This is a genomic window from Halomonas sp. IOP_6 (assembly GCF_021151565.1).
Classification (GTDB): Bacteria; Pseudomonadota; Gammaproteobacteria; order Pseudomonadales; family Halomonadaceae; genus Vreelandella; species Vreelandella alkaliphila.
In genome coordinates, this window is the sequence record NZ_JAIRBO010000006.1 from 1 (window position 1) to 115,343 (window position 115,343).

Consider the following 115,343-nt stretch of genomic DNA (forward strand, 5'->3'; position numbering starts at 1 on the left):
TGAAGGGCCCAGCGAGACCAGCTGGTTGATAGGCACGGTGTGGAAGCGCTGCAAGGCGTTGAGCTAACGTGTACTAATGGCCCGTGAGGCTTGACCCTATAACACCCAAGGGGTCTGGTCGTAGTGATAATGAAAACCGGATACGCGCTTCCTGTCAGCGACAGGAGACGAGAGACGACACAAAACATCAGTGACATGTTCAGCATGATATGCATTAAAAGTTACGCCTGACGACCATAGCACGCGTGAACCACCTGATCCCATGCCGAACTCAGAAGTGAAACCGCTTAGCGCCGATGGTAGTGTGGGGTCTCCCCATGCGAGAGTAGGTCATCGTCAGGCACTTATTGAGAAACCCCGGCCATTTGGTCGGGGTTTTGCTTTTTAGGGGTCTCCCCTGGAGAGTAGCGGAACGCCGCCCGGATCATCGTCAGGCACTTATTTAACAAGAAACCCAGCCCATCGGCTGGGTTTTTTGTTTGCGCTATTGGTTATAGACTATTCGAAAAAATCCCCCAGGGCTGATGCCTTGGGGGATTTTTTGCCTAACATTTACCATTCGATAGGCTTGCCGGCCCAATCCCAGAAGCTGCCAGTATCTTCGGGGGTGCGTTTAGACATTACTTCCAATAGCTGTTCAGCGACGAAGTCAGGCGTAAATAGCTTTTCGCTGGGTACGCTAGCTTGGAAGGGTTTTGAAAGCGCTGTATCAGTGGTGCCTGGGTGCAGGCACAGCACAATAGACTGTTTGTTAAGTCGCGTTAGTTCGATGGAAAGTGTTTTCATCAGCATGTTGTGCGCTGCTTTGCTGGCCCGATAGCTGTACCAGCCGCCGTGACCGTTATCGCCAATGGATCCAACGCGCGCCGACAAGCTGGCGATAATAGCCGGATGTTTGCCTTGCAGAGATGATTTAAGTGCGGCAATCAGTAGGGCGGGCGTGGCGGCATTAACATGCATAACATGGGCGAATGATGCTTCATCTAACTGCTCTAAGCGTTTCTCAGGCTGAATATTACGCGCGACATCGTGCAGCGTGCCAATAGCATTAAATAGCAGGTGTACAGGACGTCCGTTTAACTGCTGGCAGAGAGCTTCACGCCCTGATTGTGTGGTGATATCGACGTTCGCCACCTCAACGGATGCGTCCTGAAAAGATGGGTCTTGAGAAGCAAGAGGTGAACGGCTTACGGCAACGACATTACCCACATGGGTATCGGCAAGCAGCCTCTTAATAATAGCGTTACCTATGCCGCCATTGGCACCGATGACAACAGCGGTAAAGTTTTCTGGAAGGTGGGAAAGCATTCTTTCGGCTCCAATTGTGAATATCAATGTTCACATTGAAGCTTCTTGTACAGGTTTTGTCTATGAATGTGCGGAAATACTAGGCAGATGCGTTAAAGCGACCTGGTTGGGCATTATTGCGCCCATTTGGCTTGTAGAGCGTTTTTTCAGCAATTTGGCGAATGTAATCCAGCATTTCCTGGTTATGCTTCATTCTAAGCGATAGCATTTGCCCAGTTAATTCGTTCATGCGTGATACGCGCTCGCTTTTTTCGAGCAAGTTTTCCCAGGTAAGCAAACAGTCTGCATCGTTAGCTGCTTGTTTGGCGCCAAGAGCACCTTCTGCATAGCCAAGCTTTGTTTGCACGCTTCGGCGCAGTGTTTCGATGCGTTCTAGCTCAACTAACAGCGCCTGTTTTTTCAGGGCTAAGGCAGAGAGGGCGTCACCGTCAATGCTGCCTTTAGTGAGCTGTGCTTGTTCATCTGAGAGCAGCAGTACTAATTCATCAAGGCGTTGCAATTGATCTGAGAGCAGTCGTGAAAGACCCATAATAGTTCGCTTATAAATCTTTTAAATTAGCAATTAAGCCATCAGCAATGCGATCCGCGCGAATCTCTAGCTTCCCTTCACGAATAGCTTCGCGAATTTCCTCAACTTTTGCCGTATCGATATCGTGTGAGCTATCCGTATGCGTTTGGCTAAGTTGCGTTGCTGAGCGTGTCGCGCTGTCTGCTTCGGCTGGCTTATTGCCGCCTATTTTCTGTGCTTCATCACGCTGCTGCGCCTGATTAGAACGTAGCAACGGATTAATGTTATCGATTTTCACGTTGTTTGCCTCATCGTCAACGTTGGTGCGGCATGCGCTGTATTACCTATTATCGGCCTGGGTAGTAAGGACTTTAGGCATTAGATTAAAAATCTATCATCAATGTTCCTTGGCCAATGACGCGTGCGGTAACTAGCTCCCGCGTATCAAAGCGCACACGAATACGCTCGCCTTGTGCACCATCAGACAAGGCCTCTCCTTCGCGTGACACTCGGAAACCAGTGCCCTCTGCTATGACAGTGACGCGCTGCCCTCGTTTCACCACTTGAGGCGCTTGAAGATAGTGGGACTGGAAAGTACTGCCGCTTCGAATAGGACGCTGCGCGATCATACCGATAATATCGTCTTGGTCGGTAAGTGCTTGGGCGGCTAGATCCCCAAGATTGCCTTCTCGTGATGTCAGCATATCACTCGTGATGAGCGTGCCCCTATCAATATCCTGCCCAGCCACGGCGTAACTACCAATGATATCAATTTGCGCTTGGATATACCGAACTTGACGACGATTTTCGCCACAGCGCACGCCGACTGAAATTCGCCCAATAGGGGATTGATTAGCATTCGGGAAAAAGGGTTCGGGTGCAATGCACTCAGGTAAATGTGCAGAAGGAGGTGAGATATCAATCATCACCTCCTGCCCAAGCGATTGAGATTCTTGATAAAGGAACTGCTGAACGGTATCCATCAGCAGTTGGTTATTCGCATGCGCGTGAAATGAAAAGCCAAGGCTGAGCAGTGATAGGCAGAGTATTTGCTTAAGAGTTGCCAGATAGGGTCGCGTTGGGCGCAGCGGGTGTGGCATGGGAGAGTCGCTCAATCGAAGGGAAGCAGATGGTAATCATCAACCGTGCAGTGTAGTGCAAAAGTACCCTGTGCATCATATGAAATGCTGGTGTAAACGGCAGCTGTTCCATGCTTTAGGCTGACGATGCGAAGCCTATTATTCATCATCAATAATATCCGTTTTAATTTGCCTCTCAGCGAACGAGGATTGGCATGATTGATCAGCTTGAATCTGCCTTTAACTATCACCAGCAGGCACTGGGCTTGCGTCAAGCGCGTCACGACGTGCTGGCAGCCAATATTGCCAATGCCGATACGCCTAACTATAAAGCGCGCGATCTCGACTTTGCCAGTGAGTTAAAGAAGGCTGTTGCAGGCAGTCAGCCACAGCAGCAGCAAAATGGCGCGCTGCCGCTCGCACGAACTTCAGAACGTCATCTGCAAGGTGAAGGCCCTGCATGGCGGGGTGTAGGCAGTGCAGAGCTGCTTTATCGCATCCCCGATCAGCCCAGCTTGGATGGCAACACGGTAGATATGGATCGTGAGCGGACACAGTTTGCAGACAATGCTGTTCGTTACCAAGCCGCACTAACCATCATGAATCGCCGAATTCAGGGCCTGAAAAACGCGATGCAGCCGGAATAACCGAGCGGTAGGAGAAAGTAATCTATGTCGATGTTTTCAGCCTTTGATATTGCTAGTTCTGCCATGAGCGCCCAGGCGCAGCGTATGAATGTTACCGCTAGCAATATGGCCAATGCCGACAGCATTGCAGGCCCTGATGGAGAGACCTATCGGGCCAAACAAGTAATGTTTGAAACCCAAGCGCACAATAATCGATATGGCGTCGGTGGTGTACGTGTCACTGAGGTAGTTGAAGACGACGCTCCGCTACGTCTGCAATATATGCCCAGCCATCCTGCTGCGGATGAAGAAGGCTATGTCGCCAAGCCCAATGTTGAACCCGTGCATGAAATGGTCAACATGATCTCGGCGTCGCGTTCCTATCAAGCCAACGTAGAAGTGTTCAACACAACGAAGCAGATGATGGTGCAGACGCTATCGCTGGGTGAGGGTTAATTATGAGTACAATCGACCCGGCAACACTTTCGGCAATTAATGGCGGCGGCAGTGCTTCCCAGTTAAAGCAGAGCGCATCAGATGAGTTGCGTAGCAGTTTTCTAACGCTGCTGATTACTCAGCTACAGAATCAAGATCCGCTGAATCCGATGGAAAATGCGGAAATGACCTCCCAGATTGCACAAATTAATACGGTAAGTGGGATTGAAGAGCTGAACACCACTTTACAAAGCATTACTAGCCAAATGGATGCCAACCAAGCACTGCAGGCAAGTGGCTTGATTGGCCAAGGCGTGATGGTGCCTGGCAACAAGGTCATGCTAGAGCAAGATAGTGAAGGAAAACCCTATACGACACCGTTTGGTATCGAGCTTGCTAAACCCGCCGACCAGCTTACCGCGGTGATTGTTGGCCAAGGTGGCGAAGTGATTAGGCGCTATAACTTGGGTGCGGTAGAAGCTGGTGTGCAGTCTTTCCAGTGGGACGGTAAAAACGAACAGGGCGAAGCCGCTGCCAGTGGCCGTTATACGGTTCAGCTAGAGGCTCAAGATGCTGAGGGTGAAACACTAGACTCAACCGCATTGAATTATGCGGTTGTTAATAGTGTGACCCCTAACGATGGTAGCGGAAATATTCAGCTGGATTTAGGGGCTGTTTACGGACAGGTTCAGTTGAATCAGATCAAACAAATTCTTTGATTTAGACGCCTAAATCACTCTCTAGGAGAATGTAATGAGCTTTTCTCAAGCTTTAAGTGGTTTAAATGCACAGTCTGAAAACTTAAAAATTCTAGGCAACAATATTGCCAACTCACAAACTGTGGGGTTTAAAAGTTCGGGTGCTATTTTTGCTGATGTTTTTGCTGGAGCAAACAGCCAAGTAGGCCTTGGTGTTAAAGTAGCTAATGTTCGTCAAGATTTTACTGCTGGTGATTTAGAGTCTACTGGACGTACGTTGGACCTTGCTGTGGCGGGCGAAGGCTTCTACCGCGTTGAGCAGTCAAGTGGAGAAGCCGCCTACACACGTAACGGCCAGTTTAGTCAAGATAATGAAGGTTTCCTGGTTAACTCTTCAGGCCAACGTCTCACAGGCTATGGGCTTTCTGATATCAATGATCCGTTTTCAGAAGTCATTGCTGGCGGCGCGCCTCAAGCATTGCGTATTCCCGCAGATGATATTCCTGCCCAAGAAACTGGGCGTACCACGGCTACTTATAATTTAGACGCCAGTGTTGTTGCTAACGAAAATCTACAAACGGCAGTGCTTTATGATCAGTTTGGTACTACTGATCCTGCCAATGAAGTAGAAGTGGAATATCACTTCTCTAATAGTTTTACGGTTTACGACTCTCTGGGTAATGCTCGAAATGTCTCTACGTATTATACCAAAACCGGGGATAACACCTGGAATGTTCAAGTCGCTAGGGATGGTGTTAAGTTAGATAATAGCAATGACTTTGAATTAACGTTTGACGCTAATGGCAATCTTGAAAGAGATGCCAATAACAATATTATTGGTGTTGATGGCGGTGAGGAAGTCAACTTTACTTTCCCCGCCGGCGATCTGGGCGGAGCTGAAGAGTTAGATTTTACTTTCAATTTAGTGGGTACTACTCAGTTTAACAACACATCGATCCAGAATACGTTGACGCAAGATGGTTACTCTTCAGGTAGCTTGGCGGGCTTAGAAATTACTCGCGATGGCAGAGTTATCCGTATCTTTACGAACGAACAGCGTCGTGATGCTGGCCAAGTAGTGTTGGCCAACTTTGCAAACGAAGAAGGTCTTCAGCCGATTGGTGATAATGCCTGGCGTGAAACCAATGCCTCTGGCGTTGGCATCATTGGAACAGCGGGCACTGGCGTTTTCGGCACTATTGAGTCGGGCGTGCTTGAAAACTCTAACGTTGATCTGGCGAAGCAACTGGTTGACACGATTGTTTCCCAGAGAGCCTACCAAGCGAACTCAACGTCTATCAGCACCCAGGACGAGCTCCTGCAGACCATTATTAACCTGTAGTCACTCGTGATAATGGCGTGATGCTGCGCTAAGGAGTCAGTTGTGGATCGTATGCTATACACCGCCATGAGCGGCGCCAAACACACAATGGACCAGCAGGCAGTGGTTAGCAATAACCTGTCGAATGTGTCTACCGCAGGCTTTCGCGCTCAGTTGCAAGCTGCGCGTTCAGTCCCGGTAGAGGGCGCTGGGCTACTCGACACGCGGGTATCGGCGGTGACGACCACCCCAGGCACCGATTTTTCGCAGGGCCCTATTGAACGTACGGGTCGAACCCTCGATATCGCGATGCAGGATGATGCCTGGATGGCGGTGCTCGGCGAGGACGGCACTGAGGCGTACACCCGCCGGGGTGACCTGCAGTTGGATAGTGATGGCGTACTGCTTAGTGTTGGGCGCCCGGTAATGGGGGAAGGTGGCCCCATTGCCTTGCCCCAAGGCGCGCAAGTATCCATTGGTGCGGACGGCACCATCAGTGCTATTCCCCAGGGTGAGGGGCCTGCGGCACTGGTTGATGTCGGCCGCATCAAGCTAGTCACGCCCGATGAACAGGCGTTGACGCGCGGTGAAGATGGCCTGTTTCGCGGGCCTGTGAATGAGGAAGGCGTCGCCGCCGTGCTTCCCGGTGATGAAGATGCCCGAATTGTCAGTGGTGCACTAGAGGGCAGTAACGTCAGTGCCGTAGATGCCATGGTGTCTATGATTGATGTTGCCCGCCGTTACGACATGCAAATGAAAATGCTCAGCACGGCGGACGAGAATGCTCAGCGCGCTAACAGCATTTTATCTATTCAGGGCTGATAGCAGCCACTCAGCCAAGGGAACACGCTTATGATTAAGTCCTTGTGGACGGCCAAGACGGGACTGGAGTCTCAGCAAACCAAACTAGATGTTATTTCCAATAACCTAGCGAACGTGAGCACAAACGGGTTTAAACGTTCCCGTCCTGTATTTGAAGATCTGCTCTATCAAAATATGCGCCAGCCCGGAGCGCAAAATAATATTCAGGATCGCCTGCCTTCTGGCATGCAAATAGGTACCGGTGTGCGTGCGGTGGCGACTGAACGCCTGCATACCCAAGGCGGTCTTGAAGAAACCAGTAACTCCCGCGATCTGGCGATCAGTGGAGAAGGCTTTTTCCAAGTGTTATTGCCTGATGGCACCGTTGGCTACACCCGCGACGGCAGCTTTCAGCTCAATGAAAACGGCCAAATGGTGACCGCCAATGGTTACCCATTAGAGCCTGCCATTTTTGTTCCTGCTAACGCGTTGTCGGTCACGATTGGTGAAGATGGTACGGTCAGCGTACGCCAACCTGGTATCGCTCAAGATGCCGATATTGGCCAGATCAATGTGGCATCGTTTATTAATCCAGCAGGCCTGGAGAGCGTTGGCGGTAACTTGTACTTGGAAACCGGTGCCTCGGGCGCGCCCAACCAAAATGTCCCCGGTAATAACGGTGCTGGCAGGTTATTCCAAGGCTATGTAGAAACCTCAAACGTGAATGTGGTTGAGGAGATGGTCAATATGATTCAAACCCAACGCGCCTACGAAATTAATAGTAAGGCGGTATCGACCAGCGACGAAATGTTAGCGCGCTTGAGTCAGCTCTAACGTTATTGATGAATAGGGCTTACTAAATCGGGCTTACTAACAGGTCGCATTATGTTGGATTTACACGCTGCTTCACGTCGTTTTTTGTTAGTTGGCCTTGCGCTGTTTATTTTATTTGCGGCTGGTTGCGCGCAAATTCCGCGAGCCTCGGTGGTGGGTGAGCAAGAGCAAATTACGATTGTGGATCGACCGCCGCCAATCGCCAATGGCTCTATTTATCAAGCGCGCCGCGGTTATCAGCCGCTATTTGAAGATCGCCGCCCGCGATCTATAGGCGATATTTTGACTATTGTGCTTGATGAAGAGGTGAGTGCTAGCAAAAATGCCCGATCCAATGCAGATCGTTCGGGTAATGCCAGCTTAGAGCTTGCGCAACTGCCCGATGTGCTGGACACGTTGGCCGAGTATGGTTTCGATGTATCGGGGGCGAGTGACTTTGCGGGGGGCGGCGGGTCCCAGGCCAACAATACCTTCACGGGCACGATCACCGTGTCGGTATTGGAAGTGATGAATAACGGCAACTTGCGGGTACGCGGCGAAAAGCAGATCGCGATTAATCAGGGAACGGAGTTCATTCGTTTTTCTGGTGTGGTTAACCCACGCACGATTACCGCGCAAAACACTGTGCCTTCAACCCAAGTGGCAGACGCAAGAATTGAGTATGTGGGTGATGGCTATATCAATGAGGCTCAGCACATGGGCTGGTTACAGCGTTTTTTCTTAAATGTATCGCCGTTTTAAGTTAGTCACTCGGCCTGCTAACAGAGACCTATCATGGCTATGCAGTTAAACCGTTATCGTGGTGTTAAGCACTGGCTACGTTGTGTCGCTATGTTCACGGCACTCTTTGCCGTTAGTTGTGTACTGGCAATGCCTGCCGCAGCGGAACGGGTGCGTGAACTATCAAGCTTTGCCGGGGTGCGCGATAACCAGTTGGTTGGCTACGGCTTGGTCGTGGGGCTGGATAGCACCGGCGACCAAACCACCCAGGCGCCGTTTACCAGCCAAAGCTTGACGAACATGCTCTCGCAGTTAGGCGTTACGGTGCCGGCAGGTACTAACTTACAGCTGCGCAACGTTGCTGCGGTCATGGTCACCGCTGACTTACCGCCGTTCTCACGCCCAGGTCAGCGCTTGGATATCGTGGTGTCTTCGATTGCCAACGCTCGCAGCTTACGTGGCGGAACGCTATTAATGACCCCACTGAAAGGTGCCGATGGTGATACCTATGCCATCGCTCAGGGCAACATGCTGGTGGGTGGCGCAGGCGCTCAAGCAGGCGGCAGCAGTGTCCAGATCAATCAGCAAGCATCCGGCCGCATTCCTAATGGGGCGTTGGTTGAGCGGGAAGTGCCGCTAAATCTTGGCGGTAACGGCGGACGATTAGAGTTACAGCTTAATGAGTCAGATTTTGGCACGGTACAACGCATGGTAACGGCCATTAATAACGAATTTGGCCAGTCGGTAGCGTATGCGCGCAATGGGCGGGTGATCGCACTTGATGGCCCGATGGATGAAAACGCCCGGGTTAACTTTATGGCACGTGTAGAAAATGTGCAGGTGACACCCATGGAGGCGCCCGCGCGGGTCGTACTCAATGCGCGGACGGGGTCCGTCGTCATGAATAGCGCTGTCACCCTACGCCAAGCAGCCGTTGCCCACGGCAACCTCTCGATCATGATTGATACCCAGTTTGGGGTTAGCCAGCCAGCTCCCTTTGGTGAGGGTGAAACGGTGGTTGTGCCCAATACGGATATTGAAATTGAACAGCAGGAAGCATTTCTACAAATCGTAGAAGGTGCCCAATTGAATGAAGTGGTCAATGCACTCAATGCCTTGGGAGCCACACCGCAAGATTTAATGTCGATTCTTGAAGCGTTGAAGGCCTCCGGATCGCTTCGCGCAGAGCTTGAGGTTATTTAAATGAGCATTGGCGATATGACCAGCCAATTCGCGCTGGACATGAACGGCTTTCAGCGCCTGCAGCACAACGCCCGAGTAGATCCTGATGCCGGTGTGCACGGCGCTGCACAGCAGTTTGAAGCCCTGTTTGTGCAGATGATGATGAAAAGCATGCGCGATGCTACTCCTTCTTCAGGTTTGTTGAGCAGTTCGACAACCGATACTTACCAGCAGATGCTGGATCAGCAGTGGTCGCAAGTGATCTCGTCTAAAGGTATGGGATTGGCGGATATGCTGGTGGAACAGCTGCAGCGCCAAGGAGCGGTCAATCATAAGCCAGATAGTGCTGACCAAGAACTGCAAGCGCTGATTGCGGGCATACCACGTGGTACCCCAAGGGTGTTGGATGAGCCACTGCAGCCGAATCGCGGTGGTTATGCGCCAGCATCGGGTAATGGGCGGTTCTTAGCTGAACTAGACGCGATTAGCCAACAGCCAGCCGCTGAAAGCAATGCCAGCATGGCATCGACAGCTGCCTCCTCAGCTACGCCCACTTCCGCCGCGACACCTGCCAGTTTTAGCCAGGCACCAGATCACGTTCAGCGCTTCTTAACGACGTTAGCGGCTCCAGCCCAGGCTGCTAGTGATGCCACCGGTGTGCCAGCTGAGCTTATTTTGGCACAAGCAGCGTTGGAAACAGGCTGGGGACGCCATGAAATTGCCACGCAACACGGCGGCAATAGCCACAACTTGTTTGGTATTAAGGCGGGCAGTCACTGGCAGGGCAAGACGACCGATATCGTCACCCATGAGTATATTGATGGCCGTCGTACCCAGGTCGTGGACTCTTTCCGCGTCTATGACTCGTTTGAGCATGCGTTCACCGACTATGCCAATTTGATCGGCAACAATCCGCGCTACGCGGGCGTCGTGCAGGCCGCTGATGCGCAACAAGCCGCCCATGAACTACAGCGGGGCGGTTATGCGACGGACCCACACTATGCCAATAAACTAGTTGCCGTCATGAATACCATGGGGCCGATCGCAACGGGGCGCGATTTTCTCGCAGATTCCCGTTAACGTGTGATTCAAGTTTTTCTGCGCACTGCCGATAGACATCTTATCGGCCTAAGGAATTGACCATGAGCATGTTTTCAATCGGCTTAAGCGGCCTTAATGCGGCGCAGAATGCCCTCAGTACTACCAGCAACAATATCAGTAACGTTTATACGCCTGGGTATAATCGTGAGCTGGCTCAGCTTGGCCAAGGGTCTGTGGGAGGCGGCGTTAAGATCAACAGTATCGAGCGCCAGTTTAATACGTATGTCTCGAGCCAGCTTAACAGCGCCAAGACCCAATCAAGCGCACTGGCGACTTACCACAACCAAGTCACCCAAATTGATAACTTGCTTGCGGATCGAGAAGCGGGCTTGTCGCCGTTAATGCAGTCGTTTTTCTCCTCTTTGGAAGATTTGGCCAGTGCGCCAGCGGACCCTGCTGCTCGCCAAGGCGTTGTTGGCTCGGCCAATACACTCAGCGCCCAATTCCGCTCTTTTGACGGTTATCTGCAAGATATGCAGAGCAATATTAATAGCCAAGTCAAAGATGAAGTTATTCAGATAAATAACACGACTGAACAAATTGCCGGCCTGAATCGCGAAATTGCGCTTGCCCGTGCACGTAGCGGCGAAGCGCCCAATAGCCTGTTGAACCAGCGCGATCATTTGATTTCTGAGCTCAATGAACGCATGGATATACGCCTAAATATACAGGATGGGAAAAGCTACAACCTCAGTTTGCCGAATGGTCAGCCGTTAGTAACGGGGACCAGCGCGTTTAAGCTTGAAGCTGTGCAATCAGGCGCTGACCCACAGCGTACCGTGGTGGCTTATCGTGATGGTGGAGGTGGCGTAACTCAGTTGGGAGAGTCAGCGATTAAAGGCGGCGCCCTGGGTGGTCTGATGACATTCCGTTCAGAAACGCTGGATAAAACTCAGAACCAAATTGGCCAGCTGGCGGTTTCTCTTTCAGTGGCGTTTAACGAGCAGCACAAGCAGGGTGTCGATCTGGATGGCGAGCAAGGTGGCGATTTTTTTGCCGTGCGTGCTCCCCAAACGTTTAGCCATGAGAAGAACAGTGGCACAGCCGTCATTGAGTCTGCCGAGTTTGATATCGACACGATTGACCAGCTGCGCGCGACGGATTACACCGTTCGCTTTGAAGATGGTGCTCCAACCGTTGCGCGTAACGATAACGGAGCAACAGTAGATGATGTTGACTGGGACGCGGGAACGGGTGCGCTAACGTTTGGTGGCGTAGCACTTACGATTAGCGGCACGCCTAACAATGGTGACCGTTTTGAAGTGCAGCCGGTGCGCCGGGGCGCAAGTGACATGGATGTCACCATCAAAGAGCTAGACCGTATCGCTGCTGGTACACCAGTGAATCCTGAAGACGACCCTGCCGACTGGGTAGCGACGGGTGCAGGTGATAACCGCAATGCTTTGGCATTACAGGACTTACAGCAAAAAGCCATCGTGGGTGGTAGTGCATCGGTGAGCGGCGCATATGGCGTCATTGTTAGCGATGTGGGTAACCGTACCAATATTACCCAGGTGAATTTAGATGCTCGACAAGGGTTAACTGATCAATTGAAAGCAGTGCAGCAATCTGAGTCAGGCGTCAATCTTGATGAAGAAGCGGCTAACTTGATTCGCTATCAGCAGTATTACCAAGCGAATGCGCGCGTGATTGATACCGCGGGTGCCATTATGGACACCATCTTGAATCTACGGAACTAATAAGGAGCTTAGGCGATGCGTATTAGTACGGTCACCATGTTTGAGCAGAGCACGGCTTCTATTAACCGTCAGCAAAGTGACTTTTTGAAAGTTAGTCAGCAAATTGCCAGTGGCCGTCGCGTGGTTAATCCTTCCGATGATCCGCAGGCAGCATCACGCGCTGTCGGCGTTGATCAATCCAGAGCGATGAACCAGCAGTTTTCAGACTCTCGGGTTTCGGCACGAAATTCACTGTCGCAAACAGAGAGCATTCTTAACAGTGTCAGTGATGCCGTTACTAGTGCTAAAACGCTGTTGATTCAAGCCTCTAGCGATACGCTAAGCGATGTGGATCGTGAGTCCATTGCCAGTGATCTAAAAGGCATTTACGAAACGATGCTGGGGCAGGCGAATGCCACTGATGGCAATGGCCGCTACTTATTCGGCGGCTATAAAGATAACGCCCCGCCGTTTGTTAAATCGGCAGACGGCAATGTGGAATATAACGGTGATAACAGTTCACGCCTGCAGCGTGTCGATGCCTCGCGTTTGATGCCCGTTGCTGAAAATGGCGCCACGATTTTTCAGGGCGTCCCCAGCGGTGCTGGCTATATCGCTGAAGCCAATGCAGGAAACCAGGGGGGCGTTACCTTCAATGGTCCTCAGCTTACGGATGTTAACGATCCAGGCTATGGCGACAGCTACCGTGTCGTGTTCAGTGAAGATGCAGCGCTGGATAGCGGCATCAGCTATCAAGTGCAACGTTTTAGCGACGGCGCCTGGCAGGAAGACGCTGCTGATTTGGTGGCTAGTGGTGAATATGTCGGCGACGGTCAGCAGCTTAGTTTTGGTGGGATTAATGTCACACTTACCGGCAGCGCCGAGCCTGATGATGAAATCCTGATTGCCCAGGCGGGCAGTGAGCAGCGTGGTGCGGATCTGTTTCGCACCATGGAAGCAGCAATTAGCGTACTAGAAACGCCTGCCCAAAGCACCGCGGAAAAAGCGGCGCTGCGCAATACGCTTAATACGTCGATGCGTGATCTTGATAATGCGCTCGATAACGTGCTGACCGTTCGTGCTTCTGCGGGTGCTCGGCTGAATGAGCTGGATGTGATTGATGCGGTAGGCAGCAACCGAAAGCTTAACTATGAGCAAACTCTGTCTGACTTGGTCGATTTGGATTACGCCGAAGCGATTTCTGAATATAGTCTGCGGCAAGTAGGCCTTCAGGCGGCTCAGAAAGCATTCGTCGATATTAGAGGCATGTCGTTGTTTGACTATATGTAAAACGGCCACTCTTTAGTAACTCATGAGGTCGCATTAAAAAAGGCCCCAACCTCTAGCGGTAAGCTTAGGGTTGGGGCCTTTTTGCTGGTGCGCTTTGAACATTAGCCTAACGGCGCCATGGTCTCGATCAAGCTCTGCATAAATGCCAGGCCCTGGCTAAAGAGCTGTTGTAAAAAGCGGCCGATATCTGTCATTAACACCATCAACAGGATAAGCCCAACGGTTAATGAGGCGGGGAAGCCGATATTGAATACCGTCAGCTGTGGCGCTGAGCGGTTGAGAATGCCGAGCGCTAAGTTAATGATCAACAGTGAACCGACCAGCGGTAGCGCAAGCAGCATACCGGAAGCAAAAATAGTTCCCGCATAGCGCGCCAGCAGCTCAAATGCATTCGGGTTTAAGGCTCCAATGCCGATGGGTAGCGTTTCAAAACTCATTATCAATGTTTCTAACACCATCAGGTGGCCATTCATGGCAAGAAACATCAACAGCGTAATCATATAAAGGATACGCGATAGCACCATGATATTGGTGCCGCTCGACATATCGAAAAAGCTGGCAAACGCCAAGCCCATCTGCAAGCCGATAAACTCCCCGGCAGCCTGAACCACGGCGAAAATAATATGCATGACTAAGCCAATAGCAACGCCTATCAGCAACTGCTCAATCATGATACCTACGCTTGCCCACGACACGATGGGAACATCAGGCATGGCAGGCAATATAGGGGCAATGACAATAGCAATGATAGCCGCCAGCGCCACCTTGGCCTGATTCGGAACGCTGGAATGGCCCCATAGAGGCGAGGCCGCCATAAAGGCAGTAATACGTGCAAATGGCCAAAAGAAAGCCACTAACCACGCCTGTAGCTGGGCGAACGTCACCTCCACCATAGCGTTACATCACCATGCTGGGAATATTGGAGAAGAGGCGATGCGTGAAATCGGTGATCAAACCAATTAGCCAGGGCCCGGCAAGTACTAGGACGGCAAAGACGGCTAATATTTTGGGAATGAAGGTCAGTGTCATTTCATTTATTTGGGTCGCTGCCTGGAACAAGCTAATGATAAGGCCGGTGAAAAGGGCAGCCAGCAGCATAGGGCCTGCAAGAAAAAGCGTTACCCGCATGCCTTGGTAAGCAATGCTCATCACCATTTCTGGGGTCATGGATACTCCTGGTCGCTGAACGCGACGCTCAAATCATGTAAAAGCTTTCTGCTAGCGAGCCAATAATCAACTGCCAGCCATCAACCAATACAAACAGCATGAGCTTAAAGGGCAGTGAAATCGTGATCGGTGGCACCATCATCATGCCGAGTGCCATCAGTGTGCTTGCAACCACTAAGTCGATAATCAGAAAGGGAATAAAAATAGTAAAACCAATCTGAAATGCAGTTTTGAGCTCACTGGTGACAAAGGCAGGCAGTAAGACCCGCATAGGCAGCTCTTCGGGGCCTTGCATCGGACCTACATCTGCTAAACGAACAAACAGGGCTAAATCAGGCTCGCGGGTTTGGGCGAGCATGAATTCACGAAACGGTTGCTGAGCGCGCAGTAAGAACTCTTCAAAATTGATCGTTTCATTAGTGAGCGGCATCCAAGCGGTGTCGTACACTTGGTTTAAAACAGGCGACATAATAAAAAACGTCAAGAAAAGCGCGATACCCAATAAAACCTGGTTTGGTGGTGTTGCCTGGGTACCCATGGCTGTTCTAAGCAAGCTAAGTACAATAATGATGCGCGTAAAACTGGTCATCATGAGTAGCATGGCTGGCAAAAAAGCCAGAGAGCTTAAAAATAGCAGCGTTTGTAACGACAGCGACCACTGCTGACCACCATTATCCAAAGGCTGAGAAACCAGCCCAGGAAGCTGCTGTGCATGAGCAGGTAGAACAAATAAGCAGCAGACGATCGTGGCAAGTATTAGCCACCAACGCCGCCCATAAGGCCAAGCGAAGTGCATCTCGAATCTCATGGTGTGTGGTTTGAATCAGAGGCGGTAGGGGGCTGGTGATCGTGCTTGCTCCGGCTGGTGGCAATTGCCTGGGCTAAACGCTGAGAAAAACGCGAAGGAGCCTCGGCGGGCGACGCAGTGGAGCGATCCGTCGGCGCAGGGCGTTCATGCAGTTTCGTTATTCGCCCATTGCTAACGCCGACGACCAGCCAAGTGTCCTCAATCTCAACCACGACAATACGCTCGCGATTGCCTACCGCGGTGTTGCCCACAATTTTTAAGTGGGCACCATGATGATGACGGGCGGTTTGCCAGCGTTTCAGCACCGCTGTGCACAGCAGAATAATGGCAATGACCAGAGCGAGTGCCGCTGCTGTTTTGCCGAGTGCTGCCATGCCTATTAAGGCATCACCGCTGCCGCTTATGGCATCAAGTGAGGAGCTTGATGAAGAAGAGGAAGCGACGCTCATCGGTTGAGTTTATGAATGCGCTCAGAGGGGGTAATAATCTCTGTGATGCGAATGCCGTATTTATCATCCACCACAACCACTTCCCCTTGGGCGATTAAATAGCCATTGATCAAAATATCCATGGGCTCGCCAGCGAGACCTTCCAACTCAATCACCGACCCCTGGGCAAGTTCAAGCAGTTGCTTGATGGTCAGCTTGGTACGGCCTAACTCCACCGTCAGCTTGACCGGGATATCCATGATCATTTCCAAGTCGCGAGACTCGGCATGGCCACTTTCAGCGCTTAACGGACGAAATACTTCATCGCTTGCTGGTTTAGCAACAGGCGCTTCTGGCTCAGCTTCGCTGCTTAAGGCATCTGCTTCCTCAGCGGCTTCTTGCTCGGCCATGGCCGCTGCCCATGGGTCTTCTTCACCTGCGGCATCGGCACTTGAACTGGGTTCTTCTTGCTCAGACATGGCGTCCGCCCAATCATCATCAGAGACCTTTTGATCGGGTTTATTTGGATCAGTCATGCTTTGGGTTCCTTGGCTTTCTGTCGCGTTGAACCTTTAATAAAGTCCTTGGACGATAGGTTATTCATAGCGGCATGGTCGATCATACGTAGCACGCGTAATGCACGTTGCTGCTGTTGGCTCCCGTACTCGCACTCCATCACCGGGACACCGTCGACACGAGCGGTGATCGTATTGGGAATATCCATGGGCAATACATCGCCCTTTTTAAGCCCCATTACGTGGGCAATGCGGCTGGGTATTTGGGCAAATTCAGCGACTAACTCAACTTCTGATTGGCGAAGTTCGTTCGCCATGCGCCGTGACCATGTGCCATCGTGGTCATGGTTGCTGTCATTAATCGGGTTGGCGAGCAAATCCCTAAGCGGTTCAATCATGGCGTAGGGCATGCAAATCTGGAAGTTGCTCGACAGGTTGCCCACTTCAATATTGAACTTGGTGTTCACCACAATCTCGTTGGGCGAGTTGGTGATGTTGGCAAATTTGGATTGCACTTCGGAGCGTAAAAAAAACACTTCTAGCGGATAAACAACCTTCCACGCCTCTTGGTAGGCATCAATGGCCAAGTTGAGCAGGCGTTGGATAATACGCTGCTCGGTATTGGTGAATTCACGGCCATCCGATTTCGTCACGAAACGACCATCGCCACCAAACAGGTTATCCACCACCATAAACACCAGGTTAGGTGGAAAGACCACCAGGGCCGATCCGCGCAGCGGCTTCATTGATACAAGGTTCAAGTTAGTGGGTACTGGAACATTGCGCGAAAAGTCGCTAAAGCTCTGGTAACGCACCGACTCAACGGTGATATCGGCACTGCGCCGTATCAAGTTGAATAGACCATTGCGGAAGTAGCGTGCAAAACGCTCATTAATAAAGTCTAACGCGTGCAAGCGCTCACGAATCACTCGATGCTGTGTCGCGGGATCGTAGGGGCGAACGCGCACTTCCTCTTGTGTGGACGATGACGGAGCAGCAGGCTCATCATCTCCACTGACGCCCTTTAGTAAGGCATCAATTTCTTCCTGGGACAGTAGATCGTCCTGTGACATGAACGGCTCCAGTTCCCGGGTTATTGCACAATGAATTCGGTAAACAGCACTTCCCGTAAGTCGAGGGGAGGCTGGTTTTCAGTAAGCGGGACGCTCAAGCGGTTGATGATTGCTTGGGCCAGCGCTTCTTTCCCTTCGGTGGACGTTAATTCATTAGCCTGTTTGCCTGATAATAAAATCAGCAAGCGGCTACGCACCTGGGGCATGTGTTCTTCAATAATCGCCTTACTTTGCTCGTTGCCAACCCGAAGCGTAATGCCGGTATAAAGCAAGCGAGAGCCATAACGATCATCTGCCAGATTGACAGTAAACGGGTCAATACGTGTGAAAACAGGTGGTACATGCTCAACTTCTTGCTGTACTTCGTCGTTTCCAGCATTGCCGCCGCGCTGATCCAGTACTAAATAAATAGCTGCCGCGGCACCTGCCGACGAAAGCAGTACCAATACAATCATTATCCAAAGCAGTTTTTTAGATCCGCCGCTTGCTTCTGCCATTTGCTGTTCCCATAAATTTCACCCGTAACACTAGCCAAGCATTATGCCTAACGCTGTTACAGGTGATGAAATGAACAAGCTCATTGGATGAGCCTATCTTTTGGTTTAGTTAAGTGATGCTGTGAGTCTCAGTGTCGTCACACTCAACGCTAACTCCTGAATTAAGCATTAAGCATAGAGATCTACACGGCCATCTTGGCTGCCTTGGACATCCACCTCAGTAGGTGAAGGGGCACTATCGTTACCTAACTCACCGCCTCGATTGCCAGCTGCTTTTCCTGGCGTTTGCTGGGCAAAAGCCTGCTCGTTCGGGTTCTGCTGTTCGCCCACAGAGGTTTCGCCTAATGAAATACCCTGTTCAGCAAGTGCTTCACGCAGTTGAGGAATGGCTTGCTCAATAGCCTGACGAACAGGTGCGTGTGACGATAAAAAGTGTGCTTGTGTGCCCTGTTCGGTCACCTTGAGCGTGATCGATAATGGCCCTAGCTCAGCAGGGTGAAGCTGCATTTTAACCTGGTGCTCACCGCCACGCTGAGCAAACTGAATTAACTGCTGCCCTAACTGGGAAGGCCAAGCGGGACTGTTAAGCGGCGTGTTTAAGGTCGCTGTCGCTGGGCTGTTGGGCATTGCTTGGCTTTGTGATGTCAGCGATGCAGGTAACACCTGCTCACTGCCTTTGCTCGCGCCACTGGTGACACTCGCCGTCTCTGCCTCAGCGAATAGGCTGGCCACCGCGTCAGCATTCACCGCTGGCGCTAGTGCAGTATTGAGCGGAGACAGCGCATGCATGCCTGGCTGCATGCTCGTAAACGGTTGGGCAGGAATGGTTTCCAGCGATGCCGCAAGTGTCGGGGTGTTAACAGGCGTGGTAGCCGCTTCTGCTGGCAACGCCTTAACGCTTGATGGGGTTGGGCGCGGGGCGTTGGTGACGCCAACTGCTTGCTGTGCTGTGGCTGCTAGGGCACTGGGTAGTGAGGAGCCAACCGCTGACTGAGCCAGCTCACCCGTATTGTTGGGTAGCGTTGTGGCTGAACTAGTGGCCGAACTATTGGCAGGCAACGGCGGCATGACTAATGCAGCAGCGTTGGTTGACGCTTGTGTCATTGCTTGTGATGTTTCTGCAACGACGCGCTCGCCTGCTTGGGCTACCTGCCCATCTCGCGGAACAACGCTAGTGGGGGCATCTTGCAGCGTGGCGGCGGTGCCATTAGCAGTTACAGGCGGCAATAAGGTTGCTGAGCCAGTGCTGGGTGCCGATGAAAGACCCTGTGGCGATCCACTGGTTGGCGTGGAAAGCGCTGGCTGTGCCGTTGTTTGCGTTGCCGTTGCTTGTATCGTCGGCTGCGGTGTTAAGGCCACTCTTTCGCCGGTTAACGCTACCTGCCCATCTTGCGGAGCAGCGCTAGCGGGAGTGCCTTGCAATGTAGCAGCGGTGCTATTGGCCGTTAACGGCGGCAACATGGATGCTGAGCCAGCGCTGGGTGCCGATGAAAGACCCTGTGGCGATCCACTGGTTGGCGTGGAAAGCGCTGACTGTGCCGTTGCTTGCGGCGCCATTGGTTGTGAAGCTGTTGCTTGCGTTGTTGTCCGTGATGTTTCTGCAACGACTCTTTCGCCTGTTTGGGCTACCTGAACGTCACGTGGAGCAGCGCTAGCGACGGTGCCTGGCAACATAGCGGCTTGGCCGTTAGCAGGTGAAACGGCGCTATTAGTGGTCACTGTAGTAGCTGCTTGTGCCCTCGGAGGCTGATGGGCGCTCAGTGCTTGAGTGTGATCTTGGCCTTGTGTCTGTGCTAGTGGAGTAGGCTCCGTGGCTAACGCGCGAACAGACAGCGCCGCAGGCATCGCGAGGGTTGTGCGATCAAGGAAAGAAGTGGCGGCAGTTAATGTGTTGGCAGACGCAAGCTGGTCGGGTGACGTCTGGGTCGTCGCCTTGCTTAAGCCTGTTGCTGCTGAGGGCGTCGCAGGGTTAGTAGGCTGTGCATTGGAACCCGCAGCGTTGGTTGCGGTTGGCGGCGTAGAATATGACGCGATGAGGGCTAAGCGCGACGCAACTTCTTCGATAGTAACCCGCGTGGTTGTCTGGGTCGTCTCAGTGCCTTCGCTAGCAGGCGACGAAGAAGCCTGTTCTGGTGTCCGGACTTGTTCTTGCGCTGCTGATGCCATTTCTAGCGTTTGAGCCGGCGCAACGCTATCGGCACCAGAAGAGAAGATGTCGGCAGTTTGCCCCTGAGCGCTTACGGTGGCGACTATGTTCGACAGTGTTTCCTCATCCAGCTCACTATCAAATGATGCTAGTTGTTTAACGATATCGCTCAGTGGAACTGTGGGTGTGTTTTCTGCCGAGGTGTCAGTGAGGGTGCGGGCCTGATAGCTTGCAGCCTGCGTAAACGCCTGGAGAAACATGCCTTGCGTCGCACGAGGAGAGCCTGGGGCTGCAGAAGAGCTTGATGACGAGTTAGCTCCCTGGCCCTGCATTGATAGCAATAGCTCAATAGTCATAAATACAGCTCCTCGGCGCGACGCTAATGCGCCTTATCATTCGGCTGGCGGGCTAAACGGTTAGTCACAAAGTCATCGCTCGATTTTTGCTCATGACGTTCTTGGCGGCGATGCTCTTCAGATAAGCGTCGTGATGTCAGCGTATCGTAGGAGGAAAGCTTACGCTGTTCCTGTTGCCAATGCTGCTGACTTTGCTGCACACGTTTTTGCTGGGCCACAAGCGCTTGCCGTGCCCGGCTGAGGGCGGCATCCAGCGACGCCAGGAATTGCTGATAGTTGTACATGGTGGCAGGATCGATGCCGTCGCGCATTGCCTTCTGTAAACGCTCGGCATACTCCGCCCGATAGCGGTTAAGCGACTGAAGCTGCGCTTCTGTTTGTTGCTGTGTTTGTCGTTCTTCTGCCAATAATTTCCCGGCTTTATCCCGCGCATCACGGGCTAAGCCTGTCAGCATGTCGAGCTGTGAATGACTCATCGCTAACCTCCCACTACCGCGTGCAGAGCTTGGCGTGATGCTTCAAGCGTTGCACACTCATCAATGTTTTGCTGAAGAAACCGTTCCAATGACGGAAAGCGGTTCACCGCCTCGTCCAGTCTTGGGTCGTGCCCTGGGCTATAAGCCCCTACGCTGATCAAGTCACGATTGCGCTGATAGCGTGAAAAGAGTTGTTTAAAGGTGCGGGCTTCTTGAAGCTGTTCAGGAGAGCTAATGGCGGTCATCGCACGACTGATCGAGGCTTCAATATCAATCGCTGGATAGTGGCCTGCTTCGGCTAGCGTGCGAGAGAGCACGATATGACCATCAAGAATTGCCCTGGCTGAGTCGGCAATAGGATCCTGCTGGTCATCGCCTTCGGTCAGCACCGTATAAAAAGCGGTGATTGAACCGCCGCCGCGCTCAGCGTTTCCAGCACGCTCGACAAGCCCGGGTAGCTTAGCGAACACCGAGGGTGGATAACCCTTGGTGGCGGGCGGCTCGCCAATCGCGAGCGCAATTTCACGCTGTGCCATGGCGTAGCGGGTCAGCGAATCCATAATCAGCAGAACGTTGCGCCCCGCATCGCGAAACCCTTCGGCCAGCCGCGTCGCGTAAGCGGCCCCTTGTAAGCGCTGGAGTGGTGAAGTATCCGCGGGCGCCGCTACGACCACAGCACGCCTGCGGCCCTCAGGCCCCAGGATATTGTCGATGAAGTCCTGTACTTCACGGCCACGCTCGCCGATAAGTCCCACCACGATGACATCCGCCTGGGTATAGCGCGCCATCATGCCTAGCAGCACGGATTTACCTACCCCTGAGCCCGCAAAGAGCCCCATACGCTGCCCACGGCCAACGCTCAGTAATGCGTTGATGGCGCGGATGCCAACGTCAATCTGGGCATCAATAGGCGCTCGGGAAAGAGGGTTAAGCGGCGTCGCATTAAGGGTTGCGCGAGGCGTATCCTCAAAGCTTTCACGGTCATCTAGCGGGTTGCCATTGCCATCGAGCACTCTCCCCAGCAGGTCATCGCCAATCGGAAAACGTCGGGCGCTGTGGCCACTGCCATCACTAAGTGGAGAGACTCTGGCCCCCGGCATAAGGCCAGAAATTTCTTCTAGCGGCATAAGAAACAGCTTGTCGCCAGAAAAACCAACCACTTCTGCTTCCGCATGTTTGTCGCTATCGTTCAACCGCCCATCTGCACCCGGTAATTCAATGCGGCAAGCACTCCCCACCGCTACGCGTAACCCCACGACCTCAATGACCATGCCCGTGGCTCGTATCACGCGGCCACTGGTACGGTAGTGAGGCAACTGGCTGACGCGCTGCGTTGTACGGCGCAGTGCTTTGCGCCAGCGGTAAAGGTGGGGGCAAGTTGCCTCGCTCATTGCATTACCTGTTTCATCAACGTGTGCATTTACCTTTGTATTAACGAGTAGAAGAGGGGGAATCACTGTTGTGATGGCGTTTGCGTAACTGAGCAACAACTGACTGCCAGCGGCTTTCAAACGTGGCGTCCAGCTCTCCTTGGGCACTGGTGATCCGGCACCCGCCACGTGCGAGCTGATCATCTGGCTGAAGCGACCAACTGGCTGCTTGTAGCTCGCTACCGAGATGCTCTTTAACTAGTGCATGGTCCTGCGGATTAAGCCAAAGACGTTGCTGGCCTACGAGCGGTGGTTCGGTATGGAGCAATTCACGAACGATCTCAAGAATTTGCTCAGGGCTCTCTTGCAGTGCGTCTGCAGCTAATTGCTTGCCGGTTGCCAGGGCAAGCTCGGCGAGGTCGTGTGCCACCGTCTCATCAATACGTTCTAGCGCATCAGAAAACTGTTTTGCCAGCGACCGTAGGGGCGCCACAGTTTTACGTATGTGTTGCTCTAGCTCTGTCTCTGCCTGGGCGCGCCCTTCACTAAGGCCTTGTTCAAGACCTTCTTGATGGCCTCGGGCTAAGCCATCCTGATAACCCGTTTTCTCGGCTTCCTGGCGAATGCGTTCGTAAAGTGCCTGGCGTTCCTGCTCTTCACGTTGGCGCGCCTGCTCGGCTGCTTTCTTGGCTGCCTCTACTTTGCGTTGTTGGGCGGAAGGCGTTGGTATGCCGCCCGGTTGTGAGCCTGTTGTCTGTTCAGCCAACTCGTCCATCTGCCAGCGCCGCCAACTGCCGTGACGGTCAAATTCAGGCGTTTTGGCGTTAGACATACTCATCGTCCCCGCCTGCTAAGACGATCTCACCGGAATCAGCCAAGCGGCGCACCACCTGCAAAATAGCTTTCTGTTCGGTTTCTACCTGTGAAACGCGAATAGGACCTCGGGCTTCCATATCTTCGCGAACAAGATCCGCTGCCCGCTGCGACATATTGCGTAGGAACTTGTCGACCAATGCTTCTTGGGCACCCTTGAGGGCCACCACCAAGGAGTTGGTTTCGACTTCTTGAAGCACCATCTGAATGGCACGGTTGTCCAGGTCGAGTAGGTTCTCGAACAGGAACATTTCGTCGATAATTTTTTGCGCCAAGTCTTCGCTGTGGGAGCGAACCGTTTCGATGGCCACTTCTTCCTGAGAGGAGTTCATCAGGTTGAGAATCTCGGCCGCCGTTCTGACGCCACCCATCTTGCTGCGCTTGAGGTTTTGGCCATCCAGCATGCTGGTCAGCACTTCTGTTAGCTCTTGCAGTGCGGCTGGCTGAACGCCGCTGAAGGTTGCGATACGTAATACCACATCGTTACGCAGCTTCTCTTCAAACAGCTCAAGAATATCGGCCGCTTGGTGCCGGTCCAGATGAACCAGAATAGTGGCAATAATCTGCGGATGTTCGTCACGAATCAGCTCAGACACCATGGAGGCCTCCATGAGATTCAGCGCATCAATGCCTGAGTTGCCTCCCGTGGTCTCAAGAATATCTTCAATAAGGCTAGTGGCACGTTCGCTCCCCAGCGCTTTGGTGAGTACCGAGCGAATATGCTCACTAGAGTTGAGGTTCAACGCCACAAACTCTTCGGTTTCTTTATGGAAGGCTTCCAGCACTGCTTTCATGTCTTCGTGTGAGACTTGATGCAAGCGGGCCATTTCCAGACTGATGTCTTGTACTTCGCTGGCGCTAAGGTACTTGAAAACCTCCGCCGCGCTATCCTCGTCCAGCGCAAGCAAGAGAATGGCGCTTTTGCGTGCGCCGGTCATCTCGGCAATCGGGCTACTCATGGGTGTTCATCCAGCTGCGGATAATCATTGCGACCATACGGGGATCTTCCTGGGCCATTTCACGCAGGTCGTTAAGATTGTGTTCGTACAGCGAGGTTTTGCGCCGCCGTTTGGGCTTGCTGCTGTAGGTATCCTCGTTCTCACCAGACGCAGATGCCTCGTTCTCTTGCTCATCTTCTTCGCTTTCGCCTCCAACGCTGGCGCTAAACGTACTGCCAGGCATGGCGGCAGCCATCACAGGTGGCTGGGTATAGCGCTTGATCAGTGGTCGTAGAATCAGCAAATAGAGCAATAGCGTTGCCAGGGCGACAAGCAGATAGCGGCCCAAGGTTGAGGCAATCGACAAGGTCTCAGGCTGTTGCCACCAAACGACGTCAGACGCGCTGTCATCGACACTGACGAACGGCGTATTAACGACTTCCACCTGATCGCCACGCGCTTGCGAGAAGCCCATGGCCTGTTGAACCAAGCGCTCTAGCTGAGCAACCTCTTCTGGACTTAGCGCAACTTGCTCTGCTTCGCCCTCGTCATTTACAACCTGGCGGAAGTTCACGACAACCGCTGCCGATAGGCGCTCTACCTGGCCAAGGCGGTGCTGAATGTGTTCAATGCTGCGGTCAACTTCATAGTTCACCACGTCATCTTGACGCAGGTTCTGTAAGGCGTTTTCAGGTACTTCTGCGTCCTCTTCATCAGCGTCGGGCTGATTGATAGGTGATGGCGCTACACCGGGAGGGGTGTTGCTCAATGCCCCTGGAATACCTGTCGCCAGAGGATCCTCGCCATCGTATGACAGGCTAAGCTGACGGCTGCGAACTGCAGACTCATTAGGGGCCTGGTTGGGTGCATACCGCTCTGAGGTCTGCTCGCGGCGAGAAAAGTCGATCTGCGCCGCTACCTGTGCGCGTACGTTGTCATTGCCAAGAATGGGAGACAGGATATTTTCGATACGACGCTGATAGGAGCGTTCGACTTCCGCGATGTAAGCCAGCTGAGAGCCATCCAGGTCGTTTCCTTGTGACGCTGTAGACGAAAGCAGGCGGCCATTTTGGTCCACAATGGTGACGTCTTCCGGTGCCAGCTCAGGAACACTGCTGGATACCATATGGACGATAGCGCTGACTTGCCCCTCGCCCAGGACACGCCCAGGTAGCATCGTCAGTACCACCGATGCTTTGGCGGGCTCACGATCACGAATAAAGACCGACGGCTTGGCCATCGAAAGATGAACGCGAACCTTATCGACGGGCCCCAGTGATTCAATGGAGCGAGACAGCTCACCTTCAAGGCCACGTTGAAAGTTAACTTGTTCAGCAAACTGGCTGATACCAAAGGCTTGATTCTCCATCAGCTCAAAGCCCAGGTTACCGCCACGGGGGAGCCCTTGCTCAGCAAGTTGTAACCTTAGCGTGTGTACCTGATCGCTTGGTATTAACAGCGCTTGACCGCCCTCGCTGAACTGATAGGGAACGCCGCGGCTATCCAGCTCCGCAATAATGCGTCCACCATCGGCTTCATTCAGGTTGCTATACAGAACCCGATACTCAGGGCTGCTGGCCCACATGAAAAGCGCAGCAATAATCGCAATAGAAGCTGCAGCAGCGACCAACAGCACAACCAACGGGTTGCCACGCAGCTGTTTTAACGTGCGCTGAGCCGTCGTGGGGCTTTTGGTGTCATTGTCTGCCGTTCCGCTGCGGGGTGCATGTTGTGTCGTACTATTCTGACGGCCTGCCGTAGCACCAGTTTCGCTCATGCGTGCCCCCACGAGGACAGGCAAAACTGATGACGGCTCAGGCGCATCACCAAAGAAGGCATAGGCTAATATCCGTCAATCGCGGTTATCCGCTAAAAAGATGAAGCGGAATTGTGATGGACGCCATTATCCTGTGGCAGGTCGAGCATAAATGAATGAACAGGTTGGCTTTTAAGGCGTATTTGTACGTATGAGTGTTCTGCTACCAGTGATAGGCTTTTGGTATTACTTCACCTTCCTTCGGATGAGGCGTGCTTATGAGTTCACCTGCGATACAATCAGCGCTGCAGCAAATGCAAGGTTTAGCTACCCAGGCAGCCCAGCCTATTAAGGGTGAGCATATTGCCACGGCGGTGGGCCAAGGCAGTTTTGGTAGTGAGTTGCAGGCGTCTATTCAGCGTATCAATCGGTTACAGCAGGCCGCCAATACAAAGGCGATGGCGTTTCAGGCAGGCGAACCGAACGTTGAACTGAATGACGTGATGGTCGACATGCAGAAGGCGAGCGTTGCTTTTCAGATGGGTCTTCAAGTGCGTAATCGCCTGGTAACGGCCTATCGCGACGTAATGAATATGCAGGTGTAGATAGCGTTTATTTGTTGGCGTCGAAAAAAGCTAGTAACAAGCGCTAATGAGAACACTGGGTAATTGATTAGCGGGTGGCGTAAGCAAGAGAGATCACTGGTCATGGCGAAGTAACCTCTCCTATCGCTTGATCAGGCTTCTAAAGAAATAATTCGTCCTTGTAGCTCTTCCAGCCGCTCTGCGACGAGCAACACCTCTTCGGCTGGTATTTGGCGAATAACATCACCGGTTTCGCGGTCGATGACCTTCGTGATGACGCGCCCAGATTGCTCACTTAGTACAAATTCCAACCCCCGTGGCCGCAAGGTTTCGTTGATCCGCTGTATAGGCTCCGCAAGCGATTCTTTGCTTACGTTGCGCGGCTCGGCTTGCTCTCCGCCAACGCCTGGAATGCCCGGCGTCTGCTTCAGCGATGTTTGTTGATTGGCTGGTTGGAAATTGGTTGATTGATGGTTGTTTGATGAATAGGGAGCTGTTGCTATCGAGATTAGCTCATCAATTAACAAGGGGCCCATAGACGGAATCCTTTAGAAAAAAGCCACACGGCGTGGTGGCAATAAAGTGATAAGGCCGTCGAGTCGTAGCTATAGGCCTCTTCACTGCTATCGGCAGGGGGGCTAAAAACTTTATTTTTGCATAGCGTAGGGCTGTGGTCGTTATAACGGCAGTCCAAAAGCTTCTGATATGCTCTGTCGCCTTTTTGTGGGTGTGACGTAATAACAACGTGGTAGTGAGCGAGACGAGAATGTCAGTCCAACAAGATGAATATGAAAGAGTTACCAGTCCAACGGCAGTCAGCTCTCTTTTAAATACCATGATCGAAGGTGGAGGGGTGTCGCTTTGTTTGGCCTCCGCTGATGCACGCCCAGAGCCTATCGTGTTGATGGAGCAGTACGCCGGCAAGACGCTAGTGATGGACTTATCCTCGGTCGATCATTTGCTAAATCGCTTACAGCAAGGTGAGTCGTTTTTTCTACGCGGCCACTCCCAGGGTAAAGTGGTGCGCACGCCGTTTCTGTCGTTAACCGAAACCCGCCATGCAGGGGGGCGTTTTTTATGTTGTAGCGACTACCCCGCGACCTTGGAAGTGCTCCAGCGCCGCGAGTCGTTTCGCGCTGAGCTGCGTTTAGGCATGGTTGTGCCCGCTTCAATATGTGGCGAAAGTGGTGATGGGGTTTACGGGGAGCTACGCGACCTTTCCCAAGATGGCTGCCAGATAGAGCTGCCGCTGACTGCCAGTGGCGTGTTGGCTGAAGCTGACTTGCCGCTAACGCTCGCCTTTACATTCCCTGATGGCACCTATTTTGAAGTGCAGGGTGTTCCGCGCCATCAAAAAACCGACCCTGAACGGCACTTATTGCGCGTAGGCTTCCGTTTTACGAATTGCGCCTCGGAACAAGAGCGACAAATTTGGTATTTTGTCTGTGAAATCGAGCGTGAAGCCGCCCGCTATAAAAAAGAGGCCCAGGATGATCGTCAGCCATCGCCGCTATTCGAGCAGTCTGGCAAACGTACGGCGGGAAGTGAGCATGTCGGGCGGCGTGATATTCGCCGCTATGCAACGCCAATGGCGCGGCGCTTAGTGAAAATTGCGGCTTATCTGGATGCCCAGCTGCTGCTTTTACAGCAAGGCAGCGACATCGATTCTCGCCAGCTATCACGTAATGCAGACCGTCTTTTGTTGCTCCATGAGGAAGACCGTGAAGCGCTGCTGTTTGCGACGCGCTGCTTGTCGCCAGAGCCGCTGCTTGTTCGCCATGGCATTGCAGTCGCCGTGCATTTGCTCGATTTGGTGGGGGCAAATATGCCCCGTGATGTGCGCAAAGCGATTGTAGCGAGTGGTTTGGTGCATGATCTTGGTAAGGCGCTTGTTCCACAAATACTGTTTAAGGCGCCACAATTCGAGGCCACTCATCGCCAAGCCATGAGTGAGCATGTGGCGTTGCTATTAGATCGTCTTCAGCACTGCCAGTGGCTTTCTGCTGCCGTTGCCCAAGCGGTGATTGGTGGTATTAACGAACGATTGGATGGTAGTGGCTATCCTGATGGCCTAACCGGCAATGATATTAACGAGCTAGCGAAAGCGAGCGCTGTGGTCGATGTGGTAGAAGCGATGCGGCGTGATCGAGCTGACCGACCCGCTAAAACGGCGCAGCAAATATATCGTCATTTGCTGAGCCACCCTCACCAATTTGATCCCCGCTGGACCAAGCGCTACATCGAGCATTTCAAACCACTGCCGGTGGGGTCGCTGGCGTATTTTTCCAGTGAACAGATGGCTTGGGTTGTTCGCCTTGACGAGCAGGGTGCGCCGGCTGAAGTGGCGCTGACCCGTCAGGCAGAGGCGCCCATTCGCGAGACGTTGGGCAATACGCTGCGTGGGGACGTTCTAGAAAGGTTGGGTAAGCCAACACGTGAAGTGGCGGTGTCTACGTAGCCGTTTACTGCTTGGCAAAGAGAGCGAAATTTTCTGAGCGAAAAGTAAGGTAAACATTAAAGTCTATTAGCCAGGCGCCGATACTAGTTATAACCGAGTCAATAAGCTCGATTTTGGACGCGAAACAGCTAACGAGAAACAGTGCGAGTCGTTGATCGTGTGGCTGTTGTTCACATTAATAAAGGAGAGCCCGCTTATGACATACTCCCGCGGTGGCGCCGCTTATGGCCGAGGTGCCAATGCCTACGCCCGCGTTGGCGTGGAAAGCGGCGTTATGTCAGCTGATCCTCATCAGCTCATTGTAATGCTGTTTGATGGTGCTCAGGCGGCCATCCGTGCGGCGCGTATTCATATGCAGGCAGGCCACACGGCTGAAAAGGGAAAGTCGATTTCCAAGGCCTTGGATATTATTAACAATGGCTTGGCGGCTGCGCTGGATCAAGAGAAGGGCGGCGATATTGCTGAGCGTCTTGCTTCTCTTTATGACTACATTTCCCGTTTATTGTTAGCCGCAAATCTTCGAAATGATGAAGACAGCCTTAACCAAGCAGAACGTTTGCTTGAAGACATCGCCTCTGCATGGCGTGAAATCGGTCAACAGCAAAGTGCGTGAGGCAAAGCATGTCGGCTTCTGAAACTGCTCGTGAAAATGCCCAGCAAGCGCTCATTGATGCGTACGCCAAGCTACTCACCTGTGTGACAAAAATGCACGAGCTCGCGCATGCGGAGCAGTGGGCGGAGCTTATCGAGCAGCGTACTCACTATGTGATGTCAGTTGAAGCGTTGCGTCAGCGCGATGAAGAGACCGTGCTTGATGATGATGGCCGGAAGCGAAAAACAGAGTTGCTGGAGAGCATTCTTGAGCATGATGTTGAAATTCGTCGTCGCTTGGTGGCTCGGCGAGATGAGCTAGGCAAACTGATAGGTGTTTCTCAACGTCAGCGAAGCCTGCATCGTGCTTATGCGCCTCAGCAAGGTGATACGGCGTTTTTCGATACCGGTAGCGATCAGGAGAAGGGGGCTTCGTGAGTGGCATTACGCCACTTATCGATACGCTCATGCACCAAGTGCTTGGGCGTAAGGGCGAGCTGTCCCAACGTCCTCTTAACGCGCCTGTGCAACCAGTACCGCCGGGTGAGGGGCCGCGCGCACTGCAAGGCGATTCAAGCTTGGATGGGCGCCCGCTATCATCGCCACTCGATGATCTTAGGCGTCTTTCCTCCTCGCTTGATGGGCAACGGCTGCCCGCTGCGAAGGGAGAGGCAGCCAGCACACCGCTAGGCTCAACGCAAACACACTTTAGCCCAGCGGCACGCACCATCGCCGATGTATTGCTGCGCTTTCCCGCACCACCCGCGATGATACGCCCGCAGGCGCCATTGATGGGATTGGAGGAAGCGCCCTCTGCTGCGGCACTAGCGAGTCGGTTAGAAAGCAGCGTTCGGGATAGCGGACTGTTTTACGAATCGCATTTAAAGCGATGGTTTCAAGGAGAGTCTTCCCGACAACAATTGCTGCGAGAGCCGCAGATGCAGCCAGGCCCACGACCTCTACTGCCTGTCAGTCTGGCCACGTTTGTAATGCCTCCTTTTGCGGCAAATGCCACATTGGGTGCGAGTAATACAAACGTTGCCATATTGCCGAATTCGCTGCTGATACCTGTGGCAAGTGACCAAGCTGGTTTGATGCGCACAGCCGCGCTTATGCCAATGGATAATACGCTGCCAGCAGGCGCGCAGCGTGAAAGTGTGCCTGCCAATGTCTCTGCGAGCGCTTCCGCCAGTATTGATATGGCAAGCGCGCGAGCCATGGAAGAGAGTTCGCTAGTGCGTGGTAGCCGTGAGATTGTGCATGAAAGTTTGCAGAGCCTAGTGCGTCAACAGCTCGATATGCTCGTGATGCCGGTTATTCGCTGGGAAGGTGATGTGTGGGCCGGTATTTTTATGGCATTAGTCATTCATATGCCTACCCGGGAAGGTGAGCGCGAAAGTGCCCAACAAGAGGCAGAAGGTGATGGTGTCTGGCAGTCAGATATGCAGCTCGACGTGCCTAATCTGGGAGCGTTCAGTGTATCACTGAGACTTTACCAATCAGTGTTAAGCATTGATCTGACCACGGATACCGCGTCGACTTACCAGTCTCTAGAGCTGGGGAGCGAGCGTTTGGAAAAACGTCTGCAGGCGTTAGATTTTCGCAGTGTTCAGGTGAAAGCCCACTATGCCACCTTGGAGAGTCATGATGGCGACCTCGGGTGAGCATCGTCGTCAAGCCGTCGCGCTAGCCTATCAAGATAAAGATCAGGCGCCGAGAGTGATCGCAAAAGGTTACGGCGAGCTGGCGGAGCGGATTATGGCGGAGGCACAGCGCCAAGGCATTTATGTGCACGATGCACCTGAGCTTGTGGCACTGCTGATGCAGTTAGATCTCGATGCCGAGGTTCCTGCAAGTTTATACCAGGTGATTGCAGAGCTTCTTGTGTGGGTATTTGAGTTATCCGAAGAAGGGTTAATTCCTCGGCAAGAGCGTTGGTAGCCAATATAAACGTTGTATGTAACCATGACAGAGGAATGTTAAAAACCTTTAAGGCGTCGATATAAAGTCATAATGAAACGCCCATGTCGTTCGATGGAACACTATGAGTCAAACAAGCTTTCTCGATGAAATTCAAGAAATTAATTTATCGTATTTACTTCTCGCGCAGCGCCTATTGGTCGAAGACCGTGAGGCAGCGATGTTTCGCTTAAAAGTAGACAGTGAGCTTGCCGATCTGCTGGTGTCTCTAAATGCTCGGCAGTTGACGAAACTGGCACGCAATAATCAGCTGATATGCAGGCTAAGCCAAACGAGCGTCCATCAACTGCGCAAAATTACTCAGAATCCTCGGGATCAAGGTCTTTCAGGGTTACATGCTTCTTTACTGTCGGCTTGTGAAGCGTTTGAGGTGTTTCCAGTAGGAGAGTCCGAGTGAGTCAGAAAAGCTTGGTTGATGAAATGCACCAAGTACAACTGGCCATAGAGCTGATTGAGTTAGGTGCACGCTTACAAGTACTAGAGACCGAAACAGACCTAAGTCGCACGCGCTTGATTAAGTTGTACAAAGAAGTGCGGGGGATGTCGCCGCCTAAAGGTATGCTGCCTTTTTCCGCGGACTGGTTCGTAACGTGGCTGCCAAACGTGCATTCGTCGCTTTTTTACAATATTTACAACAGTATACAAAAAAATACCTGCTGTGAGCGTATTGATGCCTTTGTCAAAGCCTACCGCCTGTATGAAGAGCAGATAAACCTTGAAAACGTTGACCCGGTGCTGGGGCTTACCCGGGCGTGGACACTGGTACGGTTTTTTGAAAGTGACTTGCTGCAGCTCAACATGTGTACGCGTTGTGAAGGGCACTTTGTCGCGCATGCGCATAGCCCCGCTCATGATTATGTTTGCGGTATTTGCCAGCCTCCCTCGCGAGCTGGCAAAACGCGCAAGGCGCGGCTTTAAAAGATAAAAAACGGCCACGCCCACAGCGGGTAAGCATATAACCAATAACGTGCGTCTTTAACGCATAGATAGCACCAAAAGGGGTGGGTACTTTTTCATTAGAACTGCCTACGCCTGCGTATGCTATGGCTAAGAAACGCGTGGAGCGGGACTTTTCTGTGTCTTCTTTTTGAAACACGGAAATAGCGTTCCCTTGAGATAAAACTGATACCGCAAGGACACTGCTTGTGCTGATTCCTCTGGGTTATTTGGTCGTACTGCTATCTGTCTTTGGCGGTTATGTGATGGCAGGTGGTAGCTTGGGCCCCCTGTACCAACCCCTGGAGCTGCTGATTATTGGCGGTGCAGGCGTTGGTGCTTTTATTGCTGCAAATAACGGCAAAGCGATTAAAGCCACGTTTAAAATTCTTCCCAGGCTCAAACGAACCAAAAAATATAACAAAGCACTGTATATGGAGTTAATGGCGCTGCAATACAAGATCCTCTCTAAAGTGCGCCGCGAGGGGATGTTGGGCATTGAGCGTGACATTGACAACCCCCAGGAAAGCCCCCTGTTTCAAGAGCATCCCACGGTGCTTGCAGACCCTCATATTATGGATTTCTTAACCGATTATCTGCGGTTAATGGTGAGCGGTGGCATGGAGCCGATGGAAATCGATGAGTTAATGCTTCACGAAATCGAAGTATTTGAGCAGGAAGCCCATATTCCCATCGATGCGATTGCCAAAGTCGGTGATGCAATGCCTGCGTTCGGTATCGTAGCGGCGGTAATGGGGGTTATTAAAGCACTGACCTACGCAGATGCCAGTCCTGAACAAATGGGACAAATGATTGCCATGGCATTGGTGGGTACCTTCCTGGGGATTTTAATGGGCTATGGATTTATTAGTCCTATCGCTAGCTATGCTGAACGGCAAGCCAAAGAAGCAGAGAAAATGCTTCAGTGTATCCGTGTCACGCTGCTGGCTAGCCTGCATGGTTATGCTCCCCAGTTAGCCGTTGAGTTTGGCCGGAAAGCATTACACAGCACCGAGCGCCCCAGCTTCACAGAGCTTGAAGAGTATGTCCGCGACGCTAAAAAGGGCGGTAATGCATGAGTAAGGGGGGCGATAAGCGTCCGATTGTTATTCGGCGCAAAAAAGTGGTGCATGCCCACCATGGCGGTGCGTGGAAGATTGCCCTTGCCGACTTCATGACAGCTTTGATGGCGCTGTTTCTGGTCATGTGGATTTTAAGTGTTTCCGACGATGAAACCCGCCGCAGTGTTGCGGAGTACTTCAGTACGCCATTAATAACGGCAATGACCAGTGGTGACCGATCAGGAAGCACTCAGGTGATTCCAGGTGGTGGCCCAGATCCTACCCACAGCGATGGCGAACGTGCCCGAATCGATGTGCTTCAACATAGCCGCCCTAGTGCTCAGGAGAGGCGTTTCTTCAACGACTTGCAAGAGCGCATTGAGCGAGCCATTGAACAAGACCCCGAGCTGCGCCACCTACGCAGCCAAATGCGCTTTGATTTAACCCGCGAAGGGCTACGTATTCAGCTGCTCGATACGGAGCAGCGGCCCATGTTTGAGTTAGGCCGCGATCAAGTAGCTCCTTACATGCGCAGCCTGTTACGTACGATGGCACCGCTACTCAACGAATTGCCCAATGATTTAAGTATCAGCGGCCACACTGACAGCGTGCCCTATGCAGGCGGTTATCGAGGTTACAGTAACTGGGAGCTGTCCAATGATCGAGCAAATGCCTCTCGGCGTGAATTAGTTGCCGGCGGGCTTGATCCAGATCAACTGCTGCGCGTATCGGGCTTTGCCGATCGTGTCAGGTTGCCTGACACTGCGCCGACAGACCCGATTAATCGTCGCATTGAGCTCGTTGTCTTATTGCCAGAAATCGCAGAAGCGATTCGTAATCCAGGCGTTATGGGGCTTGATAGCCCATTACCTGATGAAGATGCGCTTTTAGAGGCGCTGCCACAAAGCGTGCCTCAGAGCGATGAAAGCGAATGAGCAGGGCTTATCACAACACAAAGACGTTTATGTGGAGCGGTGCATGGATATAGCGGATTTTTTTGACACCTTTTTTGAAGAGGCCGAAGAGCTGCTGGCCGATATGGAGCAGCATCTGCTGGAACTGGATGTCGATGATCCGGATAGCGAACAGCTAAACGCTATCTTCCGCGCCGCCCACTCCATAAAAGGCGGCGCCGGTACCTTCGGCTTCAGCGTGTTGCAGAAAACCACGCACATCTTTGAAAACTTGTTAGATCACGCACGCAAAGGTGAGCTGACATTGCGAGCCGACCTCGTTGATACTTTTTTAGAGGCAAAAGACATCATGCATGAGCAACTCGATGCCTATCGCAACGAGGAAGAGCCCAACCAAGAAGCCTACGAGCGAATTTGCCAGACACTGCAGCAGATCGCACTAGAAGAAATTGGCCAGACGTTGGATGCACCTGCGGTCCCCGCGCCAACGATTGAAAAGAAAACATCAGCCAGCGCCGAGGCTGCTGAACCCTCCTCGCTAAGCGAGCGCCATCTGTTGGTTGCGCTACTGAATGTTAGCGAAAAAGATCGCACGTTGCTGGTAGAAGAGCTGGAGCAACTGGGTGATGTCCAGTCTCACTCGGGTGATGAAAAACGTTACGAAGTAACGCTAACAGGTGACGTTAGTGCTGACGATATTGAAGCAGTGATGTGCTTCATTATTGAGCCTGAGCAGATTGAAATTAGCGTAGTAGCGGTTGAAAAAAACGAAGAGGCTAGTGTTAGCCCTGAGTTAGACGCGCCAGTAGCCGTGCCTACTGATGTTGTTGAGCCTACTAATAGTGTTAAGCCTGCGGCGCCAGCGGTGGCTAAACCTGCTGATAGAGCACCTCCGCCAGAGAAGCCAGCGAAATCCGCCCCTAAAAAAGCGGCCGCAGAGTCAGCCTCAATCCGTGTGTCGGTAGATAAAGTCGACCAAATCATCAATTTGGTTGGCGAGCTGATTATTACCCAGTCGATGCTAGACCAAACGGTCAGCGACCTTGGCGATCAATCCGTTGGCAATAGCTCGCTACAAAATGGCATGAGTCTGCTACAGCGTAACGCGCGGGATCTTCAAGAAGCGGTGATGTCGATCCGCATGATTCCGATGGAGTTTGTGTTTAGCCGATTCCCCCGTGTAGTGCGTGATACCGCCGGTAAGTTGGGCAAAGAAATTGAGCTTATCACCGAAGGCAAGTCCACCGAACTGGATAAAAGTCTGGTTGAGCGCATTACCGATCCGTTAACGCACCTAGTACGTAACAGCTTGGATCACGGCATCGAAATGCCGGATGAGCGCGAAGCGGTAGGTAAGCCCCGAGTTGGCAAGTTGGTGTTATCGGCACGCCACCAGGGCGGCAATATTCTGATTGAAGTGCGTGATGATGGCGCGGGCATGGATCGTGATCGGTTGTTGGCTAAGGCGCGTGAAAATGGTTTGAACGTTTCCGACAACATGTCTGATGAGGAAGTTTTTCAGCTGATTTTTGCGCCGGGTTTCTCCACGGCAAAAGAAGTCACAGACGTTTCTGGCCGCGGTGTCGGAATGGATGTGGTAAAGCGGAATATTCAAGGCATGGGTGGCCGGGTTGAAATCCAATCCAAGAAGGGTGAAGGCACCAACACGCGCATCGTGTTGCCGCTGACACTTGCCATCCTTGACGGCATGTCGATCAAAGTGGGCGGCGAAACCTTTATTTTGCCGCTTTCCACGGTACTTGAGTCGTTGCAGCCTGCCAAAGGCGATATGTATGCCATGGCGGGTGATGATGTGGTGCTTAAAGTGCGCGATGAGTACCTGCCGGTCATCGCGATCCATGAAGTGTTGGATGTGGAAAATGCCATTACCGACCCGACCAAAAGTATTGCCGTAATCGTGCAGGGGGAGGGGCGTCGTTATGCCATGTTGGTCGATGAGCTGATTGGCCAGCAACAGGTGGTTGTAAAGAACTTAGAAGATAATTACCGCAAAGTGCCGGGCGTTTCGGCGGCGACCATCCTTGGTGACGGTAGCGTCGCGCTAATTCTAGATATTACAGGTTTACACCGGTTAAGCCGTGCCAAGAAAGAAGCCGGAAAACAGGTGAATTATCCCCATCTCTCTTATTACCAGGAGGCCGAGCCGTCATGAGCCAGGCAAACAATGGAGCGGTGTTGTCCGCCGCAGAAGCCGATAATCGCGAATTTTTGGTGTTCTCTTTGGGAGAAGAAGAGTATGCCATTGATATCCTGAAGGTTCAGGAAATACGCGGCTATGAAAACGTCACGCGTATTGCCAATGCCCCTGATTTTATTAAAGGGGTGACCAATCTACGCGGCGTCATTGTGCCTATTGTCGATCTGCGCATTAAATTTCACCTAGACAGTGTGGAGTACGGTGGCCAAACCGTTGTCATCGTGGTCAATGTCGCCGACCGCGTCGTTGGTATTGTCGTGGACGGCGTTTCCGATGTCATGACACTAACACCCGAGCAAATAAAACCAGCGCCTGAGTTTGGTGTAACGCTCTCCTCCGATTTCTTAAGCGGATTAGGCAGTCTTGAAGACCGCATGCTGGTGTTAGTTGATATCGATAAGCTGCTGACCAGCGAAGAAATGGCTTTAGTCGATAGCACAAGCAGCCGCTAATCCCTTTGTGACTGGGCACAGGGAGAGTGCCTTCTTAAGCCAAAAAAACAGCCCTCTCTGGTGCTACGGATAGCATCGGCCACTACGGTTGTATTTGGAGTAATGCGTGTGACACCGCTACTGCGTCAAATGATGAGCAATATGACCGTGCGCCTTAGTTGGGGGCTGGTATTAGCCACTTTTTCAATGTTGGTGGTGGTGGCCTGCGGTATAGGTCTTTATGCACTCCACCACGGTGCCGCTATTGTGCAGGCATCGAGTGATTTGCAGGCGCAGCAAGCGGCGTTCAGTGAGTTTGCGACACGCATTCGCTGGGTGCTGATTGGCGTGGTCATTATGACCGGCGTAACGGTCGCGGTGGTGGTGTGGGGAGTGACTGTTAATGTGTTGCGTCCCCTGGATCGTCTGGTCGGTTACTTTGAGAAAATGGCTCAGGGCGATCTAAGCCAGCAAATTACCTCGCCTGGTAATAATGAAATTGGCAGGTTGTACACAGCGATGGCGCACATGCAGTCTTCACTGTCTGAAACCGTTGGTGTGGTACGCCAAAGCGGCGCGTCAATTTTTGAGCGCTCTCAGCATATTGCCAGTGGCAATAACGACCTCTCCTCACGTACTGAACAGCAGGCCTCTTCGCTAGAAGAGACGGCCTCGAGCATGGAGCAGTTAGCCTCTACCGTTGGGCACAACGCAGACAATGCACTACAAGCCAGTCAGCTCGCCAATGAGGTAACGCTAACCGCCAGACGCAGCGGCGAAGAAGTTGCCAATATTGTTGAAACCATGCAGGACATTAGCGCGAGTTCCCACCAAGTTGCCGACATTATTACGGTGATCGATAACATTGCTTTTCAAACCAATATTCTCGCCTTAAACGCGTCAGTAGAAGCCGCCCGTGCTGGCGAGCATGGCAAAGGGTTTGCCGTTGTTGCGCAGGAAGTTCGCAGTCTCGCTAGCCGCAGTGCTAATGCTGCCAAAGAAATTCGTACGCTGATCGATGCATCGCTTGGCAAAGTGGATGCGGGTACCCAACGGGTGAATCACGCGGGAAAAACCATGCAGGATCTTGTCGCCGCGGTGCAGCGTGTTAACGATATTATGGATGAGATTGCGGCCGCCTCTGAAGAGCAAAGCAACGGTATCGGGCAAGTTAATCAAGCAGTTGCCCAAATGGATCAAGTTGTTCAACAAAATGCCCAGTTGGTTCAACAGGCAGCACGCAGCGCTAATGAATTAGAAAGCGAAGCGGCACGCCTTAGAGAAGCGGTTGAGCGCTTCCATGTGACGCCTGCCCTGGCTGAGGGGAAACAGGAATCTGGTTATGCCATGCGGCCCCGCGCTCTTCAGCAAGTACCTGCCGCCCAAACTCCAGCGGCCAAAAAAATACCCGCTCGCAACACGGCAGTCGATGAGTGGGAAGCATTTTAAGCCTTGCGGTTTAGGCTCATTACTTCCTCGGCTTCAATACTAAAAATAAGGTATGCGGATGCGTAATAACCAGCCAGTCACTCAGCGTGAAGTTGAACTTCAGAGTGATGATTTCCTCGTTTCGCGCACGGATCTTAAAGGGCGTATTACCTATGTAAACCCAGCGTTTATCCAGATAAGTGGTTTCCAGCAAGAAGAGCTGATAGGTGCGCCCCATAACTTGATACGGCACCCGGATATGCCGCCAGCGGCGTTTGAAAACCTGTGGCAGACCGTGAAAAGCGGTGAAACATGGCGAGGGCTGGTTAAAAACCGTTGTAAGAATGGCGACCACTACTGGGTTAGTGCCAGCGTAACGCCGATTATTGAAGACGACCACGTCGTTGGCTATGCCTCTGTCAGGGTGCAGGCAACCCGAGAGGCGATTGCCCAAGCGGAACAGGCCTACGCTGAAATACGTGAAGGCCGTAACAAACAGCTCTATTTAGACAAGGGGCGGTTGCGTAAGAAAGGCCTAACTCAACGCTTAAAACGGATACGACTAGATACTCTGCGCGCTAAATTGATTGGCATGATTGTCGTCGCTGGCGCGCTGCTGCTGGTGAGTGGTGGCCTTGGGCTGTATGGCCTTAACGTCGCAGGAGAGCGGCTAGCGACGCTTAATAATGATGGCCTGCAAGACGTTATTCGCTTACAGCAAATAGACCAGACCATCGCGCAAACGCGCCAGGCCATGATTGAACCAGAGCGTATGGAGCTGATTCAGCAGCGCTTTGAGATGGGGGACATGATTGCCAATAGCGCGGCGACGATTGAGTCCGCTTGGCAGCAATACTACTCCCGTGATGTCAACACGACAGCGCTTGCCACTTCCTTCAACGCTCAGCTGCAAACCTTTTTAGACAATGGCATGTTCCAGGCGGAAACCGTCTTGCAAGCAGAAGACACGTATCAAGTGTTCACCGGTTTGGACGCGGTCATCAGTGTAATGAATAACGAAGGGCGCGAACTCTCGTCGATGGTGAACCAGCTCATCGCCGAAAAACAGGCTGACGCCGAGGTGATGGCTGCCGATGCTGAGCAAGGTCAAGCCAGCATGCTAAGCGCTCAAGCCGCTGTGCTAGGTGTTGGCGTACTGGCGCTTATCCTGCTTGGGGTGATGACGTTACGTTCCATTGTTCGGCCGCTAAAAAGCGCGTCTCGCTTTACCTTGCAAATCGCGGGTGGAAACCTAGCGGCTAAAGTGCCTCCCCATCAGCGTGATGAAGTTGGGATGCTGATGGAATCGCTGAACACTATGCGGAAAAGTTTGAGCAGCATTATTAGCGATGTAAAAGGCGGTATTAATGTGGTTACACCTGCTGCTCGGGATATTGCCAGCGGTAATGAGGCTTTATCGTCTCGTACCGAGCAACAGGCAGCATCGCTACAGCAAACCGCATCCAGCATGGAAGAAATGACCACGACCGTGCGTCAAAACAGCGATAACGCTCAAGAAGCGCGTCGTCTTGCCGATAACAATGCTAAGCAAGTGACCCAAACCGGAGAGCTCATGTCGCAGTTGGTCGAGAATATGCAGCGAATTACCCAAAGCTCGCAAAAAATGACTGACATTATCAATGTGATTGACTCGATTGCTTTCCAAACCAATATCTTGGCGCTCAACGCATCGGTAGAAGCTGCCAGGGCCGGGGAGCATGGTCGTGGGTTTGCGGTGGTTGCTGAAGAAGTGCGTAAGCTGGCAGGAAGAAGCGCAAGCGCCTCTCAAGAGATTCGTGTGCTGATTGATGGTTCTAATCAAGAAGTCAATGTGGGGGCTGGGCTGGTCAAAAAAGCCGAAGTAGCGATTAGTGAGGTTGCCGATGCGGCGCGCAATGTTACCCAGATCATGCATGATATTTCGTCAGCGTCAGCAGAACAGAGTCATGGTATCGCGGAGGTGAATCAAGCCGTTGCCGAAATGGATCAAGCGACACAGCAGAATGCCGTTCGTGTCCAGGAAACAGCACGTGCCGCTGTGGCATTAGAGCAGCAAGCGGGCTTATTAGCCCTGTCTGTTGAGGCGTTTCGTTTGAACCATCAGAACTCGCCAACAACAGCGCTTAGTACAGCCCCTACTGCCTATCGATCGCGAGCTCAGCTCCCAGATAGCCCAACTAAACCGCCTTCGTCGCCAACCACACGGCAGCTGGCCGCAGTAGAGGAGTGGGAAGAATTTTGATCGACCAACGCGAGCGGGGAGTTGATGTCGGCCAGTGGGCATCGGGAGGGCAGATCGAACGTGATCTTGTGCTAACCGATGCCGACTTTGCGCGTATACGGGAATTGATTTACCAGCGCGCCGGAATAGTGCTGGCTGAGCATAAGCGTGAAATGGTCTACAGCCGCTTAGCCAAGCGATTGCGTCACCATGGTATTACACGTTTTACCGACTATCTGTCTCGGTTGGAGCGTCAGCCAGACGCTAAAGAGTGGGAGGCGTTTACCAATGCCTTAACCACCAATCTCACCGCTTTTTTTCGTGAGGCGCATCACTTTCCGCTATTAGCTGAGCACATTAAGAAACAGCAAAGTCCCGTGACTATCTGGTGCTCAGCGGCGTCCACAGGGGAAGAGCCCTACTCGATTGCAATGACGCTGTTAGAAACACTGGGGCCAAAAGCTACCCAGGCCAAAGTCATTGCCACTGATATTGACACCGACGCACTAAGCAAAGCGCGTGCCGGTATTTACCCGCTTGAACAGGTGCGTAAGTTAGAGGAAGGGCGGGTTAAGCGGTTTTTCCAGAAAGGCACCGGTAGTCATGCAGGTTTGGCACGCGTAAGGCCAGAAGTATCATCGTTGGTGGAGTTTTTGCCGCTTAATTTGCTGGCGCCCCAGTGGTCGGTAAAAGGCCCTTTCGATGCCGTTTTTTGTCGCAATATCATGATTTATTTCGATAAAGATACCCAGGCTAAGATTCTAAAACGGTTTGCTCCGCTAATGAAGCCAGACGCGTTACTGTTTGCGGGACACTCGGAAAATTTTTCGTATATCAGCGATGCATTCAAGCTGCGTGGGCAAACGGTTTATACCCTCGCAAAAAAATAAATCGGTTACGTGCGTTAACTCCTTTGGGCAATCGCCTTAGCGGAGTGGGTTGGCACACAGGTGGCTACCGTCATAAAGGAGGCGTGCTTTGAGCGCAGCCAAAATCAAAGTGTTGTGCGTTGATGACTCGGCGCTGATTCGTGATTTGTTAACGGAAATAATCAACTCTCAGCCGGATATGGAAGTCGTCGCCGTCGCGCCAGACCCCATTGCTGCGAGGGATCTGATCAAACAACACAATCCTGATGTGCTGACACTGGACGTAGAAATGCCGCGGATGGATGGTCTTGATTTTCTTGAACGGTTAATGCGGCTTCGCCCTATGCCGGTACTCATGGTGTCATCACTGACCCAGAGCGGCTCAGAGATTACTCTGCGTGCGTTAGAGTTAGGCGCATTGGATTTTGTGGCCAAGCCCAGCTTGGGTATTCGCAGCGGCATGATGGAGTATGCAGCTGAAATTACCGATAAGCTTCGCGCCGCGGCCCGCTCGCGTCCTCGCCAAGCTCGCCATAAAAATGCGCCGCCACCGACACAGCTAAAAGCACCCATGGTGTCGAGTGAAAAGCTGATTATCATTGGTGCTTCTACCGGCGGCACAGAAGCGATCCGGTCAGTGCTCGAACCACTGCCGGCGAATTCGCCAGCTATCTTGATTACCCAGCACATGCCCGGTGGTTTTACCCGCTCATTCGCCGAGCGGCTAGATCGGCTATGCCGAATTAGCGTAAAAGAAGCCACCGATGGCGAGCGTGTCTTGCCAGGCCATGCCTACATTGCCCCAGGCGACCAGCACCTAGAGCTTGTCCGCAGTGGTGCTAACTATGTCGTGCGCTTAAATGATGGCCCGCCGGTGAATCGTCATCGTCCCTCTGTTGATGTGCTGTTTCACTCTGCTTCCAAGCATGCGGGTAAAAACGCCATTGGGGTGATTTTGACCGGCATGGGCAAGGATGGCGCTGTAGGTCTTCTTGAAATGCGTGAAGCTGGGGCAGCCACCATTGCGCAAAATGAAGAAAGCTGTGTGGTGTTTGGTATGCCAAGAGAAGCCATCGCCGTCGGGGGAGCCGTAGAAGTGGTTGCTTTAGATGATATTCCATCGCGGTTGATGGCCTTAATTGCCGCTTCAGGGCGTGCTCAGCGGGTATAACACCCCATTGCGCATAAATAAAAAAAGGGGACAAAAATGACACGCTCACTGCGTCATATCAGTATTCACTCTGCCGTTATTGCCGCGTTGGCTAGCTTTGTCATGCTGATAGTGGTGTTAGCTGGTATCAGTTTTATGGCAGATCGTAATGCTCAGGCCAACCTGTCAACCTATAGCCTCATCAGTAATAGTCAGCTCAACGAGATTAATCGCGCTGACTCATTGCTCAACCAGGCAATGCTGGCCATGGAAACGGCATCCAACTTTTTAATGGTCGGTCAAACACGCCAATCCAATGCCCAGGTCGACATTGCTCTGGATCGAATTGCGCGTGCCGAAGAGCGTTTTGAACGCTTCGCTGCGACGACAAGCGACGCATTGGGCGAGGCATTGATAGATGACTTTCGCGCAGTACTGGCCTTGGTCAAACAGCAGCATGCGACGTTCGAAACCATGGACATCAATGCTTTTAATCGACTTCGGGGCGAGCTGGTTGAGCCTTTGAACAATTTAGCCAATAGCGCGACGGCTTTCGTGCAGTATGGTTTTCAGCGGGTAGATAGCATTCGTGGCGACGCTGAAGCGCAAGGCGATATGTTTATGTTAGTCAATGCGCTTGCCGTGGCAATTGCGCTATTGGTGACTGCGTTCATCTATATAGCATTACGCCGTACGGTCATCGCGCCGTTGAATGATGCCGTAAGACGGTTGGACAAAATATCTCAGGCTGACCTAACGGAACCCGTTCCCGCATCAGGCAAAAATGAAGTGGGGCGTCTTTTTTCAGCGATGGGCACGATGCAGCAAAACCTGACGGCGATCGTGACACGTGTTCGAGAAGGCAGTAGTGAAATCCATCACGGCACTCGAGAGATAGCGAGTGGCAATGCGGATCTGTCATCACGCACTGAGCAGCAGGCTGCTTCGATCGAAGAAACGGCCGCCAGCATGGAACAAATGACGGCAACGGTTAAGCAAAATGCCGACAATGCGCGTCAGGCAAGCACGCTGGCCGCAGATGCCTCTACCACTGCCGAGCAAGGTGGCCAAGTAGTTGAGCAGGTAGTGCAGACCATGCACGGTATTTCTACCAGTTCCCAAAAAGTGGCAGATATCACCAGTGTGATCGACTCTATCGCCTTTCAAACCAATATTTTGGCACTCAATGCCTCGGTAGAGGCGGCCCGCGCTGGCGAGCAAGGGCGTGGTTTTGCCGTTGTGGCAGGCGAGGTTCGCAACTTAGCCAGCCGCAGTGCCGATGCGGCAAAAGAGATCAAAACACTGATAGATGCCTCTGTTGCACAAATCAAGCAAGGCTCTACGCTGGTAGAACAAGCGGGCACCACTATGTCCGACGTGGTGACGGCTGTCCGTCGGGTGACCGATATTATGGATGAGATTTCTGCAGCGTCTCAGGAACAGAGCGATGGCATTGAGCAGGTAAGCCAAGCGGTAGGGCAGATGGATGAAGTGACCCAGCAGAATGCAGCACTGGTTCAGGAAGCCTCCGCGGCGGCTATGTCGCTTGAAGAGCAAGCAAATAAGTTAGAAGAGGCGGTGGCTGTCTTTGCTTTGTTAACCAGCCAAGCGGGAGTGCAGCGTCAAGCACTGCCAGCGAGTAACCAAGTAAACGTGCCTGCTGCCAGGCCGGCAGCCACTGCGCCCCGCACTCGTCGAACCCCAGAGCCTAGCCATCACGACGAGTGGGAAGCGTTCTAGGTTTTAATAGCCGTTTTAAGAACGGTTTTAAGGACGGTTTTAAGAACTGCTTTAAGGACTGTTTTTAAGCATCGTTATTTTAGAAATAATTTGATTGAGAGGATGACCAATGGCCGATAAGAACATGAGTTTCCTGGTAGTGGACGACTTTCCCACCATGCGTCGGATCGTTCGCAGCTTGTTGAAAGAGCTAGGTTTTACCAATGTTGATGAAGCAGAAGATGGTCAGGACGCGCTGAATAAGCTGCGTGCGGGTAACTTCGAATTCGTCGTATCTGATTGGAATATGCCAAACCTGGACGGCTTAGAAATGCTTAAAGAGATCCGCCAGGATGAAGCACTGAAAGGGCTACCCGTATTGATGGTGACCGCGGAAGCCAAAAAAGAGAACATCATCGCGGCCGCTCAAGCGGGCGCTAACGGCTACGTCGTCAAGCCGTTTACAGCAGCCACACTCGAAGAAAAGCTAAACAAAATCTTCGATAAGATGGGTAAATGAAGCGGCTGCGCCTGAGTGCTCGGTTAACGAGGAGACAACACGATGAGTCAGCATGAGCAGGATAGCGCTACCCAGCTATCTGAGGAAGCCGCTGAAGACCTGATCTTTCGCATCGGCAAACTTACCCGCATGTTACGCGACAACATGCGAGAGCTGGGTCTGGATAAAGAGATCGAGAAAGCAGCGGAAGCAATTCCTGACGCGCGTGATCGGTTGCATTACGTCGCTACCATGACTGAGCAGGCAGCTGAACGTGCATTAAACGCTATTGATCGCGCTCAGCCATTGCAAGACCAACTCTCTGACCGTGCTGAAGCGCTCGATAAGCGTTGGGCAGAGTGGTTTGAAGCGCCCCAAGAGTTGGATGATGCCAAAGCCTTGGTAAAAGAAACACGCACCTATCTAAGTGATGTGCCAACCATCGCTGCAGCGACAAATAAAGAGCTGCTCGATATTATGATGGCTCAGGATTTTCAAGATCTTACCGGCCAAGTCATCAAAAAGATGATGGATGTCATCCGAGAAATTGAGCATCAGTTGGTGCAAGTGCTGATCGATAACGTGCCGGGTGCTCACGTACGTGAATCGATGCAGCGTAAGGCAGAAGACCAATGGAAAAATGACAACGCACGTCGTAATGAAGAGCTGTTGAATGGTCCTCAGGTGAAGGACAATGCGCCTGACATCGTTACTGGTCAGGATCAGGTCGACGACTTATTGGACGAATTAGGCTTTTAATGCGTTGTTATTAAGACATTGTGAAAGGCAGTATCTGGCACTATAGGCATTTGTTCAGCCGTCCCTCGGGGCGGCTGAATTTATGATAAGCCACGCAATATACCGCCGGATGGCCGCATGGCAGATAACGACAGCGATCAGGAAAAGACGGAAGAGGCCACACCCCGACGCTTAGACAAAGCCCGGGAAGAAGGCCAAGTACCCCGGTCTCGAGAACTGGCGACCTTTTTGCTGCTATTAGGCGGTGTGATCGGGCTGTGGAGCATGGGGCAAATGCTCTATGACCAGTTGGGCATGGTGATGGAGCAGGCCTTCTTATTCGAGCGCCGTCATGCCATGGAAAGTACCCCGATGCTGGTCAATGCGCTGGATCTGGGGCAGCGCACACTATTTGCAATGCTGCCGCTGTTCTTACTGTTGACGGTGATCGCCCTGGTCGCACCCGCATTACTAGGGGGATGGCTAGTCTCAGCAAAATCAATGCAGCCCAAACTGTCAAAGCTAAACCCAATAAAAGGGTTGCAGCGTATTTTTTCGTCGCAGGCATTGATTGAATTAACCAAAGCGATTGCCAAATCAATCCTGGTCGGTGGCATTGCAGCGGCGTTTCTGTACGCCAACCTTGGTAAGTTTATGGGGCTAATGAATCAGCCCATTCAACAAGCATTGGCAAGCGCATTGAATATGTCAGCGCTAGCCGCTGGTCTGATCGTTTTATCGCTAGTGGTGGTTATCTTAATTGATGTGCCTTTTCAGCTTTGGAGTAATGCGAAAAAGCTGCGTATGAGCAAGGAAGAGGTTAAGCGAGAGCATAAAGAGTCGGAAGGCGACCCCCACGTCAAGGGGCGTATTCGCCAGCAGCAGCAAGCAATGGCCAGAGGGCGGATGATGAGTAAAGTGCCTGACGCCGACGTCATTATCACCAACCCAACCCACTATGCGGTGGCCCTGGCGTACAAGGAAGGTAGCATGGGCGCCCCGCGGCTAGTAGCCAAAGGGGCCGATGCAGTGGCCGCACGTATCCGCGAAATAGGCCTGGAAGCCGGTGTGCCGCGATTGGAGGCCGCTCCCTTGGCGCGCGCCCTGTATCATCACGTGGATTTAGACGCTGAAGTGCCTGCGGAACTGTATACCGCAGTGGCTGAAGTGATGGCCTGGGCTTACCGCTTGAAGCAGGTCGCACAACAAGGAGGCGAGGTGCCCCCAACCCCAGACAATTTATCGGTCCCTCCCGAAATGGAACGTTCCAATCGAGATGCCGGTGGCAGTGAGGCGCAATCATGAAAGGCTTAACCCAATTGATCAATCAGCGCGATTGGATGGGCGATGTGCGCATGAAGCTGCTCGCAGGGCCGCTGCTGATTTTGATGATCTTGGGCATGATGATTCTGCCCTTGCCGCCCTTCGCGCTCGATTTGCTGTTCACGTTCAATATCGCACTGGCCATCATGGTGCTGCTGGTCAGCATGTTTGCAGAAAAGCCACTCGATTTTGCCGCTTTCCCCGCGGTGCTGTTGTTTACCACGCTATTACGGCTATCGCTTAATGTGGCCTCGACCCGTGTTGTACTGATGGAAGGCCACCAAGGCGGGGATGCGGCCGGTAAAGTCATCGAAGCGTTTGGTACCTTCCTGGTCGGCGGTAATTTTGCCGTTGGTCTGGTGGTCTTTTTGATCCTGGTGATCATCAACTTCATGGTTATTACCAAGGGGGCTGGGCGTATTGCCGAAGTGGGCGCTCGCTTTATGCTAGATGCCATGCCTGGCAAACAGATGGCGATTGATGCGGACCTGAACGCAGGCCTGATTGGTGAAGAGGACGCTAAAAAGCGGCGTGCTGAAGTTGCCCAGGAAGCAGATTTTTATGGCTCTATGGATGGTGCGAGCAAGTTTGTGCGTGGTGATGCCATGGCTGGCTTGGTCATCATGGTGGTCAATATCATCGGTGGGTTATTGATCGGTATGATGCAGCACGATATGGGTTTTGCTGATGCCGCCCGTACGTATACCTTGCTAACTATTGGCGATGGTCTGGTGGCCCAGATCCCTGCGCTGGTGATTTCAACCGCCGCCGGTGTCACTGTATCGCGCGTCAACACTGACCAGGATGTTGGTCAGCAAATGATCAGCCAGCTATTTATTAACCCTCAGGTCATGATCCTCTCTGCGATGGTGATGGGGCTGCTGGGCATGGTGCCTGGGATGCCAAACCTGGTATTTCTGATTTTTACAGCACTACTGGCGGGCTTGGCGTGGTATTTGATTCGCCAAAAAGAGCAGGCGTTGGTAAAAGAGGAAATCTCAGCAGCGCCACTGCCCCAGCAAGAGTCACCGGAAGCCAGTTGGGAAGATGTGCAACTGGTTGATACGCTGGGGCTTGAGGTGGGGCATCGGCTTATTCCCCTAGTGGACTCCCGACAGAAAGGGGAGCTGCTGGCTAGGATCAAAAGTGTGCGCAAGAAGTTTGCCCAAGAGGTGGGGTTCTTACCGCCCGTGGTGCATATACGCGATAACCTGGAACTGCCGCCGAATACCTACGTACTCTCTATGAAGGGGGCTGAAATTGGCCGTGCGGATGCACAGCCGGGCAAATGGCTGGCAATCGACCCAGGTCAGGTATCAGGCGAATTGCAGGGAACGCCCACCCAAGACCCTGCCTTTGGTTTGCCCGCCATCTGGATCGATGCCAATCAGCGTGAACATGCCCAGGTGTACGGCTATACCGTGGTGGATGCCAGTACGGTCATTGCTACTCACTTAAACCACCTGCTGCATCGCCACTCGCCAGAAATGCTGGGGCGGCAAGAAGTGCAAAAGCTGCTCGATAAGCTGGGCGAGGATCAAAAGTCGCTAGTCGAAGAGGTGGTGCCGAAAGCCATTTCACTCACCGTACTGCAGCGTATTTTGCAGAATCTGCTCGATGAAGATGTCTCGATACGCGATATGCGCACGGTGCTGGATACTCTGGCAGAACATGCTGGGCAGCAAAAAGATGCTAATGAACTGACCGCACTGGTGCGCATTGCCTTGGGTCGAGCGATTACCCAGCAGTGGTTTGCCGGCCAGGAAACGCTCAACGTGATGGGACTCGATGCCCAGTTAGAGCAAGTGCTTATGCAGGCCATGAATGGTAACGGTGCGATGGAGCCGGGGCTTGCTGATACGCTAATGACACAGGCACAAGAGGCCCTGGAGCGTCATGAAGGTAGCGGTGAAGCACCGGTGCTGGTCGTACAACATTCGCTGCGTGCTGTTCTATCACGTTTCTTACGTCGGCGCGTGCGTCATTTGGTGGTGATGTCTCAAGCAGAAATACCGGATGACCGTACGTTACGAGTCACTACGGTAGTCGGAGGGCGAGGATGAGACTGACGCAGGACATCCGTTCCAAGCGATCAAGAAGAGGCGCAGGTAAAGCATGAGCGTGAGACGATTTGTTGGAGCAAACAGCCGCGATGTGATGCGCCAAGTGCGCGAAACATTAGGTGATGACGCTTTAATTGTCGCCAATCGCCGTACCGAGGGTGGGGTTGAAATATTGGCGATGGCGGATGAAGCGGTCGATCATTTTGAACCTTCCTCTACGTCGCCACCTCCACCTACTCCAGCTCCCCAAGTCGCCTTTTCAGCGCAAGATTCAGATCCGCTGCAGGCAATGAGTGAACGCTTGCTGCGCGAGATGCAAGAGATGCGGGAACTGCTTTCCCAGCGGCAGCCAACTGCCGATGCGCCCGTCTCTGCCACCACTGACGACCCTCTCTCCCGTTTGCGCCAGCACCTGCTTAGCGTTGGTTTCAGCGAGGAGCTAAGCAACGAGGTGCTGGCGGCGCTGCCGACGTCATTGGCTCAGCCGGATGCCGATAGCGCGCTTGCGATGGAGTGGCTTCGTGGGCAGCTAATGGCGCGGTTACCCGTACTGAAAGAAGAAACCGGCTTTTTCGATCAAGCAGGAATTGTCGCGCTGGTGGGGCCAACAGGGGTGGGGAAAACCACCACCACTGCGAAACTAGCAGCACGTTTCGTGATGCGCCACGGTACGCGCCCTGTGGCCCTTGTCACCACTGATAGCTTTCGTATTGGTGCCCACGAACAGCTACGAATTTATGCCCGCCTGCTTGATACCCCCATGTATGCCCTAGACGCCGAGCAACCGATTGATGAGCTGGTCGGACGATTGCAGGGTAAACAGTGGGTGATTATCGACACCGTCGGTATGAGTCAGCGTGACCAGCGTGTGATTGAGCAAATTGCCCATTTGCAGGGTGGGCAAGCGTCCGTCCGCTTAGTGCTGCTGTTGAATGCAGCTAGCCAGCCTGAAACATTGGAAGAGGTCGTGTTGCGCTATCGCCAAGCCGCACGGGCGGCTGGCGCTGAGTTAGATGATTGCATTATTACCAAGCAGGACGAAGCTGGCCGGTTAGCCCCCGTGCTAGATATTGTCATACGCCATGGCTTGCGGGTGTTATTTGGTTCGTACGGGCAACGTGTTCCAGAAGATATGGCGGTTGCGGACCCTGCTGCGCTGATCGATCAAGCGCTTAATACCCCATTGGGAAGAGTGCGTGAAGGGCGATCTTCGATCTCCGCTTCGCAGCCTCACTCGGTGAGTCTGCCGCGCTGGTCGCGAGACGTGCTGGGGCAAGGGCGCCGCCTCAGCTCTGTGCTGACGCGGCTGCGTGAAAGGATTATTGGGTTTTCAGCGTTAGAGTCGGTATGGGATATCGCCTCCTTACCGGGCGTGGTGCAAGACAAACGCTTGGATGCACTACTGGCTAGCGAGCCCTGCGCGGATAAGGGGCTGGGCATGGCATGGTCTCCCCGCCGTAATGAGCGAGGCTGTGACTGGTCGATGCCCGATCTTGGGCTAGACGCCGATGGCGGTTGGCTAGCGCTAACCAGCCTACAGCACCGTCAGCCCGCAGGCTGGCAATCACGGCTGCTGCGCCAGGGCGAAACGCTGGGGGCCGCCGTACATCTGCTCCCCGTATTTCCCGACCCCGCCACGTTAGCGTGGCTAGAAGCCCAACACTTGACCTGGATCACGCTAGTAGCTGCCACTCAGCGGGTATGCTGTCAGGGCGAGCGTTATGTCCTGCGCCAGCTGTTCACAGATAGCCCGCTCACACATCACACTGATCTGCGTTTTCGTGGGCAAACAGTGCAGCTGTGGCATACCCATATCGCTGTAGAGGACGCCGCTGGTACACCGCTGTTGGCATGGGTTGGTGAAGTTCGCGATCCAGAAAATGGCAAACGCATCGCGCGCCGCTACTGGTTAACGCCTGCCCGATTAGGTGCAGATGTGCGTTCGCTTCTGGTTATCCAGCTGCAAAGCGAAGGGGTGTCTAGCCTAACCAAACGCGCTTGGCAGCAGTTGAAAGATGCGGATGATGGCGAAGTAAGCACGGAGGTTCGCTTATTGATGGCCAGCGGTATCGCCGCAGCAGCGGGACACTTAGATATCGCCAATGATGACGCTGCGATAGCACTGCGTTCCGATTTGTTAAGGTTATTGGGCACCACGCGTAAGCGGCGCGACACGGCGATGCTAGATGCGCTTGTTCACGTGTTTATGGCCCGTGACGCCATTCGTCAACTCAGCAGCGTTAGCCGTGAGGGGCTGGTATGAGTGCCCAGGATCAGGCAGCGGGCCTGCGCAAGTGGGCAGATTTACAGCGCCAGCAGCGCCAAGCAGAGTCAGTTGAGAGTGACCCCACGGGAGACGAACCTGCGGCTGAGTCACTGACCGCTATGACCGACTCTTTGACGGTGCCGCCAACTGCTGCCCAAACGCAAACCACTGCACCGCCCTCGGTGCCGCAAAAGCCGCTTATCGTGATCGGTATGCCTAACGGTGGCGATCAGCAGGTGGCAAGAGTAAAAGGGCGCCTAGCCCAATGGTCTGTGCTGGGGCGACGTTGGGCTGGCGACCCGGATGATTGGGATATTCACATCGTCAATGCGGATGCCGCTAATCTTGGCCAACTGAAAGAGCGCTTTCCGCGTTGGGCGCTATGGATTAATAGCGATGCCGATGCTTTCGCACAGATGTATCGCTCGCTTCGGCAAGTGCAGGAGAACGGTGGCCCTAGGCAGCTGTTAGCACTGCACGAGCCAAACTTGCCGCGCAGAGGTCTGCTCGATAACCTGCGCGAAGCAGCCAGCTATTACTTGGATATAGAGCTTTTACTGCTGGCGCGATGACGCTAGCCTGACGCCATGTGGCCGTGCTTTAACAGTGGCTATCAAGCGGCTCTATAAGGAATAACAATGTCTATGCTCGCTGGTTTCAAGAAGCGTTATTACAACACGATAGTTACGCACATAGTTTTAACATAATGGGCTATTTTGAGATCGCTAGCTTCAAGGTTGATAACTTCAAAACCGTGTTGGTTTTGGTGTTGGTGATGGCGCTAAGCGCCATCACCATGAGTGTTTATGCCGCTACGGGCAGTTGGAGTAGTGAGGTGCCCAGCGTACTGGTAGCGATGAGTGACCGAGCTGTCAGCAGCCAGCCCATTCAACCACCGGCAGGGGCGCAGGTAGAGCATGCTGCGATAGAGCGTATTCACTGGCGTTTTCAAATGCCGGTTAATGCGCCGATTAATGCGTGGCTATGCCACCCTGAGCAGTGTGTTCCTTTGACTGCTATGCGAGGTTCAACCACTGCGTTAGCCGGTAAACAGGTCAGTGGGCCGCTGTACTTTCGTTTTGCGTTGACGCCGGGCCAGCGCCCGGTACGGGTGCAGGAACTGCAAGTGATTGTGAATTACCAGTGAACAGAGTTCAGCCGTGAGGCACGAGGATGTATACAGCACAAGGCAGGATTAAACAGAGCGAGCTGTTAACCCAGTACATGCCACTGGTAAGACGTCAGGCCTTAACGCTGCAGGTAAGACTACCCGCAAGTATTGAGTTGGATGATCTTATTCAAGCCGGCATGGTGGGCTTATTAGAGGCACTAGGGCGTTTTGATGCGACCCAGGGGGCAACGTTCGCCACGTTTGCAAGTCAGCGTATTCGCGGTGCCATGATGGATGAGCTGCGAACACGTGACTGGTTGCCGCGTAGTGTACGCCGCTCTGCCAGAGCTGTGGATGATGCGGTGCGTCGTCTTGAGCAGCAGTTAGGGCGCCCGCCGGAAGAGGGTGAAATCGCGCGTGACCTGGATATGCCGCTTAGTGAGTATCAGCAATTGCTCAACGATACGAACAGTGGCCAGTTGTTGCCCTTTGAAGAGCTGGTGGCCGAAGGGGCCGAGTCTGCGAAAGAGGAAGCCACTAACCTGCCCTTCGAACAGTTGTTAGATAAACAGCAGCGTCAGTCGTTAATTGATGCGATCGATGCCTTACCTGAACGTGAAAAACTACTGATGGCGTTGTATTACCAAGAAGAGCTGAACCTTAAAGAAGTCGGGGCGGTGCTGGGTGTGACTGAATCCCGTGTCTCCCAGCTTCACAGCCAAGCGATTAGCAGGCTTCGCGCTCGCTTATATGACACCACCTAACGCTACTATCAATCACGAATAACCGGCGAGGAGCCGTTGATGAACCCATCTACGCTGATCGGTATTTTTGCCAGCATGCTTTTGCTGGTAAGCGTGCTGTTTTTTACTGCAGAGTCGCCAGAAAGCTTTATCAACTTGCCGGGGCTAGCCATTGTGGTGACGGGCACCTTGGCGGCTACCTTTATTAGTTATCCGCTGAAAGAAGTGCTACGCGTGGTGCGCCTGGTGGGGTTGGTGTTTCGGCGTGAAAACACCTATGTGCGAGATGATATCAACGAACTGGTTTCCATGGCACGGCTGTGGTTCAAAGGCGATGTCAGGGCGGTTGAGAAGGAGCTAGAGCATACCCGTAACCCCTTTTTGCGCACCGGGATTCAACTGGTGATTGCTAACACGAAAGAGGACGAAATTTTCGATATGCTGCGCTGGCGAATCGCACGATTAAAGGCGCGGGAGCATGCTGAGGCGCAGATATTTCGTACCATGGCCACCTATGCACCCGCGTTTGGCATGATTGGCACCTTGGTGGGGCTGGTCAATATGCTGGAAGTGATGGATGCAGGTGACCTTGACGTTATTGGCCCGCGCATGGCGGTGGCTCTGCTGACAACGTTCTACGGTATTCTGCTCGCCAACCTGGTGTTCAAACCGATTGCCGTCAAGCTAGAGCGGCGCACGGAAGAGCGACTTATCACCATGAACATGGTGCTGGAGGGCATTTCGCTAATTACTAAACGGCGGCTGCCTTCTTTTATTGAAGAAACGCTCAACTCCTTTGTGGCTAATTATCATGACGAGATCCGTGATGCCTCTGTAAAACCGCGGCCAACAGTTAGTTCTGCGGCAAAAGGATAGCGCTATGCTAGATCGTGATTCACGGCACGCACTGGAATTGCCCACTGTGTCAGGGGAGGGCGATGAAGGTTGGCTAACGAGCTATTTAGACGTATTAACGCTGTTAATCACGCTGTTTGTCTTACTGCTTGCATTGACCCCGCCGGGGGGAGGGGAAGCCTTTGATCGCGATAGAATGCGTTCTACAAGTGCTATCACTTCGCTTCCGTTGGCCAGCTTAGCAACCGGTATTCACCCACGTCACAGCGGGCTAAAGCCGCGAATGACGGAGCTTAATATCCCAGGGGTTAGTGTCTCTCAAGGTGAAGAAGGTGTTACGCTGCGTATCGACGACAGCTTGCTTTTCCCTAGCGGTGACGCCGTACTAACGCCCCAGGGGCAAGATGTGTTAGAAAGCCTTCTGGCAGTGTTAGCATCCTTTGAGGGTCAAATTTCAGTAGAAGGGCATACGGATAATGTTCCCATTGCTACCTCTCGCTTCCCCTCAAATTGGGATCTCTCGGTAGGGCGCGCCATTGCGGTGGTCAGGCATCTTGAGCGTCAGGGAGTTGCTATTTCACGTATGCGGGCAGTCGGTTACGCCGATACCCAACCCATGGAAAGTAACGCAACACCGGAAGGTAGATCTGCCAACCGGCGCGTTGAACTGTTGCTAAGGCAGCAGACTGAGGGGTAAAGAGATTTCTTGAGGCCATCTCTGTGTTGAAGCATCACTCGCTACTACAGTCGTTCGGTGCATTACTGGTGCTCGATGCTGACTGCCGGCGCATACAGGCGTTTAGTAGCAACTTTGTTGAATTGCTGAGAATAAGCCTTCGTGAGGGGTGTCTCCCAACGCTCTCCAGCGTTCTAGGCAAGCGCTTAAGCCAGCGCGTACGCTACGAGCTACAAGGTCAGCAGCGTTTGCCGGGGCCGCTCACCTTTAAGTGTCCCGCTCGATCAAACCGTTTCCAGTTACATGCTTACCGTGCCGGTGCGCATGTGTTAGTTGAGATAGAGCCCCTTCATACCCTCGGTAAGCAGCGTCTACTTGGCACGGTGAACGAACGCCTGATGCGTTTAGCGGAAGCGACACATCAAGAAGAACTGCTTGATTATCTGGTGATAGCCGTTCAAGAATTAACCGGGCATGACCGGGTATCTGTATGCCATTTCGATAGTGATTGGCATGGGTTAATCGTGGCCGAGTCGTTAGCTAAGGGGCGCGTTCAGCCCGATACCGAGTTGCCGGTAGTTCGTTTACCTGCCTTGTTAGGGCAGCGCTTTCCCGCCAAGGACTTCCCTATCGCACTACGGCGCGCCTATGAGCGCCATCCGGTGCGGCTGATCCAGGATGTCGCAGCACCCTGTGAGCACTTACTGCCGACGAGTTTGGCGGTAGATGTAAGTGATTGCTTCTTGCGCGCTCCGGCCCCTGAGCGGCAACAGTACTTACAACGACTTGGCGTACGCGGTGCACTAAGCGTGGCGATGCAGGGAGATACCGGCCTTTGGGGGCTGCTATTCTGCCACTCGGCAGCGGCTTACCCTGTAGCGCCGCCCGTACGAGATGCGGTACGTACCTTGGTGCAAATGGCTACGCAGCGGCTGTTACTGCTGAGAGCTCGCCAAGAAGCGCGCTATTTGCAGCGTGTACAAGATAGCCTGGTGCTTTCAAGCAATAATCGCTTAAAGCCTCAGGGGCCTTATCAGCTGTTTACGGAGCATGCCGAGACATGGAAGTCGCTCTTTCGTGCCAATGGCGTTGCGTTATGGGTGAAAGGCAGTATCTATCAATCAGGCAATACGCCCAAGCCAGAAACGATCAGCCAGTTGGTCACACGAATTGAAAAAGCCCATATCCATAGTGGGCCATGGTGTACCCAAGAGACAGCCAAAGAGCCGCTAACGTCCTCTTTAGACATGTTAGAGCAGAGTGGTGTGCTCGCCGTGCCGCTGCCTACTAACCCTGTTCAGCGCGGCTGGCTGATGTTTTTTCGCCCTGAACAAGTGGAGACGCTCTACTGGGCGATGCAGCCCTCTTCTGCATCACTACCGCCTATGATGATGTCGCCTTCTGACGCGTGGTGCGAGGAGGTCACAGGAAAAAGCGAAGCCTGGCAACGGGTTGAGCGGCTAGCCGCGATTGATCTGGGGGAAGATTTGACGCTGGCCATTTCGGCTTATGAGATCAGCACGCTCAATATGCATCTGGAGCGCGAGCGTAAAGCGCTGGCAGAAGCGAATCAACGGTTAGAACAGTTGGCACATTTTGACCCACTTACCCAGGTGTGGAACCGCTACCGCATCGAGCAGGCTATTGATGCAGAGCTGGTAGCAGCAAAACGCTATGGGGCGGCTTTCGCGCTGTTGTTATTTGACGTCGACTATTTTAAACAGATCAATGACACCCTCGGCCATAGCGTGGGCGATGATGTGCTGATTTCGCTAGCACGCATGGTGGAAAGCTCACTGCGGGGCTGTGATCATTTGGGGCGCTGGGGAGGGGAAGAGTTTGTGGTATTGGCGACCCACTCCAGTATGGAGGCCGCAGAAGGGCTTGCTGAACGCTTGCGTGGTCTAGTGGCAACACTGCAGGTGAAGGGCTTGGGCCAAGCGATAACGGTCAGCATCGGTGTCGCAGTATGGCAGCCCGATGATAGCTGCAAAACCATTATCGCCCGGGCCGATGCTGCGATGTACCGAGCTAAACGTAATGGGCGTAACCGCGTTGAAATCGCCGAAAAAAGCGTGCAGTGATACGCAGCATCATTGGTCGTCGGCGCGGCCGCATAAGCGCTGTATTCTCGCTATGGCGTCATCAGCACCATCAAGACTAAAGGTCATATACCAAGGCTCACTATCTTGTTGATCGAAACCGATAAACAGCTGTTCTCCCTGGCTCATTTGCGCCATTAATGTTTGCAGGTCGCTCAGGTAGAAGTGCGCATAAAACCCATCATCGCCTCGCTCGGTAATAAACTCGGCCATGGTATCGATGATCGGTGTGTCATCCACTCGGATCCTGGTAGGCACTAAGTTAACCGCGCGACTTTCGCCTTGTTGCTCAGCCAACGTGACCCGCATTTCCAGCCACGGTAAGTCGCAAACACCCTGAGTCGCGTTCAAACTCAAGGTGGCATCCGAATAGCTATGGGTTTCCACAGCACGAAAGTGTTGCTCACTGCCTAATGTTAGCGCCATTGACTGCCAATGATTGTGTGATTGCGCGGCATCAATATTGAACGTTGCTGCCATGCTAGGCAGCGCAGTGCTGGAAAGTATGGCGCTGAAGGTCGCTAACGCAAAAGGCTTTAAAGTAGGCATAAGGGTGGCATCGCACAAGAAAAACATTAGCCTATCGTTTGTTGACGATAAGCAAAAGGTAACGCGCTGATTTTTCTATATGTAGTAGTCTTTAACAAGAAAAATGCCGCATATAGTGTAAAGTCAAGTCTATACTTCATAACCGCAGAACGTATAATCGCACCGTTTTGAGCGCTAATTTCACCCCGTTGTGAAGGAGTTTCGCGACATGAGCACCGCAGCAAAGGCTATGAAGACTTCGAATGACGTCCCACTACAGGTTCCCTCAAAAGATATCTGGGATGCTAAATATCGGTTAAAAGATCGCCATAGCCAACCTGTTGATCAGGATGTGGGTGCTACCTTTGAGCGTGTCGCACGAGCGTTAGCGGCGGTTGAAGGTGACAATGCTAACGAATGGCTGCCAAAATTCCGCTGGGCATTAGAAAACGGAGCCATTCCTGCCGGACGAATCCTTTCCAATGCGGGCGCTGAAGCCTACAAACCTGCGGTCAGCCTGATTAACTGCACGGTTTCGCGCACTATTCGCGACTCTATGCGCGATATTCTCGACTCCGTCGTTGATGCTGGCATGACGTTGAAGTCTGGCGCCGGTATTGGCTACGACTTTTCGACGCTGCGCCATAAGGGAGCGTTTGTGTTTGGCGCTGGTGCTGGCACCAACGGGCCGCTGGCGTTTATGGATATCTACGACAAGATGTGTTTCACCGTGGCATCCGCAGGTGGACGTCGAGGTGCTCAGATGGGCACCTTCGATGTTGGTCATCCTGATGTCCGTGAGTTTATTCAAGCTAAGAGAGAAGCCGGTCGTCTGCGCCAGTTCAACCTGAGCCTGTTGATTACCGACGAATTTATGGAAGCCGTGAAGCACAACGCCGACTGGCCGCTGGCGTTTCCATTGCACCCTGGTGAAAAAGACGATGTAAAAGCGGGCGATTTGATTTATCGCGACTGGCCCGTCATTGAAGAGGGCTATACGGTCGATGATGAAGGCCGCGTGGCTTGCCGTGTAGTTGAAGTCATTAAAGCGCGCGAGCTGTGGGACACCATTATGTCCTCGACCTATGACTACGCTGAACCTGGGTTTATTCTGATTGATCAAGTCAATCGCATGAACAACAACTGGTTCTGCGAAGATATCCGGGCGACCAACCCGTGTGGTGAGCAGCCGTTGCCACCAGAAGGTGCTTGTCTGCTGGGATCGGTCAACTTGACCAAGTTTGTGATTGAGCCGTTTAGCGACAAGCCACGCTTTGATTGGGAACGCTATCGCAAGGTGGTAGCGATCTTCACTCGCATGCTCGATAACGTAGTGGAAATTGCTGGCTTGCCACTGCCGCAGCAACAGCGTGAGATTGAAGCCAAGCGCCGCCACGGCATGGGCTTTTTGGGGCTTGGTTCAACGATGACCATGCTTAAAATTCCCTATGGCTCTCAAGCTTCGCTGGCCTTCACCGAAGAAGTTAGCCGCCACCTCGCGCTGGAAGGCTGGAAGCAAGCGCTAGAGCTGTCTAAAGAGAAAGGCATGGCGCCTGTGCTTGAGCAAGAGCATACGATTACACCGAAAATGATGCGTGAGCGCCCCCAACTCGCTGCCGATGGTTATGAAGTGGGTGATAAAGTACCAGGACGTATTCTACATGCCCGCTATAGCCAGTATATGGCGAAAGTGGCTGAGCTCGATCCTGAGTTGGTCACACAGTTGGCGGAACATGGTGCACGGTTCACCCACCATAGCTCTATTGCGCCCACTGGCACGATTTCGCTGTCGATGGGTAATAACGCCTCCAACGGCATTGAACCCTCATTCTCGCACCGTTATTTCCGCAATATCATTCAATCGGGTAAGAAAACCAAAGAGCAGGTTGAAGTTGTCTCGTTCGAGTTAGCCGCTTATCGTCACTTTATTGCCGCCGATGCGGTGGAAAGCGATTTACCCGACTACTTTATTACCGCAGACTCCGTGTCGCCTGAGCAGCATGTGGCCGTGCAGGCGGCCGCTCAGCAGTGGATCGACTCGGCAATCTCTAAAACAGTTAACGTGCCGACAGAGTTCCCGTTTGAGAAATTCCAGGATCTCTACCTACAGGCGTATGAGAGCCGCCTTAAAGGCTGCACTACATTCCGCTTCAACCCAGAAGCGTTTCAGGGCGTTCTGGTACGTGAAGATGATTTAAAAAACACCACCTACGTGTTTGAGCTGGAAAATGGCGAGACCTTAGAACTGGCCGGCGATGAAACGGTGGTCTACGACGGTGAAGAGCATAACGCCGCGAACCTGTTTGATGCCTTAAAAGAGGGCACCTACGGCAAATGGTGAGGGCGGGCTACGCCTCGCTACGAACATCGCCCGACACCCTTTGCTAAGTGGAGAACACCATGGCTGTAGAAATTACCTCAAAAATCGTTGGTTACCGTATCAAGCAGCAGGAGCAGGCAGCGCCTGCCCCTGAACTTCCGGAAGAAGACCCGCTGACGGTCAGGATTCCCTCGCGCCCAGAAGGAACGCTAGAAGCGGTATCCGAAAAGATCTCTTATGTGGGGGCGGAAGGTCGCAAAAAAGTCTATCTGCTGGTCTCTTTTATGCCCGTGGAAGGCGTGGTGGGTGGCCGACGTGTGGTCATTGAGCGCCCGGTTGAGTTCTTTTTCCCATCAGGACAGCTTTCCAGCGAGCACCAATGGATTACGGCGACGATGCGTAGCCTTTCCCTTGCTGCGCGCGGGGGATATGTCACCCAGGCAGTGGCTGACCTGCGTAAAGTGGCGTGGGATAAAGGGTTAGTGCGCTGTGGTATGAACCGTTGGAACAAGCCAATGTTCCACGATTCCGAAGTGGCGGCGATTGCCTGGTCGATCCAGCAGATTCTTTATCGGCGCGGGTTCTTGGACCAGGATGGTAACCAAGTACCGGTAGAAATGTTGGTAGAGCGTTATGCGCACCGCATGCAGCATGGCCATGCTTGGCAACCACCGGTCGACGAGCCAGAGACCAGCTCAGCGGTTAGCGCTGTGGAGCCGATTGGCGGTGCCGCTGAGCAAGAAAACGCCGTAAAAAAGCCTGAAGGCAGTGGCCCGGCAACCGTGGGTAACTGTCCTGAGTGTCGCGGTGAGCTTATTATGATGGATGGCTGCCCAACCTGCTATGCAGGCTGCGGCTGGTCTAAGTGCGGCTAAGCCAGACAAACCCACTAGAACGCTAACCAACAACGCCGCGTGGTCTAGAGAGCCACGCGGCGTTGCTTATTTTAAGGATAGAAAAGTTTAAAAACGAATAATCTGCCGTTGATTCAGGCGCTAGGGCTCAGGCGCTAACAAGTAGCGGCCTGACGTTATCGGTTAAATAACAGTCGTCGAATTCCCCCTCGGTAGCCAACGCCTTTAAATCGGGAATAGTGACGTTATGGCGGTCACGGAACACCAAGCCATCTTCACTCAATGCGCTAAAGGTTCGGCTCACATGAACCGGGCTCAAACCTAGAATGTCGGCTAACTGTTCTTGAGAAAGTGGCAAACGGAACTGTTCGCTGATGTCATGATTAGTCTGGCGTAAGCGTAGGTACATTTCATGGAGGAAGTGGGCCATTTTTTGCCTAGCACTACGCCGCGCTAAGTTGACCAGCCGTTCCGTTAGTAGCGCCTGATGGCGACTGCCAATGGCAAACATCACCGAGGTCAGCGTTAGTGACTGACGAAATAGCTCGAGCATGCGCTTATGGGGAAAATGGCAGACCACGCCGTCAGTAATCATGCGCACGTTTTCCAGCCGCCTGGAAAACGCAAACTCTCGCAAACCGATAATATCGCCAGGCAAAAATACTTCCAGAATTTGCCGATCGCCGTTTTCTAAATGTCGATAGGAGTAAGCCCAGCCACTGCGCAAGGTGCAAAACTCATTCGCGGGGGCGTCAATTTCCCACAGCAGTGACCCTGCTTTGATATCGGTAGGACTCTCTTCCAACTCGATTAATAGCGCTTTTTCTGCTTCAGTTAGTGAGCAGTAGTGACTGAAGTGGCTAATAATGCAGCTTTTATCCTGATCCACAGCTTCCTTCTCCTAAAAAGGTTAGCAACGATTAACAGGCCGCGTTGTTGATCAATATAAACGTTAATCAATATAAACAGGGCCGTCCTATGTTGCTTGGTCTTTTCTGCTCTCTTGTCGTCCTTGGGGAGGGGCAGGCATATCGCTGTCATTTTCCAGGGGGGAGTTACCCACCCTGGAAGTGGCGCTAGGCGGTTTTTTTGGCACGATTACCACGTTTTAACAACGGTGCCAGGAAATGCCCTGTATGGGAAACGCTCTGCTTGGCAATCTGTTCTGGTGTTCCTTCGGCAATAATTTGTCCACCACCGGAGCCACCTTCTGGGCCAAGATCAATAATCCAGTCAGCCGTTTTGATCACATCCAGGTTGTGCTCGATCACCACAATGGTATTGCCGTGATCACGTAAGCGGTGGAGTACCGTGAGTAGCTGGCGGATATCCTCAAAATGCAGGCCAGTGGTGGGCTCATCCAATATATAAAGCGTTTTCCCCGTGTCACGCTTGGCTAGCTCGCGGGCCAGTTTGACACGCTGCGCTTCACCGCCAGAAAGGGTTGTGGCACTTTGCCCTAGGCGGATATAGGAGAGGCCTACATCCAACAGGGTTTGCAAACGACGAGCGATAGCAGGCACTGGGCTGAAGAACTCCAGGGCGTCCTCTACCGTCATGGCCAGCACTTCGTGAATCGTTTTGCCTTTATAGTGGATATCCAACGTTTCGCGGTTGTAGCGTTTGCCTTTACACACATCGCAGGGCACATAAATATCTGGCAGGAAGTGCATCTCTACCTTGATCATGCCTTCGCCCTGGCACGCTTCGCAGCGGCCGCCTTTAACGTTAAAGCTGAACCGGCCTGGCTTGTAGCCTCGCGAACGCGCTTCCTGAGTGCCCGCAAACAGCTCACGAATCGGGGTGAAAATACCGGTATAGGTAGCTGGGTTTGAGCGCGGCGTACGACCGATAGGACTCTGGTCAATATCGATCACTTTATCGAGCTGATCAAGCCCCTCTACCTTCTCATAGGGAGCCGGGGTCAAGGTAGTGGCGCGGTTAAGCTCGCGGGCCGCGATCGGCATCAGGGTGCCGTTGATCAGCGTCGACTTGCCCGAGCCGGAAACCCCCGTGACGGCAATAAACAGCCCCAGCGGCAGGCTGAGCGTGACGTTTTGCAGGTTATTGCCCGTAGCGCCGCGCACCACCAACTGCTTTTCCGGATTGCCGGGAATGCGGTAGGGGGGCACAGCGATTTCCCGCGTTCCCGACAAGTACTGGCCGGTCAGCGAATTGGGGTTGTCCATCACGTCTTGAGGCGTGCCCTGAGCGACAATTTCGCCACCATGGACACCTGCACCAGGACCGATGTCGAGGACATGGTCCGCAGCGCGAATGGCGTCTTCGTCGTGCTCAACCACGATCACGGTGTTGCCCAGGTCGCGTAGGCGCTCCAGGGTTTTCAACAGGCGGTCGTTATCCCGCTGGTGCAGGCCGATGGAGGGCTCGTCCAGAATGTACATCACGCCCACCAGCCCCGCGCCAATTTGGCTGGCGAGGCGGATACGCTGGGCTTCGCCCCCCGAGAGCGTGTCAGCACTGCGCTCCAGGTTCAGGTAGTCGAGCCCTACGTTAACCAAAAACTCTAGCCGGGCATGAATTTCGTTAACGATTTTATCGGCAATCTCACCTTTGCGGCCCGGTAGGGAAAGCTCGGCAAAGTAGCGCCATGCCTCACCGATAGGCAAGTGCACAATATCGGCAATGTTATGGTCATCGACAAACACATGGCGTGACTCTTTGCGCAGCCGCGAGCCGCCACAGGTGGCGCAGGGCTGCACGGCGATATACTTGGCCAGGTCGTCACGCACCATATTGGATTCGGTTTCCCGATAGCGGCGCTGCATGTTGGGTAGTACGCCTTCAAAGGCGTGCTCGCGCGTTACCTTGCGGCCACGGTCACCCACATACACAAAGGGAATCTGTTCGCTGCCACTACCGTTTAAAATAATCTCACGCTCATGGCTGGCCAGCTCAACCCATGGCGTTTCAAGCTCAAACTGATAATGTTTAGCCAGCGCCTGCAGTTGGGTAAAGTAATAAATGTTGCGCCGATCCCAGCCTTTAATCACGCCTTCTGCTAACGATAGCTCGGGGTGGCTAATCAACTTGTCGGGGTCAAAATATTGCTGAACGCCTAAGCCATCACAGGTGGGGCAGGCTCCCGCCGGGTTGTTGAACGAAAACATCCGCGGCTCAAGCTCAGAAAGCGAATAGCCACACACCGGGCAGGCAAAGCGTGCCGAAAAGGCGAGGTCTTCCTGATCGCCATCCATAAAGTGGATCATCGCCGTGCCGTCGGCGAGATTAATTGCGGTTTCAAACGATTCTGCTAGACGTTGGGCAATATCATCGCGCACCTTAAAACGGTCAACCACCACGCTGATATCATGTTTTTTGCGCTTGTCGAGCGGGGCAATATCGTCAAGTTCAAGTACTTGCCCATCAATCTGAACCCTGACGAAGCCTTGAGCCCGAAGTTCTGCCAGTAGCTGCAGATGCTCCCCTTTCCGACCTTTTACCACCGGCGCCAGCAGCATCAATTTGGTGCCTTCGGCCAAGTTCATGACTTGGTCGACCATCTGGGAAATAGTTTGCGCTTCCAGTTCTTCGCCGTGTTCAGGGCAACGAGGTGTGCCTGCCCGGGCAAATAGTAGGCGCAAGTAGTCGTAAATCTCGGTAATCGTGCCGACGGTAGAACGGGGGTTGTGGGACGTGGATTTCTGCTCAATAGAGATCGCAGGCGAAAGCCCTTCGATGTGATCCACATCGGGCTTTTCCATCATCGAAAGGAACTGACGCGCATAGGTGGAAAGCGACTCCACATAGCGGCGTTGCCCCTCAGCGTAGAGCGTATCGAACGCCAGCGATGACTTACCTGAGCCGGATAGACCGGTAATGACGATAAGTTTGTCGCGGGGCAGCTCCACATCGATCTGCTTGAGGTTGTGGGTGCGTGCACCCCTGACCAGAATGCTGTCCATCAACACCTCGAATCGCGTGGCAAAAGTGTAATTATACGTTTGCTGTACCCCTCCCGGCAAAGCTCCATATTGATATGGGGTCAGCGCTTGGCGTTTCCAGCGTGGATACAAAGCGCTAGAATGGACGGTTATCTCGGGCTGTTCAGCCCCTTTATTGACCACAAGGGTATTATGCGCAAGGTTTCCGCACTGCTGCTGGCCACTGAACGCCGTGCAATCAGCGGCTTAGCCGGGCTTTATGCGTCTCGTATGCTGGGGTTGTTTATGGTGCTGCCGGTGTTGGCGCTTTACGCTGACACCTTAAGTGGCGCTACCCCATTGTTAATTGGTGTCGCATTAGGTGTCTATGGACTAACTCAGGCAACGCTACAGATCCCCTTTGGGCTGCTGTCAGACCGTATTGGTCGTAAGCGCGTTATTGCCATGGGCTTACTGATTTTTGCCGTAGGAAGCGTGGTCGCTGCTATGGCAGACTCCATTGGCGGGGTTATTTTGGGTCGCGCGCTGCAAGGCTGTGGTGCCGTTGCTGCAGCGATTATGGCGCTACTGGCCGACCAAACCCGTGAGCAGGTGCGGACGGCGGCGATGGCCACGATTGGGCTCTCCATTGGCGTGTCGTTTGCGATTGCCATGGTTCTTGGCCCCTGGCTGGCGGCTTGGGCGGGCCTAGCGGGCGTTTTTTGGTTTACGGCGCTGTTAACGCTCGTCGGTTTAGTGGTGCTTTGGCGATGGGTGCCGCCCGCACCACGCCGTTTGCGCCACCGCGATGTGGGGATGGATCGCCAGCAGTTTAAAAGTGTTATTACGCGCCCCGATTTATGGCGGCTAGATCTGTCGATTTTTTCGCTGCATCTGGTGTTAATGGCGATTTTTGTTGCTGTTCCTTTCCGTCTATTAAATGCAGGCGTCGCGATTGAGTATCACGGGCTGGCTTATCTAGCGATTATGGCGCTGTCGTTTATTGCTATGGTGCCGCTGGTGATCGTGGCCGAGAAATACCAGCGCATGAAATTAATATGCTTGCTGGCAATCGGCGCCATTGTCATTAGCTTGGGCAGCCTGGGGCTGCCATTCTCCCAAGAGAGCTGGCTGTTCGCATGGCTATTTGTTTTTTTTACAGGATTTAACTTGCTCGAAGCCACGCTGCCATCAATGCTCAGTAAGTTGGCACCCGCGGGTGCTAAAGGCACCGCGATGGGGGTGTACTCTACCAGCCAGTTTTTGGGTGCTTTTTTAGGAGGCACGCTGGGTGGCTTGTTGTCGAATCTATGGGGGCTTGATGCGGTGTTCTTCGGCTGTGCAGGGCTAGCGCTGCTGTGGTGGCTGGCGATGTGGCGTATGCCGTCACCACCGCCTCTCTCCAGTGAAGTCGTGGCACTACACGATACGCAGCCTGATGCATTAAATCTGTTGATGGAACATCTTGCTGATGTCGTGGGCGTGGAAGATGTAATGGTGGTGCCGGAGGAGCGCTTGATGTACCTGAAAGTGAATCGCAAAGAACTCGATCAAGCAGCGCTGACGAGATTGTTATCACCACCTAAGACGTAACGACCATCTCTGATCATTTGTACAGCAAGCGTTTACACCTCCAGGTTTAAACACATAGCGAAGCTTTTACACACATTTGCTGCATGGCATTCAGGCCTGTCAGCCGTATCAGTGATACCCTTGACGGCACTGGTATTGATATATGACCGATTATTGAAAGGAGCGACCTATGGCGCGCGGTATTAACAAAGTCATCTTGATTGGTAATCTGGGCCAAGACCCTGAAGTACGCTTTACGCCCTCAGGAACGGCGGTAGCAAACCTGAATTTGGCGACGTCTGACACCTGGATGGACCGCCAAAGCGGACAGCGCCAAGAGCGTACCGAGTGGCACCGCATTGTGTTGTTCAATAAAACCGCTGAGATTGCCCAGCAGTACCTAAAAAAGGGCTCTAAGGTATACATTGAAGGTCGCCTACAAACCCGTAAGTGGCAAGACCAAAATGGTCAAGATCGCTACAGCACGGAAATTGTGGCTAACGATATGCAGATGCTAGATAGCCGTGGCGGCGACTTCCAGGGTGGCGGAGCCCCTCAAGGTGGTTACGCACAAAATAACCCTGCGCAAGGTGCGCCGGCTCAGCAGCACTCAGCTCCTCAGCATGCGGTCCCTCAGGGGCATCAGGGTGGCGGTATGCCACAGCAGGGTGGTTATCCTCCCCAAGGTGGTGCTCCTCAAGGTAACTATGGCGGCGCGCCCCAGCCTGCTCGTGGACCACAACACAACCAGCCAGCCCCAGCTAATCAAAACAGCAATTATGGGGCCCCCGATCCAGGCAACTTCGATGATTTTGACGACGAAATTCCGTTCTGACCGCCTGAACTGAATATTTCGCCACATTCCTGGGGTTAGGTGAGAGGGAGGTTCTGTCTTGAAGCTGCTGATACTAGATGCGGGGCACTGCTTAAGTTTGGCATTAGCCCGAGAAGCCAGTCGTCGAACGGATACTGAGCTTGTTATTGAGCAGGGTACTACGATTACCTCCGCTCAACTCCAGGCGATAACACCTGATGCGGTGATTATTCCCCCATTAGCGCACCCGCTCAGTATGGCACCTGCCGATGTAATGGCACACGCTGATGCCGTTGATGTCTGCGTCGATGCATGCCAGGCACAAGGCATTGCGTTGGTGTGGTGTGTTTCAGACCAGCTTTACGAAGACGGTTTTGAAATCCCCATCGATGAACATGTGGTGCCTGCTCCCAGGGATGAGAGCCTGCGCCGCTTAGTGCAAGCGGGCGATCGTATTCGTGCTGAGTATCACCGACATCTCATTGTTCGCTTAGGCCCCTTGTTTGCGCTGGAAGGCAGCCATGCGTGGCTAAACGAAATAATCGACAGCTTGATGATTGGGCAGTCTGCTCGCGCCGCTGAGGATGTCATTTTTTGCCCTACGTCTGCCGATGCTGTCGCCATGGCGTTGATAGGCATGCTGCAGCAGCAAGTCTGTGGGGCCGATGCTTGGGGGGCTTACCACTTAGCGGGCACCGAGCCTGTCAGTGCGTTTACATTTACCTCAATGGTTCGCACCCAACTGGCAACCCATCTGGAAGGTCGCGGCGAAAGTGTCGCCCTTGGCGAAGTACAAGCACTTAATCATCACCATGATGCCAAGCTGCGGCGAGTCCTTAATTGCCGCCGTGTTCTTGATGTGTTTGGTGTTCACCAGAAGCCATGGCGGCTGGAGGTAGGACGAATGCTGGATGCGTGGTGTTTGAGGCGGGAACAACAGCAGGGCGAAGGGACAGGAGAGTTGGCTTGATCAATCTGGTTCGCAGCTTGGTTTTTTATGTGGGATATTTTTCTGCCATGCTGTTGATTGGCATTCTTTTTTTGCCAATTGCACCGTTTTTGCCGTTGGCTGCCCGTTATCGTTTGCTAAACCTCTATAACCATTTTTTGATGGCGTGGTTCAAAGTTGCGTGTGGCGTGCGATACGACATTCAGGGGCGAGAAAATATTCCGGCGGGCCCCTGTGTGATCCAGGCCAACCACCAATGTGAGTGGGAAACGGTATTTCTGCAGGTGATGAAGCCGCCCGTTTGCACGGTATTAAAGCAGGAGTTATTGCGACTGCCTATTTTTGGTTGGGGATTACGTCTGTTGCGGCCGATTAGTCTGGATCGCTCGAAGCCTGCCCGCGCTATGAAGCAGGTGTTGACGCAGGGTGTCGCGCGACTGGGAACGGGGCTTTCAGTGCTTATTTTTCCAGAGGGAACGCGTGTCGACCCAGGGGCCCGAAAGCGCTACAACAAGAGTGGTAGCGTGGTGGCCTGCCGAGCAGGCGTACCGGTACTGCCAGTGGCGCATAATGCTGGTGAGCGCTGGCCTGGTCGCCATTGGGTAAAGCGCCCCGGCGTGCTTCGGGTTCGTATTGGTGCGCCTATAGAAACTGCAGGCCGTACACCCGATGAGGTACTGGTTGATGTTGAAGCCTGGATTGAAGGGCAGTTGCAAGAGATTTCAGAGGTGCCTCGGCCAGCTTCTCGTTAAGTTAAGCAACCTTTCGATGAACATAAAAACGGCGCCTTAAGGCGCCGTTTTTATAGCGTATTGCACATGCACTGCATGACTAGGAATTAGCCATTAAAGCGCTGAAAAACCAAGCAAGCGTTAGTGCCGCCAAACCCAAAGCTGTTGGAGAGCACTCGGTCGATGGTAACGCCATCACGTCGCTCTCTAACGATGTCGAACCCATCTGCCTGCTCATCAAGATTCTCGATATTAGCTGAGGCAGCGACGAAGTCATTTTGCATCATTAGCAGCGAATAAATCGCTTCTTGAACGCCGGTTGCGCCTAACGAGTGGCCGGTAAGCGACTTGGTTGAGCTCATAGCAGGTGTGGTATTGCCAAACACTTCACGGATCGCCTTCAGCTCAGCCACATCGCCCACCGGCGTAGACGTGCCGTGGGTGTTAATATAATCAATATCACCCTTAACCGTCGCCATGGCCTGACGCATGCAACGCGTCGCACCTTCCCCGGAAGGGGCAACCATATCGTGGCCGTCGGAGGTGGCGCCGTAGCCCACCAATTCGCCGTATATCTTGGCGCCACGGGCTTTAGCATGCTCCAGCTCTTCAAGAACTAACATGCCACCGCCACCAGCAATGACAAACCCATCGCGTGCTTGATCATAAGGGCGAGAGGCTTTCTCTGGCGTATCGTTGTAATGAGTTGAAAGGGCGCCCATCGCATCAAATAAGCAAGAAAGGGTCCAGTGCTCTTCTTCGCCACCACCGGCAAACACGATATCCTGCTTACCAAGCTGGATTTGTTCCATCGCACTACCAATGCAGTGAGCAGACGTCGCACAGGCGGAGGAGATAGAAAAATTAACGCCTTTTATCTTAAATGGCGTTGCCAAGCATGCTGACACGGTGCTGCCCATCGTGCGGGTAACACGGTATGGCCCCACACGGCGTAGGCCTTTTTCGCGCATGACATCGGCTGCTTCTACCTGATTCGCACTGGATGCCCCGCCAGACCCGGCTATAAGCCCAGTCCGTTCGTTGGACACCTGCTCTTCAGAGAGCCCCGAATCCTCAATGGCTTGTGCCATAGATACATAGGCATACGCTGCCGCGTCGCCCATAAATCGGCGAAGTTTGCGGTCAATGAGAGAATCAAGGTCGATGTCGACGCTACCCGCGACATGGCTACGGAAGCCGCGTTCGGCGTACTCTTCCTTAAAACGAATACCGCTGCGCCCGTTTTTGAGCGCGTCTAAGACCTGTTGCTGGTCGTTGCCTAAGCACGATACGATGCCAAGGCCGGTGACTACCACTCGTCGCATGGGAGCCTCCTGTCAGAAATTCGCAGTGGAGGTGAATAGGCCAACGCGCAAATCATTAGCCTGGTATATATCGCGTCCGTCGACGGACACAGTGCCGTCGGCGATGCCTAGAATAAGTCGGCGGGTAATAATGCGCTTCACATTAATGTGATACGTTACTTTTTTCGCGTCGGGTAGAATCTGGCCGCTGAATTTAACGTCGCCACAGCCCAGTGCACGTCCACGGCCTGGGTGGCCAAGCCAACCCAGGTAGAAACCCACAAGCTGCCACATGGCATCTAGCCCCAAGCAGCCTGGCATGACTGGGTCACCGGGGAAGTGGCAATCAAAAAACCACAGGTCCGGAGTGATGTCCAGTTCGGCAATTAGCTCGCCTTTACCATGCACACCACCTTCTTCGTGAATGTGCATGATGCGATCGAGCATCAGCATGTTGGGTGCCGGAAGCTGTGCGTTTCCTGGGCCAAATAGCTCACCGCGCGAGCAGGCCAGTAGTTCTTCGCGATCAAAGGAATGTTGCTTGGTCACTGAATCGTTCCGAGTATCAAGATGGTAGTTGGGTCTAGTCTACTTCCCGAAACCTCTGAATGCACGTTGTTGGGCACTTATCGTGTTTTCTCTACAGCTTTTTACCTGTCTGCCGATAGAGGTTGTTAGTATTTCGTTATTTCAAATACGCGATTCTGCACAATAAACGCCCTATTGACGTAATATGGTGTATCCATGTTTTTTTGTTAAGCGGCATGATGCCAGATCTGTAACCCATGCCCTATTTGGCTCATTTATAGGACACACTAAACCGCCATGTGGCTGTCTGTTTCTCTTAATCGTCCGCTGGTGTGGTTGGCGCTAATAGCGCTGCCCGCTTGTGTGTGGGTGCCTGACTCGGCGTTACGTATGGTGGCGGCCAGCTTGGTTGCATTTGGCATGTGGGATGCTTGGAACCAAATACGCCAACAACATTTACGGCTACGTCTTTCGCAAGATGCAATAGGGTTGGCGAGTGACGCCATTGTCATCAGCGATGTGCATAACCGCGTCTTGACGGTCAACCCCGCCTTTACTCAAATTACCGGCTTCGAAAGCCAGGAAATGATTGGCCGTAAGCTAGAGACGTTGGCGGCTCAGCGTCACGATAAAGCGTTTTATCAGACGTTTTGGAGCACGTTAAAGGCGACTGGCCGTTGGGAGGGCGAGATGTGGAATCGCCGCAAGCACGGTGATGAGTACCCTGAGTGGCTAAAGGTCCGTGCGGTTACCGACAAGCGTGGCAAAATTACTCACTTTATCAGCCTCTTTACCGATATTTCCTCCCAAAAAGCACGCGAGCGTGATCTGCGCCGAATTGGTTATGAAGACCCGCTAACGGGATTGCCAAACCGGCGGCGCTTACACGATCTGATGTCCTCTCGGCTGCGCCATCTACGAGCAGGTGAAAGTTTGGATATGGCGTTGATTGATATTGATGGGCTCAAATCGGTGAATGACAGCTTAGGGGTCGAGCAGGGGGATCGTTTGTTAGCGCGCTTTGCCCAACGATTAACGGGTTATATGGCTGGCAGCGCAGTGGGTAGGCTGGGTGGTGATGAATTTATGGTGATTCGCACGACCACCTTTGATGACCATGATCAGTGGGTAGCGACCCTGCGTGAGCACATGAGCCGACCATTCGAAATAAAAGATCAATCGCTACGTCTGGGGTTAACGATTGGTAGCTGTCGTGCCCCTGAAGATGGCAGTGATTCCGGCGTGCTTTTTCAGCGGCTAGAGTCTGCCTTATACAGTGCCAAACGCTTAGGGCGTAATCTTAGCCAGCGGTTTCGCCCCGCGCTGGATAAACAAGATAATCCCCAGCTTGCTCTGGTGAGCGATTTGCGGGCCGCGTTGATATCCGGTGATCAGCTGGAGCTGCATTACCAAACGCAGCATCATCCAGGAACTGGCGATTTAGTGGGTATGGAAGCGCTGCTGCGCTGGCGTCACCCTGAGGATGGCATGATCTCTCCGGGCGATTTTATACCGCTTGCTGAACGTCATGGATTGATGGCCGAACTCGGTAGTTGGGTGATCGAAAAAGCCTGTGCCCAGCAGGCGCACTGGCAATACAGCGGTATGCCGAAAGTGACGGTATGGGTCAATATTTCTGCGCTGCAGCTTTTTCAGGGAGACCTAGAAACTCAGCTGTCTAGTTGTTTAGAACGCTACCAACTAAAAACGTCGCAAATTGGCTTGGAATTGACAGAATCTGTTTTGCTGGACGAGCGTGCCGGGGATATGGGGCCTCGCCTGCAGGCGCTGCGTAACCAAGGCTATGCGATTGCAATCGATGATTTTGGTACTGGCTATTCATCGCTTGGTTATTTGAAGCGATTGCCGGTAGATAAAATTAAGCTAGATCGTGCGTTTATTCGTGAACTGCCTCATGACCAAGCAGATGCCGCGATTGTCACGGCTGTGTTGGCGATGGCAGAGGGGATGGGACTGGAAGTGGTCGCCGAAGGCGTAGAAACTCAAGCGCAATGTCAGTTTCTGATTAACGCCGGTTGTACGTCAGTGCAAGGGTTCTATTTTGCTAGGCCCTTACCTGCTGCGGAGCTTGAGCAACGTTGGGTGCCGCGCATACTGGCTGAATCAATGCCTTCGTGAACGCTAAACGCCATGCTAGAAGCAAGTATTAATGAACGCCAGAAGCAGCGACTTTGTGGTTAGCGTAACGACTGATACACAAACACAGCGCCGCCCAAATAATGGCCTGTGCCGGTAGTAACCAGGGGGCTAAGCTAACGCCGGTGAGCGCTGCGCCGCCAACATAAGACAGTGGCCCGCTGACCGCACCGCAAACCGCCGCAATCATTGGGTATTGCCACAGCCAAGCAAGCGAGTGAAATACTAGTGTTGCAAACAGCGGCCACAACATCCAAAGCCACAGTGGCAGTAAACCAGCCACCAAGGTGTGTTCACCGAAGTCGAAACCTCCTGCCAAATGAAGGCCTCCGTCCAACGCTAACCCCAATAGCGCAAACACACCAATGAAACGCCATTCGCCGGGCTTGGCGCAGCGCCAGAAATGCCAGCCTAGCAGCGCACTTCCCATAATGGCAGCTACCCATGATCCCCCCAGAACGCACAGCAGCCAGCCCACTTCGAAGCGTAGTGCGTTGAACAGCAAGCTTTGCCAGCGTGGGCTAGCCATTTATAGTGCGCCCGTTAACGGCTCGGGTTTGGCGGCTGGTTTCGCTAGCAACAAGTGGCACGTACCAATAGAGCGCTCAATAAAGCCCCCCTCGCAGTAGCACAAATAGTAACGCCACATGCGAATAAACCGTTCGTCGTACCCTTGTTGCCTTATCTGCTCTAGGCTGGTTTCAAAACGATGGCGCCACTCGCGTAGGGTGCGGGCATAGTGCTGGCCAATTTCATCAAGCGCGACTACGTTCAGTGAGGTTTTGCGCATCACACTGGTTAGCATGGCGTGATGAGACGGCAAAAAACCACCGGGGAAAATATAGCGCTTAATAAAGTCCATATCCCGCTTGGCTTCTTCAAACCGTTGGTCTCGGATAGTGATGGCTTGCAGCATAGCCTGGCCATCGTCGGTCAGCAGGCTGTCGACCTTTTCAAGGTAGGTGTTCAAATACTGGTGGCCGACGGCTTCAATCATCTCAACAGAAATAAGTCGATCGTAGCGACCTGTCAGCTCACGATAATCCTGCTTTAACAGAGTGATTTTATCGTCGAGCCCCTCTTCTTTAATGCGACGGGCGGTATGGGCGTACTGCTCTTCAGAAATGGTGGTGGTAGTGACATGGCAGCCACGAGTTTTGGCGGCGTGTATTGCAAGACCACCCCAGCCAGTACCAATTTCTAGCAAGTGATGTTCTGGGCGTACATCTAGCTTTTCGAGCATGATATCGAGTTTGTAGGTAGACGCTTCTTCCAGGCTGGCTTCTGGATAAGGGAAAACAGCGCTCGAGTACATCCAGTGGCGTTGATCAAGAAACGTGGCAAAAAGGTCATTGCCAATATCGTAGTGTGCCGAGATATTACGCTTTGAACCGGAAAGGCTATTACGTTGGAAGCGATAGGCAGTGCCAAGCAGCCAGCGGGCGAAACGAGCGCTTCCGTTTTCCATTTTACCGTTTACGTGATCCAAATTGGCCGCAAACAAACGCACCAAGGCCACTAAGTCATCAGCATCCCAGTCGCCATCCATATAGGATTCAGCTGCGCCCACTGTGCCACCAAACGCGAGCCTTTTCCAGGCGCGGGAGTGACGAATCACGACGGTCACTTGAAGTGGCCCTTCTTGACCCAGGTGGTGACACTGGTTGCCTTCAATTAAGGTAATACGGCCACCCTGGAAGGCATCTAATTGAGTCATCAGGCGAGGCTTCAACCAGCGAGTGAAACGATCCTGGTTAACTGGTTGTATGTCAGGGGGCGTAGAACGCAGGGTTGTCATTTTGAAGTTTCCTTGCGCTTAGGGTGGTTATAAACGGGGATGCGCTTCAGCCAGAGGCGAAACGCTTCAAAATGAATTCCCGCCACTGTTTTCAGGCTCATCCAGGGCTGACGTGCAAGCGTTGCTAATAGAACGCCGCGTGTCGCTGGCGCAGCCTCTAACGTGAGCGTGGCGTCGAAATGACGCTGCCCGCTTTGCCAGTTTTCCATGTGCAGATAGAGCTGATCGCCGGGTGCATTGAGCTTCCAACGGTAGGTCATTTCCATGGGGTTAAACGGCGATACATGCATGGCTTTGTCAAAGCTTGCATGATGGCTATGACGAGCAGGGTCGATCCGACAGGCATAGCAGGTACGCTCTTTCCAGGGCATATTAGTGACTTCACCAACGACAGCCGCCAGCCTGCCAAGATGGTCATAGGCGTAGTACATCGAAACAGGATTGAAGACAGTGCCAAAGGTGCGTAATTGGGTCAGTACGTAAATCTTGCCACTGGGGGCACTACCCAACTGACGAACTAGCTCCTCGCGTACCGCTGTACGCAATGGCTTATCAATAGGACCGAGATAATCTTCGCGACGAAAGCGTGCTAGTGCTGGCCTTCGGGCGCTAAAGCAAGGCACATTGTCAAACAGGGTCGGCAACTCATCCAAGTCGAGCCACGCCATCCAAACGCGGTAGCTGAAAGCGTGCTCCTTAGGAGTGAAGCGACGATGGCGCAAGGTGCCGCGGTAAATACGCGAGCGAGGCGCGGTAATCATCCGAGACCCTCCCCAACGCTGTTAGTGGGCATAAGGTCATGAGCCGGGAGTGCTGTGGGCGTTGTTGGCGGCGCAGCGGCTTCATCACAACCTAGTGCTTGGGCAACCCGCAGCGCGCTCCATACCCCATCTTCGTGAAAACCATTGCGCCAGTAAGCACCGCAGAAGTGAGTACGCCGAGCAACCGAGGATATCTCGTCATGACGCATTTGCGCTGCCTGTCCTGCCAGTGTGAATTGGGGGTGGGCATAGGTATAACGTCCGAGCACTTTCGCAGGGTCAATGCTGTTTGAGTCGTTAAGCGTGACGCAAAAAGTAGTCTCGGCCTCTTTCAATCGCTGCAAAATATTCATGTTGTAGGTAACAGACACCCGCTCGTCTGCTCCTCTGCCATCTAAGCGGTAGTTCCAGCTAGCCCAGGCGCGCTGCCGCCGGGGCAGCAGCGAGGTATCGGTATGCAGCACTACCTCGTTATCTTGATAAGGCATGGCGGCAAGAATGTCTTGCTCAGCGGGTGTCGGGTCGCCGAGCATCGCTAGTGCCTGATCGGCGTGGCAAGCCAGCACGACATGATCAAATCGTTGTGTGCCTTGTGCCGTGGTGATCATTACGCCGGTGGCGTTTCGCTTAATGCGCGTTACAGGCGTATTCAGATGAATGCGCGCTGCGTATGGCGCTGTCATGCTGGGGATGTAGCGTTTCGAGCCGCCAACTAAGGTGTGCCATTGAGGGCGGTGGTTAACCGACAGCAAGCCGTGATTGCGGAAAAAACGCACGAAGAACGTCAGTGGAAAGGCGCGTAGATCGCCAATGCTCGCTGACCAAATAGCGGCTCCCATGGGCAGCAGATAACGTCGCTGAAAAGCTTCACCGTAGCCATGTTGGTCAAGGTATTGGCCTAGCGTTGTGTCGCTAGGAAGGCGCTTGGCCTCTAAGTCAGCCGTTGCTTGTTTGTTAAAGCGCAAGATGTCGCGTAACAGACGATAAAAAGCGGGGCTAAGCAAGTTGCGCCGCTGGGCAAACAGCGAGCCTAGCGTATGGCCGTTATATTCAAAATCAACATCGGTTTCATGCACCGAAAAACTCATTTCGGTGGCTTGGCTAGGCACTTCGAGCGTTTCTAGTAAGCGTTGGAAATGGGGATAGGTCCAGTCATTGAAAACAATAAAGCCCGTGTCGATAGCGTAGGACTTCCCCCCGACCTCCACGTCCATCGTGGCCGTGTGCCCGCCAAGACGCCCGTCTGCTTCAAACAGAGTGACTTCATGCTGGGAGGATAAGTACCAACCCGCTGCCATGCCGCTAATACCGCTGCCGATAATTGCGATACGCTGTGAAGCTATGCCACTCATTGTTGCTCCTCTTGACGTCTTGTCATGCGTAGGCCGATATGACGACGCAGCGCAGGCGGTAAAATTCCTAAACATTTCACCAGATAGGTGAAGCGACGTGGAAAGTGAATATCCAACTTTCCTTTGACAAGACCGGCAATGATGGCATCGGCCGCTTGTTCCGCGGTGACTTGCATGGGCATTGGAAAATCATTGCGATCGGTCAAGGGGGTTTTAACAAAGCCTGGGTGAATGACGCTGACATCAATGCCTTCTTGATCGAGGTCGAGACGTAATGACTCCAAAAAGTAACTGATAGCCGCTTTTGAGGCGCCATAGGCTTCGGCTCTGGGCAGCGGTAAATAGGCAGATGCGCTAGAGGTGGCGGCTAGGCGAGCAGGTTTACCCTCTTTGCGAGCAGCTCTTAATAATGGCAGGGCTGCTTCCACGCCATACAGGGTACCAAACAGGTTTGGAGTGAAAACCCGCTCAATCAGCGCCATATCAAAATGCTGCGCGTCTAGATATTCGCAGGTGCCTGCATTGAATAAGGCAATATCCAGTGCGCCCAGCCATGTGCTGATCTGTTCACCCGCTGCAATCACTGCTTGGTGGTCGCTGATATCAACGGGGAGCGAATAAGCATTGGGATGACCGTCACATAAATCATCGAGCGCCTCTTGGTTTCGAGCACTAAGCACAACATGGTGACCTTGGGCGATGAGCTTTGTGGCAAGCGCTTCACCAATGCCTGACGTAGCACCTGTGAGCCAAATGCGTTGGGGCGTTTTCCATGTGCTCATCATGCTCTCCTGTAATGGCCTGTTAGCATGCAACCTGTATGCAAATAAACGGCATATATCAGCGAATGCGCCGTTTTAACCAACGTATAACACGTCCCATGACTGGTAAGTGTTCATACAACATGGCGCCTGCATCGAAATAGTCGCAGTGCTTTGAAACCCGACCATCCTCTGCAAATGTTAGGGCACTGCATCCCGCGACACGGATCAGTTTTCCCTGGGCTAGTCGGGGATGAACGAACTCCATTGTCCACGTTACAAATGCTTGATTAACCACCTGTTGTTGCGTGTGATAAGTAAATTGGCAACGTTCAACATTTTCGTACATGGTGGCGAAATAGCGCTCTAGCGCCGACCGTCCTTCAATGTGATGTAGCGGATCGTTGAAGACAACTTCCTCAGTATATACCTCGTATAGTTTTTCTGTACAGGTATTGTCTAGTTTATTAAAAAAGGCGCAGAAGTTCGCCAAAGCTTGATCGTTAGGCATCACGCAGTCCTGTGGTGGTTAAGAAAAATAAGCAAGCGATGAAGCGAGGAGCCGTCAGTGGGTCGATTTGCATCGCCTTAACTTTGCATCGCCTTAACATAGGCGATGCAAAAGAGGGGGGCTGTTATTTAGAAAGCGCTTTAAAAGCATCCAGGGCACGCTGGCGCGCTGCTTTATGGTCAACGATAGGGGCAGGGTAACCCGTTGGGTTTAGCATGTCTTGGGGGGGCGCATGACGAGCTTTTTTAGGCAGCGGTTTTAACTCGGGCAGCCAATGGGCAATAAATTCACCCTCTGGATCAAAGCGCGTTGACTGGGTAGTGGGGTTAAAAATACGAAAATAGGGCGCTGCATCCGTTCCTGTTGATGCCGCCCACTGCCAACCGCCATTATTGGCGCAAAACTCACCGTCGATTAAATGGCGCATAAAAAATGCCTCACCGCGCCGCCAGTCAATCAGCAAGTGCTTACTTAAAAACATCGCGGTGATCATGCGCAGGCGGTTGTGCATCCAGCCCGTAGTCACTAGCTGGCGCATGGCCGCATCGACAATCGGATAGCCGGTACGGCCCTCACACCACGCTTGAAAGCCTTTGTCATCGTCACGCCAGCGGAGCTGCTTGGTGTGCTCTTGAAAAGGTTGGTGACGGCAAACTTGGGGAAAGCCTACCGCTACGTGCTGATAAAATTCACGCCAAATAAGCTCATTTACCCAGGTGGTCAGCCCCGCATCACCATCGGCCAGGTGGCCACCATTTTCGCTCATCACGGCTTGAAGGCATTGGCGGTAGGAGATCATGCCCAGCGCCAGATAGGGCGAAAGTTCGCTGGTGCCGCGAACGCTTGGAAAGTCTCGCTGCTGGTTATAGTGCCGTCCACGAAAGCGTAAAAAACGTTCGAGATTGTCACTAGCCGCCTCTTCTCCAGCAGGCCATAGGCGTTTATCAACGGGGTCATTATCCAGCGATGGAAGTGCGGGCAGTGGGTCGCTATCGATCTCTAGCGGAGATTGCACGCCTGGTGTATCACGTAAGGCAAGTTGCTGTGCAGTCACCTGCTTGTGCCAAGCTTTCGAAAACGGTGTAAATACGCCGTAATAATCGCCTTTTCCGGTCAACAAACTGCCAGGGGCGAAGGCTACGGCATCATGGTGACCCTGCGCGGCGATCCCTGCTTGTTTAAAAGCATCAAGCACCGACTGATCGCGGTGTTGCTCGTTCAGCGCATATTCATAGTTAAAGTGGAGTTGAGTAATTTGGTACTCGTGGGCGATATCGAGCAATACCTGAGCCGCTTCGTTATAGTGATCAATATCACGATGCAAAAGTGGAATATTAAGCCCGTTAAGCGACGCTTTGATCGCCGCAACACTGCGTGCCCAGAAATCGAGTTTAGTCGCCCCGTGGCCATGTGTTTGCCATTGAGCCACGCTGCGTAAGAAAACGGCCACCACAGGGCCGTTGGCAACTGCAGCGGCAAGCGCGGAGTTATCGTGAATGCGTAAGTCGCTACGCAGCCAAACGAGCTGCAGATTCATGCGATATCCTTATCATCGGTAACGTTAAATAGCATCCGATATCTCAGAGAATTCCCGATTCGCGCAACAAGGGGCGAAGTCGTGAAATGGCTTGCGGCAGGTCGTCGCCTAACATCTGCACCGGACCGTCACGCAGCTCATTTTCTCTTAATCGTGCCACTTCCCCACACACCCCAATAGGAACATTTAGCGCTTCTGCGGCCTGGGGAAGTGCGCGACCAATGTAGTCGTCGCTTTCTCGCTGGCCGCTGGAAAGCAGTATCATCGATGAGTGCAATCGGGATACGGCTTGAGGAAGATCCTCCAGCGCTAATGAACGGTCAAACAGTTGTACGCGGTAGCCTTGTTCGCTGGCCATTAGCGCACACATTAAAACCCATAGCGGGCCAGGGTCATCAGGCATCGCACTTAGCAGGATTAACGGGCCGCGCGTTGCCTGATTGGCATAGTGCAGGCGAATGCCTACCTGGCTACGCAGAAAGGCTTCAAGGGTGCGGCGCACAAGGTCATCGGGCTGGCTGGCCCATTTGGCTTCCAGCGTAAGAATAACGGGCTGCCAGAGCTCATTAATCGCGACGCTTAATGGATATAGCGCCAGACTCTGGTGGTACAGCGCTTCCAGCTTGGGAAGGTCGACCGCTTCTATGGTGGACTGCAACAAATGCCGTTGACTTGCCCAGTCGCCAGTATTCGGCGATGGTGTTTCTACCGTCTCAGGTTGATCAAGTAAGTCAATCACTTGGCTCACTGGAACGCCGCGGTTTAGCCATTGTAAAATGCGTTCAATGCGAGTGATATCGTCTTGCGCGTATAGACGATGGCCCTTGGGGGTGCGTTGTGGACGAATTAAACCGTAGCGACGCTCCCAGGCACGAAGAGTGACCGAGTTCACACCCGTCAAGCGGGAAACTTCCCTAATCGGATAAAGCGGGGTATCGGGTGGGTGGGTCGCCTTGATGCTCATGGGCGCCATTGCCTCTTGGTTGCCTGCAAATAAGCGTGCAGGGATCTGTCAATAATTGTCGTGGCGATGCTTCAGCGCCTGACCGGCGGTTTGGCCACATAATCGGGTCGTTATTAATCGTATAGATAGCTAAACGCTATTATAGCCACCTTTGTACAACTTGTGGCTTCTGGGTACAACCTTTCCTGTAGGTGTGGAAAAGTTAAGTTTAGTTTCTAATTTCAGACCGACCGGCCTAATAGGGCCTGGCCCAGCTCATCACCTGATAACCAGGCATCCTCGACACGACTACCTTTAAAGCTATCACCACAGAGTGCTAGGCCACTTGTACTGTATAAGTATGTCTGATGACCTGCCTGTGCTGGCTGAGCATAGCGCCAGCGGTGCGCACCGAGTTCAATGACATTCGGTAGCTCTACATCATCGGGCAGCAGCGATACAAATGCTGCGAGCAATTGTTGGGCGACACTTTCACTGCCACTCTCAATATGTACATCGCTCCAATCCAACTGAGCAAGCAAGCTTATACTTTCCGGCTGATGTTCACGGCCAGGCTTGGTGTGATTGCGTGACGCTAGACGAAGCACCGGATGCTGTGTGTGAACGGTGTGCCACGCTGATGTTACCTTCGCCATGGGGGGTAATGGCTCCTCGAAAATAACCCAACCTGCCCAGCATCCACGCTGGGGCTTTGCCTCACAGGCAGCCGCCAGTGTCGGTTCCCACTCTGCTAATAATGCCTTGGCCTGGGGCGGCGGGGCAGTGATAACCACCACGTCAAAAGGCCCGTGTATTGAGCCGCGGGTATCGTGGAGCTGCCAGCCCGCAGCCGTCTTATCAAACGTTGTAATGTGGGTTTCAAGCGTAATGGAGGCATTAGGTAATGCGTTAAGTGTATCGGCTAGATGACGGGTGACGGCACTCATACGGGGCGCGCCGGTATAACGTAGCTGATCGTCATTGTGTGTTTGCCAGCCGGATGCACTAGCCTGATAACGAGCTGTGGGCCAACTGGCGACACAACCAGCGGCTTGCCACTCGGCTACTTTATTGGCGAATCGTTGATTGCGTACAGTGAACGCTTGAGCACCTAGGTCCAGCGTCGCTGAGGGACGTCGCTTGCTGGACATACGGCCGCCAGGGCCGCGCGCTTTATCAAACAACGCCACCTTAACTCCCTGAGTGGCAAGTTGCTGCCCACAGGCAAGGCCAGACAGACCTGCACCGATAATTGCCACTGAGTGAGCGTCGGAAAGTGTTAAAGACTCAGGCAATGATTCAAGCATAGGAACTCGCAACGGCTAATGAAATGTGCAATGGTCAGCATGTAGCATTTGTGTATAGATATCGTACAATAAAATATTATGCAATGATCATTTAGCTGACGGCTATTCCCAGCTTTGCAGTTCAGCGTCGACGCGGGCATACGCTAGCCATCTTAACCAACCATAGGAGTGACACCATGCGGGTATTAATCACCGGAGGTAGCGGCTTTGTTGGTCAGCGGCTCTGCCAACAACTTCTCACCCAAGGGCATGATGTGCAGGTGGTTTCCCGGGCCCCGTATCAGGTGCGTGGTAGGTTGCCAAAAGCCTGCGATATTCGTGATAGCGCTCAGGCATTTATGGACACCCCTCCGGAGGTGTTGGTGAACCTTGCCGGTGAATCGATTGCTGCAAAGCGCTGGAGTAATAGCCAAAAAGAGACACTAATTCGCTCTCGTATCGACAGTACGCAGCAACTGATTACGCTTTGTGAGCAGCTCGAAGCCAACGGGCAAGCGTTACCCAGCGTGATGATTAGCGGCTCTGCGATGGGCTATTACGGCGATCAAGGCGACAAGGTGGTGGATGAAACAACGCCGCCAAACGATGAGTTTGCTCATCAGCTTTGTGCGCAGTGGGAAGCAGCGGCAAAACCGATTGAGGCGATGGGCGTTCGCTTAGCGATACTGCGTATTGGTTTAGTGCTTGAGGCAGGGGGCGGTACGCTGCAGAAGATGCTGCCACCCTTTAAGCTCGGACTTGGGGGGCGTTTTGGAAGCGGCGCACAGTTTATGCCCTGGATTCATCGTGATGATCTTGTGGCAGCGATTATGTTTCTGATGAACGAATCAACGCTTTCAGGCGCGTTTAATGGCAGTGCGCCGCACCCAGTGACGAATGCTGAGTTCACGAAAACGTTGGCTAAGCAGCTTCACCGGCCGGCGATTTTCCCCGTGCCCGCTTTTGTACTGAAAGCGGGCTTCGGAGAAATGTCGCAGCTGTTGCTGACCGGGGCCGATATGCGCCCTGCACGCCTTACCGAGGCTGGATTTACCTTTCAGTACCCGACCCTTGATAAGGCGTTAGAGGCGATTCTTTAGTCTTTCCGCGTTAGGCGTTGGGGTCGACGGTGATTATCACTCGCACGGAATCAAGCCGTAAGCGAGTGTTTTCTATCGCGTCGCTGAGCGCTTGGCGCTCTTGCTTCAGCGCCTCAAGCTCTTCACTACGAACAGCTGGGTTGTGCTCTGCCAGGGCGGTCAAGCGGGCTAGTTCTGCATCTAACTGAGCTCGCATGCGTGTTTCAGCGCTTTCCACGATGCTGGGCAGTTCACGTTCGGCTTCACCTTCCCCCTGAATGAGGAGCGTACGCAGCTGGTCATGGCGGCTTTTGATCAAATCTCGTGCCAGTGATTTGTTCACTTTTTGTAGATTCTTGCCAAGACCAGTGAAGGAGATCTTGCTGGTTAGGTTTGCGCCTGATTCATCAAGCAGGACGCGCACTGCCGTAGGCGGTAGGAAGCGGTTGAGGTGCAGCGATTTAGGTGCAGGGCACTGGGTGCGGAACACCAGTTCAGCCATTAAACGGCCGCTGGGAATGGCTGGGTGGCGTAATAGCGCCAACGCAGTGTTCCCCATCGTGCCATCTAGAATGCGCTCCATCATTTCGCGCAGCAGCGGGTGTTCCCAAGAGAGTCGCTGAATATCGTCTCGTGCAAGCGCTAGCGAACGGCTGTAAGTGGCCGAAAAGCCCTCTTCACCTTTCACTAGCCCGGGGAGCCCATCCAACATGTGCTGGCTAGGCTGCAAATAAAGCAAGCCATTGCCAATCTCTTGGCTGTCTACACCAAAAATATCCAGGGCGCGCTCTACAAAACGCGGCAGCGCTGGGTCTTCATCCAGCTCACGCACTGCATCAATTACCTGCTGAGCACGGGCAGGGCGGCAGGCGTTTAGCTCTAGCAGTCGGTTACGACCAGCGTCCCGCTCAGCCAGTTTGGCGGTAAACATTTCACGGGTTTCATCGATGATTTCATTGAGCATTTCATCATCGAGTAACGCATCGGCCAGAGCATCGCCAAACGCATCAAAGAGGTCGCTGCCAATGCCGTGAGGCGCGCTAAAAGCATCCATACCTTCGTGGTACCAGCGCAGCAGGCGCTCGCCTGGGCTACCAGTGAAGGTGGGAGCATGGAGTTCAATTGCGTGGCGCTGCCCTATCCGATCGAGGCGGCCGATACGCTGCTCCAACTGGTCGGGATGCTGTGGCATATCAAACATCACCAAGTGGCGGCAGAACTGAAAGTTGCGGCCTTCTGAGCCAATTTCAGAGCACACCAGCACTTGGCAGCCGTCTTCTTCATCGGCAAATGCCGCTGCGGCCCGGTCACGCTCCACCAGCGATAGCCCTTCGTGGAACACCGGTGCGTGATAGCCGCCTAGGACGCGCAGCCCTTCGGCAAGTCCTTCAGCGGTTTCTCTGTGGTGAGCAATAATCAGCACTTTGTCGTTGGCAAAGCCGCTATCGCTATCGTCGCTAAGTTTTTCCAGCAGCCAGTTTACTCGTGGGTCGATATGCCACCAGGATTCGGTGTTAAGTGGGTCGTTGCTGAGCTCACGGTACATCGTGTCTGGATAGATCAATACGTCCGGGTGATCCATGCCCGTTTCAATCAGCAACTCATCCAGGTAGTCCTCATCGCGTTCCAAGCGACGTAGCACGCGACGATAGGCCGATGGGAGTTCCAACTGAGCTAGGTGCAGGCGACGTTCCGGGAACCCGCCCACATGACGGCGGCTGTTGCGGAACATGACGCGCCCGGTACCGTGACGATCCAGTAGAGCATCGCGTAACTGGGCGCGAGCAGCATCCTGCTGTTCGGTGCTTGCTTCAGGGTTGCATAACGTTGCTAGCAGCGCCTGACTATCGCGGTCGTCCGCGACATTATCGACCCGTTCACGTGCCTCGGAGGTATTGGGTAGCTCATCCAAGGCATCAATGGCTTGAGCGACAGCAATGTAATGATGCTCTTCGTCTTTAAAGCGTTCGATATCGTGGTAACGCTCGGCATCTAGCAAGCGCAGGCGAGCAAAATGGCTCTCCACCCCCATCTGCTCTGGCGTAGCCGTCAGCAGCAATAAACCAGGAATATCAGCAGCAAGCTGTTCGACGCACTGATAGCCTGGGCCGCTGCCATCAGGGCTCCAGTCGAGGTGATGGGCTTCATCGACGATCAGCAGGTCAAAGTGGCTCGCTAGGGCCTGTTCTTGACGATGTGTGTTGGCGAATAGCCAACCTTGGCTGGCCAGTACTATTTGGGCGCTTTCAAATGGGTTAGCGCTACCGTGGGCGAGACTTTGCTGCTCATCTAGCAAGCTGACCTTGAGTGAGAAACGGCGTAAAAGCTCTACTAGCCATTGGTGGGTAAGGCTGTCAGGCACCAAAATTAATGCGCGTTCTACTCGGCCAGCCAGGAGGAGGCGGTGCAGAACCAACCCAGCCTCGATCGTTTTACCCAGCCCAACCTCGTCCGCAAGCAAGACACGTGGCGCATGGCGGCCTGCCACTTCATCAGCGATATAAAGCTGGTGGGGAATCAGATCGATACGCGGCCCAGCAAAGCCCAGGGCGCTGTGCTGCTCGATGCGCTGATAGTGGTGTAGCGTGCGAAAGCGCAGATCAAACCAATCATTGCGATCAACCTGGCCAGTCAGCAGCCGGTCGCGCGCCTGATCAAACTGCATGGTATCGGCAAGCTTTGCCTCGGATAGCTCACGAGGATTACCGTCGCTATCTTCGCCAATATAAGTGATTAAGCCGCTGGTCTCTTTGCTATCGTCTACGATCATCTGCCAGCCATCAGCAGAAATCACGCGGTCGCCACCGCCGAACATGACGCGAGTTAAGGGGGCTTGGCGAGTGTTGTACGTACGGGTTTCCTGGCTGGCACTGAACAAAATGGTAACGCTACGGGCGTCGCAGTTAAGCACGGTGCCGAGTCCAAGCTCAGCCTCGCCGTCGCTAATCCAACGCTGGCCGGGAGAAAAATCGCTCATGATGCCTCGAGGAAGTCTACAGAAACAGGTTGTACGCCACCGGGGCAGGTTTCCGGTGGCAACAGGGCGGGGGATTCTAACGCAAAGCGGCGGGGGGATTAAGGTCTATCGTGGTCAATCTTTTAACCAGCGTTCCAGCTGGGCTCGGGTTAACTCGCCAACGTGGACATCCAACGTGTTGCCCTGGCGATCAAAAAGTACCGTGGTGGGCAGGCCTGGCGCTTGAAATTGCGCCATTAGCGTTTGGCTTGGGTCACGCAGTGCGTAGCGAAAATCCAGTGCCTGCTCGTCTAGATAGCGCACTATCGGCAGTAAGTCTTCGCCTTGGTTAGCGACTACCACGCTGACACCTTCACGCTTTGCTGCTTCTTCAAGCAGCGGCATCTCCCGCAGGCAGGGTGGGCACCAGGTCGCCCATAGATTAACGATAATGAGATCACTGCTTTCGGCCAGCGAAGGTAGATGCACTGCGTTGCCGTCCACATCGTCTAAAGTCACCTCCGGCAACGCGTCAATAGCAAATTCATTGCCCAAGGGGGCAAGCGTTACCAAGACTAGCCACAGGCTTGCCGTGCCAACCAACATGGCAAGGCCGCCAATGAGCGACAGAAGCCGCTCGCGCAGTGCCCAGACTGTCCAAACTAACCCCGCGATTAGGCCACCCAGCGCATTGTAACCGGGCTGCCATATCTTGAGCGCCTCAAGCGGTTCTGAGCTGTAGCTTTCCCAGTTGAGCACGACAAAAACAATCCGGGCCGTCAGTAGCCATACCACCAATAGCCCGTTGAACCAGCGCCCATGCTGAGAAGACGTTAATCCCAACAGATAGCGGCTAGCCAATAACAGTAGTAGCGCGCAACCTAGGGCGTAGAGCCTAGGGGTGGAGATCAGCAGTGGTCCAATGGCAATCGCATTCATGATTTTTCCGTTAAGCAGGTACACTGGTGAACCATACCACGCACGTTAAACATTACGGAGATGTCTATGCCACAACCCGCTTTCGACATACTGCGGGCGCTGGCCATTGGGTCGCAGGCGCTGGGTTTAATGCTGATTATTACGTTGGAAACCGTAATGGGCGATGCTGCGCGCCCCTGGCAGGGAGTTGTGCTGGCTCTCATGGTGGCGTCGGCGCTTACGATTGCGCTGGTGCGACTGTACCAAAATAAGCGTTACCAAAAACAGATGGCTGAACGTCGCCAAAATGCTGATGAAGAAGAGGAGCGTTAGAAAGCGTTGCTTGTGTTTTTGGCGTTACGGTTCCAGATTAAGAGGAGTCCCGCGCTGGACAGTCGGGGCACTTAATATACTGGGAGCGACCAATAATATGATTAATAAGCGCACATTAGCCACCGCCGTTGCGGCCTCATCACTCGCTTTAGCGGGCATGGCCCAGGCGGAGGTCAAAGTTGGCTTCTTGGGCGGCTTTACCGGGGGAATTGAAAGCCTGACGCCACCCATTTTTGCAGGTGCTCAGCTTGCCGTTGCGCAGATAAATGAGCAGGGCGGTATCTTGGGTGGGCAAACATTGGAAATGCCTTCAGGGGACACCACCTGCTCGGATGCATCGGCGGCGTCTAACGCCGCAGATCGTATGGTGAACTCTGAGCAAGTCACCGCGATTGTCGGCGCTTTATGTACTGGGGCGACGATTGCTGCTGCTAATAACGCAGCCATTCCTGGCGGTGTGTTGATGGTCTCACCCGCGTCAACGGCGCCCGCCGTTTCTGAGTTGGATGATAACGACTTGGTTTTCCGTACCGTGCCATCGGATGCCTTCCAGGGCGAAATGCTTGCTAAGCTACTGCTTGATAAAGGTATCGACTTTGTCGCGGTGACCTACGTTAACAACGACTATGGCCGTGGCTTATCGGATGCCTTCAGTGGCGCCTTTGAAGCGGGCGGTGGCGAAATAGCCGAAAACCTCGCACACGAAGATAACCGTGCCGACTACCGCTCTGAGCTTGGTTCGCTGTCTTCGAGTGGCGCAGACACGCTGGTCGTGCTGGCCTATGCCGATACCTCTGGTCAGACGGTGCTGCGCCAAGCCTACGAAAGCGGCATGTTCACCCAGTATGTGGGTGCCGATGGCATGGTGGGTGATAGCTTAATAGAAGCGATTGGCGCAGATGTGTTAGACGGCATGATCGCCACACGGCCTGGTAGCCCTGATCTCCCCGGCACGGACATCTTTAATGAAGCAGCTACTGCGGCAGACATTGATCCTAGTGCCGTGTTTGCCGCCCAGGCTTATGACGCGGCCTTCCTAGTGGCGTTGGCTATTGAGCAAAATGGCAGTGCCGAGCGTGAAGGGCTTTCTGAAGCGCTACGCAGTGTTTCCAGTGCGCCAGGTGAAGTGATACTGCCGGGCGAGTGGGAAAAAGCGGTTGAGCTGATCGCAGCAGGTACAGAGATCAACTACGAAGGCGCCTCTGGCTCTCATGAATTTGATGAAAACGGCGACGTGCCTGGGGTTGTTGTGGAAATGGTGGTAGAAGACGGCTCGTTCACCGGCAAGGGCTTGGTTGAACTCTAGTCAAAATGACGGTACTTGAGAAATAACCAAAACGCCCCGGGCAGCGAGCCTGGGGCGTTTTTTTAGCACGGTGAGTTTGTAGCACGGTGAGGACGTTAACCGTGGGTTTTAATTTTCTCTGGCAGCAGACCTTTCGGAGCAAAGCGCAGTACCAGGGTAATCAACATGCCGATTACCAGAACCCTCGCTTGCAGTGCCCGGCTATCCATATTGCTAGGCGCTTCCCAGCCGAAGGCATTTTCCCCCAGTGTGACCGCTAGTTGCATTAAAAATAGCGCCAGCGGTTCTGACATAATCCAAATGATATAAACCGCGACCGCCCCAAAAATGGTGCCAAGGTTATTACCTGGGCCACCTAAAATAACCATGACCAGCACCAGGAAGGTGTGATTGAGAGGCAAGTAGCCTTGAGGATCAAACAGGCTGTTAAAGGTGCCCAACATGCCGCCGCCAAGGCCCATCAAAATGCAGCCTAATACGAAAATCTCCAAGCGCCGCTTGTTGATATCTTTACCCATGGCCGCTGACGAGACTTCGTTATCGCGAATCGCACGAATCATTCTTCCCCAGGGGGCGTGGTAAGCCCGATGGAGTAAAAAGAAAATCACTGCGATCACGACAGCCGTCACTGAAAGATAAATCGCTCGGGAAAGCGTAAAGCCGAGTTCAGCTGGGCCGGGGGTAGGCCAAGGGAGAGGCGATACCGTGGCAGTGCCGCGTGTCAGCCAGTCGGAATTTTTCAAAAAAGCTTTGATGATTTCCGCTATACCTAGTGTGGCAATGGCGAGGTAGTCACTGCGTAGGCCAAGGCAAACGTGGCCAATAAAGTAGCCAACGCCGCCCGCCAACGCGCCACCCACAATCCAGCCTACCCAGGCAGGTAAGCCAAATCCGCCAATAAAGCCCGCCTGAGACTGTATTTGGCTGGTCACTTCGCGAAGCAGACTGATAACAATTAAATAGAGCACGACCCCGATCACGATGGCGAGCACGGTGCGTAGCCTTTTCGGCACACCGAATCGGTCAAGCTTCGTCACTCCGACGACGATCAGGGTTGCCGCAATGCCATACAGCAGAACTTGGCCAAGTTCTCCCGGTAGTTCGGTACCCCAGAATGCGTCATTCACCGGAACGCTAAATAGCATGGCGCAGAAACCGCCGAGCGCGACAAAGCCCATGACGCCAGCATTAAACTGCCCGGCATAGCCCCATTGAATCGTCAGGCCCAGGGCAAGAATGGCGTAACAAGCAGCCTCTACCAGCATACGCGTGCTGTAGGCCGCTCCCATTATCGCGTAGACCGCTAGCACGGCAGCTAATAGAGCGCCAAACAGCACCAGTTCGCGCAACGGAAAGCGCCGTTCAGGAGTGGCATCTTTGGGCGTGTAAGCAGGATTACGGTTTTTTGTGGAATGGCTCATTAGATCACCTTGCCTTTAAACAGGCCGGTAGGACGCCACACTAAGATGGCTACCAAAATAAAGAACGGCACCACAATTTTGTACTCAGTGCCTACAAAGGCGAGGTTGGAGGGGAGCTCTAACCAAGTAGGTAGACTGTCGCGGAACGGGCGCAGGAGAACATTCCAATTAAATACTGCCAGGGTTTCTGCAAAGCCGACGACAAATCCTCCTGCAATGGCCCCGTAGGGGTGGCCTACGCCTCCGACAATGGCCGCCGCGAAAATAGGCAGTAGCAGGAAGAAGCTTAGGTCGGGCTTAAACGTGACGTCTAATGACAGCAGGGTGCCCGCAATCGCCGCCAGTGCGCCTGCAATCACCCAAGTGACGGCCACGATGGTGTTGGTATTAATGCCAGATGCCTGGGCAAGTTCTGGGTTGTCTGACATGGCGCGCATGGCTTTACCAAGTCGTGAGCGATTGAGGAATAGGTGCAGGGCGACCACGGCCACTAGCGTAATCACAAACAGATAAATCTGTGGTTCGGTAATCACGATGGGGGCTCTAACTCCCTCGAAAGGCAGCGCAAGACGGAAGATTTCTTTGCGGTCGTCGACGTATAAGCTCTGACCGCCGGTGCCGGAAAATAGCCGGATAAGCCCTTGGAGCATAAGTGTCACGCCCAGCGAGCCAATCACCATCACGATAGGCTTGACGCCATGGGCGCGTAGCGGCTTATAAAACGCTTTATCAATGCCTACTGCCAGCGCTGCAGTAAGCAGCATCGCTAGCGGCAGCATGATGAGCGCCGTCGGCACCCCAATACTGGCGCCCACCGCTGGGAAGGCGGTCGTCAGGAGCAGCACCATGAAGGCACCAAACGTCATGATGTCGGCATGGGCAAAGTGGGCAAAGCGCATAATGCTAAAAATTAGCGTGACGCCAATGGCGCCAATGGCATAAATAGAGCCGGTGACGCTACCTGCAATCACTACGTTATTGATAAAAAAGACCAGTTCGTTCACGCGTTTCTCCCCCGGGCTAGCCGCCCAAAAAGCTTTTGGCGACGTCAGGGTCAGCCAGTAACGCAGCCCCCGTGTCTGTAAAGCGGTTTTGTCCCGCCGCCAGCACAAAGCCTTTATCGGCGATGGCTAAGGCCTGTTTGGCGTTCTGTTCCACCATCAAAATGCCCACGCCGGCAGCGTTAATTTTTTTAACCCGGTCAAAAATTTCATTCATGTAAAGGGGCGACAAGCCAGCGGTTGGCTCATCCAGCAGCAGCAGACTAGGTTCAGCCATTAGCGCACGGCCCATGGCGACCATTTGGCGCTGGCCACCGGAAAGCTCTCCTGCGGGCTGGTGGCGCTTCTCAACGAGAGGGGGGAAGAAGTCGTAAACTTGCTCCAGCATGCGCTTTACGTTTTGAGGTTTTAGATAGGCGCCCATTTCCAGGTTTTCTTTCACCGTCAGGCTGGGGAAAACGTTTTTCTCCTGGGGGACAAACCCCATTCCACGCTCAACCAACTGATTCGGCGGCAGGTTATGGATCGGCTGACCGTTAAGCAAAATCTCGCCTTGATTAACGTTCAGCAGCCCAAATACTGCTTTTAGCATAGTGGATTTGCCAGCCCCGTTAGGGCCAACAATGACACCGACTTCATCGGCATACAGGGTCATATTGACCCCGTTAAGGATATTCATACTGCCATAACCGCCGTGCACATCGCGTGCCTCGAGCAGTGGCTGTGGGGATGACGGTGTGGATGACATAAACGCGTCTCAGCTGGGTCGCACTGCGGTGAACAATGGCGACCATGTTGTTGTGGCTATTGTTTCGGTGACAAACTCAGCGCTATCAAGCGGCATCAGTACCGAAATAGGCTTCTATAACGGCCGGATTGTTTTGTATTTCTTCAATTGAACCCTCAACCATAACGCTGCCTTGTGCCAGTACAATCACTGGATCGCAGAGCCGCGAAATCATATCCATATCGTGCTCAATCACCAGAAAGGTATAGCCCATTTCGCGATTTAAACGTTCGATGTTGCCCATCAAGTCGCCGAGTAGCGTGCGGTTTACACCGGCGGCGATTTCGTCTAACAGCACAACTTTGGCATCGGTCATCATCGTGCGGCCAAGCTCTAGCAATTTTTTCTGACCACCCGATAAGTTGCCCGCAAGCTCGTTGCGTACATGATGCAAACCAACAAACTCAATGACTTCCAGTGCGCGGCGGCGCACCTCAGCCTCCTGGCTGCGGACCAGAGCAGGCTTGAACCAAGTGTTAAATAGATGCTCCCCTGCTTGGTTGGGTGGCACCATCATCAAGTTTTCCAGCGCGCTCATTTGGCTGAACTCATGGGCGATTTGGAAGGTACGCAGTAACCCTTTGTGGAAACGTTGATCAGCGCTCAGCGACGTAATGTCTTCACCGTCCAACAGAATGCGGCCACTATCTGGCGTAAGTGCGCCCGCAATTAAATTGAAAAGCGTCGACTTACCTGCCCCATTGGGGCCGATCATGCCGGTAATCGAACCCTTTTCAACCCGGATTGAGCAGTCATTGATAACGTGCAGCCCGCCGAAGGCTTTGTTGACGTGTTGTACCTCAATAAGGGGAGTCATCGTGTCCTCGCGCCGCAGGCGACCTTTGTCCACCCGCGTTATTAGAATTATATTAAGCAGACTTACGCAGTCGCTGACTCAAGGCAAATACACCCACAATGAGCAGTGCGCCGAGGGTTGGGACAACGTAGCCTTCCACCTGTGGAATAGTGCGTAAAAATACAAACGACACCGCAGCAGGGCCAACAAAGCGCACCAGGAACCGCCAGGTTTTAAACCAAGTGATGTTGGTGCCAAGCTCTTTCATTACTTCGCTTTGAGTCAGTGCCCAGCCCGCGAATAGAGCGATCATTAGCCCGCCCAGCGGCATAAAGATATTGGTCAACAGCTCAATGAATTCAAAAGCGCTGCGTCCAAATAGAGCGTGGAAAATCGTACCTTCGGCCCATATATTGAAGCTCACCACTGTCAGTAAGCCCATCGCCCAAGCCGCGACGACCATGATGGTGACTGCCTGAGGGCGCGTCATATCAAAACGCTCAACCAGGAAGGCAGCGACCGGCTCTATCAATGAAATAGACGAGCTAATCGCGGCCCCTAGCACCAGAATAAAAAAGACCCCGCCCACCAGAGCACCAAACGGCATGTCAGCAAATGCTAGCGGCAGAGTGACAAACATCAGTCCCGGGCCCTGGCCGGTTTCGAGCCCCGCACCAAATACCAGCGAGAAAATTGCTAACCCTGCCACCATGGCAACTGCAGTATCTACAAATGCCACGGCAATAGCGGTACGGGTTAGAGAGGCTTCGCTGGACATATAAGCGCCGTAGGCCATGATGGCACCCATCCCAAGGCTCAGGGTGAAGAAGGATTGCCCCATCGCCTGTAACCAGCCTTCTAAGCTGAGATCAGCAATATTGAACGTGAACAGAAAGCTGGCTGCCGCTCTTACGTCGCCATTGATGACGCCGTAGATAAGCACCACGATGAGAATAACAAACAGCGCTGGCATCATGATGCGTAGCCCTGACTCGATCCCTTTATGAATCCCCATGCCGACAATTAATGCCGAGAAGGCGATAAACAGCGAGTGATAAAGCGTCATCAGGCCCGGAGACGCCAGCAACGCATCAAAGCCAGCACTAATCGTTGCTGCATCGGCACCCACGAGTGAGCCGGTTAGCATCAGCCACGTGTAATGCAGTGCCCAGCCTGCAATGACAGAATAAAAACTCAAAATTAAAAAGGCGGAAGCAGCGCCCAGCCAGCCAATGGATTCCCAGGCACGGGAGGTCTTGTGTGTTTTAGTTAAATGGCGCATCCCCATAATAGGGCTTTGACGACTGGTACGCCCAAGCATTGTTTCGGCAATTAAAATGGGGATGCCGACAGCAAAGATGGTCAGTGCATAAATTAAAATAAACGCGCCACCACCATTTTCCCCGGTGAGATAGGGGAAGCGCCAGAGATTGCCTAAGCCGACGGCTGAACCTACCGCTGCCAGCAAAAACGTGCCTTTGTGAGTCCAGACGTTATGACCGCTCATGTGGAGGAGTGTCCGTGTGGTAGTGGAAGGATGAGGGTAACTATCCAAACACTTGTATGAATTGTAGATTGCCAGCGGCCTAGGGGCGCACTGTTAATAGCGCTACTTTGCGATAGAACGCCTACGCTTACCAGCCTGCTAGCGTTAAGGCTGCGTTTATGAAGCCACTTGGCGCAGGGGGCGGGGCGTGTGGGGTAATGCGAAGGCAGGAAATGAGTGAGGGGTGATCGTTAACCGAAGCCAAAAAAAGAAGCCCGCACATGGCGGGCTTTAGGGATACTTACTATCGAGCATTGACTGGCAAGAGCTTACTTCTTGCTAGCACGCTTGCGCTCGTTTTCGGTCAGGTGCTTCTTGCGTAGACGAATATGGCTGGGAGTAACTTCAACCAGTTCATCGGAATCCAAGAATTCGATAGCCTGCTCAAGAGTAAACTTGATCGGCGGCGTCAACACGATGTTTTCATCGTTACCCGTTGAGCGCATGTTATCGAGTTTTTTGCCTTTGGTCGGGTTAACGACCATGTCATTGGCACGATTATTAATACCAATCAGCATACCTTCGTATACTTCAGTGGCGTGATCAATAATCAGCTTGCCGCGTTCTTGCAGGGCGTAGAGTGCATAAGCAAGGGCTTTGCCGCCAACCATTGAGACCAGTACGCCATTGCGACGCTCGATGGAAGCATCAGGCTTTAGCGGACCGTAGTGATCAAAGCGGCTGGTCAGGATGCCGGTGCCAGAGGTCAAGGTTAAGAATTGACCACGGAAACCAATCAAGCCGCGCGCCGGGATGATAAAGTCGAGACGCACACGACCCTTACCATCGGGGTTCATATTGGTCATTTCACCCTTGCGGTAGCCAAGCTCTTCCATGATCGAGCCTTGATGCTGCTCTTCACAGTCGATGATGACTTCTTCGTAGGGCTCTTGCTTAACGCCGTCGATCTCTTTAATGATGACTTCTGGGCGGCCAACCGCCAGCTCGAAGCCTTCGCGACGCATGGTTTCAATCAACACTGATAAGTGAAGCTCACCACGGCCAGAAACTTTGAACTTCTCAGGGGTTTCGCCCTGTTCAACGCGTAGCGCCACGTTGTGGATAAGCTCTTGTTCCAGGCGATCTTTAATATTACGGCTGGTGACGAACTTACCTTCTTTTCCGGCGAACGGTGAGTCATTGACCTGGAACGTCATCGAAACGGTCGGCTCGTCAACAGACAACGGCGGTAGCGCTTCAATGGCACTCGGGTCACACAGCGTGTCAGAAATTGATAGATCTTCAATGCCAGTAACGCAGACGATATCGCCTGCTGTCGCTTCCGTTGTCTGAACGCGCTCAAGACCCATATGGGTCATGACCTGGCCGATCTTACCCTTGCGGGTAGAGCCATCAACGCTGATGACCGAGATTTGCTGGTTAGGCTTCACCGAGCCACGTTTGATGCGGCCAAGGCCGATGACGCCAACGTAGCTGTTGTAATCCAGTGCGGAGATTTGCATCTGGAATGGGCCATCGATCTCAACCGCGGGCGGCTCAACGATATCGACAATTGCCTGGAACATGGGGTCCATGTTGTCGGACAGCTCTTCAGGGTCCATGCCGGCAATGCCGTTTAGCGCCGAGCAGTAGATGATCGGGAAGTCGAGTTGGTCATCAGAAGCCCCTAGGTTGTCAAACAGATCAAAGATCTGGTCGATAACCCAGTCCGGGCGTGCGCCGGGGCGGTCAATTTTATTGACGACGACGATCGGCTTCAGGCCCTGGGCAAATGCTTTCTGGGTAACGAAGCGAGTCTGCGGCATAGGGCCGTCAACGGCGTCTACCAGAAGCAGTACCGAGTCCACCATGGACATAACCCGCTCGACTTCGCCACCAAAGTCGGCGTGTCCAGGGGTGTCCACGATGTTGATGTGGTAATCCTTACCATTGCCATCTTGCCACTGAATAGCAGTGTTTTTGGCCAGGATGGTAATACCGCGCTCTTTTTCCTGGTCATTGGAGTCCATGATGCGCTCTTGGCCTTCGGCCTTGCGGTCGAGCGTTCCAGACTGGCTTAACAGCTTGTCTACCAAGGTAGTTTTACCGTGGTCAACGTGGGCGATGATGGCAATGTTGCGAAGATTCTCGATCACGACGCGATCCTGCTAGAAAAATAGGGCGGCATTATAGGGTCTGGGCGCGGTCCACTACCAGTGCTGTCTTAAATAAAGGTGCAAGTCAATAACCTAAACATGGCAGTTTTCGCTCCAGCGGTGCTTCCGTTAAGATAGGCGTTTTCCCAGTTGGGGCAAGCACATGACCATCGGTAACCTGATGCGTTTGTTGAGCGATGGCGAGGTTCATTCCGGTGAACAATTAGGTGAAGCGCTGGGCGTTTCCCGAGCCGCCGTATGGAAACAACTAAAAAAATTAGACGCACTGGGCGTTGAACTGGTGGCTGTGAAAGGTCGAGGGTATCGACTTGCCTATCCGCTAGAGCCGCTTGATGGGGCAAAAATTGTAGAGCGTTTGCCCGCTAGTGCTCGCCATCTCTTAACCAGGCTATTCATTGAAGACCAGCTGCCATCGAGCAATGAATATGTGCGCGAACGCTTTGCGCAGGGAGCCGGGCACGGTGAAGTATGCTTTGCTGAGCTACAAACCGCAGGTCGTGGCCGTCGCGGGCGCGTATGGTCTACGCCTTGGGGGCAAAGCTTGATGCTCTCGCTTGGCTGGCGTTTTGAATCAGGGGTTAACGCGCTGGAGGGGTTGAGTCTTGCGGTTGGCGTGGTGGTTGCTCAAGTGCTGGAGCAGTATGGGGTTTCACCAAAATTAAAATGGCCTAACGATATACTGCTGGCAGAAAAAGGTAGTGAGCTTGGCAAGCTGGCCGGTATTTTGATTGAAGTCACTGGGGATGCAGCGGGCCCCTGTGAAGTGGTCATTGGCATTGGCATGAATCTATCGCTACCCGATAGCCTGCGTGCCGCTATTGATCAGCCTGTGGCAGCGCTGTTTGATGCAAAAGCGGGTATTTCGCGCAATCAGTTAGCCGCGGATATGGTGTCTGAGTTATTGGATATGCTGGCAGGCTTCGAAAACGAAGGGTTTGCCCCTTGGCGAGATGAATGGAATAGTCGCCATGCCTATGCAGGGTTGCCGATCCGTATTATTCAGGGTGAACGCTCAAGCGATGCAGTGGCTAGAGAGGTAGATGAGAGTGGTAATCTTTGGGTTACCGAAAATGATCACTCGCGACGCCTGTCGGGCGGTGAGATCAGTGTACGCAGGCGCCTATGATTTTGGATTTGGATATCGGCAATACGCTATCGAAATGGCGTTTAAAAGATGCCGAAAGTAGTGAAATACGTTCACGAGGTGCTGTGTGGACACGGGAAGAGTGGCGGCCTGGGTCAGATATTCCGAATCTTGATGTCGTCGAGGCGGTGCGCATTTCCAGTGTCGCTAGAGCTGCCGTGCTGGAGGAGACCGTTGCCTTGCTGCGTCGCCAGGTGCGCCAAGTGTATGTTGCGCGCTCAACTCCTGAGGCTCTGGGTGTTGTCAACGGGTATGAAGAGCCTGGGCGACTGGGCGTCGATCGTTGGATGGGGGCGCTGGCAGGCTATCAATTGGCTGGCGGTTGCTGTGCAGTCGATTGTGGTAGTGCGATCACCATTGATTTTGTATTACCGGGTGGTGTCCATCTCGGCGGATTTATCGTCCCCGGGTTACGATTAATGAAAGAGAGCCTCAAATTAGGCACCCGCAACGTAGCCATTGATCCAGAAAGTGAAGCTGATGCGTTATTGGAGCCGGGGAGGCGTACGGTAGATGCTGTTAATCACGGTATCTATATGGCGGCGGTCAGTGCGATTAACAGAATTTACAGTGAAGTATGCGATCAACAGGGGATTGCACTGCCAGTGCTATTGACGGGTGGTGATGCCAGGGTGGTTTCGCGTGGTGTTCAAGTGCCCCATGCGGTATGGCCGGATATGGTCTACGGGGGGTTGGAAGCCAGCTTTCCGCTGACCTTTGCGGAACGTGCTGGAAAAATGTCAGGCGCGCCAGGGGTGCCTGAACCTGTTTCGTTAGAAAAAATTCGCGCAGGTCTTGCATTCTCAATGCTGCTTTGACAGAATGCAGCGCGTTCCAAGGCATAAGCCACTTCAAATATTAGTGCGCAAGTGTTGGTAAGTTCACAAGCTTTGATAAATAAAGAGTTTGTAAGCTTGACATGGCTTTGGAGGCTGGCATAATGTGCCGCCACAGCTGGAGAGGTTCCCGAGTGGCCAAAGGGAGCAGACTGTAAATCTGCCGCGAAAGCTTCGAAGGTTCGAATCCTTCCCTCTCCACCAGTTTTATCGAGCAGTGACTGAGTCATTGCTTGGGAATGGAAGGCCGGTAAGCGGGCTTAGCTACTGTATCTCGTGCAACGGGTTGTCATTCCATAGGCAAGTTCGGCGGGCGTAGTTCAATGGTAGAACCTCAGCCTTCCAAGCTGATGGTGCGGGTTCGATTCCCGCCGCCCGCTCCAGTTTGATGTATTTAGCTCATGTAGCTCAGGGGTAGAGCACACCCTTGGTAAGGGTGAGGTCGACGGTTCAATTCCGTCCATGAGCTCCATATTGCATAAAAGCGAGCTAAGCTCGCTTTTTTTGTTTTCACTTGTCAGTTTGATGAGTGTTGAGGGTTGTCAGGCGGAAAGTTATCCGCTATTATGGCGCCCGCTGTTGCGTAGGCATTTGTTTGCGCACATGACGATACAGGCCAGTAGCTCAATTGGCAGAGCAGCGGTCTCCAAAACCGCAGGTTGGGGGTTCGATTCCCTCCTGGCCTGCCAGCCTTCCCCAGGTTGGTATGTCTTTTTCTAGAATTCCTTTGTCGCTCGCTGCACCCTTGGGAGTCTCGTTTTTATGAAGCCTAGTTCCGTAAAACATGGCGAAGAGGTGCAACAGTCGCGCCATGACGGGCTCAAGTGGGCGGCGGTTGTGGCGCTGCTTGTTGTTGCAGTTGTTGGTAATACCTATTTCGCTGATATTGGCCTGCTCTACCGCGTATTAGGTGTGGTGGTGTTGTGTGCGATTGCGGGTTTGATCGCGCTGACCACCGCTAAAGGTCGCGATTTAGTAGAGCTTGCCGTCAGCGCCAAGAAAGAGATACAGCGCGTTGTATGGCCGACTCGCCCCGAAACCATTCAGACTACAGCCATTGTGCTGGCGGCTGTGGTGGTGGTGGGTTTGATGCTGTGGTTGATTGATACTCTTCTTGGCTGGGCGATGTCCGGCGTCATTGGTTAGGAGCTTTCATGTCCAAACGTTGGTATGTCGTCCACGCTTATTCCGGCTTTGAAAAGCATGTCATGCGTTCGCTTATCGAACGCGTGAAAATGTATGGCATGGAAGATCGCTTTGGCGAAATTCTCGTGCCGACGGAAGAAGTCGTTGAAGTGCGTGACGGAAAGCGCCGTAAGAGTGAGCGCAAATTCTATCCAGGCTACGTGCTGGTCGAGATGGAAATGGCCGACGAAACTTGGCATCTCGTCAATGAAACTCCGCGTGTAATGGGGTTTATTGGTGGCACGAAAGAGAAGCCTGCACCTATTACTTCGCGTGAAGCCGATGCTATTTTACGTCGCGTGAAAGACGGTACTGATAAGCCGCGGCCCAAAACCATGTTTGAGCCGGGTCAGTCGGTTCGCGTTGTTGATGGTCCGTTTGCTGACTTTAACGGTGTCGTTGAAGAAGTGAACTATGACAAGAGCCGTTTGCAGGTCAGCGTGCTGATCTTCGGGCGGGCAACGCCTGTGGAGCTTGAGTTCTCTCAGGTAGAGAAAGAGTAAGTTTAATTAAGTGGCGGGGTGGTGTGCATTGCACGCCATCCTTGCATTATGTGAAGCAGCTAAGCGCTGCTTTATGTGTACCGGGGAGCCGTAAGGCGCTATCACCCAACTGGAGTATTTAACATGGCCAAGAAAGTACAGGCTTATATCAAACTGCAGGTTGCTGCAGGTAAAGCCAACCCTAGTCCGCCCGTCGGCCCTGCGCTGGGTCAGCACGGCGTGAACATCATGGAATTCTGTAAGGCGTTCAATGCGGCTACTCAAGAAATTGAGCCTGGTCTGCCGACGCCTGTCGTGATCACCGTTTACTCTGACCGTAGCTTCACGTTCGTCACCAAGACGCCGCCTGCTGCCGTACTGCTGAAAAAAGCAGCGGGCATCAAGTCTGGTTCTGGTGAGCCGAACAAGAAGAAAGTTGGTACCGTTACGCGTGAACAGCTCGAAGAGATCGCTAAGACCAAAGAGCCCGATATGACGGCTTCTGATCTCGATGCCGCGGTGCGCACCATCGCTGGCAGCGCTCGTAGCATGGGCCTAAACGTGGAGGGTCTCTGATCATGGCTAAACTAACTAAGCGCGCGAAAGTTATTCGCGAGAAAGTAGACCCGAACAAAGCTTACTCTCTTGAAGAAGCGGTTGCGCTGCTCGCTGAGCTGTCCACCGTTAAATTCAAAGAGTCCTTGGATGTGGCGATCAATCTTGGTGTTGATCCGCGTAAATCTGACCAAGTTGTACGTGGCGCTACTGTCATGCCTAACGGTACTGGCAAAGACGTGCGCGTAGCGGTCTTTACCCAGGGTGCTAACGCCGATGCTGCTAAAGAAGCAGGCGCTGACATCGTAGGTATGGAAGATTTGGCTGAGCAAGTCAAGAAAGGCGTGATGGATTTTGACGTCGTGATTGCTTCTCCAGATGCTATGCGTGTTGTCGGTCAGTTGGGTCAGATTCTTGGTCCGCGCGGCCTGATGCCTAACCCGAAAGTTGGTACCGTTACACCTGACGTTGCCACTGCGGTTAAAAATGCTAAGGCAGGCCAGGTACGTTTCCGTACCGACAAAAATGGCATTATCCACACAACATTGGGTAAAGCTGATTTTGAAGCATCCGCTGTTCTGGGTAACCTGGAAGCACTGGTTGCTGACCTTAAGAGGCTCAAGCCGAGCTCTTCTAAAGGTGTCTACTTTAAGAAAGTCACCCTGTCTACTACCATGGGCCCAGGCTTGACTATCGACCACTCTGCGCTGGTATAAGCAGGTAGTCGTACGATTTTTGTAAGAACCGAGCAAGAACTTTGCGGTCCCCTGTTAATGCGCAAGCCAGGCAGGGCATCGTCAAAGACCGCAGGTGCCGCATCTTTTAGAGGTGCGGCTTAATCGCCCTTAAAGCGCCTGCGCAGATGGTGTGGCCGCCAGTTGGTTGAGGTTTTTAGCCAAACCGCTTTCTGGTGAGCACCATCCCCCAAGGCTTCCAGCGTTATTTATTTATCGTCTGGAAGAGATGGTAACCACCGGAGCCTGTTGTGGGTTCCGGCACGAAGGAGTGATCACTGTGCCACTAGCACTTGAAGGCAAGAAAGCGATTGTTGCCGAGGTCAGTGAAGCGGCCAAGGGCGCACTCTCCGTCGTAGTTGCCGATTCTCGCGGCGTTACAGTCGGTAAAATGACCGATCTGCGTAAGCAAGCGCGTGAGAATGGCGTCCAGCTGCGTGTTGTTCGCAACACTCTGGCACGCCGCGCCCTCGAAGGTACTCAGTGGGAGTGCCTGAACGAGAGCTTTGTTGGTCCTACTCTGCTGGCTTTCTCTACTGAGCACCCGGGCGCTGCCGCTCGTTTGTTCAAAGAGTTTGCGAAGCAAGATCAGAACTTCGAAGTGAAGGCGCTGGCCTACGAAGGTGAGCTGATTCCGGCTGCTGACATCGATCGTCTGGCAACCCTACCGACTTACGACGAAGCAATTGCTAAGTTGATGTCGGTAATGAAAGAAGCCTCCGCTGGCAAGCTGGTTCGTACTCTGGCCGCTCTGCGCGACCAGAAGCAAGAAGAAGCTGCATAAGCAGGCCTTTTTGCAAGCAGTCTGCGCTGCATAAGCAGGGCGCTGCTTGAACCATGCAATGAATCCTGAGCACTCGGTAGACCGAGGCTCCCGCAAAGTTAGGAATGAGACAATGGCACTGACCAAAGACGATATCATCAATGCTGTAGCCGACATGTCCGTAATGGAAGTTGTCGAGCTGATCGAAGCAATGGAAGAGAAATTCGGCGTTTCTGCTGCAGCAGCTGTAATGGCTGGTCCGGCTGGAGGCGGCGAAGCAGCTGCTGAAGAACAGACTGAATTTGATCTGGTACTGACCTCTGCTGGCGACAAGAAAGTTAACGTCATCAAAGCAGTTCGTGAAATCACTGGTCTTGGCCTGAAAGAAGCCAAAGGTGCAGTTGATGGCGCGCCGGCTACCATCAAAGAAGCAATGTCTAAAGAAGACGCTGAAGCAGCTAAAACCAAGCTGGAAGAAGCGGGCGCAAGCGTCGAGCTCAAGTAATTCTTGTGCTGACGGCTTTACGCGCTGCGTAAGCTTCCACGGCTGGCGGCGGGCTTATCCCGCTGCCGGCCTTTTTCTGTTGTATCATGTTGCTTGGCAGCATTACATCAGGAAGGCTGCGGTAAGAAGCAGCAAAACAGTAAGACCGTTGTTGTGAAGCGTAAGTTGTGAAGCGTAAGTTGTGAAGCGCGAGTGATAACGAAGCGCTAGCAGCACTACTGTAACACTGTTATCTATCAAGATTTTTGACGGCGAGCTACCGATTTAGGAGCTTGCTGTCTGCGTCTGAAACGCCCGCGGGGCAGATGACCACGCATCGGTCACCCATGGTGAACAAGCTGGGGAATACAGATGGCTTACTCATATACTGAGAAAAAACGCATCCGCAAGGATTTCGGCAAACTGCCCCAAGTGATGGATGTGCCTTACTTGCTGGCCATCCAGCTTGATTCCTACTACGACTTTCTCCAGCAGGATCGTTCGCCCGACGAGCGCCACGAGATTGGTCTGCACGCGGCGTTTAAGTCCGTGTTTCCGATCGAAAGCTTCTCTGGGAATGCGGCGCTGGAGTATGTCAGCTACCGTTTCGGCACGCCGGCGTTCGATGTAAAGGAGTGTCAGCTGCGTGGCGTGACCTATTCCGCCCCGCTGCGTGTCAAGGTTCGCTTGATCATCTATGATCGCGACTCCTCGAACAAGGCAATCAAGGATATTAAAGAGCAGGAAGTCTACATGGGGGAAATCCCCCTGATGACCGAGAATGGTACCTTTGTCATCAATGGTACTGAGCGGGTTATCGTTTCTCAGCTCCACCGTTCGCCCGGTGTGTTCTTCGATCACGATAAAGGCAAGAGTCACTCCTCTGGTAAGCTGCTCTATTCTGCCCGAGTGATTCCTTATCGTGGTTCCTGGCTGGACTTCGAGTTCGACCCTAAAGATAACGTCTTTGTACGTATTGACCGTCGCCGGAAACTGCCAGCGTCGGTGTTGATGCGTGCCCTGGGAATGAGCACCGAAGAGATCCTTGAAGAGTTTTTCGAAACCAGCAAGTTTAGCATTGAAAAAACTGGCTTCTTCGTAGAGCTGGTACCGTCACGCCTGCGCGGTGAAACCGCGACTTTCGACATTAAAGATGGCGAAGGTAATGTCATTGTTGAAGAAGGGCGTCGTATTACCCAGAAGCACATCCGTCAGCTTGAAAAAGCCGGCCTGGAGCGTCTGGAAATACCGATGGAGTACCTGTTTGGTAAAACGTTGGCCAAAGATCAGATCGATACTAAAACTGGCGAGCTGATCTGCCCGTGTAATACCGAAATTACGCCAGAAGTACTTGAGCGTATGGCGCAGGGTGGCATCACCCACATCGAAACGCTCTACACGAACGATCTCGACTGTGGTTCGTTTATTTCCGATACGCTTAAGCTGGATGCCACCGGCTCCGCGCTTGAAGCGTTGGTCGAAATTTATCGCATGATGCGCCCTGGTGAGCCGCCCACCAAAGAAGCTGCTGAGACGCTGTTTAATAACTTGTTCTTCAGCGAAGATCGCTACGACCTGTCAGGCGTCGGTCGTATGAAGTTCAACCGCCGTCTGCGTCGTGATACCGACACGGGCTCTGGCGTGCTAGATCGCAAAGACATCCTTGATGTTCTGCGCGAGCTGATCAATATCCGTAACGGCTTTGGTGACGTTGACGATATCGATCACCTGGGTAACCGCCGTATTCGCTGTGTTGGCGAAATGGCTGAAAACCAGTTCCGCGTTGGCTTGGTTCGCGTAGAGCGTGCAGTGAAAGAGCGTCTTTCCATGGCGGAAAGCGAAGGTCTGATGCCGCAAGATCTGATCAACGCTAAGCCGGTAGCGGCAGCGGTGAAAGAATTCTTCGGTTCTAGCCAGCTTTCCCAGTTTATGGATCAGAACAACCCGCTTTCTGAGGTTACTCACAAGCGTCGTGTGTCTGCACTCGGCCCAGGTGGTTTGACCCGTGAGCGTGCCGGTTTCGAAGTGCGCGACGTACACGCTACGCACTACGGTCGCTTGTGCCCGATCGAAACGCCGGAAGGTCCGAACATCGGTCTGATCAACTCGTTGGCGACGTACAGTCACACCAACAGCTACGGCTTCCTCGAAACGCCGTACCGTAAGGTCAACTCCTGTCAAGTGACGGACGATATCGTTCACCTGTCGGCAATCGAAGAGGGTGATTTCGTTATTGCCCAGGCGTCAGCTACTGTGGATGAGTCCAACAGGCTGAGTGACGACTTGGTTCAGGTGCGTCACCGTGGTGAAACCACGTTTATGCGTCCTGAGCAGGTCACACTAATGGACGTGTCTCCGCGCCAGGTTGTTTCAGTCGCGGCCGCACTGATTCCGTTCCTGGAGCACGATGATGCTAACCGCGCCTTGATGGGGGCGAACATGCAGCGTCAGGCGGTACCAACCTTGCGCGCTGACAAGCCGCTAGTGGGTACTGGCATGGAGCGCTTCGTAGCGCGTGACTCCGGTGTTTGTGCCGTGGCACGTCGTGGTGGTGTGATCGACTCCGTTGACGCACGTCGTGTCGTGGTGCGGGTACATGAAGATGAGATCATCGGCGGTGAAGCCGGTGTTGATATCTACAACCTGACCAAGTACACCCGTTCAAACCAGAACACCTGTATGAACCAGCGCCCCATTGTGCGGCCTGGCGACAGTGTGGCCCGTGGCGATATCCTTGCCGACGGCCCGTCTGTTGATATGGGTGATTTGGCGCTCGGCCAGAACATGCGCATCGCGTTCATGCCCTGGAATGGTTACAACTTCGAGGACTCTATCCTGCTGTCTGAGCGGGTGGTTCAAGAAGACCGCTTCACCACGATTCATATTCAGGAACTGACCTGTGTATCTCGCGATACCAAGTTAGGGCCGGAAGAGATCACCGCCGATATTCCCAACGTTGGTGAGTCCGCGCTGGGTAAATTGGACGAAGCGGGTGTTGTTTATATCGGTGCTGAAGTTGGTCCCGGCGATATCCTGGTCGGTAAGGTAACGCCGAAAGGTGAAACCCAGCTGACGCCGGAAGAGAAGCTGCTGCGTGCTATCTTCGGCGAGAAAGCATCTGACGTTAAAGATACTTCGCTGCGTGCGCCGACCGGCATGAAGGGTACTGTCATTGACGTCCAGGTATTTACCCGTGACGGCGTTGAAAAAGACTCTCGTGCACTTGCTATCGAACAGATGCAGCTGGACGAAGTGCGTAAAGATCTTCAGGAAACCTATCGTATCGCTGAAGACGCTACCTTTGAGCGTCTGCAGCGCACGCTGGAAGGCCAGGCTGTTAATGGCGGCCCGAACCTGAAGAAAGGCGATGTGCTTGACGAGGCTTACCTCGACGAGCTACCGCGTCAGCAGTGGTTCAAGCTGCGCATGCAGGATGAGGCTTACAATGAACTGTTGGCCCAGGCCGATGAGCAGCTCGAAAACCGTCGTAAAGAGATGGACGAGCGCTTTGAAGATAAGAAGCGCAAGCTGACCCAGGGCGATGATCTCGCACCGGGCGTGCTTAAAATCGTTAAGGTCTACATGGCGGTTAAGCGTCGCATTCAGCCTGGCGACAAGATGGCAGGCCGTCACGGTAACAAAGGTGTTATCTCGGCGATCATGCCCATCGAAGATATGCCATTCGATGAGAAGGGCGAGCCGGTTGATGTGGTGTTGAACCCGCTGGGTGTACCGTCGCGGATGAACGTTGGTCAGATCCTGGAAACACACTTGGGTATGGCTGCCCGTGGTTTGGGTGTCAAGATTGACGCGATGTTACGTGATGCCCGTGGTCAGCAAGTTGCTGAAATTCGTGACTTCCTGGGCCAGATATATAACACGCCGGGAACCCGTGTTGAGGATATCGATTCGTTAAGCGATGAAGAAATCATTGCGCTAGCGAAAAACCTCAAAGGCGGTGTGCCCATGGCAACGCCGGTGTTCGATGGTGCTAAAGAGCACGAGATCAAACACCTGCTGAAGCTTGCTGACATTCCTGAGTCTGGCCAGATGACGCTGTACGATGGCCGTACTGGCGATGCGTTTGACCGCTCGGTGACCGTTGGCTACATGTATATGCTCAAGCTGAACCACTTGGTAGACGACAAGATGCACGCGCGCTCTACCGGTTCTTACTCGCTAGTGACTCAGCAGCCGCTGGGTGGTAAGGCGCAGTTCGGTGGTCAGCGCTTTGGTGAGATGGAAGTGTGGGCGCTGGAAGCTTACGGTGCCGCGTATACGCTGCAAGAGATGCTCACCGTCAAGTCGGACGACGTCGAAGGCCGCACCAAGATGTATAAAAACATCGTGGATGGCGACCACACCATGCAGGCAGGCATGCCGGAATCCTTCAACGTACTCGTGAAGGAAATCCGCTCGCTGGGCATCGATATCGAGTTAGAGAGCTAGGAGCCGTCCCATGAAAGATTTGGTGAAAGTACTCAAATCGCAATCTCAGTCCGAAGAGTTTGACGCGATCAAGATTACCCTGGCGTCGCCGGACATGATTCGCTCCTGGTCGTTTGGCGAGGTGAAGAAGCCCGAGACCATCAACTACCGTACCTTTAAACCGGAACGGGATGGTCTGTTCTGCGCCAAGATTTTCGGCCCAGTCAAAGACTACGAGTGTTTGTGCGGTAAGTATAAGCGCATGAAGCACCGCGGCATCATTTGTGAGAAGTGTGGCGTTGAAGTCACCAAGGCTGCCGTGCGCCGTGAGCGCATGGGCCACATCGAACTGGCATCGCCAGTGGCTCACATTTGGTTCTTGAAGTCACTGCCGTCGCGTATCGGCATGTTCCTCGATATGACCCTGCGTGATATCGAGCGCGTGCTGTACTTCGAAAGCTTTGTCGTCATCGATCCCGGTATGACCACGCTGGAGCGTGGTCAGTTACTCAACGATGAGCAGTACTTTGAAGCGCTAGAAGAGTTCGGTGATGACTTCGACGCTCGCATGGGTGCCGAAGCTGTCCAAGAACTGCTGAAAGATATTGATCTGGAAGAAGAGATTAATCACCTGCGTGAAGAGATTCCGCAGACTAACTCTGAAACTAAGATTAAGAAGCTTTCAAAGCGCTTGAAGCTACTTGAAGCGTTCTACCACTCCGGCAACGCGCCGGCGTGGATGGTCATGGAAGTGCTGCCCGTGCTGCCGCCGGATCTTCGTCCGTTGGTTCCGCTGGACGGCGGCCGCTTCGCGACCTCAGACCTGAACGACCTTTATCGTCGCGTCATCAACCGTAACAACCGTCTGAAGCGTCTGCTTGACCTCAATGCGCCGGATATTATCGTGCGTAATGAGAAGCGCATGCTGCAAGAAGCGGTTGATGCGTTGTTGGATAACGGCCGTCGTGGTCGTGCCATTACGGGTTCTAACAAGCGTCCGCTGAAATCCCTTGCCGATATGATCAAAGGTAAGCAGGGTCGTTTCCGTCAGAACTTGCTAGGTAAGCGCGTCGATTACTCCGGCCGTTCGGTAATCACCGTGGGTCCGACTCTGCGTCTGCACCAGTGTGGTCTGCCTAAGAAAATGGCGCTTGAGCTGTTCAAGCCGTTTATCTATTCCAAGCTGCAGTCGCTGGGCTACGCCTCAACGATCAAAGCAGCGAAGAAGATGGTTGAGCGTGAATTGCCTGAGGTGTGGGACATCCTTGCCGATGTTATCCGCGAGCACCCGGTACTGCTTAACCGCGCACCGACGCTCCACCGTCTTGGTATCCAAGCGTTTGAGCCGCTGTTGATCGAAGGTAAAGCGATCCAGCTGCACCCGCTGGTATGTGCCGCCTACAACGCCGACTTTGACGGTGACCAGATGGCGGTACACGTACCGCTGACCCTGGAAGCCCAGCTTGAAGCGCGTGCGCTGATGATGGCCACCAATAACGTGCTGTCGCCCGCTAACGGCGAGCCGATTATCGTGCCGTCGCAAGACGTTGTTCTGGGTCTGTATTACATGACCCGCGAAAAGATCAACGCCAAAGGCGAAGGCATGGTGTTCTCTGACCTTAATGAGGTAGAGCGCGCCTTTGGTACTCAGTCAGTATCGCTGCACGCTCGCGTGAAAGTGCGTCTGGACGAAGTCGATGTCGAAGAAGAGACCGGCGAGCGTAGTTTCCATCGTCGCATCTACGACACGACGGTTGGCCGTGCGCTACTGTTCCGCATTCTGCCGGAAGGTGTGCCGTTCTCGCTAATTGATCAGCCGATGAAGAAAAAGGCGATCTCTAGCTTGATCAACGAGGTGTACCGTCGTGCGGGCTTGAAGCCGACGGTTATCTTTGCTGACCAACTGATGTACACCGGTTTCCGTTTGGCAACGTGGTCGGGCGCCTCTATCGGTGTTAACGACTTCGTTATTCCTGATGCGAAAACCGAGATTGTCGACGCTGCAGAAGCGGAAGTTAAAGAGATCGAAGATCAGTTCTCTTCTGGCCTGGTAACCGCCGGTGAGAAGTACAACAAGGTCATCGATATCTGGTCGAAGGCCAACGATAAAGTTGCCAAGGCGATGATGGTAGGTATCTCTAAAGAGACCGTCATCGATCGTGAAGGCAACGAAGTTGAGCAAGACTCGTTCAACAGCGTCTTTATCATGGCTGACTCCGGTGCGCGTGGTTCTGCCGCCCAGATCCGCCAGCTGGCGGGTATGCGTGGTTTGATGGCTAAGCCGGATGGCTCGATCATCGAAACGCCGATCGTCGCCAACTTCCGTGAAGGTCTGAACGTACTCCAGTACTTCATCTCGACCCACGGTGCGCGTAAAGGTCTTGCGGATACGGCTCTGAAAACGGCTAACTCCGGTTACCTGACCCGTCGTCTGGTTGACGTTGCCCAGGACTTGGTCATCACTGAGACCGATTGTGGCACCGAAAACGGCTTGACCCTGCACCCGATCATCGAAGGTGGCGACATCATTGTACCGCTGTCTCAGCGTGTACTTGGTCGTGTCGTTGCGATTGATGTTATTGATCCAAGTAATGATGAAGTGCTTATTCCGCGCGGCACATTGCTGGACGAAAAGTGGTGTGCATCGCTAGACACCATGGGCGTAGACGAGATCATTGTTCGTTCTACCATTACCTGTGACACCGCCCACGGCGTGTGTGCCTCCTGTTATGGCCGCGACTTGGCGCGTGGCCATCAGGTCAACATTGGTGAGTCTGTCGGTGTTATCGCCGCACAGTCCATCGGTGAGCCGGGTACCCAGCTGACCATGCGTACGTTCCACATCGGTGGTGCGGCGTCGCGTTCATCGGCAGTAGACAGCGTTCAGGTCAAGCATGGCGGTAAAGTACGTCTCCACAACATCAAGCATGTAGAGCGGGCCGACGGCAAGCTGGTCGTTGTCTCTCGTTCCAGTGCACTTGCTGTTGCTGATGACCATGGCCGCGAGCGTGAGTACTACAAGCTGCCTTACGGCGCCGAGCTGTCTGTTCGTGACGGTGATGTCGTCGATGGCGGTGCGATTGTCGCGAAGTGGGATCCGCACACTCACCCGATCATTGCCGAGGTAGAAGGTAAGGCGCAGTTTATCGACCTTGACGAAGGTGTCACCATGCACCGCAGCGTCGACGAAATGACTGGTCTGTCGTCTATTGAGGTTATCGAGTCGGCAGCCCGTCCGATGGCAGGCCGCGATAAGCGCCCGATGGTGATGCTGAAAGATGCTGCTGGCGAGTACGTGTCGGTGTCTGGATCGAATACGCCGGTACAGTACCTGCTGCCGGGCAACTCGATTATCTCCGTCGATGATGGCTCTACCATTGGTGTAGGTGAGGTTGTTGCACGTATTCCGGTAGAGGCGTCTGGTAACAAAGATATTACCGGTGGTCTGCCGCGTGTTGCCGACTTGTTTGAGGCGCGCAAGCCGAAAGAGTCGTCAATCTTGGCTGAAATCAGTGGTGTGGTCAGTTTCGGTAAAGAGACAAAGGGTAAGCGTCGCTTGACGATTACCCCAGAGTCTGGCGACCCGTTTGAAGCGTTGATCCCGAAATGGCGTCAAATCGCTGTCTTCGAGGGTGAAACCGTTGAGAAGGGTGAAGTAATCTCGGATGGTCCGAGCAACCCCCACGATATCCTGCGGTTATTGGGCGTGGCGGAACTGGCCAAATACATCACCGCCGAAGTGCAAGATGTTTACCGCCTCCAGGGTGTAGGCATCAACGATAAGCATATCGAAGTTATTGTTCGCCAGATGCTGCGTAAGGTAGAGATCTCTGATTCAGGCGACTCTGACTTTATTACTGGCGATCAAGCTGAGCTCGTCCGCGTGCTAGAACAGAATGCGCGTCTCGAGAAAGAAGGTAAATTCCCGGCCAAGTATCAACGCTTGCTGCTGGGTATCACTAAGGCCAGCTTGGCCACTGAGTCGTTCATTTCAGCGGCGTCGTTCCAGGAAACGACACGTGTATTGACCGAGGCAGCGGTAACCGGCAAGCGCGATTATCTACGCGGCCTGAAAGAAAACGTGGTGGTTGGACGTCTGATTCCGGCAGGTACCGGTCTGACTCACCACGCAGAGCGTCGTCGCAAGCGCGAAGACGTTGAGCGTCTGTTCAATCCCTCGGCTACCGAAGTTGAACAGGAGCTTGGTGCTCAGTTAACCGCCCTTGATTCAGACGATGAGCTGTAATCGACGGTAAGGAAAACGAGTAACAACGAGTCGCTGGCCCTTATGGCGCAGTCTTGCTGGTTAAACCGCCAGCAAGACTTGACGCCACCTAGGGTCAGCCTTTAGAATGCGCAGCCTTTAACAGTGGGGTGGGTGCGCCCGCACCTGCTGCTAGTATTTGTTGAAAGGCCAGGCAACCATTGGAGTCAGCTAAACACCATGGCAACGATTAATCAGCTAGTGCGCAAGCCGCGTAAGCGCCCCGTCACTAAGAGTGACGTACCTGCGCTACAGGCATGCCCGCAGAAACGTGGCGTTTGTACGCGCGTTTATACTACTACCCCTAAGAAGCCGAACTCGGCCCTTCGTAAGGTCTGCCGTGTGCGCCTTACCAACGGTTTCGAAGTGTCTTCTTACATCGGTGGTGAAGGTCACAACCTGCAAGAGCACTCTGTTGTTCTGATTCGCGGTGGTCGTGTAAAGGATTTGCCAGGTGTGCGTTATCACACCGTTCGTGGCGCCCTTGACACCTCTGGCGTACAGAACCGTAAGCAGGGTCGTTCTAAGTACGGTACCAAGCGTCCGAAGTCCTAAGGCGTCTTGTTGCGGCGTCTTATGACGCTGGCGTTGTTACCTTAATATGAATATGACGGTCTGATAAGAGTAAGGTCGGGCGGCGCGAATAGCGCAATTGGTCCCGGGTTTACCTGAAGGATCCTTAATTGAGGGCTTATCATGCCTAGAAGAAGAGTTGTAGCTAAACGCGAAATCCTGCCGGATCCTAAGTTCGGAAGTGAGCGTCTGGCGAAGTTCATGAACCACCTGATGGTCAGCGGCAAGAAGTCCATAGCTGAGCGCATCGTTTACGGTGCGTTGGACAAGGTTGCCGAGCGTAGTAGTGAAGAGCCGCTGGAAATCTTCGACAAGGCGCTGGAAACTATCCAGCCGATGGTTGAAGTAAAGTCGCGCCGTGTTGGTGGTGCGACCTATCAGGTGCCGGTCGAAGTTCGTCCTTCGCGTCGCCAAGCCCTAGCAATGCGCTGGTTGGTGGACGCTGCGCGTCGCCGCGGTGAGAAAACGATGGTTCAGCGCCTGGCAGGTGAAATGCTGGATGCCGCTGAAGGCAAAGGCTCGGCTGTTAAGAAGCGTGAAGATGTGCACCGTATGGCAGAAGCCAACAAGGCCTTCTCTCACTATCGTTTCTAAACTCGGCGTTTCTGAGTTTGTGTTTGATTTTGCTGGTTGTGCTGCGCTAAAGAGTTTTTTCGCCATGCTGCAACACACTGCCGCTATCTTTATAGGTGGCGGCGGTGGGATACGCAAAATGAACACTGCTGAATTAACGAGCATTGCCAACTAACGGGAGCTTCACCGTGGCACGCAAAACACCGCTTAATCGCTATCGCAACTTGGGTATTGTTGCCCACGTTGATGCAGGTAAGACAACCACGACAGAACGTGTTTTGTTTTACACTGGCGTAAACCACAAGCTGGGCGAAACCCATGAAGGTGCTTCGACTACTGACTGGATGGAGCAAGAGCAGGAGCGTGGTATTACTATCACCTCGGCTGCTGTTACTACCTTCTGGAAAGGTATGAATCACCAGTTTGATGAGCACCGCATTAATATCATCGACACCCCGGGGCACGTTGACTTCACTATCGAAGTTGAGCGTTCTTTGCGTGTTCTTGATGGTGCTGTTGTTGTACTGTGCGGCTCCTCCGGCGTTCAGCCGCAGACCGAAACAGTATGGCGCCAGGCCAATAAGTATGAAGTTCCGCGTATGGTTTTCGTCAATAAGATGGACCGTACCGGTGCAGACTTCTTCATGGTTGTTGACCAGTTGAAGGAGCGCTTAGGTGCTAACGCTGTGCCAATCCAGATTAACTGGGGTACAGAGGAAGACTTTAAAGGTGTTATCGATCTGATCGAGATGAAGGCTATCCTCTGGAATGAGGAAGACTTAGGCACCTCGTATGAGCTTGTCGATATTCCTGCTGAGCTACAAGAAACTGCTGAAAAATATCGCGAGCAAATGATCGAAGCCGCAGCCGAAGGCTCTGATGAATTGATGGATAAGTACCTCGAAGGTGGGGAACTGACCATTGAAGAAATCAAGGCGGGACTTCGTGCGCGCACGCTGGCTAGCGAAATCGTTCTGGTGACTTGTGGTTCTGCCTTTAAGAATAAGGGTGTTCAAGCAGTCCTGGATGCGGTTGTTGAGTATCTGCCCTCACCGACAGAAGTTAAAGCAATCGAAGGTGAGTTGGACGACAAGGATGGTACCGTAGCAACTCGTGAAGCGGATGACAGCGCTCCGTTTGCGGCGTTGGCGTTTAAGATCGCTACCGACCCCTTCGTTGGTACCTTGACCTTTATTCGTGTTTACTCAGGCGTTCTTAAATCTGGTGACGGTGTTTATAACTCCGTTAAGCAGAAGAAAGAGCGTGTTGGTCGTATCGTTCAGATGCACGCCAATACTCGTGAAGAGATTAAAGAAGTACTAGCGGGTGATATTGCAGCGTGTATCGGTCTGAAAGATGTGACTACAGGTGACACCCTGTGTGATATCGATCACAAGATCGTACTTGAGCGTATGGAGTTCCCGGATCCGGTTATCTCTGTTGCCGTTGAGCCTAAGTCAAAAGCTGACCAGGAAAAAATGGGTGTTGCGCTGGGTAAATTGGCCCAGGAAGATCCTTCCTTCCAGGTGAAAACTGACGAAGAAACCGGCCAGACTATTATTTCTGGTATGGGTGAGCTGCACCTGGATATTCTTGTCGACCGTATGCGTCGCGAGTTTAAGGTTGAGGCCAATATCGGTAAGCCGCAGGTTGCTTACCGCGAAACCATCCGTGGCAGTATTGAGCAAGAAGGCAAGTTTGTGCGCCAGTCAGGTGGTCGTGGACAATACGGTCACGTGCATCTGCGCATTGAGCCGCTTGCTGCTGAAGAGAAGGGCGAAGGTGATGAAGAAATCTTCTTCAAGTTCGTCAACGAAATTGTTGGTGGTGTGGTTCCCAAGGAATACATCCCGGCAGTAGAAAAAGGTGCCTACGAACAGCTGAAGAACGGTGTCATCGCGGGTTACCCGATGATTGACGTTAAAGTCACGCTGTACGATGGCTCTTACCATGACGTGGACTCTAATGAGACTGCGTTTAAGATTGCTTCTTCCATGGCGGTTAAAGAAGGTGCCAGGAAGGCCAAGGCCGTGCTGCTGGAACCGGTGATGAAGGTCGAGGTCGTGACCCCCGAAGATTTCATGGGTGACGTCATGGGTGACCTGAACCGTCGTCGCGGTCTGGTGCAGGGCATGGATGACTCCAGCTCCGGCAAAGTCATCCGCGCAACGGTGCCGCTGGGTGAGATGTTCGGTTACGCAACCGATCTGCGCTCTCAGACCCAGGGCCGTGCGAGCTACTCTATGGAGTTCGCGAAGTACGACGAGGCGCCCTCCAGCGTCGTAGAAGCCGTCATCAACCAAAACGGTTAACCGTTAGCTAACGTAAAGAGGTTATAGCAGTGGCTAAGGAAAAATTTGAACGTTCCAAACCGCACGTCAACGTCGGCACCATCGGTCACGTCGACCACGGTAAAACGACTCTGACAGCGGCTCTGACTCGTGTGTCTGCTGAGGTTTTCGGCGGTGACTGGCGTGAGTTTGATACCATCGATAACGCTCCTGAAGAGCGCGAGCGCGGTATCACCATCGCTACGTCTCACGTTGAGTATCAGTCTGAAGAGCGCCACTACGCGCACGTTGACTGCCCAGGACACGCTGACTACGTCAAGAACATGATCACCGGTGCTGCGCAGATGGACGGCGCAATCCTGGTATGTTCTGCTGCTGACGGCCCGATGCCGCAGACGCGTGAGCACATCCTGCTGTCTCGTCAGGTTGGCGTTCCGTACATCGTTGTGTTCCTGAATAAAGCGGACATGGTCGATGACGAAGAGCTGCTTGAGCTGGTTGAGATGGAAGTTCGCGAACTCCTCGACGAGTACGACTTCCCGGGCGACGACACGCCGATCATCACTGGTTCTGCGCTGATGGCTCTGAATGGTGAAGATGAGAACGGCATGGGTACTACTGCTGTTGCGAATCTGATCAAAGCTCTGGATGAGTACATCCCTGAGCCGGAGCGTGCTATCGACCAGCCGTTCCTGATGCCGATCGAAGACGTGTTCTCTATCTCTGGCCGCGGTACTGTTGTTACCGGTCGTGTAGAGCGCGGTATCGTTAAAGCAGGCGAAGAAGTGGAAATCGTGGGTATCCGCGACACCACTAAAACCATCGTTACCGGTGTTGAAATGTTCCGTAAGCTGCTCGACGAAGGTCGTGCAGGTGAGAACGTTGGCGCCCTGCTGCGTGGTACTAAGCGTGATGACGTCGAGCGCGGCCAGGTTCTGGCTAAGCCGGGCACCATCAACCCGCACACTACCTTCGAAGCAGAAGTTTACGTACTGTCCAAAGAAGAAGGTGGTCGTCACACGCCTTTCTTCAAAGGCTACCGTCCCCAGTTCTACTTCCGTACCACTGACGTAACAGGTACTTGTGAACTGCCGGAAGGTGTTGAAATGGTAATGCCGGGCGACAACGTTAAGATGGTTGTTACCCTGATTGCTCCAATCGCTATGGACGAAGGTCTGCGCTTCGCAATTCGCGAAGGCGGTCGTACCGTTGGTGCTGGCGTTGTTGCAAAAATCGTCAAGTAAGCTTGCTTGATGATTG

General features: G+C 53.2%; 103 protein-coding genes, 4 tRNA genes and 2 rRNA genes. 69 read left to right on the forward strand and 40 right to left on the reverse strand.

Going from position 1 to position 115,343, the window contains the following annotated elements:
• Together K7H08_RS11980 and rrf are read left to right on the forward strand one after the other, a co-directional pair.
• Window positions 1-98, forward strand: a 23S ribosomal RNA gene (locus K7H08_RS11980); the annotation flags it as partial.
• Window positions 99-226: 128 nt separating this feature from the next.
• Window positions 227-342: ribosomal RNA gene (gene rrf, locus K7H08_RS11985) — 5S ribosomal RNA — on the forward strand.
• Window positions 343-552: 210 nt separating this feature from the next.
• Here rrf and K7H08_RS11990 read toward each other — a convergent pair.
• From K7H08_RS11990 to flgA, 4 genes are all read right to left on the reverse strand, one after another.
• Window positions 553-1,308, reverse strand: coding sequence for an SDR family NAD(P)-dependent oxidoreductase (locus K7H08_RS11990; RefSeq protein ID WP_038480112.1), 756 nt, complete (start codon window positions 1,306-1,308; stop codon window positions 553-555).
• A gap of 79 nt (window positions 1,309-1,387) precedes the next feature.
• Window positions 1,388-1,837 carry a flagella synthesis protein FlgN gene (locus tag K7H08_RS11995; protein WP_038480115.1) on the reverse strand — a complete coding sequence of 150 codons (450 nt, stop codon included), beginning with the start codon at window positions 1,835-1,837 and terminating at the stop codon, window positions 1,388-1,390.
• Between the two features lie 10 nt (window positions 1,838-1,847).
• Window positions 1,848-2,114 carry a flagellar biosynthesis anti-sigma factor FlgM gene (gene flgM / locus K7H08_RS12000; RefSeq protein ID WP_038480118.1) on the reverse strand — a complete coding sequence of 89 codons (267 nt, stop codon included), beginning with the start codon at window positions 2,112-2,114 and terminating at the stop codon, window positions 1,848-1,850.
• 85 nt (window positions 2,115-2,199) lie between these two features.
• Window positions 2,200-2,916, reverse strand: a complete 717-nt coding sequence (gene flgA / locus K7H08_RS12005) for a flagellar basal body P-ring formation chaperone FlgA (protein WP_051626404.1) — start codon at window positions 2,914-2,916, stop codon at window positions 2,200-2,202.
• 194 nt (window positions 2,917-3,110) lie between these two features.
• Here flgA and flgB point away from each other — a divergent pair, with 194 nt between their 5' ends.
• The 11 genes from flgB to flgL all read left to right on the forward strand — a co-directional run bounded on the left by flgB (window position 3,111) and on the right by flgL (window position 13,582).
• Window positions 3,111-3,542, forward strand: coding sequence for a flagellar basal body rod protein FlgB (flgB, locus tag K7H08_RS12010; protein WP_038480121.1), 432 nt, complete (start codon window positions 3,111-3,113; stop codon window positions 3,540-3,542).
• Window positions 3,543-3,566: 24 nt separating this feature from the next.
• The gene (gene flgC / locus K7H08_RS12015; RefSeq protein WP_231658093.1) at window positions 3,567-3,977 is read left to right on the forward strand and encodes a flagellar basal body rod protein FlgC; all 411 of its coding nucleotides are present in this window, start codon (window positions 3,567-3,569) and stop codon (window positions 3,975-3,977) included.
• Between the two features lie 2 nt (window positions 3,978-3,979).
• The gene (locus K7H08_RS12020; RefSeq protein WP_038480127.1) at window positions 3,980-4,675 is read left to right on the forward strand and encodes a flagellar hook assembly protein FlgD; all 696 of its coding nucleotides are present in this window, start codon (window positions 3,980-3,982) and stop codon (window positions 4,673-4,675) included.
• Window positions 4,676-4,709: 34 nt separating this feature from the next.
• The gene (flgE, locus tag K7H08_RS12025) at window positions 4,710-5,996 is read left to right on the forward strand and encodes a flagellar hook protein FlgE (protein WP_038480130.1); all 1,287 of its coding nucleotides are present in this window, start codon (window positions 4,710-4,712) and stop codon (window positions 5,994-5,996) included.
• Window positions 5,997-6,038: 42 nt separating this feature from the next.
• Window positions 6,039-6,797, forward strand: coding sequence for a flagellar basal-body rod protein FlgF (gene flgF / locus K7H08_RS12030; RefSeq protein WP_095604325.1), 759 nt, complete (start codon window positions 6,039-6,041; stop codon window positions 6,795-6,797).
• Window positions 6,798-6,827: 30 nt separating this feature from the next.
• Entirely contained in the window at window positions 6,828-7,610 is a 783-nt protein-coding gene (gene flgG, locus K7H08_RS12035; RefSeq protein WP_038480136.1) for a flagellar basal-body rod protein FlgG, read from the forward strand.
• Between the two features lie 51 nt (window positions 7,611-7,661).
• Window positions 7,662-8,351 (forward strand): flagellar basal body L-ring protein FlgH, encoded by a 690-nt coding sequence (locus tag K7H08_RS12040; RefSeq protein WP_038480139.1) that lies wholly within the window; start codon window positions 7,662-7,664, stop codon window positions 8,349-8,351.
• 90 nt (window positions 8,352-8,441) lie between these two features.
• On the forward strand, window positions 8,442-9,533 hold the full coding sequence (locus K7H08_RS12045) for a flagellar basal body P-ring protein FlgI (RefSeq protein ID WP_174412728.1): 1,092 nt from the start codon (window positions 8,442-8,444) through the stop codon (window positions 9,531-9,533).
• Window positions 9,534-10,592: a flagellar assembly peptidoglycan hydrolase FlgJ gene (flgJ, locus tag K7H08_RS12050; RefSeq protein ID WP_231658095.1), complete on the forward strand. Its 1,059-nt coding sequence runs from the start codon at window positions 9,534-9,536 to the stop codon at window positions 10,590-10,592. It abuts the gene before it with no gap.
• A gap of 62 nt (window positions 10,593-10,654) precedes the next feature.
• On the forward strand, window positions 10,655-12,313 hold the full coding sequence (gene flgK / locus K7H08_RS12055) for a flagellar hook-associated protein FlgK (RefSeq protein ID WP_231658096.1): 1,659 nt from the start codon (window positions 10,655-10,657) through the stop codon (window positions 12,311-12,313).
• Between the two features lie 15 nt (window positions 12,314-12,328).
• Window positions 12,329-13,582, forward strand: coding sequence for a flagellar hook-associated protein FlgL (gene flgL, locus K7H08_RS12060; protein WP_083000298.1), 1,254 nt, complete (start codon window positions 12,329-12,331; stop codon window positions 13,580-13,582).
• Window positions 13,583-13,683: 101 nt separating this feature from the next.
• Here the strand turns inward: flgL and fliR are convergent, their stop codons facing one another.
• From fliR to fliF, 13 genes are all read right to left on the reverse strand, one after another.
• Entirely contained in the window at window positions 13,684-14,475 is a 792-nt protein-coding gene (gene fliR / locus K7H08_RS12065; RefSeq protein WP_120385965.1) for a flagellar biosynthetic protein FliR, read from the reverse strand.
• 4 nt (window positions 14,476-14,479) lie between these two features.
• Window positions 14,480-14,749 carry a flagellar biosynthesis protein FliQ gene (gene fliQ / locus K7H08_RS12070; RefSeq protein ID WP_038480153.1) on the reverse strand — a complete coding sequence of 90 codons (270 nt, stop codon included), beginning with the start codon at window positions 14,747-14,749 and terminating at the stop codon, window positions 14,480-14,482.
• Between the two features lie 28 nt (window positions 14,750-14,777).
• The gene (gene fliP / locus K7H08_RS12075; RefSeq protein ID WP_038480156.1) at window positions 14,778-15,545 is read right to left on the reverse strand and encodes a flagellar type III secretion system pore protein FliP; all 768 of its coding nucleotides are present in this window, start codon (window positions 15,543-15,545) and stop codon (window positions 14,778-14,780) included.
• An 8-nt stretch (window positions 15,546-15,553) separates the two neighbouring features.
• On the reverse strand, window positions 15,554-16,006 hold the full coding sequence (gene fliO, locus K7H08_RS12080; RefSeq protein WP_120385964.1) for a flagellar biosynthetic protein FliO: 453 nt from the start codon (window positions 16,004-16,006) through the stop codon (window positions 15,554-15,556).
• Complete coding sequence (fliN, locus tag K7H08_RS12085; protein WP_231658097.1) at window positions 16,003-16,521, reverse strand: flagellar motor switch protein FliN; 519 nt, start codon at window positions 16,519-16,521, stop codon at window positions 16,003-16,005. The genes fliO and fliN overlap by 4 nt, the downstream gene beginning before the upstream one ends.
• On the reverse strand, window positions 16,518-17,573 hold the full coding sequence (gene fliM, locus K7H08_RS12090; RefSeq protein WP_038480163.1) for a flagellar motor switch protein FliM: 1,056 nt from the start codon (window positions 17,571-17,573) through the stop codon (window positions 16,518-16,520). Before fliM ends, fliN begins: the two co-directional genes overlap by 4 nt.
• Window positions 17,574-17,593: 20 nt before the next feature.
• On the reverse strand, window positions 17,594-18,070 hold the full coding sequence (gene fliL, locus K7H08_RS12095; RefSeq protein ID WP_038480166.1) for a flagellar basal body-associated protein FliL: 477 nt from the start codon (window positions 18,068-18,070) through the stop codon (window positions 17,594-17,596).
• A gap of 168 nt (window positions 18,071-18,238) precedes the next feature.
• Window positions 18,239-20,572: a flagellar hook-length control protein FliK gene (locus K7H08_RS12100; RefSeq protein ID WP_231658099.1), complete on the reverse strand. Its 2,334-nt coding sequence runs from the start codon at window positions 20,570-20,572 to the stop codon at window positions 18,239-18,241.
• 23 nt (window positions 20,573-20,595) lie between these two features.
• Window positions 20,596-21,048 carry a flagellar export protein FliJ gene (gene fliJ / locus K7H08_RS12105; protein ID WP_038480169.1) on the reverse strand — a complete coding sequence of 151 codons (453 nt, stop codon included), beginning with the start codon at window positions 21,046-21,048 and terminating at the stop codon, window positions 20,596-20,598.
• Window positions 21,049-21,050: 2 nt separating this feature from the next.
• Entirely contained in the window at window positions 21,051-22,439 is a 1,389-nt protein-coding gene (fliI, locus tag K7H08_RS12110) for a flagellar protein export ATPase FliI (RefSeq protein ID WP_038480172.1), read from the reverse strand.
• Window positions 22,440-22,479: 40 nt separating this feature from the next.
• Window positions 22,480-23,250: a flagellar assembly protein FliH gene (fliH, locus tag K7H08_RS12115; protein WP_038486457.1), complete on the reverse strand. Its 771-nt coding sequence runs from the start codon at window positions 23,248-23,250 to the stop codon at window positions 22,480-22,482.
• Window positions 23,243-24,250 (reverse strand): flagellar motor switch protein FliG, encoded by a 1,008-nt coding sequence (gene fliG / locus K7H08_RS12120; protein WP_038480175.1) that lies wholly within the window; start codon window positions 24,248-24,250, stop codon window positions 23,243-23,245. Before fliG ends, fliH begins: the two co-directional genes overlap by 8 nt.
• The gene (fliF, locus tag K7H08_RS12125; RefSeq protein ID WP_198349565.1) at window positions 24,243-26,006 is read right to left on the reverse strand and encodes a flagellar basal-body MS-ring/collar protein FliF; all 1,764 of its coding nucleotides are present in this window, start codon (window positions 26,004-26,006) and stop codon (window positions 24,243-24,245) included. The genes fliG and fliF overlap by 8 nt, the downstream gene beginning before the upstream one ends.
• A 257-nt stretch (window positions 26,007-26,263) precedes the next feature.
• Here fliF and fliE point away from each other — a divergent pair, with 257 nt between their 5' ends.
• A complete protein-coding gene (fliE, locus tag K7H08_RS12130; RefSeq protein ID WP_038480180.1) occupies window positions 26,264-26,590 on the forward strand; it encodes a flagellar hook-basal body complex protein FliE in 327 nt (108 codons plus the stop codon).
• Window positions 26,591-26,721: 131 nt separating this feature from the next.
• Here the strand turns inward: fliE and K7H08_RS12135 are convergent, their stop codons facing one another.
• The gene (locus K7H08_RS12135) at window positions 26,722-27,105 is read right to left on the reverse strand and encodes a flagellar protein FlaG (protein WP_084183644.1); all 384 of its coding nucleotides are present in this window, start codon (window positions 27,103-27,105) and stop codon (window positions 26,722-26,724) included.
• 230 nt (window positions 27,106-27,335) lie between these two features.
• Here K7H08_RS12135 and K7H08_RS12140 point away from each other — a divergent pair, with 230 nt between their 5' ends.
• The 27 genes from K7H08_RS12140 (at window position 27,336) to K7H08_RS12270 (ending at window position 56,903) form a co-directional block, all read left to right on the forward strand.
• Window positions 27,336-29,027, forward strand: coding sequence for an HD domain-containing phosphohydrolase (locus K7H08_RS12140; RefSeq protein ID WP_231658100.1), 1,692 nt, complete (start codon window positions 27,336-27,338; stop codon window positions 29,025-29,027).
• Between the two features lie 196 nt (window positions 29,028-29,223).
• Entirely contained in the window at window positions 29,224-29,640 is a 417-nt protein-coding gene (fliS, locus tag K7H08_RS12145) for a flagellar export chaperone FliS (RefSeq protein ID WP_038480185.1), read from the forward strand.
• Window positions 29,641-29,648: 8 nt separating this feature from the next.
• Entirely contained in the window at window positions 29,649-30,056 is a 408-nt protein-coding gene (gene fliT / locus K7H08_RS12150; RefSeq protein ID WP_198349563.1) for a flagellar protein FliT, read from the forward strand.
• Window positions 30,053-31,282 (forward strand): flagellar hook-length control protein FliK, encoded by a 1,230-nt coding sequence (locus K7H08_RS12155; protein ID WP_231658103.1) that lies wholly within the window; start codon window positions 30,053-30,055, stop codon window positions 31,280-31,282. Before fliT ends, K7H08_RS12155 begins: the two co-directional genes overlap by 4 nt.
• Entirely contained in the window at window positions 31,266-31,559 is a 294-nt protein-coding gene (locus K7H08_RS12160) for an EscU/YscU/HrcU family type III secretion system export apparatus switch protein (protein ID WP_089040063.1), read from the forward strand. Before K7H08_RS12155 ends, K7H08_RS12160 begins: the two co-directional genes overlap by 17 nt.
• A gap of 103 nt (window positions 31,560-31,662) precedes the next feature.
• Window positions 31,663-31,995, forward strand: a complete 333-nt coding sequence (flhD, locus tag K7H08_RS12165; protein ID WP_231658105.1) for a flagellar transcriptional regulator FlhD — start codon at window positions 31,663-31,665, stop codon at window positions 31,993-31,995.
• The gene (gene flhC / locus K7H08_RS12170) at window positions 31,992-32,516 is read left to right on the forward strand and encodes a flagellar transcriptional regulator FlhC (RefSeq protein ID WP_231658107.1); all 525 of its coding nucleotides are present in this window, start codon (window positions 31,992-31,994) and stop codon (window positions 32,514-32,516) included. Before flhD ends, flhC begins: the two co-directional genes overlap by 4 nt.
• Before the next feature lie 227 nt (window positions 32,517-32,743).
• On the forward strand, window positions 32,744-33,613 hold the full coding sequence (motA, locus tag K7H08_RS12175; RefSeq protein WP_083000341.1) for a flagellar motor stator protein MotA: 870 nt from the start codon (window positions 32,744-32,746) through the stop codon (window positions 33,611-33,613).
• Entirely contained in the window at window positions 33,610-34,530 is a 921-nt protein-coding gene (gene motB, locus K7H08_RS12180) for a flagellar motor protein MotB (RefSeq protein ID WP_038480205.1), read from the forward strand. Before motA ends, motB begins: the two co-directional genes overlap by 4 nt.
• 43 nt (window positions 34,531-34,573) lie before the next feature.
• Window positions 34,574-36,682: a chemotaxis protein CheA gene (cheA, locus tag K7H08_RS12185; RefSeq protein WP_231658109.1), complete on the forward strand. Its 2,109-nt coding sequence runs from the start codon at window positions 34,574-34,576 to the stop codon at window positions 36,680-36,682.
• Complete coding sequence (gene cheW / locus K7H08_RS12190; protein ID WP_038480211.1) at window positions 36,679-37,179, forward strand: chemotaxis protein CheW; 501 nt, start codon at window positions 36,679-36,681, stop codon at window positions 37,177-37,179. The genes cheA and cheW overlap by 4 nt, the downstream gene beginning before the upstream one ends.
• Window positions 37,180-37,281: 102 nt before the next feature.
• The gene (locus tag K7H08_RS12195; protein WP_231658111.1) at window positions 37,282-38,607 is read left to right on the forward strand and encodes a methyl-accepting chemotaxis protein; all 1,326 of its coding nucleotides are present in this window, start codon (window positions 37,282-37,284) and stop codon (window positions 38,605-38,607) included.
• Between the two features lie 58 nt (window positions 38,608-38,665).
• Window positions 38,666-40,828: a methyl-accepting chemotaxis protein gene (locus K7H08_RS12200; RefSeq protein WP_231658112.1), complete on the forward strand. Its 2,163-nt coding sequence runs from the start codon at window positions 38,666-38,668 to the stop codon at window positions 40,826-40,828.
• Entirely contained in the window at window positions 40,825-41,697 is an 873-nt protein-coding gene (locus K7H08_RS12205; protein ID WP_038480220.1) for a CheR family methyltransferase, read from the forward strand. The genes K7H08_RS12200 and K7H08_RS12205 overlap by 4 nt, the downstream gene beginning before the upstream one ends.
• An 88-nt stretch (window positions 41,698-41,785) precedes the next feature.
• Window positions 41,786-42,847, forward strand: coding sequence for a protein-glutamate methylesterase/protein-glutamine glutaminase (locus K7H08_RS12210; RefSeq protein ID WP_231658113.1), 1,062 nt, complete (start codon window positions 41,786-41,788; stop codon window positions 42,845-42,847).
• Between the two features lie 36 nt (window positions 42,848-42,883).
• Window positions 42,884-44,566 (forward strand): methyl-accepting chemotaxis protein, encoded by a 1,683-nt coding sequence (locus K7H08_RS12215; protein ID WP_231658115.1) that lies wholly within the window; start codon window positions 42,884-42,886, stop codon window positions 44,564-44,566.
• A 109-nt stretch (window positions 44,567-44,675) separates the two neighbouring features.
• The gene (gene cheY / locus K7H08_RS12220; protein ID WP_009097747.1) at window positions 44,676-45,065 is read left to right on the forward strand and encodes a chemotaxis response regulator CheY; all 390 of its coding nucleotides are present in this window, start codon (window positions 44,676-44,678) and stop codon (window positions 45,063-45,065) included.
• Window positions 45,066-45,107: 42 nt separating this feature from the next.
• Complete coding sequence (gene cheZ, locus K7H08_RS12225) at window positions 45,108-45,803, forward strand: protein phosphatase CheZ (protein ID WP_038480231.1); 696 nt, start codon at window positions 45,108-45,110, stop codon at window positions 45,801-45,803.
• 117 nt (window positions 45,804-45,920) lie between these two features.
• Entirely contained in the window at window positions 45,921-47,087 is a 1,167-nt protein-coding gene (gene flhB / locus K7H08_RS12230) for a flagellar biosynthesis protein FlhB (protein WP_038480234.1), read from the forward strand.
• Window positions 47,084-49,168, forward strand: coding sequence for a flagellar biosynthesis protein FlhA (gene flhA, locus K7H08_RS12235; RefSeq protein ID WP_038480238.1), 2,085 nt, complete (start codon window positions 47,084-47,086; stop codon window positions 49,166-49,168). The genes flhB and flhA overlap by 4 nt, the downstream gene beginning before the upstream one ends.
• 52 nt (window positions 49,169-49,220) lie before the next feature.
• A complete protein-coding gene (gene flhF, locus K7H08_RS12240; RefSeq protein WP_231658117.1) occupies window positions 49,221-51,431 on the forward strand; it encodes a flagellar biosynthesis protein FlhF in 2,211 nt (736 codons plus the stop codon).
• Window positions 51,428-52,006 (forward strand): hypothetical protein, encoded by a 579-nt coding sequence (locus K7H08_RS12245; protein WP_231658119.1) that lies wholly within the window; start codon window positions 51,428-51,430, stop codon window positions 52,004-52,006. The genes flhF and K7H08_RS12245 overlap by 4 nt, the downstream gene beginning before the upstream one ends.
• A 134-nt stretch (window positions 52,007-52,140) precedes the next feature.
• Window positions 52,141-52,581, forward strand: a complete 441-nt coding sequence (locus K7H08_RS12250; RefSeq protein ID WP_231658121.1) for a flagellar protein FlhE — start codon at window positions 52,141-52,143, stop codon at window positions 52,579-52,581.
• A 26-nt stretch (window positions 52,582-52,607) separates the two neighbouring features.
• Window positions 52,608-53,309 carry an RNA polymerase sigma factor FliA gene (locus K7H08_RS12255; RefSeq protein ID WP_038480247.1) on the forward strand — a complete coding sequence of 234 codons (702 nt, stop codon included), beginning with the start codon at window positions 52,608-52,610 and terminating at the stop codon, window positions 53,307-53,309.
• 39 nt (window positions 53,310-53,348) lie between these two features.
• Window positions 53,349-54,164, forward strand: a complete 816-nt coding sequence (locus K7H08_RS12260) for a motility protein A (protein ID WP_038480250.1) — start codon at window positions 53,349-53,351, stop codon at window positions 54,162-54,164.
• A gap of 4 nt (window positions 54,165-54,168) precedes the next feature.
• Window positions 54,169-54,840 carry an OmpA/MotB family protein gene (locus tag K7H08_RS12265; RefSeq protein WP_231658123.1) on the forward strand — a complete coding sequence of 224 codons (672 nt, stop codon included), beginning with the start codon at window positions 54,169-54,171 and terminating at the stop codon, window positions 54,838-54,840.
• 23 nt (window positions 54,841-54,863) lie between these two features.
• The gene (locus tag K7H08_RS12270; RefSeq protein WP_231658124.1) at window positions 54,864-56,903 is read left to right on the forward strand and encodes a sensor domain-containing diguanylate cyclase; all 2,040 of its coding nucleotides are present in this window, start codon (window positions 54,864-54,866) and stop codon (window positions 56,901-56,903) included.
• 9 nt (window positions 56,904-56,912) lie between these two features.
• On the opposite strand, the gene K7H08_RS12275 is transcribed toward K7H08_RS12270, so the two are convergent.
• On the reverse strand, window positions 56,913-57,470 hold the full coding sequence (locus K7H08_RS12275) for a hypothetical protein (RefSeq protein WP_038486463.1): 558 nt from the start codon (window positions 57,468-57,470) through the stop codon (window positions 56,913-56,915).
• A 208-nt stretch (window positions 57,471-57,678) separates the two neighbouring features.
• On the opposite strand from K7H08_RS12275, the gene K7H08_RS12280 reads away from it, so the two are divergent.
• Window positions 57,679-59,790 (forward strand): adenosylcobalamin-dependent ribonucleoside-diphosphate reductase, encoded by a 2,112-nt coding sequence (locus tag K7H08_RS12280; protein WP_120385953.1) that lies wholly within the window; start codon window positions 57,679-57,681, stop codon window positions 59,788-59,790.
• A gap of 59 nt (window positions 59,791-59,849) precedes the next feature.
• Window positions 59,850-60,644 (forward strand): ribonucleoside-diphosphate reductase, encoded by a 795-nt coding sequence (locus K7H08_RS12285; RefSeq protein ID WP_095604349.1) that lies wholly within the window; start codon window positions 59,850-59,852, stop codon window positions 60,642-60,644.
• Window positions 60,645-60,771: 127 nt separating this feature from the next.
• Here K7H08_RS12285 and K7H08_RS12290 read toward each other — a convergent pair whose 3' ends face one another.
• Window positions 60,772-61,512 carry a Crp/Fnr family transcriptional regulator gene (locus K7H08_RS12290; protein WP_038480266.1) on the reverse strand — a complete coding sequence of 247 codons (741 nt, stop codon included), beginning with the start codon at window positions 61,510-61,512 and terminating at the stop codon, window positions 60,772-60,774.
• Between the two features lie 187 nt (window positions 61,513-61,699).
• A complete protein-coding gene (gene uvrA, locus K7H08_RS12295) occupies window positions 61,700-64,549 on the reverse strand; it encodes an excinuclease ABC subunit UvrA (RefSeq protein ID WP_231658125.1) in 2,850 nt (949 codons plus the stop codon).
• Window positions 64,550-64,720: 171 nt separating this feature from the next.
• On the opposite strand from uvrA, the gene K7H08_RS12300 reads away from it, so the two are divergent.
• From K7H08_RS12300 to K7H08_RS12315, 4 genes are all read left to right on the forward strand, one after another.
• Window positions 64,721-66,100, forward strand: coding sequence for an MFS transporter (locus K7H08_RS12300; protein ID WP_038486465.1), 1,380 nt, complete (start codon window positions 64,721-64,723; stop codon window positions 66,098-66,100).
• A gap of 169 nt (window positions 66,101-66,269) precedes the next feature.
• Window positions 66,270-66,914 (forward strand): single-stranded DNA-binding protein, encoded by a 645-nt coding sequence (locus tag K7H08_RS12305; protein WP_231658127.1) that lies wholly within the window; start codon window positions 66,270-66,272, stop codon window positions 66,912-66,914.
• Between the two features lie 58 nt (window positions 66,915-66,972).
• Window positions 66,973-67,863, forward strand: coding sequence for a sugar nucleotide-binding protein (locus K7H08_RS12310; protein WP_038480276.1), 891 nt, complete (start codon window positions 66,973-66,975; stop codon window positions 67,861-67,863).
• The gene (locus K7H08_RS12315; protein ID WP_231658129.1) at window positions 67,860-68,594 is read left to right on the forward strand and encodes a lysophospholipid acyltransferase family protein; all 735 of its coding nucleotides are present in this window, start codon (window positions 67,860-67,862) and stop codon (window positions 68,592-68,594) included. The genes K7H08_RS12310 and K7H08_RS12315 overlap by 4 nt, the downstream gene beginning before the upstream one ends.
• An 86-nt stretch (window positions 68,595-68,680) precedes the next feature.
• Here K7H08_RS12315 and fabB read toward each other — a convergent pair whose 3' ends face one another.
• Together fabB and fabA are read right to left on the reverse strand one after the other, a co-directional pair.
• The gene (gene fabB / locus K7H08_RS12320; RefSeq protein ID WP_038480282.1) at window positions 68,681-69,898 is read right to left on the reverse strand and encodes a beta-ketoacyl-ACP synthase I; all 1,218 of its coding nucleotides are present in this window, start codon (window positions 69,896-69,898) and stop codon (window positions 68,681-68,683) included.
• Between the two features lie 12 nt (window positions 69,899-69,910).
• Window positions 69,911-70,426, reverse strand: a complete 516-nt coding sequence (gene fabA / locus K7H08_RS12325) for a 3-hydroxyacyl-[acyl-carrier-protein] dehydratase FabA (RefSeq protein WP_038480285.1) — start codon at window positions 70,424-70,426, stop codon at window positions 69,911-69,913.
• 276 nt (window positions 70,427-70,702) lie between these two features.
• On the opposite strand from fabA, the gene K7H08_RS12330 reads away from it, so the two are divergent.
• The gene (locus K7H08_RS12330; RefSeq protein WP_038480288.1) at window positions 70,703-72,544 is read left to right on the forward strand and encodes a putative bifunctional diguanylate cyclase/phosphodiesterase; all 1,842 of its coding nucleotides are present in this window, start codon (window positions 70,703-70,705) and stop codon (window positions 72,542-72,544) included.
• 28 nt (window positions 72,545-72,572) lie between these two features.
• On the opposite strand, the gene K7H08_RS12335 is transcribed toward K7H08_RS12330, so the two are convergent.
• The 9 genes from K7H08_RS12335 to K7H08_RS12375 all read right to left on the reverse strand — a co-directional run bounded on the left by K7H08_RS12335 (window position 72,573) and on the right by K7H08_RS12375 (window position 81,532).
• Window positions 72,573-73,091, reverse strand: a complete 519-nt coding sequence (locus K7H08_RS12335) for a DUF2878 family protein (protein ID WP_231658131.1) — start codon at window positions 73,089-73,091, stop codon at window positions 72,573-72,575.
• Window positions 73,092-74,360 (reverse strand): SAM-dependent methyltransferase, encoded by a 1,269-nt coding sequence (locus K7H08_RS12340; RefSeq protein WP_231658132.1) that lies wholly within the window; start codon window positions 74,358-74,360, stop codon window positions 73,092-73,094.
• A complete protein-coding gene (locus K7H08_RS12345; protein ID WP_038480296.1) occupies window positions 74,357-75,121 on the reverse strand; it encodes a DUF1365 domain-containing protein in 765 nt (254 codons plus the stop codon). The genes K7H08_RS12340 and K7H08_RS12345 overlap by 4 nt, the downstream gene beginning before the upstream one ends.
• Window positions 75,118-76,473, reverse strand: coding sequence for an NAD(P)/FAD-dependent oxidoreductase (locus K7H08_RS12350; RefSeq protein ID WP_231658133.1), 1,356 nt, complete (start codon window positions 76,471-76,473; stop codon window positions 75,118-75,120). Before K7H08_RS12350 ends, K7H08_RS12345 begins: the two co-directional genes overlap by 4 nt.
• Entirely contained in the window at window positions 76,470-77,255 is a 786-nt protein-coding gene (locus tag K7H08_RS12355) for an SDR family NAD(P)-dependent oxidoreductase (protein ID WP_038480302.1), read from the reverse strand. The genes K7H08_RS12350 and K7H08_RS12355 overlap by 4 nt, the downstream gene beginning before the upstream one ends.
• 58 nt (window positions 77,256-77,313) lie before the next feature.
• Window positions 77,314-77,745, reverse strand: coding sequence for a nuclear transport factor 2 family protein (locus tag K7H08_RS12360; protein WP_038480304.1), 432 nt, complete (start codon window positions 77,743-77,745; stop codon window positions 77,314-77,316).
• 124 nt (window positions 77,746-77,869) lie between these two features.
• Entirely contained in the window at window positions 77,870-79,282 is a 1,413-nt protein-coding gene (gene phrB, locus K7H08_RS12365) for a deoxyribodipyrimidine photo-lyase (protein WP_231658136.1), read from the reverse strand.
• 43 nt (window positions 79,283-79,325) lie between these two features.
• Complete coding sequence (locus K7H08_RS12370; RefSeq protein ID WP_231658137.1) at window positions 79,326-80,246, reverse strand: MerR family transcriptional regulator; 921 nt, start codon at window positions 80,244-80,246, stop codon at window positions 79,326-79,328.
• A gap of 221 nt (window positions 80,247-80,467) precedes the next feature.
• The gene (locus K7H08_RS12375) at window positions 80,468-81,532 is read right to left on the reverse strand and encodes an NAD(P)/FAD-dependent oxidoreductase (protein ID WP_231658139.1); all 1,065 of its coding nucleotides are present in this window, start codon (window positions 81,530-81,532) and stop codon (window positions 80,468-80,470) included.
• Window positions 81,533-81,708: 176 nt separating this feature from the next.
• Between K7H08_RS12375 and K7H08_RS12380 the strand changes: the two genes are divergently transcribed.
• Window positions 81,709-82,611: a TIGR01777 family oxidoreductase gene (locus K7H08_RS12380; RefSeq protein ID WP_038480314.1), complete on the forward strand. Its 903-nt coding sequence runs from the start codon at window positions 81,709-81,711 to the stop codon at window positions 82,609-82,611.
• Between the two features lie 10 nt (window positions 82,612-82,621).
• On the opposite strand, the gene rapA is transcribed toward K7H08_RS12380, so the two are convergent.
• Together rapA and K7H08_RS12390 are read right to left on the reverse strand one after the other, a co-directional pair.
• Window positions 82,622-85,567: an RNA polymerase-associated protein RapA gene (gene rapA / locus K7H08_RS12385; protein ID WP_231658141.1), complete on the reverse strand. Its 2,946-nt coding sequence runs from the start codon at window positions 85,565-85,567 to the stop codon at window positions 82,622-82,624.
• Between the two features lie 114 nt (window positions 85,568-85,681).
• The gene (locus K7H08_RS12390) at window positions 85,682-86,485 is read right to left on the reverse strand and encodes a prolipoprotein diacylglyceryl transferase family protein (RefSeq protein WP_231658143.1); all 804 of its coding nucleotides are present in this window, start codon (window positions 86,483-86,485) and stop codon (window positions 85,682-85,684) included.
• A 66-nt stretch (window positions 86,486-86,551) separates the two neighbouring features.
• Between K7H08_RS12390 and K7H08_RS12395 the strand changes: the two genes are divergently transcribed.
• Both K7H08_RS12395 and K7H08_RS12400 read left to right on the forward strand, forming a co-directional pair.
• Window positions 86,552-86,797 (forward strand): hypothetical protein, encoded by a 246-nt coding sequence (locus K7H08_RS12395; protein WP_231658145.1) that lies wholly within the window; start codon window positions 86,552-86,554, stop codon window positions 86,795-86,797.
• 97 nt (window positions 86,798-86,894) lie between these two features.
• Window positions 86,895-88,103, forward strand: a complete 1,209-nt coding sequence (locus tag K7H08_RS12400) for an ABC transporter substrate-binding protein (RefSeq protein ID WP_231658147.1) — start codon at window positions 86,895-86,897, stop codon at window positions 88,101-88,103.
• A 95-nt stretch (window positions 88,104-88,198) separates the two neighbouring features.
• On the opposite strand, the gene K7H08_RS12405 is transcribed toward K7H08_RS12400, so the two are convergent.
• The 6 genes from K7H08_RS12405 to typA all read right to left on the reverse strand — a co-directional run bounded on the left by K7H08_RS12405 (window position 88,199) and on the right by typA (window position 95,750).
• Window positions 88,199-89,524: a branched-chain amino acid ABC transporter permease gene (locus K7H08_RS12405; RefSeq protein WP_231658148.1), complete on the reverse strand. Its 1,326-nt coding sequence runs from the start codon at window positions 89,522-89,524 to the stop codon at window positions 88,199-88,201.
• The gene (locus tag K7H08_RS12410) at window positions 89,524-90,528 is read right to left on the reverse strand and encodes a branched-chain amino acid ABC transporter permease (protein ID WP_120385940.1); all 1,005 of its coding nucleotides are present in this window, start codon (window positions 90,526-90,528) and stop codon (window positions 89,524-89,526) included. The genes K7H08_RS12405 and K7H08_RS12410 overlap by 1 nt, the downstream gene beginning before the upstream one ends.
• Before the next feature lie 16 nt (window positions 90,529-90,544).
• Window positions 90,545-91,273 carry an ABC transporter ATP-binding protein gene (locus K7H08_RS12415; RefSeq protein ID WP_030074224.1) on the reverse strand — a complete coding sequence of 243 codons (729 nt, stop codon included), beginning with the start codon at window positions 91,271-91,273 and terminating at the stop codon, window positions 90,545-90,547.
• An 85-nt stretch (window positions 91,274-91,358) separates the two neighbouring features.
• The gene (locus K7H08_RS12420) at window positions 91,359-92,129 is read right to left on the reverse strand and encodes an ABC transporter ATP-binding protein (RefSeq protein WP_030074223.1); all 771 of its coding nucleotides are present in this window, start codon (window positions 92,127-92,129) and stop codon (window positions 91,359-91,361) included.
• Window positions 92,130-92,181: 52 nt separating this feature from the next.
• Window positions 92,182-93,615 carry a sodium-dependent transporter gene (locus K7H08_RS12425; protein ID WP_231658149.1) on the reverse strand — a complete coding sequence of 478 codons (1,434 nt, stop codon included), beginning with the start codon at window positions 93,613-93,615 and terminating at the stop codon, window positions 92,182-92,184.
• A gap of 308 nt (window positions 93,616-93,923) precedes the next feature.
• Window positions 93,924-95,750, reverse strand: a complete 1,827-nt coding sequence (gene typA / locus K7H08_RS12430) for a translational GTPase TypA (RefSeq protein WP_038480345.1) — start codon at window positions 95,748-95,750, stop codon at window positions 93,924-93,926.
• 163 nt (window positions 95,751-95,913) lie between these two features.
• Between typA and K7H08_RS12435 the strand changes: the two genes are divergently transcribed.
• From K7H08_RS12435 to tuf, 18 genes are all read left to right on the forward strand, one after another.
• On the forward strand, window positions 95,914-96,897 hold the full coding sequence (locus K7H08_RS12435) for a biotin--[acetyl-CoA-carboxylase] ligase (RefSeq protein WP_038480348.1): 984 nt from the start codon (window positions 95,914-95,916) through the stop codon (window positions 96,895-96,897).
• Window positions 96,894-97,733, forward strand: coding sequence for a type III pantothenate kinase (locus K7H08_RS12440; protein WP_038480351.1), 840 nt, complete (start codon window positions 96,894-96,896; stop codon window positions 97,731-97,733). The genes K7H08_RS12435 and K7H08_RS12440 overlap by 4 nt, the downstream gene beginning before the upstream one ends.
• Window positions 97,734-97,871: 138 nt before the next feature.
• Window positions 97,872-97,955, forward strand: a tRNA-Tyr gene (locus K7H08_RS12445).
• Window positions 97,956-98,060: 105 nt separating this feature from the next.
• Window positions 98,061-98,134, forward strand: a tRNA-Gly gene (locus K7H08_RS12450).
• 14 nt (window positions 98,135-98,148) lie between these two features.
• Window positions 98,149-98,223 (forward strand) — tRNA-Thr (locus K7H08_RS12455).
• Window positions 98,224-98,364: 141 nt separating this feature from the next.
• Window positions 98,365-98,440, forward strand: a tRNA-Trp gene (locus K7H08_RS12460).
• Between the two features lie 73 nt (window positions 98,441-98,513).
• The gene (gene secE / locus K7H08_RS12465) at window positions 98,514-98,897 is read left to right on the forward strand and encodes a preprotein translocase subunit SecE (protein WP_030074218.1); all 384 of its coding nucleotides are present in this window, start codon (window positions 98,514-98,516) and stop codon (window positions 98,895-98,897) included.
• An 8-nt stretch (window positions 98,898-98,905) separates the two neighbouring features.
• Complete coding sequence (nusG, locus tag K7H08_RS12470) at window positions 98,906-99,439, forward strand: transcription termination/antitermination protein NusG (protein WP_009723912.1); 534 nt, start codon at window positions 98,906-98,908, stop codon at window positions 99,437-99,439.
• A gap of 123 nt (window positions 99,440-99,562) precedes the next feature.
• Entirely contained in the window at window positions 99,563-99,994 is a 432-nt protein-coding gene (gene rplK, locus K7H08_RS12475) for a 50S ribosomal protein L11 (protein WP_009098963.1), read from the forward strand.
• 2 nt (window positions 99,995-99,996) lie between these two features.
• Window positions 99,997-100,689: a 50S ribosomal protein L1 gene (gene rplA / locus K7H08_RS12480; RefSeq protein WP_095604369.1), complete on the forward strand. Its 693-nt coding sequence runs from the start codon at window positions 99,997-99,999 to the stop codon at window positions 100,687-100,689.
• 298 nt (window positions 100,690-100,987) lie between these two features.
• The gene (gene rplJ / locus K7H08_RS12485; RefSeq protein ID WP_009723910.1) at window positions 100,988-101,491 is read left to right on the forward strand and encodes a 50S ribosomal protein L10; all 504 of its coding nucleotides are present in this window, start codon (window positions 100,988-100,990) and stop codon (window positions 101,489-101,491) included.
• A gap of 112 nt (window positions 101,492-101,603) precedes the next feature.
• Entirely contained in the window at window positions 101,604-101,975 is a 372-nt protein-coding gene (rplL, locus tag K7H08_RS12490; protein ID WP_038480362.1) for a 50S ribosomal protein L7/L12, read from the forward strand.
• Window positions 101,976-102,326: 351 nt separating this feature from the next.
• Window positions 102,327-106,403: a DNA-directed RNA polymerase subunit beta gene (rpoB, locus tag K7H08_RS12495; RefSeq protein ID WP_038480365.1), complete on the forward strand. Its 4,077-nt coding sequence runs from the start codon at window positions 102,327-102,329 to the stop codon at window positions 106,401-106,403.
• A gap of 10 nt (window positions 106,404-106,413) precedes the next feature.
• The gene (gene rpoC / locus K7H08_RS12500; RefSeq protein ID WP_038480368.1) at window positions 106,414-110,628 is read left to right on the forward strand and encodes a DNA-directed RNA polymerase subunit beta'; all 4,215 of its coding nucleotides are present in this window, start codon (window positions 106,414-106,416) and stop codon (window positions 110,626-110,628) included.
• Window positions 110,629-110,826: 198 nt separating this feature from the next.
• A complete protein-coding gene (rpsL, locus tag K7H08_RS12505) occupies window positions 110,827-111,201 on the forward strand; it encodes a 30S ribosomal protein S12 (protein WP_009098973.1) in 375 nt (124 codons plus the stop codon).
• A gap of 141 nt (window positions 111,202-111,342) precedes the next feature.
• On the forward strand, window positions 111,343-111,813 hold the full coding sequence (gene rpsG / locus K7H08_RS12510) for a 30S ribosomal protein S7 (protein ID WP_018917738.1): 471 nt from the start codon (window positions 111,343-111,345) through the stop codon (window positions 111,811-111,813).
• Window positions 111,814-111,980: 167 nt separating this feature from the next.
• Entirely contained in the window at window positions 111,981-114,104 is a 2,124-nt protein-coding gene (gene fusA, locus K7H08_RS12515) for an elongation factor G (protein WP_038480375.1), read from the forward strand.
• A 29-nt stretch (window positions 114,105-114,133) separates the two neighbouring features.
• Complete coding sequence (gene tuf, locus K7H08_RS12520) at window positions 114,134-115,327, forward strand: elongation factor Tu (RefSeq protein ID WP_038480378.1); 1,194 nt, start codon at window positions 114,134-114,136, stop codon at window positions 115,325-115,327.
• Window positions 115,328-115,343 lie beyond the last annotated feature (16 nt).

Bases quoted from the DNA above. Each gene is read 5' to 3' on its own strand.
- K7H08_RS11990 (WP_038480112.1), bottom strand. From the start codon at position 1,308: ATGCTTTCCCACCTTCCAGAAAACTTTACCGCTGTTGTCATCGGTGCC.
- K7H08_RS11995 (WP_038480115.1), bottom strand. From the start codon at position 1,837: ATGGGTCTTTCACGACTGCTCTCAGATCAATTGCAACGCCTTGATGAA.
- flgA (WP_051626404.1), bottom strand. From the start codon at position 2,916: ATGCCACACCCGCTGCGCCCAACGCGACCCTATCTGGCAACTCTTAAG.
- flgB (WP_038480121.1), top strand. From the start codon at position 3,111: ATGATTGATCAGCTTGAATCTGCCTTTAACTATCACCAGCAGGCACTG.
- flgC (WP_231658093.1), top strand. From the start codon at position 3,567: ATGTCGATGTTTTCAGCCTTTGATATTGCTAGTTCTGCCATGAGCGCC.
- K7H08_RS12020 (WP_038480127.1), top strand. From the start codon at position 3,980: ATGAGTACAATCGACCCGGCAACACTTTCGGCAATTAATGGCGGCGGC.
- flgE (WP_038480130.1), top strand. From the start codon at position 4,710: ATGAGCTTTTCTCAAGCTTTAAGTGGTTTAAATGCACAGTCTGAAAAC.
- flgG (WP_038480136.1), top strand. From the start codon at position 6,828: ATGATTAAGTCCTTGTGGACGGCCAAGACGGGACTGGAGTCTCAGCAA.
- K7H08_RS12040 (WP_038480139.1), top strand. From the start codon at position 7,662: ATGTTGGATTTACACGCTGCTTCACGTCGTTTTTTGTTAGTTGGCCTT.
- K7H08_RS12045 (WP_174412728.1), top strand. From the start codon at position 8,442: ATGTTCACGGCACTCTTTGCCGTTAGTTGTGTACTGGCAATGCCTGCC.
- flgJ (WP_231658095.1), top strand. From the start codon at position 9,534: ATGAGCATTGGCGATATGACCAGCCAATTCGCGCTGGACATGAACGGC.
- flgK (WP_231658096.1), top strand. From the start codon at position 10,655: ATGAGCATGTTTTCAATCGGCTTAAGCGGCCTTAATGCGGCGCAGAAT.
- flgL (WP_083000298.1), top strand. From the start codon at position 12,329: ATGCGTATTAGTACGGTCACCATGTTTGAGCAGAGCACGGCTTCTATT.
- fliR (WP_120385965.1), bottom strand. From the start codon at position 14,475: ATGGTGGAGGTGACGTTCGCCCAGCTACAGGCGTGGTTAGTGGCTTTC.
- fliQ (WP_038480153.1), bottom strand. From the start codon at position 14,749: ATGACCCCAGAAATGGTGATGAGCATTGCTTACCAAGGCATGCGGGTA.
- fliP (WP_038480156.1), bottom strand. From the start codon at position 15,545: ATGCACTTCGCTTGGCCTTATGGGCGGCGTTGGTGGCTAATACTTGCC.
- fliO (WP_120385964.1), bottom strand. From the start codon at position 16,006: ATGAGCGTCGCTTCCTCTTCTTCATCAAGCTCCTCACTTGATGCCATA.
- fliN (WP_231658097.1), bottom strand. From the start codon at position 16,521: ATGACTGATCCAAATAAACCCGATCAAAAGGTCTCTGATGATGATTGG.
- fliM (WP_038480163.1), bottom strand. From the start codon at position 17,573: ATGTCACAGGACGATCTACTGTCCCAGGAAGAAATTGATGCCTTACTA.
- fliL (WP_038480166.1), bottom strand. From the start codon at position 18,070: ATGGCAGAAGCAAGCGGCGGATCTAAAAAACTGCTTTGGATAATGATT.
- K7H08_RS12100 (WP_231658099.1), bottom strand. From the start codon at position 20,572: ATGACTATTGAGCTATTGCTATCAATGCAGGGCCAGGGAGCTAACTCG.
- fliJ (WP_038480169.1), bottom strand. From the start codon at position 21,048: ATGAGTCATTCACAGCTCGACATGCTGACAGGCTTAGCCCGTGATGCG.
- fliI (WP_038480172.1), bottom strand. From the start codon at position 22,439: ATGAGCGAGGCAACTTGCCCCCACCTTTACCGCTGGCGCAAAGCACTG.
- fliH (WP_038486457.1), bottom strand. From the start codon at position 23,250: ATGTCTAACGCCAAAACGCCTGAATTTGACCGTCACGGCAGTTGGCGG.
- fliG (WP_038480175.1), bottom strand. From the start codon at position 24,250: ATGAGTAGCCCGATTGCCGAGATGACCGGCGCACGCAAAAGCGCCATT.
- fliF (WP_198349565.1), bottom strand. From the start codon at position 26,006: ATGAGCGAAACTGGTGCTACGGCAGGCCGTCAGAATAGTACGACACAA.
- fliE (WP_038480180.1), top strand. From the start codon at position 26,264: ATGAGTTCACCTGCGATACAATCAGCGCTGCAGCAAATGCAAGGTTTA.
- K7H08_RS12135 (WP_084183644.1), bottom strand. From the start codon at position 27,105: ATGGGCCCCTTGTTAATTGATGAGCTAATCTCGATAGCAACAGCTCCC.
- K7H08_RS12140 (WP_231658100.1), top strand. From the start codon at position 27,336: ATGTCAGTCCAACAAGATGAATATGAAAGAGTTACCAGTCCAACGGCA.
- fliS (WP_038480185.1), top strand. From the start codon at position 29,224: ATGACATACTCCCGCGGTGGCGCCGCTTATGGCCGAGGTGCCAATGCC.
- fliT (WP_198349563.1), top strand. From the start codon at position 29,649: ATGTCGGCTTCTGAAACTGCTCGTGAAAATGCCCAGCAAGCGCTCATT.
- K7H08_RS12160 (WP_089040063.1), top strand. From the start codon at position 31,266: ATGGCGACCTCGGGTGAGCATCGTCGTCAAGCCGTCGCGCTAGCCTAT.
- flhD (WP_231658105.1), top strand. From the start codon at position 31,663: ATGAGTCAAACAAGCTTTCTCGATGAAATTCAAGAAATTAATTTATCG.
- motB (WP_038480205.1), top strand. From the start codon at position 33,610: ATGAGTAAGGGGGGCGATAAGCGTCCGATTGTTATTCGGCGCAAAAAA.
- cheA (WP_231658109.1), top strand. From the start codon at position 34,574: ATGGATATAGCGGATTTTTTTGACACCTTTTTTGAAGAGGCCGAAGAG.
- cheW (WP_038480211.1), top strand. From the start codon at position 36,679: ATGAGCCAGGCAAACAATGGAGCGGTGTTGTCCGCCGCAGAAGCCGAT.
- K7H08_RS12195 (WP_231658111.1), top strand. From the start codon at position 37,282: ATGCGTGTGACACCGCTACTGCGTCAAATGATGAGCAATATGACCGTG.
- K7H08_RS12200 (WP_231658112.1), top strand. From the start codon at position 38,666: ATGCGTAATAACCAGCCAGTCACTCAGCGTGAAGTTGAACTTCAGAGT.
- K7H08_RS12215 (WP_231658115.1), top strand. From the start codon at position 42,884: ATGACACGCTCACTGCGTCATATCAGTATTCACTCTGCCGTTATTGCC.
- cheY (WP_009097747.1), top strand. From the start codon at position 44,676: ATGGCCGATAAGAACATGAGTTTCCTGGTAGTGGACGACTTTCCCACC.
- cheZ (WP_038480231.1), top strand. From the start codon at position 45,108: ATGAGTCAGCATGAGCAGGATAGCGCTACCCAGCTATCTGAGGAAGCC.
- flhB (WP_038480234.1), top strand. From the start codon at position 45,921: ATGGCAGATAACGACAGCGATCAGGAAAAGACGGAAGAGGCCACACCC.
- flhA (WP_038480238.1), top strand. From the start codon at position 47,084: ATGAAAGGCTTAACCCAATTGATCAATCAGCGCGATTGGATGGGCGAT.
- flhF (WP_231658117.1), top strand. From the start codon at position 49,221: ATGAGCGTGAGACGATTTGTTGGAGCAAACAGCCGCGATGTGATGCGC.
- K7H08_RS12245 (WP_231658119.1), top strand. From the start codon at position 51,428: ATGAGTGCCCAGGATCAGGCAGCGGGCCTGCGCAAGTGGGCAGATTTA.
- K7H08_RS12250 (WP_231658121.1), top strand. From the start codon at position 52,141: ATGGGCTATTTTGAGATCGCTAGCTTCAAGGTTGATAACTTCAAAACC.
- K7H08_RS12255 (WP_038480247.1), top strand. From the start codon at position 52,608: ATGTATACAGCACAAGGCAGGATTAAACAGAGCGAGCTGTTAACCCAG.
- K7H08_RS12260 (WP_038480250.1), top strand. From the start codon at position 53,349: ATGAACCCATCTACGCTGATCGGTATTTTTGCCAGCATGCTTTTGCTG.
- K7H08_RS12265 (WP_231658123.1), top strand. From the start codon at position 54,169: ATGCTAGATCGTGATTCACGGCACGCACTGGAATTGCCCACTGTGTCA.
- K7H08_RS12275 (WP_038486463.1), bottom strand. From the start codon at position 57,470: ATGCCTACTTTAAAGCCTTTTGCGTTAGCGACCTTCAGCGCCATACTT.
- K7H08_RS12280 (WP_120385953.1), top strand. From the start codon at position 57,679: ATGAGCACCGCAGCAAAGGCTATGAAGACTTCGAATGACGTCCCACTA.
- K7H08_RS12285 (WP_095604349.1), top strand. From the start codon at position 59,850: ATGGCTGTAGAAATTACCTCAAAAATCGTTGGTTACCGTATCAAGCAG.
- uvrA (WP_231658125.1), bottom strand. From the start codon at position 64,549: ATGGACAGCATTCTGGTCAGGGGTGCACGCACCCACAACCTCAAGCAG.
- K7H08_RS12300 (WP_038486465.1), top strand. From the start codon at position 64,721: ATGCGCAAGGTTTCCGCACTGCTGCTGGCCACTGAACGCCGTGCAATC.
- K7H08_RS12305 (WP_231658127.1), top strand. From the start codon at position 66,270: ATGGCGCGCGGTATTAACAAAGTCATCTTGATTGGTAATCTGGGCCAA.
- fabB (WP_038480282.1), bottom strand. From the start codon at position 69,898: ATGCGACGAGTGGTAGTCACCGGCCTTGGCATCGTATCGTGCTTAGGC.
- K7H08_RS12330 (WP_038480288.1), top strand. From the start codon at position 70,703: ATGTGGCTGTCTGTTTCTCTTAATCGTCCGCTGGTGTGGTTGGCGCTA.
- K7H08_RS12335 (WP_231658131.1), bottom strand. From the start codon at position 73,091: ATGGCTAGCCCACGCTGGCAAAGCTTGCTGTTCAACGCACTACGCTTC.
- K7H08_RS12340 (WP_231658132.1), bottom strand. From the start codon at position 74,360: ATGACAACCCTGCGTTCTACGCCCCCTGACATACAACCAGTTAACCAG.
- K7H08_RS12345 (WP_038480296.1), bottom strand. From the start codon at position 75,121: ATGATTACCGCGCCTCGCTCGCGTATTTACCGCGGCACCTTGCGCCAT.
- K7H08_RS12350 (WP_231658133.1), bottom strand. From the start codon at position 76,473: ATGAGTGGCATAGCTTCACAGCGTATCGCAATTATCGGCAGCGGTATT.
- K7H08_RS12355 (WP_038480302.1), bottom strand. From the start codon at position 77,255: ATGAGCACATGGAAAACGCCCCAACGCATTTGGCTCACAGGTGCTACG.
- K7H08_RS12360 (WP_038480304.1), bottom strand. From the start codon at position 77,745: ATGCCTAACGATCAAGCTTTGGCGAACTTCTGCGCCTTTTTTAATAAA.
- phrB (WP_231658136.1), bottom strand. From the start codon at position 79,282: ATGAATCTGCAGCTCGTTTGGCTGCGTAGCGACTTACGCATTCACGAT.
- K7H08_RS12370 (WP_231658137.1), bottom strand. From the start codon at position 80,246: ATGAGCATCAAGGCGACCCACCCACCCGATACCCCGCTTTATCCGATT.
- K7H08_RS12375 (WP_231658139.1), bottom strand. From the start codon at position 81,532: ATGCTTGAATCATTGCCTGAGTCTTTAACACTTTCCGACGCTCACTCA.
- K7H08_RS12380 (WP_038480314.1), top strand. From the start codon at position 81,709: ATGCGGGTATTAATCACCGGAGGTAGCGGCTTTGTTGGTCAGCGGCTC.
- rapA (WP_231658141.1), bottom strand. From the start codon at position 85,567: ATGAGCGATTTTTCTCCCGGCCAGCGTTGGATTAGCGACGGCGAGGCT.
- K7H08_RS12390 (WP_231658143.1), bottom strand. From the start codon at position 86,485: ATGAATGCGATTGCCATTGGACCACTGCTGATCTCCACCCCTAGGCTC.
- K7H08_RS12395 (WP_231658145.1), top strand. From the start codon at position 86,552: ATGCCACAACCCGCTTTCGACATACTGCGGGCGCTGGCCATTGGGTCG.
- K7H08_RS12400 (WP_231658147.1), top strand. From the start codon at position 86,895: ATGATTAATAAGCGCACATTAGCCACCGCCGTTGCGGCCTCATCACTC.
- K7H08_RS12405 (WP_231658148.1), bottom strand. From the start codon at position 89,524: ATGAGCCATTCCACAAAAAACCGTAATCCTGCTTACACGCCCAAAGAT.
- K7H08_RS12415 (WP_030074224.1), bottom strand. From the start codon at position 91,273: ATGTCATCCACACCGTCATCCCCACAGCCACTGCTCGAGGCACGCGAT.
- K7H08_RS12420 (WP_030074223.1), bottom strand. From the start codon at position 92,129: ATGACTCCCCTTATTGAGGTACAACACGTCAACAAAGCCTTCGGCGGG.
- K7H08_RS12425 (WP_231658149.1), bottom strand. From the start codon at position 93,615: ATGAGCGGTCATAACGTCTGGACTCACAAAGGCACGTTTTTGCTGGCA.
- K7H08_RS12435 (WP_038480348.1), top strand. From the start codon at position 95,914: ATGACCATCGGTAACCTGATGCGTTTGTTGAGCGATGGCGAGGTTCAT.
- K7H08_RS12440 (WP_038480351.1), top strand. From the start codon at position 96,894: ATGATTTTGGATTTGGATATCGGCAATACGCTATCGAAATGGCGTTTA.
- secE (WP_030074218.1), top strand. From the start codon at position 98,514: ATGAAGCCTAGTTCCGTAAAACATGGCGAAGAGGTGCAACAGTCGCGC.
- nusG (WP_009723912.1), top strand. From the start codon at position 98,906: ATGTCCAAACGTTGGTATGTCGTCCACGCTTATTCCGGCTTTGAAAAG.
- rplK (WP_009098963.1), top strand. From the start codon at position 99,563: ATGGCCAAGAAAGTACAGGCTTATATCAAACTGCAGGTTGCTGCAGGT.
- rplA (WP_095604369.1), top strand. From the start codon at position 99,997: ATGGCTAAACTAACTAAGCGCGCGAAAGTTATTCGCGAGAAAGTAGAC.
- rplL (WP_038480362.1), top strand. From the start codon at position 101,604: ATGGCACTGACCAAAGACGATATCATCAATGCTGTAGCCGACATGTCC.
- rpoB (WP_038480365.1), top strand. From the start codon at position 102,327: ATGGCTTACTCATATACTGAGAAAAAACGCATCCGCAAGGATTTCGGC.
- rpoC (WP_038480368.1), top strand. From the start codon at position 106,414: ATGAAAGATTTGGTGAAAGTACTCAAATCGCAATCTCAGTCCGAAGAG.
- rpsL (WP_009098973.1), top strand. From the start codon at position 110,827: ATGGCAACGATTAATCAGCTAGTGCGCAAGCCGCGTAAGCGCCCCGTC.
- rpsG (WP_018917738.1), top strand. From the start codon at position 111,343: ATGCCTAGAAGAAGAGTTGTAGCTAAACGCGAAATCCTGCCGGATCCT.